103 protein-coding genes, 3 tRNA genes and 3 rRNA genes (2 of these 109 cut by a window edge) are annotated in these 115,343 nt (G+C 47.6%); 62 read left to right on the top strand and 47 right to left on the bottom strand.

Annotated features, from left to right (window positions below):
• The 3 genes in view from AB8S08_RS10610 to arsJ are tightly spaced (each overlapping or abutting the next) and all read left to right on the top strand, a layout consistent with a single transcriptional unit that may run on beyond the window.
• Positions 1-444, top strand: partial view of a metalloregulator ArsR/SmtB family transcription factor gene (locus tag AB8S08_RS10610; protein ID WP_369742716.1) — the 3' portion only. 309 nt of this gene lie to the left of the window's left edge; the window shows 444 of its 753 coding nt (coding positions 310-753); its start codon lies off the left edge, out of view; its stop codon occupies positions 442-444.
• A complete protein-coding gene (locus AB8S08_RS10605; protein WP_369742715.1) occupies positions 441-1,436 on the top strand; it encodes an ArsJ-associated glyceraldehyde-3-phosphate dehydrogenase in 996 nt (331 codons plus the stop codon). The genes AB8S08_RS10610 and AB8S08_RS10605 overlap by 4 nt, the downstream gene beginning before the upstream one ends.
• A complete protein-coding gene (gene arsJ, locus AB8S08_RS10600) occupies positions 1,437-2,648 on the top strand; it encodes an organoarsenical effux MFS transporter ArsJ (RefSeq protein WP_369742714.1) in 1,212 nt (403 codons plus the stop codon).
• On the opposite strand, the gene AB8S08_RS10595 is transcribed toward arsJ, so the two are convergent.
• Together AB8S08_RS10595 and AB8S08_RS10590 are read right to left on the bottom strand one after the other, a co-directional pair.
• Entirely contained in the window at positions 2,631-3,110 is a 480-nt protein-coding gene (locus tag AB8S08_RS10595; protein WP_369742713.1) for a hypothetical protein, read from the bottom strand. The genes arsJ and AB8S08_RS10595 overlap by 18 nt on opposite strands.
• The gene (locus AB8S08_RS10590) at positions 3,110-3,481 is read right to left on the bottom strand and encodes a DUF423 domain-containing protein (RefSeq protein ID WP_153827101.1); all 372 of its coding nucleotides are present in this window, start codon (positions 3,479-3,481) and stop codon (positions 3,110-3,112) included. The genes AB8S08_RS10595 and AB8S08_RS10590 overlap by 1 nt, the downstream gene beginning before the upstream one ends.
• A gap of 46 nt (positions 3,482-3,527) precedes the next feature.
• Here AB8S08_RS10590 and AB8S08_RS10585 point away from each other — a divergent pair, with 46 nt between their 5' ends.
• The 4 genes from AB8S08_RS10585 to maoP all read left to right on the top strand — a co-directional run bounded on the left by AB8S08_RS10585 (position 3,528) and on the right by maoP (position 9,799).
• Positions 3,528-4,811, top strand: coding sequence for an acetyl-CoA hydrolase/transferase family protein (locus tag AB8S08_RS10585; RefSeq protein WP_369742712.1), 1,284 nt, complete (start codon positions 3,528-3,530; stop codon positions 4,809-4,811).
• A gap of 221 nt (positions 4,812-5,032) precedes the next feature.
• Positions 5,033-7,129 (top strand): cytochrome D1 domain-containing protein, encoded by a 2,097-nt coding sequence (locus AB8S08_RS10580; RefSeq protein WP_369742711.1) that lies wholly within the window; start codon positions 5,033-5,035, stop codon positions 7,127-7,129.
• Between the two features lie 2 nt (positions 7,130-7,131).
• On the top strand, positions 7,132-9,306 hold the full coding sequence (locus AB8S08_RS10575; RefSeq protein WP_369742710.1) for a TonB-dependent receptor domain-containing protein: 2,175 nt from the start codon (positions 7,132-7,134) through the stop codon (positions 9,304-9,306).
• Positions 9,307-9,433: 127 nt separating this feature from the next.
• Entirely contained in the window at positions 9,434-9,799 is a 366-nt protein-coding gene (gene maoP, locus AB8S08_RS10570) for a DUF413 domain-containing protein (RefSeq protein WP_110075450.1), read from the top strand.
• A 46-nt stretch (positions 9,800-9,845) separates the two neighbouring features.
• Here the strand turns inward: maoP and purD are convergent, their stop codons facing one another.
• The 11 genes from purD to cutA all read right to left on the bottom strand — a co-directional run bounded on the left by purD (position 9,846) and on the right by cutA (position 20,709).
• Complete coding sequence (gene purD / locus AB8S08_RS10565) at positions 9,846-11,135, bottom strand: phosphoribosylamine--glycine ligase (protein WP_153827248.1); 1,290 nt, start codon at positions 11,133-11,135, stop codon at positions 9,846-9,848.
• Between the two features lie 11 nt (positions 11,136-11,146).
• Positions 11,147-11,995 carry a class I SAM-dependent methyltransferase gene (locus tag AB8S08_RS10560; RefSeq protein WP_369742709.1) on the bottom strand — a complete coding sequence of 283 codons (849 nt, stop codon included), beginning with the start codon at positions 11,993-11,995 and terminating at the stop codon, positions 11,147-11,149.
• Positions 11,996-12,083: 88 nt separating this feature from the next.
• Complete coding sequence (gene purH, locus AB8S08_RS10555) at positions 12,084-13,652, bottom strand: bifunctional phosphoribosylaminoimidazolecarboxamide formyltransferase/IMP cyclohydrolase (protein WP_369742708.1); 1,569 nt, start codon at positions 13,650-13,652, stop codon at positions 12,084-12,086.
• A gap of 160 nt (positions 13,653-13,812) precedes the next feature.
• Complete coding sequence (gene fis, locus AB8S08_RS10550) at positions 13,813-14,106, bottom strand: DNA-binding transcriptional regulator Fis (protein WP_110077004.1); 294 nt, start codon at positions 14,104-14,106, stop codon at positions 13,813-13,815.
• A gap of 17 nt (positions 14,107-14,123) precedes the next feature.
• Complete coding sequence (gene dusB, locus AB8S08_RS10545; RefSeq protein WP_110077003.1) at positions 14,124-15,089, bottom strand: tRNA dihydrouridine synthase DusB; 966 nt, start codon at positions 15,087-15,089, stop codon at positions 14,124-14,126.
• A gap of 124 nt (positions 15,090-15,213) precedes the next feature.
• A complete protein-coding gene (prmA, locus tag AB8S08_RS10540) occupies positions 15,214-16,095 on the bottom strand; it encodes a 50S ribosomal protein L11 methyltransferase (protein ID WP_369742707.1) in 882 nt (293 codons plus the stop codon).
• A gap of 5 nt (positions 16,096-16,100) precedes the next feature.
• On the bottom strand, positions 16,101-17,450 hold the full coding sequence (gene accC, locus AB8S08_RS10535; RefSeq protein ID WP_369742706.1) for an acetyl-CoA carboxylase biotin carboxylase subunit: 1,350 nt from the start codon (positions 17,448-17,450) through the stop codon (positions 16,101-16,103).
• A gap of 23 nt (positions 17,451-17,473) precedes the next feature.
• On the bottom strand, positions 17,474-17,938 hold the full coding sequence (accB, locus tag AB8S08_RS10530) for an acetyl-CoA carboxylase biotin carboxyl carrier protein (RefSeq protein ID WP_369742705.1): 465 nt from the start codon (positions 17,936-17,938) through the stop codon (positions 17,474-17,476).
• A gap of 24 nt (positions 17,939-17,962) precedes the next feature.
• On the bottom strand, positions 17,963-18,430 hold the full coding sequence (gene aroQ, locus AB8S08_RS10525; protein WP_369742704.1) for a type II 3-dehydroquinate dehydratase: 468 nt from the start codon (positions 18,428-18,430) through the stop codon (positions 17,963-17,965).
• Between the two features lie 156 nt (positions 18,431-18,586).
• Positions 18,587-20,383 (bottom strand): protein-disulfide reductase DsbD, encoded by a 1,797-nt coding sequence (locus AB8S08_RS10520; protein ID WP_369742703.1) that lies wholly within the window; start codon positions 20,381-20,383, stop codon positions 18,587-18,589.
• Positions 20,380-20,709 carry a divalent-cation tolerance protein CutA gene (cutA, locus tag AB8S08_RS10515; protein WP_110076997.1) on the bottom strand — a complete coding sequence of 110 codons (330 nt, stop codon included), beginning with the start codon at positions 20,707-20,709 and terminating at the stop codon, positions 20,380-20,382. Before cutA ends, AB8S08_RS10520 begins: the two co-directional genes overlap by 4 nt.
• A 195-nt stretch (positions 20,710-20,904) precedes the next feature.
• Between cutA and AB8S08_RS10510 the strand changes: the two genes are divergently transcribed.
• The 3 genes from AB8S08_RS10510 (at position 20,905) to AB8S08_RS10500 (ending at position 23,507) form a co-directional block, all read left to right on the top strand.
• Positions 20,905-21,198, top strand: coding sequence for a co-chaperone GroES (locus AB8S08_RS10510; protein WP_110076996.1), 294 nt, complete (start codon positions 20,905-20,907; stop codon positions 21,196-21,198).
• Between the two features lie 12 nt (positions 21,199-21,210).
• Complete coding sequence (gene groL / locus AB8S08_RS10505; protein WP_369742702.1) at positions 21,211-22,845, top strand: chaperonin GroEL; 1,635 nt, start codon at positions 21,211-21,213, stop codon at positions 22,843-22,845.
• Positions 22,846-22,994: 149 nt separating this feature from the next.
• Positions 22,995-23,507, top strand: a complete 513-nt coding sequence (locus AB8S08_RS10500; protein WP_369742701.1) for a DUF3016 domain-containing protein — start codon at positions 22,995-22,997, stop codon at positions 23,505-23,507.
• Positions 23,508-23,539: 32 nt separating this feature from the next.
• On the opposite strand, the gene epmB is transcribed toward AB8S08_RS10500, so the two are convergent.
• On the bottom strand, positions 23,540-24,538 hold the full coding sequence (gene epmB / locus AB8S08_RS10495) for an EF-P beta-lysylation protein EpmB (RefSeq protein ID WP_369742700.1): 999 nt from the start codon (positions 24,536-24,538) through the stop codon (positions 23,540-23,542).
• Positions 24,539-24,648: 110 nt separating this feature from the next.
• On the opposite strand from epmB, the gene efp reads away from it, so the two are divergent.
• The 3 genes from efp (at position 24,649) to AB8S08_RS10480 (ending at position 26,652) form a co-directional block, all read left to right on the top strand.
• Entirely contained in the window at positions 24,649-25,218 is a 570-nt protein-coding gene (gene efp / locus AB8S08_RS10490; RefSeq protein WP_369742699.1) for an elongation factor P, read from the top strand.
• An 18-nt stretch (positions 25,219-25,236) separates the two neighbouring features.
• Complete coding sequence (gene epmA / locus AB8S08_RS10485; RefSeq protein ID WP_369742698.1) at positions 25,237-26,208, top strand: EF-P lysine aminoacylase EpmA; 972 nt, start codon at positions 25,237-25,239, stop codon at positions 26,206-26,208.
• A gap of 63 nt (positions 26,209-26,271) precedes the next feature.
• On the top strand, positions 26,272-26,652 hold the full coding sequence (locus AB8S08_RS10480; protein ID WP_110076991.1) for a MerC domain-containing protein: 381 nt from the start codon (positions 26,272-26,274) through the stop codon (positions 26,650-26,652).
• A 1-nt stretch (position 26,653) separates the two neighbouring features.
• On the opposite strand, the gene trmA is transcribed toward AB8S08_RS10480, so the two are convergent.
• Positions 26,654-27,757, bottom strand: coding sequence for a tRNA (uridine(54)-C5)-methyltransferase TrmA (trmA, locus tag AB8S08_RS10475; RefSeq protein WP_369742697.1), 1,104 nt, complete (start codon positions 27,755-27,757; stop codon positions 26,654-26,656).
• A 199-nt stretch (positions 27,758-27,956) separates the two neighbouring features.
• Between trmA and AB8S08_RS10470 the strand changes: the two genes are divergently transcribed.
• The 11 genes from AB8S08_RS10470 (at position 27,957) to AB8S08_RS10420 (ending at position 39,821) form a co-directional block, all read left to right on the top strand.
• Entirely contained in the window at positions 27,957-29,660 is a 1,704-nt protein-coding gene (locus AB8S08_RS10470; protein WP_369742696.1) for a S8 family serine peptidase, read from the top strand.
• 56 nt (positions 29,661-29,716) lie between these two features.
• Entirely contained in the window at positions 29,717-30,058 is a 342-nt protein-coding gene (locus AB8S08_RS10465) for a hypothetical protein (RefSeq protein WP_369742695.1), read from the top strand.
• Between the two features lie 70 nt (positions 30,059-30,128).
• A 16S ribosomal RNA gene (locus tag AB8S08_RS10460) occupies positions 30,129-31,672 on the top strand.
• 70 nt (positions 31,673-31,742) lie between these two features.
• Positions 31,743-31,819, top strand: a tRNA-Ile gene (locus tag AB8S08_RS10455).
• Positions 31,820-31,991: 172 nt separating this feature from the next.
• Positions 31,992-32,067 (top strand) — tRNA-Ala (locus tag AB8S08_RS10450).
• A 270-nt stretch (positions 32,068-32,337) separates the two neighbouring features.
• A 23S ribosomal RNA gene (locus AB8S08_RS10445) occupies positions 32,338-35,220 on the top strand.
• Between the two features lie 119 nt (positions 35,221-35,339).
• Positions 35,340-35,454: ribosomal RNA gene (gene rrf / locus AB8S08_RS10440) — 5S ribosomal RNA — on the top strand.
• Together the 16S, 23S and 5S rRNA genes with 2 tRNA genes alongside form the textbook arrangement of a ribosomal RNA operon.
• A gap of 268 nt (positions 35,455-35,722) precedes the next feature.
• Positions 35,723-38,128: a TonB-dependent receptor plug domain-containing protein gene (locus AB8S08_RS10435; RefSeq protein WP_369742694.1), complete on the top strand. Its 2,406-nt coding sequence runs from the start codon at positions 35,723-35,725 to the stop codon at positions 38,126-38,128.
• 156 nt (positions 38,129-38,284) lie between these two features.
• Positions 38,285-38,596, top strand: coding sequence for a hypothetical protein (locus tag AB8S08_RS10430; protein WP_153826813.1), 312 nt, complete (start codon positions 38,285-38,287; stop codon positions 38,594-38,596).
• A gap of 35 nt (positions 38,597-38,631) precedes the next feature.
• Positions 38,632-39,057 (top strand): copper chaperone PCu(A)C, encoded by a 426-nt coding sequence (locus AB8S08_RS10425; RefSeq protein WP_110075904.1) that lies wholly within the window; start codon positions 38,632-38,634, stop codon positions 39,055-39,057.
• A gap of 14 nt (positions 39,058-39,071) precedes the next feature.
• Positions 39,072-39,821 (top strand): TIGR04219 family outer membrane beta-barrel protein, encoded by a 750-nt coding sequence (locus AB8S08_RS10420; RefSeq protein ID WP_110075903.1) that lies wholly within the window; start codon positions 39,072-39,074, stop codon positions 39,819-39,821.
• A 24-nt stretch (positions 39,822-39,845) separates the two neighbouring features.
• Here AB8S08_RS10420 and AB8S08_RS10415 read toward each other — a convergent pair whose 3' ends face one another.
• From AB8S08_RS10415 to AB8S08_RS10395, 5 genes are all read right to left on the bottom strand, one after another.
• Complete coding sequence (locus AB8S08_RS10415) at positions 39,846-40,340, bottom strand: DUF3299 domain-containing protein (protein WP_313932783.1); 495 nt, start codon at positions 40,338-40,340, stop codon at positions 39,846-39,848.
• On the bottom strand, positions 40,337-41,590 hold the full coding sequence (locus tag AB8S08_RS10410) for an ABC transporter permease (RefSeq protein WP_369742693.1): 1,254 nt from the start codon (positions 41,588-41,590) through the stop codon (positions 40,337-40,339). The genes AB8S08_RS10415 and AB8S08_RS10410 overlap by 4 nt, the downstream gene beginning before the upstream one ends.
• The gene (locus AB8S08_RS10405; protein WP_110075900.1) at positions 41,583-42,281 is read right to left on the bottom strand and encodes an ABC transporter ATP-binding protein; all 699 of its coding nucleotides are present in this window, start codon (positions 42,279-42,281) and stop codon (positions 41,583-41,585) included. The genes AB8S08_RS10410 and AB8S08_RS10405 overlap by 8 nt, the downstream gene beginning before the upstream one ends.
• A gap of 8 nt (positions 42,282-42,289) precedes the next feature.
• Complete coding sequence (ppa, locus tag AB8S08_RS10400; RefSeq protein WP_110075899.1) at positions 42,290-42,817, bottom strand: inorganic diphosphatase; 528 nt, start codon at positions 42,815-42,817, stop codon at positions 42,290-42,292.
• 78 nt (positions 42,818-42,895) lie between these two features.
• On the bottom strand, positions 42,896-43,870 hold the full coding sequence (locus AB8S08_RS10395) for a class 1 fructose-bisphosphatase (protein WP_313932785.1): 975 nt from the start codon (positions 43,868-43,870) through the stop codon (positions 42,896-42,898).
• Between the two features lie 146 nt (positions 43,871-44,016).
• Here AB8S08_RS10395 and mpl point away from each other — a divergent pair, with 146 nt between their 5' ends.
• Genes mpl through panP form a run of 6 tightly spaced genes read left to right on the top strand, consistent with a single transcriptional unit; the run spans position 44,017 to position 50,147 of the window.
• A complete protein-coding gene (mpl, locus tag AB8S08_RS10390; RefSeq protein ID WP_369742692.1) occupies positions 44,017-45,357 on the top strand; it encodes a UDP-N-acetylmuramate:L-alanyl-gamma-D-glutamyl-meso-diaminopimelate ligase in 1,341 nt (446 codons plus the stop codon).
• A 52-nt stretch (positions 45,358-45,409) separates the two neighbouring features.
• Positions 45,410-46,030 (top strand): flavin prenyltransferase UbiX, encoded by a 621-nt coding sequence (locus AB8S08_RS10385; RefSeq protein WP_369742691.1) that lies wholly within the window; start codon positions 45,410-45,412, stop codon positions 46,028-46,030.
• Positions 46,031-46,033: 3 nt separating this feature from the next.
• Positions 46,034-46,969: an ABC transporter ATP-binding protein gene (locus AB8S08_RS10380; protein ID WP_369742690.1), complete on the top strand. Its 936-nt coding sequence runs from the start codon at positions 46,034-46,036 to the stop codon at positions 46,967-46,969.
• 4 nt (positions 46,970-46,973) lie between these two features.
• Positions 46,974-47,756 (top strand): ABC transporter permease, encoded by a 783-nt coding sequence (locus tag AB8S08_RS10375; RefSeq protein ID WP_313932787.1) that lies wholly within the window; start codon positions 46,974-46,976, stop codon positions 47,754-47,756.
• Positions 47,753-48,457 carry an SAM-dependent methyltransferase gene (locus AB8S08_RS10370; RefSeq protein ID WP_313932788.1) on the top strand — a complete coding sequence of 235 codons (705 nt, stop codon included), beginning with the start codon at positions 47,753-47,755 and terminating at the stop codon, positions 48,455-48,457. Before AB8S08_RS10375 ends, AB8S08_RS10370 begins: the two co-directional genes overlap by 4 nt.
• 37 nt (positions 48,458-48,494) lie before the next feature.
• Positions 48,495-50,147 carry a pyridoxal-dependent aspartate 1-decarboxylase PanP gene (panP, locus tag AB8S08_RS10365; protein WP_110075893.1) on the top strand — a complete coding sequence of 551 codons (1,653 nt, stop codon included), beginning with the start codon at positions 48,495-48,497 and terminating at the stop codon, positions 50,145-50,147.
• A gap of 33 nt (positions 50,148-50,180) precedes the next feature.
• On the opposite strand, the gene panC is transcribed toward panP, so the two are convergent.
• The 7 genes from panC to sfsA all read right to left on the bottom strand — a co-directional run bounded on the left by panC (position 50,181) and on the right by sfsA (position 55,996).
• Positions 50,181-51,020 (bottom strand): pantoate--beta-alanine ligase, encoded by an 840-nt coding sequence (panC, locus tag AB8S08_RS10360; RefSeq protein WP_110075892.1) that lies wholly within the window; start codon positions 51,018-51,020, stop codon positions 50,181-50,183.
• A 6-nt stretch (positions 51,021-51,026) separates the two neighbouring features.
• A complete protein-coding gene (gene panB / locus AB8S08_RS10355; protein ID WP_110075891.1) occupies positions 51,027-51,821 on the bottom strand; it encodes a 3-methyl-2-oxobutanoate hydroxymethyltransferase in 795 nt (264 codons plus the stop codon).
• Between the two features lie 38 nt (positions 51,822-51,859).
• Entirely contained in the window at positions 51,860-52,339 is a 480-nt protein-coding gene (gene folK, locus AB8S08_RS10350; RefSeq protein WP_110075890.1) for a 2-amino-4-hydroxy-6-hydroxymethyldihydropteridine diphosphokinase, read from the bottom strand.
• Positions 52,332-53,774 (bottom strand): polynucleotide adenylyltransferase PcnB, encoded by a 1,443-nt coding sequence (pcnB, locus tag AB8S08_RS10345; RefSeq protein WP_369742689.1) that lies wholly within the window; start codon positions 53,772-53,774, stop codon positions 52,332-52,334. The genes folK and pcnB overlap by 8 nt, the downstream gene beginning before the upstream one ends.
• A gap of 64 nt (positions 53,775-53,838) precedes the next feature.
• Positions 53,839-54,729: a tRNA glutamyl-Q(34) synthetase GluQRS gene (gene gluQRS, locus AB8S08_RS10340; protein WP_369742688.1), complete on the bottom strand. Its 891-nt coding sequence runs from the start codon at positions 54,727-54,729 to the stop codon at positions 53,839-53,841.
• A 1-nt stretch (position 54,730) separates the two neighbouring features.
• Positions 54,731-55,183, bottom strand: a complete 453-nt coding sequence (gene dksA / locus AB8S08_RS10335) for an RNA polymerase-binding protein DksA (RefSeq protein ID WP_110075888.1) — start codon at positions 55,181-55,183, stop codon at positions 54,731-54,733.
• A gap of 87 nt (positions 55,184-55,270) precedes the next feature.
• A complete protein-coding gene (sfsA, locus tag AB8S08_RS10330) occupies positions 55,271-55,996 on the bottom strand; it encodes a DNA/RNA nuclease SfsA (protein WP_369742687.1) in 726 nt (241 codons plus the stop codon).
• Positions 55,997-56,066: 70 nt separating this feature from the next.
• Here sfsA and pepB point away from each other — a divergent pair, with 70 nt between their 5' ends.
• The 3 genes from pepB to mrcB are packed head-to-tail and all read left to right on the top strand — an operon-like array spanning position 56,067 to position 62,096.
• Complete coding sequence (pepB, locus tag AB8S08_RS10325; protein ID WP_369742686.1) at positions 56,067-57,356, top strand: aminopeptidase PepB; 1,290 nt, start codon at positions 56,067-56,069, stop codon at positions 57,354-57,356.
• Positions 57,357-57,369: 13 nt separating this feature from the next.
• Positions 57,370-59,835 carry an ATP-dependent helicase HrpB gene (hrpB, locus tag AB8S08_RS10320; protein WP_110075885.1) on the top strand — a complete coding sequence of 822 codons (2,466 nt, stop codon included), beginning with the start codon at positions 57,370-57,372 and terminating at the stop codon, positions 59,833-59,835.
• The gene (mrcB, locus tag AB8S08_RS10315) at positions 59,832-62,096 is read left to right on the top strand and encodes a penicillin-binding protein 1B (RefSeq protein WP_369742685.1); all 2,265 of its coding nucleotides are present in this window, start codon (positions 59,832-59,834) and stop codon (positions 62,094-62,096) included. The genes hrpB and mrcB overlap by 4 nt, the downstream gene beginning before the upstream one ends.
• Here mrcB and hemL read toward each other — a convergent pair.
• From hemL to AB8S08_RS10300, 3 genes are all read right to left on the bottom strand, one after another.
• Entirely contained in the window at positions 62,088-63,371 is a 1,284-nt protein-coding gene (gene hemL / locus AB8S08_RS10310) for a glutamate-1-semialdehyde 2,1-aminomutase (RefSeq protein WP_153826798.1), read from the bottom strand. The genes mrcB and hemL overlap by 9 nt on opposite strands.
• 32 nt (positions 63,372-63,403) lie before the next feature.
• The gene (locus AB8S08_RS10305) at positions 63,404-64,420 is read right to left on the bottom strand and encodes an aspartate carbamoyltransferase (protein ID WP_369742684.1); all 1,017 of its coding nucleotides are present in this window, start codon (positions 64,418-64,420) and stop codon (positions 63,404-63,406) included.
• Between the two features lie 79 nt (positions 64,421-64,499).
• Positions 64,500-64,928, bottom strand: coding sequence for a CopD family protein (locus tag AB8S08_RS10300; protein ID WP_110075881.1), 429 nt, complete (start codon positions 64,926-64,928; stop codon positions 64,500-64,502).
• Positions 64,929-65,017: 89 nt separating this feature from the next.
• Here AB8S08_RS10300 and AB8S08_RS10295 point away from each other — a divergent pair, with 89 nt between their 5' ends.
• The 3 genes from AB8S08_RS10295 to pepQ are packed head-to-tail and all read left to right on the top strand — an operon-like array spanning position 65,018 to position 67,547.
• A complete protein-coding gene (locus AB8S08_RS10295; RefSeq protein ID WP_369742683.1) occupies positions 65,018-65,764 on the top strand; it encodes a DUF6776 family protein in 747 nt (248 codons plus the stop codon).
• 58 nt (positions 65,765-65,822) lie between these two features.
• A complete protein-coding gene (erpA, locus tag AB8S08_RS10290) occupies positions 65,823-66,170 on the top strand; it encodes an iron-sulfur cluster insertion protein ErpA (protein WP_369742682.1) in 348 nt (115 codons plus the stop codon).
• 60 nt (positions 66,171-66,230) lie between these two features.
• The gene (pepQ, locus tag AB8S08_RS10285; protein WP_369742681.1) at positions 66,231-67,547 is read left to right on the top strand and encodes a Xaa-Pro dipeptidase; all 1,317 of its coding nucleotides are present in this window, start codon (positions 66,231-66,233) and stop codon (positions 67,545-67,547) included.
• Here the strand turns inward: pepQ and AB8S08_RS10280 are convergent.
• Together AB8S08_RS10280 and AB8S08_RS10275 are read right to left on the bottom strand one after the other, a co-directional pair.
• On the bottom strand, positions 67,544-68,683 hold the full coding sequence (locus tag AB8S08_RS10280; protein ID WP_369742680.1) for an anhydro-N-acetylmuramic acid kinase: 1,140 nt from the start codon (positions 68,681-68,683) through the stop codon (positions 67,544-67,546). The two genes, pepQ and AB8S08_RS10280, sit on opposite strands and share 4 nt — an antisense overlap.
• On the bottom strand, positions 68,683-69,987 hold the full coding sequence (locus AB8S08_RS10275) for a peptidoglycan DD-metalloendopeptidase family protein (protein ID WP_369744200.1): 1,305 nt from the start codon (positions 69,985-69,987) through the stop codon (positions 68,683-68,685). Before AB8S08_RS10275 ends, AB8S08_RS10280 begins: the two co-directional genes overlap by 1 nt.
• Before the next feature lie 191 nt (positions 69,988-70,178).
• Here AB8S08_RS10275 and tyrS point away from each other — a divergent pair, with 191 nt between their 5' ends.
• The gene (gene tyrS / locus AB8S08_RS10270) at positions 70,179-71,384 is read left to right on the top strand and encodes a tyrosine--tRNA ligase (RefSeq protein ID WP_369742679.1); all 1,206 of its coding nucleotides are present in this window, start codon (positions 70,179-70,181) and stop codon (positions 71,382-71,384) included.
• A 67-nt stretch (positions 71,385-71,451) separates the two neighbouring features.
• On the opposite strand, the gene AB8S08_RS10265 is transcribed toward tyrS, so the two are convergent.
• From AB8S08_RS10265 to AB8S08_RS10240, 6 genes are read right to left on the bottom strand one after another with little or no spacing between them, the layout of a single operon-like run.
• On the bottom strand, positions 71,452-72,300 hold the full coding sequence (locus AB8S08_RS10265) for a symmetrical bis(5'-nucleosyl)-tetraphosphatase (RefSeq protein WP_369742678.1): 849 nt from the start codon (positions 72,298-72,300) through the stop codon (positions 71,452-71,454).
• An 11-nt stretch (positions 72,301-72,311) separates the two neighbouring features.
• The gene (gene apaG, locus AB8S08_RS10260; protein ID WP_153826791.1) at positions 72,312-72,680 is read right to left on the bottom strand and encodes a Co2+/Mg2+ efflux protein ApaG; all 369 of its coding nucleotides are present in this window, start codon (positions 72,678-72,680) and stop codon (positions 72,312-72,314) included.
• Positions 72,673-73,482, bottom strand: coding sequence for a 16S rRNA (adenine(1518)-N(6)/adenine(1519)-N(6))-dimethyltransferase RsmA (rsmA, locus tag AB8S08_RS10255; protein WP_110075873.1), 810 nt, complete (start codon positions 73,480-73,482; stop codon positions 72,673-72,675). Before rsmA ends, apaG begins: the two co-directional genes overlap by 8 nt.
• Complete coding sequence (pdxA, locus tag AB8S08_RS10250) at positions 73,479-74,459, bottom strand: 4-hydroxythreonine-4-phosphate dehydrogenase PdxA (protein WP_369742677.1); 981 nt, start codon at positions 74,457-74,459, stop codon at positions 73,479-73,481. The genes rsmA and pdxA overlap by 4 nt, the downstream gene beginning before the upstream one ends.
• Positions 74,460-74,463: 4 nt before the next feature.
• Positions 74,464-75,756, bottom strand: a complete 1,293-nt coding sequence (gene surA / locus AB8S08_RS10245; RefSeq protein ID WP_369742676.1) for a peptidylprolyl isomerase SurA — start codon at positions 75,754-75,756, stop codon at positions 74,464-74,466.
• Positions 75,757-75,769: 13 nt separating this feature from the next.
• A complete protein-coding gene (locus AB8S08_RS10240) occupies positions 75,770-78,049 on the bottom strand; it encodes an LPS-assembly protein LptD (protein ID WP_369742675.1) in 2,280 nt (759 codons plus the stop codon).
• A 120-nt stretch (positions 78,050-78,169) separates the two neighbouring features.
• Here AB8S08_RS10240 and AB8S08_RS10235 point away from each other — a divergent pair, with 120 nt between their 5' ends.
• From AB8S08_RS10235 to djlA, 3 genes are read left to right on the top strand one after another with little or no spacing between them, the layout of a single operon-like run.
• The gene (locus tag AB8S08_RS10235) at positions 78,170-79,177 is read left to right on the top strand and encodes an aminoglycoside phosphotransferase family protein (RefSeq protein ID WP_369742674.1); all 1,008 of its coding nucleotides are present in this window, start codon (positions 78,170-78,172) and stop codon (positions 79,175-79,177) included.
• 5 nt (positions 79,178-79,182) lie between these two features.
• Positions 79,183-79,854: an N-acetylmuramate alpha-1-phosphate uridylyltransferase MurU gene (gene murU, locus AB8S08_RS10230; protein ID WP_369744199.1), complete on the top strand. Its 672-nt coding sequence runs from the start codon at positions 79,183-79,185 to the stop codon at positions 79,852-79,854.
• On the top strand, positions 79,851-80,642 hold the full coding sequence (gene djlA / locus AB8S08_RS10225; RefSeq protein WP_110075867.1) for a co-chaperone DjlA: 792 nt from the start codon (positions 79,851-79,853) through the stop codon (positions 80,640-80,642). Before murU ends, djlA begins: the two co-directional genes overlap by 4 nt.
• On the opposite strand, the gene AB8S08_RS10220 is transcribed toward djlA, so the two are convergent.
• Both AB8S08_RS10220 and AB8S08_RS10215 read right to left on the bottom strand, forming a co-directional pair.
• The gene (locus AB8S08_RS10220; RefSeq protein WP_369742673.1) at positions 80,620-81,288 is read right to left on the bottom strand and encodes a pseudouridine synthase; all 669 of its coding nucleotides are present in this window, start codon (positions 81,286-81,288) and stop codon (positions 80,620-80,622) included. The genes djlA and AB8S08_RS10220 overlap by 23 nt on opposite strands.
• Positions 81,285-83,966, bottom strand: coding sequence for an SNF2-related protein (locus AB8S08_RS10215; RefSeq protein WP_369742672.1), 2,682 nt, complete (start codon positions 83,964-83,966; stop codon positions 81,285-81,287). Before AB8S08_RS10215 ends, AB8S08_RS10220 begins: the two co-directional genes overlap by 4 nt.
• Before the next feature lie 173 nt (positions 83,967-84,139).
• Between AB8S08_RS10215 and AB8S08_RS10210 the strand changes: the two genes are divergently transcribed.
• Positions 84,140-85,525 (top strand): PhoH family protein, encoded by a 1,386-nt coding sequence (locus tag AB8S08_RS10210; RefSeq protein ID WP_369744198.1) that lies wholly within the window; start codon positions 84,140-84,142, stop codon positions 85,523-85,525.
• A gap of 29 nt (positions 85,526-85,554) precedes the next feature.
• On the opposite strand, the gene ruvX is transcribed toward AB8S08_RS10210, so the two are convergent.
• From ruvX to AB8S08_RS10190, 4 genes are read right to left on the bottom strand one after another with little or no spacing between them, the layout of a single operon-like run.
• The gene (gene ruvX / locus AB8S08_RS10205; RefSeq protein ID WP_153826783.1) at positions 85,555-85,968 is read right to left on the bottom strand and encodes a Holliday junction resolvase RuvX; all 414 of its coding nucleotides are present in this window, start codon (positions 85,966-85,968) and stop codon (positions 85,555-85,557) included.
• Positions 85,965-86,531: a YqgE/AlgH family protein gene (locus AB8S08_RS10200; protein WP_369742671.1), complete on the bottom strand. Its 567-nt coding sequence runs from the start codon at positions 86,529-86,531 to the stop codon at positions 85,965-85,967. Before AB8S08_RS10200 ends, ruvX begins: the two co-directional genes overlap by 4 nt.
• Positions 86,532-86,545: 14 nt before the next feature.
• The gene (gene gshB, locus AB8S08_RS10195) at positions 86,546-87,493 is read right to left on the bottom strand and encodes a glutathione synthase (protein WP_153826782.1); all 948 of its coding nucleotides are present in this window, start codon (positions 87,491-87,493) and stop codon (positions 86,546-86,548) included.
• A 28-nt stretch (positions 87,494-87,521) separates the two neighbouring features.
• The gene (locus AB8S08_RS10190; protein ID WP_153826781.1) at positions 87,522-88,262 is read right to left on the bottom strand and encodes a 16S rRNA (uracil(1498)-N(3))-methyltransferase; all 741 of its coding nucleotides are present in this window, start codon (positions 88,260-88,262) and stop codon (positions 87,522-87,524) included.
• 146 nt (positions 88,263-88,408) lie between these two features.
• Here AB8S08_RS10190 and AB8S08_RS10185 point away from each other — a divergent pair, with 146 nt between their 5' ends.
• From AB8S08_RS10185 to AB8S08_RS10150, 8 genes are all read left to right on the top strand, one after another.
• On the top strand, positions 88,409-90,250 hold the full coding sequence (locus tag AB8S08_RS10185; protein ID WP_369742670.1) for a M1 family metallopeptidase: 1,842 nt from the start codon (positions 88,409-88,411) through the stop codon (positions 90,248-90,250).
• Positions 90,251-90,259: 9 nt separating this feature from the next.
• The gene (locus tag AB8S08_RS10180; protein ID WP_369742669.1) at positions 90,260-91,315 is read left to right on the top strand and encodes an NAD(P)-dependent alcohol dehydrogenase; all 1,056 of its coding nucleotides are present in this window, start codon (positions 90,260-90,262) and stop codon (positions 91,313-91,315) included.
• A 105-nt stretch (positions 91,316-91,420) separates the two neighbouring features.
• Positions 91,421-92,569: a methionine adenosyltransferase gene (gene metK / locus AB8S08_RS10175; RefSeq protein ID WP_369742668.1), complete on the top strand. Its 1,149-nt coding sequence runs from the start codon at positions 91,421-91,423 to the stop codon at positions 92,567-92,569.
• Between the two features lie 80 nt (positions 92,570-92,649).
• Complete coding sequence (tkt, locus tag AB8S08_RS10170; RefSeq protein ID WP_369742667.1) at positions 92,650-94,662, top strand: transketolase; 2,013 nt, start codon at positions 92,650-92,652, stop codon at positions 94,660-94,662.
• Positions 94,659-95,723: an erythrose-4-phosphate dehydrogenase gene (gene epd, locus AB8S08_RS10165; protein WP_369742666.1), complete on the top strand. Its 1,065-nt coding sequence runs from the start codon at positions 94,659-94,661 to the stop codon at positions 95,721-95,723. Before tkt ends, epd begins: the two co-directional genes overlap by 4 nt.
• A gap of 17 nt (positions 95,724-95,740) precedes the next feature.
• Positions 95,741-96,925, top strand: coding sequence for a phosphoglycerate kinase (locus AB8S08_RS10160; RefSeq protein WP_369742665.1), 1,185 nt, complete (start codon positions 95,741-95,743; stop codon positions 96,923-96,925).
• A 49-nt stretch (positions 96,926-96,974) separates the two neighbouring features.
• A complete protein-coding gene (fba, locus tag AB8S08_RS10155; protein WP_110075854.1) occupies positions 96,975-98,039 on the top strand; it encodes a class II fructose-bisphosphate aldolase in 1,065 nt (354 codons plus the stop codon).
• Between the two features lie 84 nt (positions 98,040-98,123).
• Positions 98,124-98,915: a YdiY family protein gene (locus tag AB8S08_RS10150; RefSeq protein WP_369742664.1), complete on the top strand. Its 792-nt coding sequence runs from the start codon at positions 98,124-98,126 to the stop codon at positions 98,913-98,915.
• Between the two features lie 49 nt (positions 98,916-98,964).
• Here AB8S08_RS10150 and AB8S08_RS10145 read toward each other — a convergent pair whose 3' ends face one another.
• Positions 98,965-99,711 (bottom strand): TerC family protein, encoded by a 747-nt coding sequence (locus tag AB8S08_RS10145; RefSeq protein WP_369742663.1) that lies wholly within the window; start codon positions 99,709-99,711, stop codon positions 98,965-98,967.
• Positions 99,712-99,877: 166 nt separating this feature from the next.
• Here AB8S08_RS10145 and AB8S08_RS10140 point away from each other — a divergent pair, with 166 nt between their 5' ends.
• The 4 genes from AB8S08_RS10140 to tgt all read left to right on the top strand — a co-directional run bounded on the left by AB8S08_RS10140 (position 99,878) and on the right by tgt (position 104,363).
• Positions 99,878-100,558, top strand: coding sequence for a TIGR00153 family protein (locus tag AB8S08_RS10140; RefSeq protein ID WP_110075852.1), 681 nt, complete (start codon positions 99,878-99,880; stop codon positions 100,556-100,558).
• A gap of 15 nt (positions 100,559-100,573) precedes the next feature.
• The gene (locus AB8S08_RS10135) at positions 100,574-101,842 is read left to right on the top strand and encodes an inorganic phosphate transporter (RefSeq protein ID WP_369742662.1); all 1,269 of its coding nucleotides are present in this window, start codon (positions 100,574-100,576) and stop codon (positions 101,840-101,842) included.
• 301 nt (positions 101,843-102,143) lie between these two features.
• Positions 102,144-103,190: a tRNA preQ1(34) S-adenosylmethionine ribosyltransferase-isomerase QueA gene (gene queA, locus AB8S08_RS10130; RefSeq protein ID WP_369742661.1), complete on the top strand. Its 1,047-nt coding sequence runs from the start codon at positions 102,144-102,146 to the stop codon at positions 103,188-103,190.
• Between the two features lie 57 nt (positions 103,191-103,247).
• Positions 103,248-104,363, top strand: a complete 1,116-nt coding sequence (gene tgt / locus AB8S08_RS10125) for a tRNA guanosine(34) transglycosylase Tgt (RefSeq protein ID WP_110075849.1) — start codon at positions 103,248-103,250, stop codon at positions 104,361-104,363.
• 93 nt (positions 104,364-104,456) lie between these two features.
• On the opposite strand, the gene AB8S08_RS10120 is transcribed toward tgt, so the two are convergent.
• Entirely contained in the window at positions 104,457-105,086 is a 630-nt protein-coding gene (locus tag AB8S08_RS10120) for a MarC family protein (RefSeq protein WP_110075848.1), read from the bottom strand.
• Between the two features lie 361 nt (positions 105,087-105,447).
• Between AB8S08_RS10120 and rpsU the strand changes: the two genes are divergently transcribed.
• The 6 genes from rpsU (at position 105,448) to AB8S08_RS10090 (ending at position 111,304) form a co-directional block, all read left to right on the top strand.
• Positions 105,448-105,663 (top strand): 30S ribosomal protein S21, encoded by a 216-nt coding sequence (gene rpsU / locus AB8S08_RS10115; protein WP_110075847.1) that lies wholly within the window; start codon positions 105,448-105,450, stop codon positions 105,661-105,663.
• A 261-nt stretch (positions 105,664-105,924) separates the two neighbouring features.
• Positions 105,925-107,676, top strand: a complete 1,752-nt coding sequence (gene dnaG, locus AB8S08_RS10110) for a DNA primase (protein WP_369742660.1) — start codon at positions 105,925-105,927, stop codon at positions 107,674-107,676.
• Between the two features lie 154 nt (positions 107,677-107,830).
• Positions 107,831-108,223 (top strand): DUF3192 domain-containing protein, encoded by a 393-nt coding sequence (locus AB8S08_RS10105; protein ID WP_110075845.1) that lies wholly within the window; start codon positions 107,831-107,833, stop codon positions 108,221-108,223.
• A gap of 157 nt (positions 108,224-108,380) precedes the next feature.
• Positions 108,381-110,222, top strand: a complete 1,842-nt coding sequence (gene rpoD / locus AB8S08_RS10100; RefSeq protein ID WP_110075844.1) for an RNA polymerase sigma factor RpoD — start codon at positions 108,381-108,383, stop codon at positions 110,220-110,222.
• A gap of 119 nt (positions 110,223-110,341) precedes the next feature.
• Entirely contained in the window at positions 110,342-111,136 is a 795-nt protein-coding gene (locus tag AB8S08_RS10095; protein WP_369742659.1) for an amidohydrolase, read from the top strand.
• 92 nt (positions 111,137-111,228) lie between these two features.
• Positions 111,229-111,304: transfer RNA gene (locus AB8S08_RS10090), tRNA-Ile, on the top strand.
• A gap of 251 nt (positions 111,305-111,555) precedes the next feature.
• Here the strand turns inward: AB8S08_RS10090 and AB8S08_RS10085 are convergent.
• Complete coding sequence (locus tag AB8S08_RS10085; protein ID WP_258306606.1) at positions 111,556-111,660, bottom strand: hypothetical protein; 105 nt, start codon at positions 111,658-111,660, stop codon at positions 111,556-111,558.
• 31 nt (positions 111,661-111,691) lie between these two features.
• On the opposite strand from AB8S08_RS10085, the gene AB8S08_RS10080 reads away from it, so the two are divergent.
• The 3 genes from AB8S08_RS10080 to AB8S08_RS10070 all read left to right on the top strand — a co-directional run.
• Positions 111,692-113,035, top strand: a complete 1,344-nt coding sequence (locus AB8S08_RS10080) for an RHS repeat domain-containing protein (protein ID WP_369742658.1) — start codon at positions 111,692-111,694, stop codon at positions 113,033-113,035.
• Between the two features lie 601 nt (positions 113,036-113,636).
• Positions 113,637-113,978, top strand: coding sequence for a hypothetical protein (locus AB8S08_RS10075; protein WP_369742657.1), 342 nt, complete (start codon positions 113,637-113,639; stop codon positions 113,976-113,978).
• Positions 113,979-113,992: 14 nt separating this feature from the next.
• Positions 113,993-115,343 carry the 5' portion of an RHS repeat domain-containing protein gene (locus tag AB8S08_RS10070; protein ID WP_369742656.1) on the top strand. Its footprint extends 11 nt past the window's final position, so 1,351 of the gene's 1,362 nt are visible here — the first part of the coding sequence; it begins with the start codon at positions 113,993-113,995; its stop codon lies off the right edge, out of view.

Here is a 115,343-nt window from a genome sequence, read left to right as displayed (position 1 = left end):
ACCAGCAGTAACGATAGCCAAGCTTTTCAACGCACCGCGCAAGAACTCAGTGAGCGGATTCGGATGTTCTTGCTGATTCAACGCAAGCGAGCAGGACAAGCGCATTTATTTAATCGCCCCGAAGAACTTTTTAAGGTACTGGCAGAGCCGTTAAGACTGACCATAATTTGCATACTCGCCAGTGGCACCGAACGCTGTGTGTGCGACTTGGTAGAACTAACCGGAATGTCGCAACCTAAGGTCTCTCGCCATTTAGCGCAATTACGAGATTACGGTTTGTTGTTAGACCGTAAAGATCAGCGCTGGGTTTATTATCGCTTGAATCCGGCGCTGCCGGACTGGATGAAAAAAGTAATCGCTGCTACTGCAGATTACAATCCACAGCTAGCAGTAGCCCAACACTGTGCGTGCGTTACTAACGCTACGCCAAAGGAGGAAGTATGACAGTAAAAGTAGGTATTAACGGATTAGGACGAATTGGTCGCTTGGCCTTACGAATAGCCTGGCAAAATCCAGCCTTAGAAATTGTTCAAGTCAACGACCCTGGCGCTGCAGCAGAGACCTTTGCGCATTTGCTCAATTTTGATTCCGTACACGGCCGCTGGGAGCATGAAGCAAGTGCGGTGGATGGAAACTTACAGATTGGCGGCAACATCATCAAGTTTTCACAATACAAAACTATCGCAGAAAACGATTGGTCAGGTTGCGATATCGTGCTTGAAGCGTCCGGCAAAATGAAGACGGTAGCTGTGCTCAACGAATACCTGCAGCAAGGCGTGAAGCGGGTGGTGGTGTCTGCGCCAGTCAAAGAAGCAGGTGCGTTAAATCTAGTGATGGGAGTTAATGACCATCTTTATGATGCTGCGAAACACCGGATTATTACCGCTGCATCCTGCACCACCAATTGTTTAGCGCCAGTGGTGAAGGTTCTGCAAGATAACATAGGTATCAAGCACGGCTCGATCACCACGATTCATGATTTGACCAACACCCAGAGTATTCTAGATGCACCACATAAGGATTTACGTCGTGCACGTGCTTGTGGCATGAGCTTGATTCCAACTTCGACCGGTTCGGCCACCGCGATAGTGGAAATTTTCCCCGAGCTGAAAGGTAAGCTTGATGGCCATGCGGTGCGAGTGCCATTGGCGAATGCCTCGCTAACCGACTGTGTGTTTGAAGTGAATAGAGCAACCACAGTAGCAGAGGTGAATGGTTGGCTAAAAGAGGCTGCTGAGCATCAATTGCAGGGGGTTTTAGGCTACGAAGAACGGCCTTTAGTGTCCATTGATTACAAAACCGATCCGCGTTCGAGCATTATTGATGCCCTATCAACCCAGGTTATTAATGGTACCCAAGTAAAAATTTACGCATGGTATGACAACGAATGGGGCTATGCCAACCGTACCGTTGAATTAATTGAGAAGGTGGCGTAAATGCTGCAGCAGTTATCACCAGCCGTGCGTCAATACTTACTAGTCACGGGTAATTATTGGGCCTTTACTCTCACCGACGGTGCCTTGCGCATGCTGGTGGTGCTGCACTTTCATCAGTTGGGCTACAGTGCTTTAGCGGTAGCTATGCTGTTTGTTTTTTATGAGCTGTTTGGGGTGATTACCAATTTAGTTGGTGGTTGGTTAGGGGCCCGTTGGGGCTTGAATCGCACCATGAATATTGGTTTAGCTATTCAGTTGATGGCATTAGCTATGCTGTTAGTGCCAAGCCACTGGCTCACAGTGCTCTGGGTCATGTTGGCGCAAGCGTTGTCGGGGATTGCCAAAGATCTTAATAAAATGAGTGCTAAAAGTACCATCAAATTGCTGGTGCCAAACACCCAACAAGGCCAGTTGTATAAGTGGGTGGCGATATTGACGGGTTCTAAAAACGCCTTAAAAGGAGTCGGCTTTTTTGCCGGTGGGCTGTTGCTCACTTTACTTGGCTTTCAAGGTGCCGTATTGGTGATGTTGAGCATGCTAAGTGCGGTATGGTTAGCCAGTTTGTGGTTGTTGCGTAGCGATACCGGCAAAGCCACCTTTAAACCTAAATTCCGTGATTTACTCTCCAAGAGTAGACCCATCAATATTTTGGCTTTGGCAAGAATGTTGCTGTTTGGTGCTCGTGATGTTTGGTTTGTTGTGGCGTTGCCAGTCTATCTAGCTAGTCATTTGCAATGGCAGCATTGGCAGGTAGGGAGTTTTCTCGCAGTCTGGGTTATAGGATATGGTATCGTGCAAGCCAGCGCACCTCAGTTAACTGCAAAGTCAGCAGCTACGCCAACACGACAAGCAATAGGTTGGGGCGCTGCATTAACGGTCAGTCCGCTGCTATTGGCTTTGGCTTTGTGGCTGCAACTGCCGTTAGCGACCAGTATGATGCTGGGGTTAGGTCTCTTTGGTATTTTGTTTGCGGTGAACTCATCCATACACAGCTACCTTATCGTAGCCTTTGCTCGTAGTGATGGTGTTTCTTTGGATGTAGGTTTCTATTACATGGCCAATGCCATGGGGCGGTTATTAGGCACGCTACTGTCAGGTTGGGTTTATCAACAATGGGGGTTTATCGCCTGTCTCATTATTTCCACGGTGTTGCTGTTTGGCTCGACGCTAGTAGTCGCCAAATTACCTGTCCTATCAGGGGCGCAACAATAGTACCAACAGCGGTTGTCGCCATGGTCGTAGCTCAACTTGGCGGGTGTCGAGTGCGACTGCGGTGACTAAAAACTCGGAGCCATGTCGTACAAACTCGCTGGTAAGTAAGTAGGTATCGGTACCACTTACATGCTTGAGTTGTTTAACATTATCGGCGTGGGTTGGGTGTTGCAGCCAAGCTTTGAGTTGAGCGGGAGTGGGTAAATACCCCTGCAGTTCATCGCCAGGCAATTGACGAAAATCAAAAGCCGAGAGTAATTGAGGATCACCTTCGCAGTTATGACCTCGCACCTGTTGCCCATAGAAACATACTGGGATAGGGCCTGTTGATGCTGAGCTAGAGGGCGGTGAACTAGCCAGCTCGTTAGTCAGTACCTGCGGACTAAAACAAACCAGTAGCAGCCCAGCGCAGGCGCTAATAAAGTTGTTACTGGGCTGTTTAGCAGTTGCTGCTGAGACCATTAAATTTCCTTCAGCATGGCCCAAAATAGCCAGATCCAGCCAACGATAAAACATAAGCCACCCACGGGAGTTATCGGTCCAAAAAATTTATGACCTGTCAGTGCCAGCAAATATAAGCTACCCGAAAATAAAATAATCCCTGCTAATAACAGCCAACCGCCGGTGCGTAAACCACCTGAATTCGGATACGGAATCATCAACACAGCCACCATGAGTAATCCCAATGCGTGGTAGATTTGATATTGGACGCCAGTATTAAACACCGCTAGCATGTCTGCAGTTAACCATGTTTTTAGGCTATGTGCCCCAAATGCTCCAAGAATTACCCCAATAGCCATATTGATTGCACCGAGCATAACGAATAACTTCATAGCTATGAACCTTATCTTATTTTGATACTGCCCCAAAGGAGCCACCATGTTGGTACAGAATGCCGCAGAAGCACTTGCTATTCTAGAGGATAACGATGTTATTTGGTGTCAATCTATGGCAGCAACCCCTTACAAATTGCTGCAAGGCTTAGCAGAGGTCGCGCCACATCGACAAAACTTAACGTTACTGCAATTGCATACGGAGCATAGTGAGATTCTTTCGGATCCTGCTTTAGTTGGCCATCTGCGTCAACGTGCTTTCTTTGTCGGTAAATCTACTCGCGCTGCCGTGCAGCAAGGCTTAGCCGACTATGTGCCGATATTTTTATCTGAAATTCCTAAGTTATTTCGCTCGGGTGAGCAGCCCCTTGATGCCGTGTTAATTCAGGTATCGCCACCTGATGCGCATGGCTATTGTAGTTTGGGGATTTCAGTTGAAGCTACCCGCGCCGCGTTGCAGGTGGCGCGTAAAGTCATTGCTTGGGTGAACCCGCACATGCCACGTACCCACGGTGATTCTTTTATTTCGATTAATCAGATTGATCGTTATTTTGAATCGGCAGCGCCGATGCCAATCCATCAACAACCGGCTCAGAATGCGGTGACGCAAAAAATCGGCGAGCGTGTAGCTGGGCTGATTAATGATGGCGATTGCCTGCAGATGGGGATCGGTGCTATTCCCGATGCGACCTTAGCTTGCTTGGGCAATCACAAAGACTTAGGCATTCATACCGAGATGTTCTCTGATGGGGTATTACCCTTGGTGGCTAGCGGCGTGATCAATAACTCCCGTAAGCGCAAACATCGAGGTCGTATCGTTACCACGTTCGCCATGGGGAGTCAGAAGCTGTACGATTTTGTGCATGATAATCCACAAGTTGCCTTTTTAGACGTTGAATATACCAACGATACCTCGGTGATTCGCCAGAATAAGCAAGTAATGGCGATTAATAGTGCCTTACAAATCGACCTCAGCGGCCAAGTATGCGCTGACTCTATGGGAACTAGTATTTACTCAGGTGTGGGCGGGCAAATGGACTTTGTGCGAGGTGCTAGCCTGTCGGAAGGTGGTCGTTCAGTGATTGCTCTCCCCGCGACCGCCTGCGGTGGCAAAGTATCAAGGATCAGTTCGTTGTTGAGTCCGGGCGCTGGAGTTGTTACGACGCGCGCTCACGTACACTATGTCGTGACTGAATTTGGTGTGGCTAACTTACGTGCTAAGAGTTTATCTGAGCGTGCTAGTCAATTGATTAACATCGCGGCCCCTGAATTCCGTGAACAATTAGCTAAGGCTGCATGGGATGATTGGGGTTTAAAGGTATCGATTTAATATTTTGCGCAATGATAACGTTAGCTGCTGAGTTGATTATTCTCCGTTAAGTCGGCCGCCATCGAAGCTATAAGCGGAGTGCCTACTACTCTATTGTAGGTACTCCCATTAGCACAATAACCTCACTCTCTTCAGTGACATGGATCAAATATTAACCATCGTCTATGCTTAATATTAGACACGGTAGTCTCATGATTCATCTGTCCAAAGGAGGACCTTCGATGAAAGCTTTAACTAACCACTCTGTAAAACCAAAGTTGTTCCCGAAAGTATCTTTAATGGCTGCGACCTTAGGCTTGATGTTTTTTGCATCTAGCAGTCCAGTGCTCGCTGATGATGATGGTAAAAAAGCCTATGAAACCAATTGCCAGGCTTGTCACCAAGCAACGGGTAAAGGTCTAGCTGGTGCTTTTCCTCCGTTAGCCGGTAATCCACATGTAACTGGTGATAAATTACACGTTGTGCGCACCGTATTAAAAGGTATGACAGGCCCGCTTGAAGTCAATGGCCAGAAGTACAATGCAGTGATGCCCCCCATGCAGCATATCAGTGACGAAGAAATTGCTGATATTGCTAACTATGTGCTCAATAGCTGGGGTAACAAAGGTGCCAAGGTTACTGAGCAAGAAGTAGAAAATGTGCGGGTAGAGTTAGGCCTTAAAGATCGTGCCGAAGGTCAACCTCACGCAGGTTCTACCGCTGCTGAAGTGGGCTACAAAGGTGCTCCATCACCGATTTCTGGTGGCAAGATGATGAGAACTGCTGGCGCCCCAGATATTAGTGAAGAAGAGTTTGCGCAAGCCCAAGAAATTTACTTCCAACGCTGCGCTGGTTGTCATGGGGTGTTACGTAAAGGCGCAACTGGTCTACCTTTAACTACTGATATCACCCAGAAGAAAGGCACGGATTACCTTAAAGCCCTGATTAACTTTGGGTCACCAGGTGGTATGCCAAACTGGGGTACCTCAGGTGAATTAACTGAGCAGCAAATTGACATGATGGCGCGCTTCTTACAGCACGAGCCACCTACTCCTCCTGAGTGGGGTATGAAAGAGATGAAAGATAGTTGGGTGGTGCACGTGAAGCCAGAAGATCGCCCAGCCAAGCCTCAGCATGATTATGACGTAGATAACATGTTTGCGGTTACGCTGCGTGATGCCGGCGAAGTAGCCATTATTGATGGTGCTAGCAAAAAAGTACTCAACTACGTGAAAACTGGGTATGCGGTGCACATCTCTCGTGCTTCTAGCTCAGGTCGTTATTTCACCACCATAGGTCGTGACGGTAAGATTGATCTGATCGATTTATACATGTTCCCGCCACAAGTAGTCGCAGAAATTAAGATTGGTCTTGAAGCTCGCTCAGTAGAGAACTCTCGTTATAAAGGTTACGAGGATAAGATCGCGATAGCTGGTGCTTATTGGCCGCCACACTATGTACTTATGGATGGTCAGTCGTTAGAGCCGAAGAAAATTGTATCGACTCGCGGTATGACTGTGGATACTCAAGAGTATCACCCAGAGCCTCGAGTAGCTGCAATTGTTGGTTCGCATAAACACCCTGAGTTTATCGTTAACGTGAAAGAAACTGGTCAAATTAAACTGGTGGACTATTCAGATATCGATAACTTAAGCGTGACTACTATTGATGCGGCGCCGTTCTTACATGACGGCGGTTGGGATCGGTCTGGTCGTTACTTTATGACTGCTGCCAACGAGAACGACACCATTGCAGTAGTGGATGCGTTAGAGCGTGAATTAGAAGCTCTAATTCCGGTAAAACGGATTCCGCACCCAGGTCGTGGCGCTAATTTTGTTGACCCTAAATACGGTCCGGTTTGGGCAACTAGTGCATTAGGTAATGCAGATATCACGCTGATTGGTACTGACCCTGAGCAGCATAAAGACAACGCCTTTAAAGTTGTCCGCGTGTTAGAAGGTCAAGGTGGTGGTTCGTTGTTCATCAAAACCCACCCGAAATCAAAAAACCTTTGGGTAGATACTCCATTTAACCCTGATGCAAAAATTGCTCAGTCGGTAGCTGTCTTCAATATTGACAACCTAGACGCTGGTTTTGACACCTTACCGATTGGTGAGTGGGCTGATTTAGGTCCGGGTCCAAAACGGATCGTGCAACCTGAATACAACATGGCCGGTGATGAAGTTTGGTTCTCGGTATGGAGTGGTCAGGAAGAAGAGTCGGCGATTGTGATTGTGGACGACAAAACTCGTAAGCTGAAGCATGTCATTAAGGGGGAGAAAATGGTCACTCCAACTGGCAAGTTTAACAACTACAATACTCGCAACGAGGTCTATTAATAGTGAAAAAAACAGCGCTTTATTGCGCAATGGCTGGGCTCACTGTAGTAGCCCAGCCAGCGCAAGCTCTTCAACAGGATGTGAATAGTAGTAACGCTGATATAGAAGTGATCACCGTGGTTGCCCATCGGCAGCCACGGCAACTTTCTGAAGTGGCTGGCACAGTTTCGGTTCTTAGCGAAGAACAAATGCAGCGCGACTTAGTGCTTAATGCAACTGACTTAGTGCGCTATCAAGTAGGAGTAGAAATAGATGACGGTGGTAGTAGGTTTGGTGATAGCGGTTTTCGTATCCGTGGTATTGGTGGTAACCGCACCGCAATCGTCATAGACCAAGTGCCAGTAGCCGACCAGTTTTCGGTTGGAGCATTTTCTGATACCGGTCGTGGCTTAATGGAACTCGGGCTGGCAAGCCGTGTTGAAATCTTACGCGGACCGGCATCCACCTTGTATGGCTCTAAAGCTTTGGGCGGGGTGGTTGCGATTAGCTTACTTGAGGCCGATGACGTGCTATACGGCAGCAACTACGGTACTCGGTTGCAGTTAGGCTATAACAGCGATAGTCATCGTGCCAAAGTGATGGCTGCTCAGGCCTATGCAAATCAGTCCGGCTCGTTGCTGCTAGCTGCAGCATTACAGTATGGGCAAGAATTACGAAGCGAGGGGGTCGCTGCTAGTGACCGTGACTTGCAACATCATCGCCAACAAGGATTATTAGCTCGATTAGCAACGGATGCGAGCTGGGGCCGCTGGCAATTTACCTTGGACGCTTTGCAAGAGAGTCGAGATACGAATATCCGCTCTGGTTTAGGTGAAGGTCGCCAAGCATCGACTACTTATTTGGCTGGTGATGATGCTCGGCAGCAGTGGCGTGCTCTGATCGATTTAGAGATGGAACCGCAAGCATGGGCCGATACCGGCCAGTGGCGGTTATATTATCAATACAGCGATACCGAACAAGACTCCCATGAAGAGCGTATGCTGTTACCCGAGCCGTTGCTTATTCAGCGCGATTTTGAATTTACCCAGCGTACCGCTGGCATCGGTGCTGACTTAGCTAAACAGTTCGACAGTGTCGGCTTTGCCCATAGACTTGGCTACGGCTTTGAATTGATTAGTTCAAGCTTAGTTGATGAACGTGACGCTCTACAAACCAATTTAACCACTCAAGTTAGCACCAATGTTTTATTAGGTGAGACCTTCCCGCTGCGTGATTTTCCGCGTAGCAGAGTGACAGAGTTTGGGATGTATGTGCATGACGAAATCGAACTCTGGGAGCAGGGACCGGTTATTAGCCCTGGGGTAAGATACGAGAACTACCGTTTACGGGCTCGCCATGATGCCCTGTTTGAATTGCGCTATCCACAATCTACGGTTACCGATTTAACCGAATCTGCGTGGCTACCTAAGTTTGGTGTGGTGTGGCCGGTAAGCGAGCAGGTTGAATGGTTTGGGCAATACGCACGTGGCTATCGGGCGCCGCCTTTTAGTGATGTTAACGTGGGCTTGTATTATCCACAGTTTCGAGTCTTGGCAATTGCCAATCCTGATTTGAAAGCCGAACGTGGTTATACCTTTGAAACAGGTTTACGCGCGCGTTTAACCGGTCACTCAATAACTGCGGCCGTGTTCCACAATCGTTATAGCGATTTTATTGAGAGTCGTGCCAGTTTGGGCTTTGATCCGGTTCGGCAGTTATTGATATTTCAATCGATTAACCGCGATAAAGTGGTGATTGAAGGGGCTGAATTTGAGTGGCAAGCAGACTGGAATCGGCAGTGGAGTAGTCAGCTGGCATTAGCATACAGTCGTGGTGAAGATCGTGAAACAGGCCTCGCCATAGCTGATGTTGCGCCACCTCAAGCTATCCTAGAAGTGAGTTATAGTAATGCCGACTGGGAATCGCGCTTGGTCCTCACGGCAGTGCGTGGGCAACGTGAATTACAAGATGCCGATGGCAGCTTATTGTTCTCAGCGCCTGGTTACGCCACTGTGGATTGGGTGAATCGCTGGTTTGTAGCTGATGACTTAAGCATAGGTGCAGGCTTGTTCAATTTAACCGATAGACGTTATTGGAAAAATTCCCGAGTTAGTGGGTATCCGATAGCAGATCCTAGTCTGGAAGTCTTAGCAGAAGCGGGATTGCATGCTGGAATAACGGTTAATTATCAATTCTGATTAGCGCTGCCGCAAAATTAATTTGAATAAATCTGTTGACAACAGCTCATTTCGCCTCTATATCGTCACTGACGAATAGAGGCGTCGCAGTTTTTCTGGAGTTGTTGGTCTGGAGGATAGGCACATCATGGCAACATTAAACCGTGAACAGATTATTAAGAAGCCGTTTAACGACTTCAAAAACTACCCTTATGGGTTTGCCCGCTCAGGTGATTTTTCTATCCGTGAAAGCGATTTATTAGCTAAACACGGCAGTATGATTGCTGCATTAATGAGTGGCGAAATTGAACCGCAAACGGCTGAAGAGCAATCCTTGTTGGCAGTTGCGCGTGGTGAAAAGGCCGCCGATACTGCGGTAGAAAAGGCTTGGTCTAAGTATCAAGCTCGCATTAACCGACCTAAAGTTGGCAGTATGTATGGTCGTAGCCGATACACCGATGACGCATTTGAGGTGAGCGGTGGCGATGATGACGATTTAGTGGTTGAAGATTAATCAAAAAAAGCTGGCGAAAGCCAGCTTTTTTATGGGTTAAAGCTAATTAGGCTTGTTCACGAGCAATGGCACGATAGCCAATGTCAGTGCGATAGAATGCCTGGTTCCAACGGATCTTACTAACGCCAGCATAAGCTTGCTGTTGAGCAGCGCTTACGCTATCGCCAATAGCAGTCACACACAGAACGCGGCCGCCGGCCGTCACTACTTGCCCTTCAGTATTGAGAGCCGTGCCAGCATGAAAGACCTTCACGCCAGTGGCTTCAGCTTCAGCAATGCCTGAAATCGCATCACCTTTGGCATAGCCATCTGGATAACCGCCAGCCGCCATCACCACGCCCACAGTCGCACGCGGATCAAACTGAATCTCACGACCAGCTAATTGGCCGGCGCAGGCAGCTAAGCACAGTTCAACTAAATCAGACTGTAAGCGCATCATGATGGGTTGAGTTTCAGGATCACCAAAGCGGCAATTGTACTCAAGTACTTTGGCGCTGCCGTCTGCTGCAATCATCAAACCAGCATAGAGAAAGCCAGTGTAAGGATGGCCTTCAGCTGCCATACCCTCTATGGTTGGCTGAATCACATGCTGCATCACCCATTCGTGCACACTAGGGGTAACCACAGGGGCTGGGGAGTAAGCCCCCATACCGCCCGTATTAGGGCCTTGGTCGCCGTTGTCACGTGCTTTATGATCTTGGCTCGAGGCAAACGGCAGCGCCGTAGTGCCATCCACCATGACAATAAAGCTCGCCTCTTCACCAACTAAGAACTCTTCAATCACTACTCGGCTACCCGCATCACCAAAGCGGTTACCTGCCAGCATGTCAGCAATAGCAGCATCAGCTTCAGCAAGAGTTTGCGCAATGATCACGCCTTTGCCAGCAGCTAAGCCGTCAGCTTTGATGACGATTGGAGTGCCTTGCGCACGCACATAGGCTTGTGCGGCTGCAACGTCCGTAAAGGTGCCATAAGCAGCGGTTGGTATTTGGTGACGTGCTAAAAAGTCTTTGCTGAAAGCTTTTGAGCCCTCAAGTTGAGCTGCGGCTTGAGTTGGCCCAAAAATAGTTAGGCCAGCTGCGGTAAAACTATCAACGACTCCCGCAACCAGCGGCGCTTCTGGGCCTACAATTGTCAGGGCAACCTGTTGTTGTTGCGCAAAGGCTAGTAAGGCAGCGATATCATCAGCAGCAATGGCCACGTTTTCGATACCAGTTTCAATAGCAGTGCCGGCATTACCAGGAGCGACAAACACTTGCTCCACACCCTGACACTGTGCGGCTTTCCAAGCTAATGCATGTTCGCGGCCACCGCCGCCAATTACCAATACTTTCATGAAGATACTCGTTAATTATGAGGTTTAACAAATTTTAACGTAAAGCGGTCACTCTCACCAATCTCAATATACTTGTCGCGATCTTGATCGCCGGCAGCTAAGGTTGGTGGCAAGGTCCATACGCCGCGTGGATGCTCAGTGGTGTCGTTTGGATTCGCATTGATCTCACTGCGCGCAACCAGTTCAAATCCAGCCGCCTCAGCGAGTGCGATGGTATAGCTTTCTTTGATATAGCCGCTTGATTCCATATCACTATCTGGACGAGTTTCCGGTAACCGGTGATCAACAATCCCTAACATGCCACCGGGTTTGAGAGCTTGATAAAAGGTCGCAAAGGCACCTTTAATACCAGCTTCGCCACTGGCCATATACCAATTATGCAGGTTACGGAAGGTGAGCACTCTATCAGCACTTGCTGGTGGTGCAATAGCACTATTCTCTAGGGGAGAAAATTCGGTGATGATGACGTTACCGAACAGAGCATCGTTAGCAACTCGTTCGGCATAGTTAGCGCGAGCGCGAATAGCGAAACCACGCTCGTCAGAAGTGGCAAAGCCAGCCGCATAGAGTTGCCCATGCTGATGCAGATAAGGGGCTAGGATTTCGCTATACCAACCACCACCTGGCCAAATCTCGACCACTGTGTGGTGCGGCGCCACTTCAAAAAACTCGAGTGTTGCTTGGGGATTTCGGTACTTATCTCGTTGCATGTTGCTTGGCGTGCGCGCCGGGCTATTCATGGCATCGGCTAATGCGGTGCTGTGAGCAGGGGCAGCCGCTTCATTCGAGCAGGCGCCCAGTAACGGAGTAAACAGTAGCGCTACGGCTACACCGGTTAATAGTTGACGTTTAGTGGGCATCGCTAGTTTCCTTTTGCATCATTAAGTTATATGAGCTTAGCGCTAATCGTTCAGTTAGCAACTAAGCTCGCTATCAATAACCTACGAATTAGTGACGGAAATGGCGCATTCCAGTAAACACCATGGCTATCCCATGCTCGTTGGCAGCTGCGATAATTTCTTCGTCACGAATCGATCCACCGGGTTGAATAATGGCAGTAATACCAGCGGTAGCAGCAGCGTCAATTCCGTCTCGGAAGGGGAAGAAGGCATCGGATGCCATCACCGAGCCTGCTACCTCAAGGTTCTCATCAGCAGCTTTGATACCAGCGATCTTGGCGCTGTAGACACGGCTCATTTGGCCGGCGCCAACGCCAATCGTCATACCGTCTTTGGCATACACAATCGCATTAGATTTCACAAATTTGGCTACTTTCCAGCAGAATAACAAGTCTTCCAATTGCTCGGCAGTTGGCTGCTTGTCGGTAACCACTTTGAGATCGGCTAAGGTGATTTCACCTAAATCGTTGTCTTGCACCAACAAGCCACCATTAACGCGTTTGTAGTCGAAGCTTGGTACTCGTTGTGCTGCCCATTCGCCACACTCGAGTACGCGCACATTAGTTTTGCTAGCGAGTGCATCTTTAGCCGCTTGGCTAATCACTGGGGCAATAATGACCTCGACAAACTGACGCGCCACAATTGCAGCTGCAGTCTCACCGTCGAGCTCACGGTTAAAAGCAATAATGCCGCCAAAGGCTGAGGTTGGGTCGGTTTTAAAGGCGCGTTCATAAGCATCCAACGGATTGTTACCTATTGCCACGCCACATGGGTTGGCATGTTTCACAATCACACAAGCTGGTGCAGTAAAAGATTTCACACACTCAAGGGCGGCATCAGTGTCGGCAATGTTATTAAAGGATAATTCTTTACCTTGCAGCTGAATCGCAGTGGCGACCGATGCTTCTGCTGGTTTGTGTTCAACATAAAAAGCGGCTTGCTGATGGCTGTTTTCGCCATAGCGTAAATCTTGTTTCTTCTGTAACTGGGTATTAAAGGTACGTGGGAATTTACTGCTTTGCTGGGGCAACCGTGCGCCAAAATATTGAGCAATCATGCCATCATATTGAGCTGTGTGTTCAAAAGCTTTAATCGCTAAGTTAAAACGAGAATCGAAGCTTAGGCTGTTTTGATTAGCATCCATCTCGGCAATAACTGCGGCGTAATCATCAGCATTCACAATAATAGTCACGTCTTGATGATTTTTGGCGGCTGCACGCACCATCGTTGGGCCACCAATATCAATATTCTCTACCGCATCAGCATGGCTACAATCTGGTTTCGCGACAGTTTCTGCAAACGGGTATAAATTTACTACCACCATATCTATGGCAGCAATACCTTGCTCTTGCATCACCGCTTGGTCTCGATCACGACGAGCTAAAATGCCGCCATGAATTTTAGGATGCAAGGTCTTTACGCGACCGTCCATAATCTCCGGCTGGCCAGTATGTTCTGACACATCTGTTACGGCAATTTGGTGCTGGCGCAGTAAGGCTGCCGTACCACCTGTTGAGAGCAGCTCGACGCCACGTTGCACCAAAGCCTGAGCAAATTCGACAATGCCAGTTTTGTCAGAAACACTGAGTAAAGCGCGTTGAATAGGGCGGTGTTGCATGAAATGTTACCTTTCTTTAATAGTGAGTATTAAGTATTCAGTAGATACCAGTAAACTAAGATAGTTAATTTAAGTATGTGTTAGCAAATAACCTAGGCGTTAAAAACTGAGGATTAGAAAGAAAAAAAGAGCACACCAGGCGCTCTTTTTTTGGGGGCACTTAGTTCATGCCGTATTTTTTCAGCTTCTTACGCAAGGTACCACGGTTAATGCCAAGCATTGTCGCGGCGCGGGTTTGATTACCACGCGTGTAAGTCATGACCTCTTCTAACAACGGTGCTTCAACTTCAGCCAAAACCAACTCATACAATTCTTCAGGATCATGTCCTTCTAATTGCTTTAAGAATGAGTTCATGGCTTGCTTTACTGAATCACGTAGTGGCTTCGGCTGGGCATTGTTACCAATGGTGGTAAATGGAGAAACCGGGTCACGATGTGCGTTTTGATCAAACATAGGTGCGCTCTATCTCTTTAGTTTACTGTTACAAAAAAATTCGCCAAGGCGTCGAGTTGCTCGGCTGCATCCTCAATCACCAAAAACTGCTGGCGAAAATCCGCATTGGGTTGTTGTTGTTGCAAGTACCAACCCACATGTTTTCTGGCAATCCTTACACCGCTAAAGTCACCATAGTGTGCGTGCAAGCGTTTCACATGCTGCTGCACAACTCGGCTAACTTCGTGCGCCGTTGGTGGTGCTAAGTGTTCGCCCGTTGCTAAAAAATGGGCGATCTCACGAAACAACCAAGGATTACCTTGGGCGCCGCGACCAATCATGATGGCGTCGGCACCGGTATACGCTAAAACCTCGCGTGCTTTTTCTGGCGTCGTAATGTCGCCATTAGCAACTACGGGTATCGACACCGCCGCCTTGATTGCTTTGATGGTGTCGTACTCGGCGTGGCCTTTGTACATACAAGCTCGAGTACGTCCGTGTACGGCTAACGATTGTATTCCCGCTTGCTCCGCAATTTGGGCAATGGTTACTCCGTTACGATGCTCAGGCGTCCAGCCTGTGCGAATTTTTAGCGTGACTGGCACATCCACAGCAGCTACCACAGCAGTTAGAATAGCTTCTACAAGCTTTGGATACTGCAGCAGGGCCGAGCCAGCTAATTTCTTATTCACCTTTTTTGCTGGGCAGCCCATATTGATATCAATGATTTGCGCTCCGTGCTCAACATTGTGAACAGCAGCCGCAGCCATCAATTCAGGTTCTGACCCTGCAATTTGCACAGCTTTCACTCCCGGTTCATCAGCATGGCCCATTCGGTCTTGCGACTTTTTAGTGGCCCACACTTGCGGATTGCTCGAGAGCATTTCGGACACTGCCAACCCGGCTCCCAATTCTAAGCAGAGCTGTCGAAATGGAAGGTCTGTCACACCGGCCATGGGTGCGAGAATTACCGGATTTTCTATTGGATATGGTCCGATCCGCATCGGTTAAAAACTGTGCAACTCAAGGGTCGGAAATTTTAGGGAATTTAGCGCAGAAAGAAAAGGCTGTAATTTGTACAAAAACAGCCTTTTTTGCATTTTTTCCACTTGACAAAGTTACTCAAGACTAGTGTTTGCGTTTTGCGTGTAACATCACCCAACCTTCGCTGATACGAACCGGGCTAAAGTCGAATTCTTTGTTATAAGCGGCTTGTACTGCCGGAACTTGACGCTCCAGAATGCCAGACATGATGAGTTCACCGCCTGGAGCAACAAAAGCACTAATAACCGGAGCTAATTCTTGTAAGGGGCCGGCCAGAATATTGGCCATGACCAACTCGGCTTGTAACTCCGGTTGCTGACTTGGTAAATACACGGCTAAGCGTTCAGCAACACCATTGCGCTCAGCATTGGCGGTACTGGCAATCAGAGCTTGTTGATCGATATCGGTACCAATAGCTTGCTTGGCACCCAGCAACAATGCTGCAATCGCCAAAATACCTGAGCCACAGCCAAAATCAACCACGGTCTTACCGGCCACCTCAGCGCTATCCAACCATTCCAAACAAAGTGCCGTAGTAGGGTGAGTTCCTGTACCAAAGGCCATCCCCGGGTCGAGCATGATATTGACCGCATCGGGCTCGGGGATATCACGCCAGCTAGGGCAAACCCACAGCCGTTGACCAAAACGAATGGGATGAAAGTTATCCATCCACTCACGCTCCCAATCTTTGTCTTCTAGAGCATCGGTTTTGTATTGTAGCTCGTCTTTGAAATAACTCGATTTGCGCAGGTTAGCGAGGATTGGCTTAAGGTCGGTTTCAGCTGGAAACAAACCAGTCACTAGAGTTTCCTGCCAATAGATGAGTTCGCCCAGCGGAGGCTCAAAAATCGGGTTGTCTTGGGCATCGCGATAGGTGACGGCCATAGCGCCATTGCCCTGCAGCATGTCGCCCACAAGGGGCGCATGCTTTTCAGGAGCAGATACGGTAAGTTGAATCCAAGGCATAGGCGTTAGTGACCACCCATGCCGAGCTTTTTCTCTAGATAGTGGATGTTCGTGCCACCGTGCTGGAAGTTTTCATCAGCCATGATGTCTTTCTGCAATGGCACATTGGTTTTAATACCTTCGATGATTAACTCACTCAGCGCATTGCGCATGCGGGCTATTGCTACATCACGATTTTCACCATAGGTAATTAACTTACCAATCATCGAATCGTAATTAGGTGGTACCCGATAATCTGCATACACATGCGAATCCCAACGCACTCCTAAACCACCCGGTGGGTGGAAGCGGGTGATGGTACCCGGCGATGGAATAAAAGTTGCTGGATCTTCAGCGTTAATCCGGCATTCAACAGCATGTCCGCGAATCACTACGTCTTCTTGTGAAATCGATAATTGACGACCCGCGGCAATGCGCAGTTGCTCTTTAATGAGATCGATTCCGGTAACCATTTCGGTAACTGGATGCTCAACCTGAATACGGGTATTCATTTCAATGAAATAGAACTCACCGTTTTCGTAAAGGAACTCAAACGTACCGGCACCACGATAGCCAATCTCGATGCAGGCTTTGGCACAGCGTTCACCAATAAACTTACGCATCTCTGCGGTAATGCCTGGTGCTGGCGCTTCTTCAACGACCTTTTGGTGGCGGCGTTGCATCGAACAATCACGCTCACCTAAGTAAACTGCGTTACCTTGACCATCAGCCAACACTTGAATCTCAATATGCCGAGGATTCTCTAGAAACTTCTCCATGTACACCATGGAGTTACCGAAGGCTGCTCCGGCTTCTGCTTTGGTGGTGCTAATAGCGCGAATCAGTTCGTCTTCTTTACGCACGACCCGCATGCCACGGCCACCGCCGCCCCCAGCTGCTTTTACTATCACTGGATAGCCAATCCGCTTAGCGGTTTTTAAGTTAGTGGCATCATCATCACCTAACGGACCACCGGAGCCAGGCACACAAGGCACACCTGCTTTCTTCATCGCTTCAATAGCAGAAACTTTATCGCCCATTAGGCGAATAACATCAGCGGTTGGGCCGACAAAAATGAAACCAGAGTTTTCTACTTGTTCGGCAAAGTCGGCATTCTCAGCAAGAAAGCCATAACCTGGGTGGATAGCTGCTGCGTCAGTAATTTCCGCCGCACTAATAATGCGTGGAATATTCAAATAACTATTAGTAGCAGGTGCATCGCCAATACAGATAGACTCATCGGCTAGCAGCACATGCTTCAAATTGCGGTCAACGGTAGAGTGTACCGCTACGGTTTTAATTCCGAGCTCTTTACAGGCGCGCAAAATACGCAGCGCAATCTCGCCTCGGTTAGCTATAACAACCTTATCTAACATGATTTTGGTCCTGGCTGATGCCGTTACTCAATAACAAATAATGGCTGATCAAACTCAACCGGCTCACCGTTTTCTACAAGAATTTGTTTCACCACTCCGCCTTTGTCGGCTTCGATCTGGTTCATCATTTTCATCGCTTCTACAATGCATAAGGTTTCGCCAGCTTTAACCTGTTGGCCAACGCTTACAAAGTCAGCGGCACCCGGTGCTGGAGCTGCGTAGAAAGTGCCAACCATAGGTGATTTAACAACATGGCCTGAAATTTCTGGCGCTGCTGCTTCTGCTGCAGGTGCTGCCGCCGCTGCCGCCGCCGGAGCTGGTGCCGGAGCAGGATAATGATGCATCGGTGCCGCTTGATAATGGACCGGAGCGCTGTGGCTGCCACCACGATGAATACGAACGGATTCTTCACCTTCGGTAATTTCTAATTCAGCGATACCAGATTCTTCTACCAGTTCGATTAATTTCTTAATTTTACGAATATCCATGAGTATTAATTACCTAATTAAATGTTATGAGTTGTGCTGTAAGTGCTGCTGGGCTGCTTGCAACGCGAGGCTATAGCCTTGCGCGCCAAGTCCACAGATAACCCCTACGGCTAGGTCTGATAAATAAGAATGCTTACGAAAGGCTTCGCGTGCATGAATATTGGAAAGATGTACTTCGATAAAAGGAATAGCTACCCCGGCCAAGGCATCACGCAAGGCAATGCTAGTATGAGTAAAGGCGCCTGGGTTGATTAGAATAAAATCGACATGGGTGGTTCTAGCTTCATGAATCCACTCAAGCAGTTGATGCTCAGCATTAGACTGTCTGCAGTCTAAAACAAGGTTTAACTGCTCAGCTTGTTGCCGCAGTTGATGCTCAATATCATTGAGGGTTTGTGAACCATAAATATCGGGCTCCCGAGTGCCTAACAAATTAAGGTTAGGGCCATTGAGAAGCAATAGTCTTGATGTTCTGGCATTTTTTGTCGTCATAATGCTGCGATCTGCTGCGAAACGTCATGTCTCTAGGAATTTAGAGAATTAGAGGCCAAATTTGGCCTCTAGTTCCATGCTTATCTTGGCATTATAGAGAAAAAATGAGATTACGCAGCAAAATACTGGTCTTATCACCGCAGTTCGCTGCAATCTTTAATTTTCTGTTGTACTTTTTACATGCTCTGTAAATTCATCCGCCGGTAAAAACCCAGTGACTCTGGCACCTTGAACTTCCTCGCCGGCATAGAAAAATAAAATGGTAGGCAAACCTAATACCTGGTAGTGCTGCAATATTGCATTGTTCTCAGCCGTGTTGGCGGTAACGTCTGCTTGTAGCAAGCGCACATCGCTCAAGGCTTGCTGAACCTGCTCGTTAGCAAAGGTGTAGCGCTCAAACTCTTTACAAGCAACGCACCAGTCGGCGTACAAATCTAACATCACCCACTGTTGATTAGCTGCGGCTGCTGCTAACTCGGCCTCAATTGCGGCAACAGAAGTCACTTGTTTGAAAGGCAAATGAGCGCTGCTGGGCTGTGGCCACCAGGTATAGAGTAAGCCACTAGCAAGAATTAGCCAAACACTGCTGAACACCACTGCTGGCTTGCGCGCCATTTCAGCCCAGCCGCTAACAATAAGGTAAATTGCACTAGCACAGATAAAGAGCACCCATAGCCAATCTGCTACGTGAAAGGGCAAGAGGCGTTCTACTAACACCAGCGCAACTGCGAGCAAGATAACGCCGAACAACCGTTTTACTGTGTTCATCCAAGCGCCGGCTTTAGGCAATAGTTTGCCACCCGTTACCCCGAACACTAATAAGGGTAGGCCCATGCCGATACTCAATGCATATAGAATGGCCCCGCCATTCACGATATCGCCCGACTGCGCAATGAATAGCAGCACGCCAGATAGCGGAGCGGTGGTGCATGGTGAGGCTATTAATCCTGATAGGGCACCCATGATAAAGACACTGGAATGTGCTCCACCACGTTGACCTTGGCTAATACTATTGAGGTAATTTTGCCACTTACTCGGTAAGGTGATGGTATACACACCCATCATACTCAGGGCCAGCAACACAAACACTAGGGCTAGCACCACTAACAAAACTGGGTGCTGTAACATGGCTTGATAGCGCAATCCAGCTAGGGCTACCACAATACCTAGTGCTGAATAGGTCACGGCCATCCCTTGTACATAAGCGAACGACAAGGTAAATGCACGCAGCGTGGTTAAGGGTTTACGCGCAGCTGTTGTCGAGCCAGTAGCCGATGCAGCAGGCCCAGAAGACCCCATGATGATGGCAGAAATAATCGGGTACATAGGCAACACGCAAGGCGTAAAAGCTAAGCCAATCCCGAGGACTAAAAATAACCCCAGCGACAACCACAGGGGCTGCTCATGAATTGCATCAAAAATGCTAGCAGATTCTGATTGTTGACTATTCTCAGTGATCTGCTCAAAAGACACTGCCGTGCCTGTGGCTTGTACGGTATTCAGCGCAATGGTTTTATCCGTGGGCGGGTAACATAAACCGGCATCGGCGCAGCCCTGATAAGAAATCACGAAAGTTTGCTGAGGCGCCGCCTGCTGCAATTCATAAGTGATTTCAACGTAATCGCGATACACCACAGTTTCGCCGAAAAACTCATCAACGTGGGGCTCACCTTCTGGTAATTGTGGTTGCGCTTGCAAAGCCACATCACTTTTCACCACAAATCGGTGCTGGTAGAGATAATAAGATGGCGCAATGGTCCATTGTAAGGTCAGCTGATCGCCGTCTTGCTTAAAATTGAACGCAAAAGCTTCGTCAACAGGTAAGAATTCGGGTTGTTGAAAAGGGTCACTACTTTGGAGCTGAAACTGTTGTGCCTGAGCCCCAGCAGTGAGCAACCATACTAGCGCGAATAAAGTAGAGAGAATAACGAGAGGGTACTGCTTAACTGTCATGATTGGGTGACCTGTGTTATCCAATTTAAATAATCGGGTGAGCCTTCCGTAATAGGCACAGCAATAAGTTCCGCCACATCGTAGGGGTGTGCCTGTTGCACCAGCGCAAAGAGTGCCTCAAGACAGCCTACGGTTGTCTTGATCTGTAACAAGACTTCTTCATCGGCATGGATATGATCATCCCACCAATACATGGATGTTGTTGGCGATGAAATATTAACGCAGGCAGCTAAGCGCGCTCGTAAAACTTTTTCAGCAATGGCTTTAGCTGATTGCTTGCTAGGACAACTGCATACCACAATACGATAGGTTGACGATGTTGGCATTAGTTTTATCTCTTCTCATTGAGTACGCTTAAAGACTATCTTACGACCAGTATACGAAAACAAAAAAAATTTATCATTGCACCTTGAGTTCTTATTTTTACCCCCCATAACTGGTGCACATTCACTTTTTAACTGCTTTGGTTCATCCCCAAAGCTTTTATCAACCCACAAACTTAGGTTTAGGAGTTATCCAAGATGAAACTTCGTCCTTTACATGATCGAGTGATCATTAAGCGTTCAGAAGCAGAAACTAAATCTGCTGGTGGTATTGTATTGACCGGTTCAGCCGCAGAAAAATCAACCCAAGGTGAGGTTGTAGCTGTAGGTAACGGTCGTATCCTTGAAAATGGCGAGGTAAAAGCGCTAGACGTAAAAGTTGGCGATACCGTGCTATTTAACGAAGGATATGGTGTTAAGACGCAAAAGATCGAGGGTGAAGAGTACTTGATCATGAGCGAATCAGACATTCTAGCGATCGTAGAAGGCTAAGGAGAAATAAACATGGCAGCTAAAGAAGTCATTTTTGGAAACAGTGCACGTCAACGCATGCTTAAAGGCGTGAACGTTCTTGCTGACGCAGTTAAAGTAACTTTGGGCCCGAAGGGTCGTAACGTCGTCCTAGAAAAATCATTTGGCGCACCTTTGATCACCAAAGATGGTGTTTCAGTAGCCAAAGAGATCGAACTAGAAGATAAGTTCGAAAACATGGGCGCACAGATGGTGAAAGAAGTTGCCTCTAAAGCTAATGACGAAGCAGGTGACGGTACTACCACTGCTACTGTGTTAGCTCAAGCAATTGTCAACGAAGGCTTGAAAGCGGTTGCTGCGGGCATGAATCCAATGGATTTAAAACGCGGTATTGATAAAGCCGTCATCAGTGCTGTTGAAGAGCTGAAGAAAATTTCACAACCTTGTGACAACACCAAAGCTATCGCTCAGGTAGGTACCATCTCAGCTAACTCAGATAGCACCATCGGTGAAATCATCGCTAAAGCGATGGAAAAGGTAGGCAAAGAAGGTGTTATCACGGTTGAAGAAGGTCAAGCATTGCAAGATGAACTTGACGTTGTTGAAGGTATGCAGTTTGACCGTGGTTACCTATCACCATACTTCATCAATAACCAAGAAAACGGCACTGTTGAATTAGAAAGTCCGTTTATTTTATTGGTTGATAAAAAAGTATCGAACATTCGTGAATTGTTACCAGTTCTTGAAGGTGTAGCTAAATCAGGTAAGCCATTGTTGATTATTGCCGAAGATGTTGAAGGTGAAGCCTTAGCGACTTTAGTTGTGAACAACATGCGTGGCATCGTGAAAGTAGCGGCAGTAAAAGCACCAGGCTTCGGCGATCGCCGTAAAGCTATGTTGCAAGACATCGCTGTATTGACTGGCGGTACTGTGATTTCAGAAGAAATTGGTATGGAGCTTGAGAAAGCTCAACTCGAAGATCTAGGTACTGCCAAACGAGTCGTGATCAACAAAGACAACACTACTATTGTTGATGGTAACGGCGACCAAGCAGCCATTGAAGGCCGTGTTGCTCAGATTCGTCAACAAGTAGAGGAAACTACTTCTGATTACGACCGTGAAAAACTGCAAGAGCGTTTAGCTAAACTTGCTGGCGGTGTTGCAGTTATTAAAGTAGGTGCTGCGACTGAAGTAGAAATGAAAGAGAAGAAAGCACGTGTTGAAGATGCTCTGCATGCAACTCGCGCAGCGGTAGAAGAAGGCGTTGTGCCTGGTGGTGGTGTAGCATTAGTGCGAGCTGCTAGCAAACTTGCTGACTTACGTGGTGATAATGAAGACCAAAACGTAGGTATCAAGTTAGCACTTCGTGCGATGGAATCACCACTGCGTCAAATCGCTACTAACGCAGGCGCTGAAGGTTCTGTGGTAGCCAATAACGTGAAAAACGGCGAAGGTAACTACGGTTACAACGCAGGTCAAGACGTGTATGGCGACATGCTAGAAATGGGTATTTTGGATCCAACCAAAGTAACTCGTTCAGCGTTACAGTTTGCTTCATCTATCGCAGCCTTGATGATTACTACCGAAGCTATGGTAGCGGAAGTGCCAAAAGATGAGCCAGCTGCTCCAGATATGGGCGGCATGGGTGGAATGGGCGGCATGATGTAATTTCGATTACGTCATAAAACCATTCAAAACGGGGAGATGTTTCGGCATCTCCCTTTTTTATTTTGTATGTCACACTTTCAATCCGACTAGCGTCTAAACTAATAGAAGCGCATATAATGCGATATCGAGCGTCTCATAGGAGGACTCAAATGATGAAAAAAACTCTATTAGTAACTGGTTTAATGTTAGCTGGGCTATGTCACCAAACTGCGCTCGCGGCGGAAGCGAAAGTTAGTTGGGGTGACCCCAAAAAATTCTTTGACATTGAAGCTGTTGGAGATAAACAAGACCGTTTTGAACAGCGAGTTATGGACGAGCTTACTGCTTATATTGGTGAATTAGCTGAGAAGCTGCCAGCCGATCATCAGTTCACCATAGCTATTAATGACATTGATTTAACTGGGCGTGTTGAGCCGGTTTTCGTTGATACTGGAATGCGCTATCAGCGTGTGGTTGACGAGATTAGTTATCCAATGATCAAATTTACCTACAGCTATACTGATGCTAACGGACAAGTTATCCAAGAAGGTGAGGAACGGATAAAAGATCTAGGTAGCATTATTACTCGACGTGAAATTATGCGTAGTAGCCGTGATAATGTTTACTTTGAGAAACAACTGCTTCGTGATTGGTTCAAAGATAACTTTAAAGAGTATTTTTAACTAGCTCTTTCAATACTGCAAACGCCACTCCTTCAGAGTGGCGTTTTACTTGCTTCGCCGGCAATCTCTCGAACTAACTTTGGCACTAAAAAGCCCGGTAGTTCAGCTAATAATTGTTGATACAGCTTAAGGGCTGCTTCATCGGTAACGGCAAAATGACTGGCACCAGCCACTTTATCTAATTGATGTAGATAATAAGGCATGATGTTAGCGGCAAAGAGTTTTTCGCTTAGTTCACTTAGGCAGGTAACTGAGTCATTAATCCCCTTTAACAGCACGCTTTGATTTAGCAGCGTAACACCGGCTTGATGCCAAGCTAGTGCGGCCGCAGCTAATTCGTCTGCTACTTCTCGCGGGTGATTGATATGCAACACCAGAATAGCTTGCAGGTGACTTCGGGCTAAGCGCTCGGCAAGCTTGCTGGTTAATCGCGTCGGCAATACTACGGGTAGCCGTGAGTGGATTCGTATGCGGCGTAATTGCGGTAGTTGTTCTAAGGTTGTTAGTATCTCATCAAGCTTTTCATCGGTAGCCAAAAGGGGATCGCCGCCACTTAAAATCACTTCATTAATATTGGTATCCGACGCTATGGTGGCAACTAAGCTGGCCAGTTCAGACCTACCAAAGCTATGCTGTTGATAAGGAAAATGACGACGAAAACAATAGCGGCAGTTAATCGCACAGCCACCTTTTAAGATAACTAACACGCGCGACTTATATTTATGTAGAATCCCCGGCTGCGTATTAGACTGCTCAGCTAAAGGGTCTTTGGTAAATTCTGGATGTTCAGTAAATTCGTTGTGGTGCGGCATCACCTGCAAGAGCAAAGGGTCATTGCAATCACCTGGCTGCATCAACTTCACAAAATGAGGCGTCACCCGCAGTGGAAACAGGCGCCTTGCCTCGCGATGTTGAGCAACCCAGCTAGCCGGTAGTTGCAGTAACTCACCAAGCTGTTCGGGTGAGGTTATTGCTTGTGCTAACTGCTGTTGCCACAGTGGACGAATGGATACTGCTTGAGAATCGGACACAAAAAACCTACTTATTATTTCCACGAACGAATTATTTTACCTGAAAAATACTGCGTTATGGTTTATTATTGCGCGCGAAATCGCTTAATTTAAAAGCATACGAGGAAGCTATGGCGAATTACAGCACAAACGAATTTAAAGCTGGCTTAAAAATCATGCAAGATGGTGAGCCCTGTTCAATTATCGAAAACGAAATGGTTAAGCCTGGTAAAGGGCAAGCCTTTAACCGTGTTCGTATTCGTAAATTAATCAGCGGCAAAGTTGTTGAGAAGACCTTCAAATCAGGTGACTCAGTTGAAGGTGCGGATGTTGTTGATGTTGATTTAGCCTATCTCTATAACGATGGCGAGTTCTGGCATTTTATGAACAACGAAACCTTTGAGCAATTGGCTGCCGATGCAAAAGCTGTGGGCGACATGACCAAATGGTTAGTTGAGCAAGATGTATGTACGTTAACACTTTGGAACGGTAACCCGATCGCGGTAACACCACCTAACTTTGTTGAGTTAGAGATCGTTGAAACCGATCCTGGTTTGAAAGGTGATACTGCTGGTACCGGTGGTAAGCCAGCTACGTTGTCTACAGGCGCGGTGGTTCGGGTTCCATTATTCGTACAGATTGGCGAAATCATTAAAGTAGATACTCGCTCTGGCGAATACGTATCACGCGTACAAAAGTAAATCAGTTAGGGCATAGCAGTGCAGCTATCAGATAATTGGCGGCCATCCGCGTCGTTAGAATTATTGCAACAACGGGCAGCATTGCTACGCCAACTTCGAGAGTTTTTCTGGCAACGTCAGGTGCTAGAAGTGGATACGCCATTGCTGTCACGCTATGGCGTAACCGATGTTCATCTGAGTAATCTGCAAACCGAAATTGCGGTGTTACCAAACCAACCTTTTTATCTACAGACATCACCCGAGTACGCCATGAAGCGTCTGCTTGCCGCTTATGGTTGTAGCATTTATCAACTTGGAAAAGTCTTTCGGGATGATGAAGTAGGGCCACGGCATAACCCTGAATTCACGATGTTAGAATGGTATCGTGTTGGCTTTACGATGGCAGAGCTTATTGCGGAAGTCGTCGAACTCCTATTATTAGTGTTGGGTGAGCGTATGGTTGTCCAACAAACCTATCAAGAGCTCTTTCAGCGTTATCTCGCAGTTGATCCTCTTGCGGCTTCAGTCTCGCAACTGCAACGGACTTTAAGTGATTACCCCGAAGTTGCAGATTTAGCTGAGCGCGAGGACGATCGAGACACTTTACTGCAATTAGCCATGGCTTGCGTGATTGAGCCTCGCTTAAATGTTGACGCAATAACCATTGTCACTCATTTTCCGAGTAGCCAAGCAGCCTTGGCAGAAATTGCCGCTGATGATAGTCGTGTGGCCTTGCGATTTGAAGTGTATGCAGGCGGAATAGAGCTTGCCAATGGCTATCAAGAGCTCACGCAAGCAGCCGAACAAACGCAACGTTTTGCGTCTGATAATCAACTACGTTTGCAGTTGGGGCGTCCTCAAGCTGCAGCCGATACGCGACTACTACAAGCACTTGCTGCAGGGTTTCCGAACTGTGCCGGAGTTGCTTTAGGCTTTGACCGACTACTCATGATCCAAAGCAAAAAGGCGAACATTCAATCTGTGCTACCTTTTGATCTGTCTTGCGCCTGATTAAGTAATGTTATAATATAACACGACTGTCTTGGCACACCTTAAGTAAAAGCACGGATTATCATGACGCAACGTTCGCTCGACAAAACTGGTATTTGGGTAACCACCTTATGTGCGTTACATTGCCTCGCTTTGCCTGTGATTTTACCGTTGTTATCGGTGATTGGTTTATCTTTTATTGGCGAAGAGTTTTTAGAGCGTACTATCCTTTCGTTGAGTATTGTGATTGGTCTTATCGCCTTAGGCTTCGGCGTACGTAAACATGCGCAATGGTACCCGTTGTTATTATTAATCTGCGGTGGCGCTGTTTACTGGAATAAAGATAGCTTTGGTGAGTTTGCTGAACCTTTAGTTATTCTCATTGGTGCCGGTCTAATCATTGCTGCGCACTGGGTTAACTTAAGATTAGTACGCAGCTGTCCGATCAAGCCTCAAGTGCAATAGGCTATTGCACTTTACGAGTTAGGATAACCCCAGCTTCCATGTGATGAGTATATGGAAACTGATCAAATAACGCCGTTTGGGTAACTTCGTGAGTGTTGGCTAATTGGCCAATGTTTTCAGCTAAGGTTTCCGGGTTACAGGAAATATAAACAATCATCTCGTACTGACGTACAAGCTCAATCGTATCCATATCTAATCCAGCTCTTGGCGGATCCACTAAAACCGTTTGGCAATTAAAACTCAAAACATCGGCCTCAGTCGCGCGGCGAGATTGTTTGCTGCCAGCTAGAACGGCACTGAAATCTTCAGCAGACATCCTAACTAAAGTGACATTCTTTATCTTATTTAATTCGCAGTTATAAATAGCAGAAGCGACAGAAGTTTTACTTATTTCTGTAGCCAACACCCGGTCAAAGTTTTGTGCTAACGGCAAACTGAAATTCCCATTACCACAATACAGTTCGAGTAAGTCGCCAGGACGGTCTTGTGTGGCTGCTAGGGCCCATTCAATCATATGCTTATTTACTGCAGCATTAGGTTGCGTAAAGCTATTTTCAACTTGTTGAAAAGAGTAATCACGCCCGGCAATCGTTAAAGTCTCAGTCACCCAATCTTGCTCAAGACAGATTTTTTGTTTTTTTGCTCGGCCGATAATGTGAATCTCACCATATTGGCTTAAGTGCTGCTTTAATTGCTGTGCGAACAACTGCCACTCTTCATCTAATTGGCGATGATAGATTAATGAAATCAATGCTTGTTTTGTGGTTGTGGTTAGAAACTCCACCTGAAACAGCTTATTGCGCAGCACCGGTTGGTATTTAACGTAGTCAATAATTGCCGGCATCAAGCGATTAATAAGCTCACTCCCTACCGGAAATTGATCGATGCGTATCTTTGCGCGCGTTTCTGCGTCAAACATGATGTAGAACAGGTCATCGCCGTCATGCCAAACTCTAAATTCGGCGCGCATCCGATAATGTGAGGCCGGCGAGGAAAATACTGTTGGCGATGCCGCAGTATAAGGAGCCAGCAGCTGTTGCAAGCGCGTTACTTTAGTCTCAAGTTGACTGGCATAGTGGGCCGGATTAACTGCACCTGAAGTCATGGTTGCTCCTATCGCTAAAAAAGACTGGGCATTGTAACCTTCGACTTAAAAATGTCTACTAGCATGACCGAGCAATTCAAAATGTAAAAATCTACCTATGACATTGCACATATCGGAAATATAGACAATGATGACAGGGTTAGATATTTTTATCTAAGAAACTCCCATAAATAGAACAATATATAAAAAGGTTTCAGCTATGTCTAAAGTGTCCAAGTTAGGAATGTTTGCCATAACCACGGCGGCCTTGTGTGTTGCATCGGCCGTTCATGCGGAGCAGCCCGATTCGGCTGGCCACAACAAAGAGCGAGTGTTAGTCGAATTCAAACCAGGTACACAAAGACTTGTAGCTGACTATGTGATGGCTAATGATGCCAGCAAACCTGAGCCAACGCCTCCGCCTACGGACACCAAGAAAAAGGAGAAACCAAGAGAGCCTTGGCCTCCTAAGTTTATCGTTCTTGATCTTCCTGAACGTAACATGATGGCGTTGGAAGTTTCCGCTAATGCAATTCAGGGGCTCCGTAATAATCCGAATGTGATTTCAGTAGAGCCGGATGAGAAGCGCTATCTCTACAGTACTCAATACGAACCTGGTAAGCCTTACGGCATCAGTCAGGTACAAGCAGACTTATTGAGTGATGGTGCCGCAGGTAGTCGAACTCTTTGTATTATCGATTCAGGGTATGATTTAGGCCATCCGGATCTGCCTCAGACGAATGTTTCTGGTAGTTTTGATGCTGGTACCGGCAATTGGTATACCGATGAGAACGGCCATGGTACCCACGTTGCCGGAACTATTGCGGCGTTAACCAATGGCGAAGGCGTTGTTGGAGTATTGCCCAATGGGCAAATCAATCTTCACATCGTGAAGGTGTTTGCTGAATCGGGTTGGGCCTATTCTTCTTCATTGATTGCCGCAACCGATGAATGTGTAGCAGCCGGTGCCCAAGTGATCAATATGAGTCTCGGTGGTTCTCGTGCGAGCAAAGCTGAAGAACGAGCTTTTGCCAATCTTGCCAATGCCGGCGTGCTAAGTGTCGCTGCCGCAGGTAATGACGGCAATACACGACATTCTTATCCTGCTTCTTATGCATCGGTCGTATCAGTCGCTGCAGTTGATGCTAACGAACAAATAGCTAGCTTTTCTCAACAGACAGATCAAGTTGAGCTAGCCGCGCCTGGGGTCGGTGTTTTATCTTCTGTACCTCGAGGTACCGGTGAAAAAGTAGAATTAACCGTAGCGAACACCCAATACACAGCCAATTCAATCGATGGTGCGTTTCCAACTATTGCCACGGGCGCATTAGCAGCTTGCGGTATTGCTGATACAGCATGTACAAATGTAGCTAACCAAGTCTGCTTGATTGAACGTGGCGTGGTATCTTTCGCTGAAAAGGTACAAGCCTGTGAAGCCGGTGGTGGCGTGGGCGCTGTTATATATAACAATGAACCGGGTGAGTTACTGGCAACCCTAGGTGATTATGCTGCCAGTATTCCAGCAGTCGGTATTAGCGCTGCCGATGGTGCGACTTTGTTAACCCAACTCGGTAGTAGCACCTCAGTAGGTTCAGCTACCAGCGATTGGGCTTTCTTTGATGGTACGTCAATGGCATCACCGCATGTTGCTGGTGTTGCAGCACTTGTTTGGTCTTATCATACAACCTGTAGCAACCAAGATATTCGCACCGCACTAACCCACACAGCTAAAGACTTGGGTACTAGCGGTAAAGACAATGCCTATGGTTACGGCTTAGTACAGGCAAAAGCCGCGGTTGATTACTTAGATAGTTATGGTTGTAGTGGAAATGGCGGTGATAATACCGGTGGCGGTGATACTGGGGGAGAAGATGGTAGTAATCCTGGTAGCGGTAAAGGAAATGGTAAAGGCGGTAAAAAGTAGCCTTTTCACTGGATTAGTAACAAAAAGCTCACCTTTGTGAGCTTTTTTTATGCGGGGTGAACACAAAACCAGCAGTCAGTAAAAAAACATTTAAAAAGTTGAAAAAGGCGCTTGACGTTGCCAGTAAAATCTCTAAAATGCGCCCCACGCTTGAGGCAGACAACGAAGTCGCCAAAAGCACAAGTTTTGAGTCAGAAAAAAGTTTGCCGAAAGGCTTGACACAAAACTCCAAGGCTGTAGAATACGCCGCCTTGCTTGCTGAAACGCAAGCCGCTTCGAAAGCGAAGCGAACGCTCTTTAACAATATACCAAGCCAAGCAAACTGTGTGGGCACTTACCGGATTCAGGCAGAGAAGCATCTTCGGATGCAACAAAGGTCATTAACTTTGACCACCTGACTGATTGGAAAAGTGCTTAACAAATTAGATTTTATTAAGTCATTGATTCAATGGGTCGATTAAACACTTTAAATTGAAGAGTTTGATCATGGCTCAGATTGAACGCTGGCGGCAGGCCTAACACATGCAAGTCGAGCGGCAGCGGGGAGTAGCTTGCTACTCTGCCGGCGAGCGGCGGACGGGTGAGTAATGCTTGGGAACTTGCCTTTAGGAGGGGGATAACCACGGGAAACTGTGGCTAATACCGCATAATGTCTACGGACCAAAGCAGGGGATCTTCGGACCTTGCACCTAGAGATAGGCCCAAGTGAGATTAGCTAGTTGGTGGGGTAAAGGCCCACCAAGGCGACGATCTCTAGCTGTTCTGAGAGGATGATCAGCCACACTGGGACTGAGACACGGCCCAGACTCCTACGGGAGGCAGCAGTGGGGAATATTGCACAATGGGGGAAACCCTGATGCAGCCATGCCGCGTGTGTGAAGAAGGCCTTCGGGTTGTAAAGCACTTTCAGTGGTGAGGAAGGCTTGTAGATTAATACTCTACAAGATTGACGTTAGCCACAGAAGAAGCACCGGCTAACTCCGTGCCAGCAGCCGCGGTAATACGGAGGGTGCAAGCGTTAATCGGAATTACTGGGCGTAAAGCGTACGTAGGCGGCTTGTTAAGCAAGATGTGAAATCCCCGGGCTCAACCTGGGAATGGCATTTTGAACTGGCAGGCTCGAGTTCTGAAGAGGGTGGTAGAATTTCCAGTGTAGCGGTGAAATGCGTAGATATTGGAAGGAATACCGGTGGCGAAGGCGGCCACCTGGTCAGAAACTGACGCTGAGGTACGAAAGCGTGGGGAGCAAACAGGATTAGATACCCTGGTAGTCCACGCCGTAAACGATGTCAACTAGTTGTTCGTGTCATAAACGATGTGAGTAACGCAGCTAACGCACTAAGTTGACCGCCTGGGGAGTACGGCCGCAAGGTTAAAACTCAAATGAATTGACGGGGGCCCGCACAAGCGGTGGAGCATGTGGTTTAATTCGATGCAACGCGAAGAACCTTACCATCCCTTGACATCCAGTGAATCATCTAGAGATAGAAGAGTGCCTTCGGGAACACTGAGACAGGTGCTGCATGGCTGTCGTCAGCTCGTGTTGTGAGATGTTGGGTTAAGTCCCGCAACGAGCGCAACCCTTATCCTCAGTTGCCAGCACGTAATGGTGGGAACTCTGTGGAGACTGCCGGTGATAAACCGGAGGAAGGTGGGGACGACGTCAAGTCATCATGGCCCTTACGGGATGGGCTACACACGTGCTACAATGGCGCGTACAATGGGAAGCAAGCTAGCGATAGTAAGCGGATCTCAAAAAGCGCGTCGTAGTCCGGATCGGAGTCTGCAACTCGACTCCGTGAAGTCGGAATCGCTAGTAATCGTGGATCAGAATGCCACGGTGAATACGTTCCCGGGCCTTGTACACACCGCCCGTCACACCATGGGAGTGGGCTGCACCAGAAGTAGATAGCTTAACCTTCGGGAGGGCGTTTACCACGGTGTGGTTCATGACTGGGGTGAAGTCGTAACAAGGTAGCCGTAGGGGAACCTGCGGCTGGATCACCTCCTTATGAAAAAGCCTTGAAGAAGTTAAGTGCTCACACAGATTGCCTGGTTTGGTAGATGTAACGGATAGAAACTGGGTCTGTAGCTCAGCTGGTTAGAGCGCACCCCTGATAAGGGTGAGGTCGGTAGTTCAAGTCTACTCAGACCCACCACTTCTGCGGTTATGCTGCGTTGGAAAGCCACTCACATACTGATGTATGCTTCGTGCCTTCCCGCCTTGCCTAACCTTGAAGTTAGTCTTATCGGTTTGTTGGTTTGGTTGGTTATTTTCACGAATAACGAACAGCGCCGCGTACGAATAGCGTAGCGCACGAACAACGACACGGGGCCATAGCTCAGCTGGGAGAGCGCCTGCCTTGCACGCAGGAGGTCAGCGGTTCGATCCCGCTTGGCTCCACCACTTCTTAGTTATCGAACAGCGAAGCGTACGAACAGCGCAGCGCACGAATAACGAACAACGGTTTTTATCCAAAGTTAGCGATAAACATTCTTACGAGAATCTTTATCAGTAACTTGATGTTACACCGCTCTTTAACAATATGAACAAGCTGATTGTAATAAAGTAATGAAATGCCACTCTACTTGAATCCAAAAATGGTAGAGGCGTATCGAACTTGTGTACAGCAAAGAAACAGCCCATAGAGCTCGAATAAACATTTTCGGGTTGTATGGTTAAGTGACTAAGCGTAGACGGTGGATGCCTAGGCAGTTGGAGGCGATGAAGGACGTACTAACTTGCGATAAGCCATGATGAGGCAGTAAGAGCCGCTTGAGTCATGGATTTCCGAATGGGGAAACCCAGTGTGCATGCACACTATCTTGCACTGAATCCATAGGTGTAAGAAGCGAACCCGGAGAACTGAAACATCTAAGTACCCGGAGGAAAAGAAATCAACCGAGATTTCCCTAGTAGCGGCGAGCGAACGGGAATTAGCCCTTAAGCAATCATGGTTCTAGTGGAATGAGTTGGAAAGCTCAACGATACAGGGTGACAGTCCCGTACACGAAGGAAACATGAAGGTGAAAACGAGTAGGTCGGGACACGTGTTATCTTGACTGAATATGGGGGGACCATCCTCCAAGGCTAAATACTCCCAACTGACCGATAGTGAACCAGTACCGTGAGGGAAAGGCGAAAAGAACCCCGGCGAGGGGAGTGAAATAGAACCTGAAACCGTCTACGTACAAGCAGTAGGAGCACCTTCGTGGTGTGACTGCGTACCTTTTGTATAATGGGTCAGCGACTTATATTTTGTAGCAAGGTTAACCGAATAGGGGAGCCGTAGGGAAACCGAGTCTTAACTGGGCGTCTAGTTGCAAGGTATAGACCCGAAACCGGGCGATCTAGCCATGGGCAGGTTGAAGATTGAGTAACATCAATTGGAGGACCGAACTCACTAATGTTGAAAAATTAGGAGATGACCTGTGGCTCGGAGTGAAAGGCTAATCAAGCCCGGAGATAGCTGGTTCTCCCCGAAAGCTATTTAGGTAGCGCCTCGGACGAATACCACTGGGGGTAGAGCACTGTTTGGGCTAGGGGGTCATCCCGACTTACCAACCCCATGCAAACTCCGAATACCAGTGAGTACTATCCGGGAGACACACGGCGGGTGCTAACGTCCGTCGTGAAGAGGGAAACAACCCAGACCGCCAGCTAAGGTCCCCAAGTCATGGCTAAGTGGGAAACGATGTGGGAAGGCTTAGACAGCTAGGAGGTTGGCTTAGAAGCAGCCATCCTTTAAAGAAAGCGTAATAGCTCACTAGTCGAGTCGGCCTGCGCGGAAGATGTAACGGGGCTAAGCCATGCACCGAAGCTGCGGCAGCAAACTTGTTTTGCTGGGTAGGGGAGCGTTCTGTAAGCCGTTGAAGGTGTGTTGAGAAGCATGCTGGAGGTATCAGAAGTGCGAATGCTGACATGAGTAACGATAATGGGGGTGAAAAACCCCCACGCCGGAAGACCAAGGTTTCCTATCCCATGTTAATCAGGGTAGGGTAAGTCGGCCCCTAAGGCGAGGCCGAAAGGCGTAGTCGATGGGAAACGGGTTAATATTCCCGTACCGACATGAACTGCGATGGGGGGACGGAGAAGGCTAGGCAAGCCGGGTGTTGGTTATCCCGGTGAAAGTATGTAGGTTGGTGGTTTAGGAAAATCCGGACCGCTAAGACTGAGATACGAGACGAGCATCTACGGATGCGAAGTTGTTGATGCCATGCTTCCAGGAAAAGCCTCTAAGCTTCAGGTTCATGTTGACCGTACCCCAAACCGACACAGGTGGTCAGGTAGAGAATACTAAGGCGCTTGAGAGAACTCGGGTGAAGGAACTAGGCAAAATAGTACCGTAACTTCGGGAGAAGGTACGCCAGAGCTGGTGAAGTCCACACGGACGGAGCCGGAGCTGGCCGCAGTGACCAGGTGGCTGGGACTGTTTATTAAAAACACAGCACTCTGCAAAATCGAAAGATGACGTATAGGGTGTGACACCTGCCCGGTGCCGGAAGGTTAATTGATGGGGTTAGCGTAAGCGAAGCTCTTGATCGAAGCCCCGGTAAACGGCGGCCGTAACTATAACGGTCCTAAGGTAGCGAAATTCCTTGTCGGGTAAGTTCCGACCTGCACGAATGGTGTAACCATGGCCACGCTGTCTCCACCCGAGACTCAGTGAAATTGAAATCGCCGTGAAGATGCGGTGTACCCGCGGCTAGACGGAAAGACCCCGTGAACCTTTACTACAGCTTGGCACTGAACATTGAACCTCCATGTGTAGGATAGGTGGGAGGCTATGAAGCGTTGGCGCTAGTTGACGTGGAGCCATCCTTGAAATACCACCCTTGTATGTTTGATGTTCTAACTTAGCCCCATTATCTGGGGTGAGGACAGTGCCTGGTGGGTAGTTTGACTGGGGCGGTCTCCTCCCAAAGAGTAACGGAGGAGCACGAAGGTTGGCTAAGTACGGTCGGACATCGTACGGTTAGTGTAATGGCACAAGCCAGCTTAACTGCGAGACAGACACGTCGAGCAGGTGCGAAAGCAGGTCATAGTGATCCGGTGGTTCTGAATGGAAGGGCCATCGCTCAACGGATAAAAGGTACTCCGGGGATAACAGGCTGATACCGCCCAAGAGTTCATATCGACGGCGGTGTTTGGCACCTCGATGTCGGCTCATCACATCCTGGGGCTGTAGTCGGTCCCAAGGGTATGGCTGTTCGCCATTTAAAGTGGTACGCGAGCTGGGTTTAGAACGTCGTGAGACAGTTCGGTCCCTATCTGCCGTGGGCGTTTGAGAGTTGAGAGGGGTTGCTCCTAGTACGAGAGGACCGGAGTGAACGAACCGCTGGTGTTCGGGTTGTCATGCCAATGGCACTGCCCGGTAGCTACGTTCGGAATCGATAACCGCTGAAAGCATCTAAGCGGGAAGCGAGCCTCAAGATAAGCTCTCACTGACATGTCATTGTCCTAAAGGGTCGTTGGAGACTACAACGTTGATAGGCGGGGTGTGGAAGCGTAGTAATGCGTTGAGCTAACCCGTACTAATTGCCCGTGAGGCTTAACCATACAACACCGAAGGTGTTTAGGGCTGTAGCCAAGACATAAGTTCGAGCTTCTACTAGGCTCAATTAGAGTGGTGCATTACTGGCACGACAATCAGCGAATTCATATTGTACAAGTTTACGCCTGGCGGCAATAGCGAAGTGGAACCACCTGATCCATTCCGAACTCAGAAGTGAAACGCTTCCGCGCCGATGGTAGTGTAGGGTCTCCCTATGCGAGAGTAGGTCACCGCCAGGCACCAAATACGAACAACCCCTAGCAGCTATGCTAGGGGTTTTTTCGTTGCGCGCTCGAAAAGATTGCGCAGAGCGTCCAATAATCTTAACTTCCTGTCTTTTCGCCTCATAAATCAGCATAAACATTGAACTATGTTAAATTTTTATGCAGTCTCAGACTTTGGTCATATTGCTTTCTGATCTATACAAGAAGATACTGATGTATATAAAAGAGTCAATGTACTGCTAATATGTACTTTGATTTTAATAATAATCAGCAGGAGAAGAACATGAAATACGCGAAGTTAAGTTATCTGATTGCGGGAGCGTTAGCAGTTCCATCAGCTTTAATGACTCATTCAGCATTTGCCCAAGAAGCTTCAGTAGAAGCTGAAGAAACCATCCAAGTAGTAGGTTCTCGTTTATCGGTACGAACAGCGACTGACGGTTCGGCGCCAGTAGATATCATCAGTGGTGAAGATCTTGCGGCTAGCGGTATCACTGAAACGGCACGTGCATTACAATACGCAGTGCCAAGCTTTAACTTCCCAACGTCATCGATTACCGACGGTTCGGATGCGGTTCGACCAGCGTCACTACGTGGTTTATCTCCTGATCACACACTCGTCTTGATTAACGGTAAGCGTCGTCACAGTAGTGCTCTCGTGCATTTAAATGGTACTACCGGACGTGGTAGTTCCAACGTCGATTTGAACGCAATCCCTATCTCATCCATCAAGCGCATTGAAGTTCTTCGTGATGGTGCAGCTGCACTATACGGTTCTGATGCAATTGCCGGGGTGATTAACATTGTACTCAAAGATCAATCAGAAGGCGGCTCCATAACAGCTAATGCAGGCCAAACTTATATTGGTGATGGTGACCAATATAAAGTACATGGTAACACTGGATTTGCGCTGGGTGACGATGGTTCTTTGATGTTAGCGTTTGAATACCATCATAAAAATAAAACTAACCGTGCCGGTCCTGATCCACGCCAGCAATATGAATTAATTAATGGTGAAGAAGATCCACGCGAAGAAACCTTCAACAGATTAAGTCATCACGTTGGTGATGCTTCGTTTGAAAACAAAGCTATCTTCTTTAACGCTAATATGGCAGCTGGTAACGAAGGCGAATTGTACGCCTTTGGTGGATACAGTGATAGAACATCGCAATCTGGTGCATTCTATCGTCGTGCTTTAGATAACCGTAACTTAACCGAGGTCTATCCGGATGGTTATCTGCCGCTTCTTACCCCAGAAACATCAGATTTTTCTGTAGTTGGTGGGTATAAATTCCTATTAGCTGATTGGAACGTAGATGCCAGCGTAGGTATGGGCACCAGTGAGTTCCAATATCGCTTGGAGAATTCGTTAAACGCATCTTTTGGTCCGTCAACGCCAACAGAATTTGATGCAGGTACTCTAGAACTGAATGAAGTTAATGCTAGCGTTGACGTTCAGCGGTTCTTCCCGTTTGTAAATAACTCAGACTTGTCGGTAGCTTTCGGGCTTAGCTATCGTGAGAACACTTATAAGATTTCAGCGGGAGAGCCAGCATCTTATGAGAACGGCGGTTACGATGGGCGTCCAGCAGGTAGCCAAGGTTTCACTGGGTTTAAACCTGAGTCTGAAGTAGATGAATCGCGTGATAACGTGGGTTTGTATGTAGAACTTGAAAACATGCTGACTACTCAGTTTCAATGGGGTGCAGCAGTTCGTTATGAAGACTATTCAGACTTTGGTAACAATACCAGCTGGAAGATCTCGGGCCGTTATGATGTGACCGATCAGTTCGCTATTCGAGCTACCGCGAACACCGGTTTCCGCGCTCCTAGTGTGCAGCAAATCTATTTCACGAATATCTCAACTCTGTTTGTTAACCGTAACGGTGAGTTAGTGCCTGAACAGTCAGGTACCTTCAATAACATAAGCCCGGTAGCTCAAGCACTGCAGTTAGGTGCGCTACAGCCAGAAGAGTCACAAAGTTTAAGCTTTGGTTTGGTTTGGAGTGGCGACGATGGCCTGTCAGTAACAGTTGATGCCTTCCAAATTGATATCGATGATCGAATCATTCTCTCTAGCTCGCTAATTCCAAGCGATTCTCCCGCGGTTGCTGCAGCGCTTGCGGCAGCTGGTGCAGATAACGCACGCTTCTTTATTAACGCAGTAGATACCTCAAGCCGTGGTGTGGATGTGGTGGCAACCCAAGAGTTCGATGTTGGTAGCTCGCTACTCAAAACGCAATTGGCTTATGGCTATAATAAAACGGAAGTGGATGGTGTTAACCTACCAACTATTTTGGATGGTTTAGAAGATAAACTGTTTGATAATGTGGAACAAACCCGCATGACTCGTTCAGTACCGCGGCATAGCGGCTCGTTATCTTTTACCTCGATTGTTGAAGATTTTGAAACTCGTTTGGGCTTCAATTACTTTGGCGATTACATGTTAGAGAATAATGCAGGGCTACAAACTGAGTTTAGCGGTAAATGGGTAGTTGATTTTTCCGTGAAGTATAAAATGGATGACAACTTATCTTTCAATGTGGGTGTACAAAACTTGCTGGACGAATACCCAGACAAGCAGCACCCATCAAACCAGTTTAATGGTATCTTCATGTATCCAAATACTAACGCACCGTTTGGTTTCAATGGTGGCTACTATTATGGTGAAGTGACTTATAGTTTTTAATAGCTAATAATCGCTAATTATTGGTCAAAGCCGCTAACCCAGGTTAGCGGCTTTTTCTTTTTCATCTTATAAGTCTATATTAAACAAAGCGTTATTAATTTCGGCATGGTAATTGCTTGATACCTAGTGAAGTTTCTATCTTTTAGAGGATAAGCAATGAACAAACAATCATCATGGTTATGGATACTGTTAGGATTATTTGCCTTAGTTGTTTTTGGCGATGAACTATTGGCTATTGTTGGGGCTATTATTGGAGTGATTTTCAGTGTTGGCTTCGCTGGATTATTGATACTTACCATCGCGGCTGTCGTATTTGGTGCGGTGCTAGTGGTTGGTGGTAGTGTTGCAGTAGCGCTACTCGCAGCCGGTGTCGCTTTAGCTGCGGTCTTATTTAGTTGGTTATGGCCCTATTTATTGGTCGGTTTTATTATCTATCTAATGGTACGAAAACGCCCTAAAACTGTGTAAACTTGTTATCAAATAATAACAAGGTGAGCAAAATCATGTGGCGTATTCTATTGGCACTGGTATTTCTTGGTGGTGGTATTAACCTAGTTGCGGCTGCAGAAGTAGAAATCAGTAATGTATGGATGAAAGAATCCATTCCTGGTACTGAGAACGGAGCAGCCTATTTTACGATCAGTAATAGCTCGGCTGCACCAGTCGTCTTGATCGGTGCCAATACTGATGCTGCTCGGGCCACCGAGGTACATCAACACGTTATGCGTGATGGTATGATGCGGATGCGCAGAGTACCAGAATTAGTGATAGAGCCCAATCAGACCCTAGTGTTTCAGCCGGGCGGCTATCACTTGATGCTATTTGGTGTAAAAAAAGCGTTTAAGCCAGGCGAAACGGTTGATTTTGTTTTAGAGTTTAATGATGGTGATACAGCCACTATGACTGCTGTAGTCAAAACAATACGATGAAAGGATGAGCATTAATGAGAAAACTAGCTACTGCGTTAGTACTACCCGCATTGCTGTTAGGTGCCAATGCACAAGCAGATACCATTTTAGGGATTTATGCCGGTGGCCAATATTGGGATACCAGTAACTCGGGTAATTTTGGCTCGGGTAATGGTACTCAAGGATTTAATTTTGCCGACGAAACGCAAAATAGTTTTTACGTCGCACTAGAGCATCCGATTCCATTATTGCCAAACTTTAAGGTGCGCCGCAACGATTTAACGACCTACGGTGTCACCACGCTTGGTAGCGATTTTAGTTATAACGGCATTGGTTACAGTGCGGGCACAACCCTAAACAGCAGTGTCGATTTAACCCATACTGACTACACGTTGTACTATGAAATTTTTGATAACGATTTACTGAGTGTTGATTTAGGCATAACTGCGAAGCAAGTGGATGGTTTATTGGCAGTAAGAGACGCTACTGCCGAAAACAGTTTAGATGCCGACGGTTGGATCCCAACCGGTTATGCTCAAGTGCGGGTTGGTATTCCTGCCACAGACCTTACGCTATATGGCTTAGCCAATGCGGTTTCTATTGACGATAGCAGTGTACGTGACATTGAAGCTGGTATTGAATATCGCTTAGTAGATAGCTTGGCGGTGAATTTAAATCTGCAACTGGGCTACCGAGATATCACGATTGAATTAGATGACTTAGATAATATCTATTCAGATATTCAGTTTAAAGGCCCTTACCTTGGCTTAGAAATCCATTTCTAAGCGCTCTGTAAGTTGATGGGAGCCTTAATAATAAGGAGTTACTGTGGCGGCTGTCATTCGATAGCCGACCACGGCTACATCCCCTTCCACGCGTTCAACCTTAATTACTCCTTCTACCCATACGGCATCAAAAGTATCTTCGTACTTCACCCCTTCAGCAAAATCAACCAACACAATTTGATTTGGTGGTGGTGGTGGCACGTGTACACAAGCGCCAAAATAAGGAACTAACAGAAACTGCGTAACTTTTTCTGCGTCACCTTCTAACTGCACCACGTACCCGGGAATCTTTATTTTCTTGCCATCTAGCTCGGCTACCATAGGGGCATCAAGCTCAGGTTGATTAGCTAATTCGGGATTGGCATCATAAAAAGCTTGGCTTCGAACAGGCGGGGGCTTATAACCTGGGGGAACCAGTTCTTTCCACTGTGTATTCACATAGTCATCGGCAGCGAAAGCCGGCACGATTGCCGCCAAGCTTACCAGTAATAACGCAACATATTGACGAAGTTTGATCATAATTTAATTGTTAAACCATCAGCTAGTGCATTGCGGAAGGCTCGCCATGCAGGGATTAAACTCAATATTAAAGCAGCAGCTAAAATGGCTGCCAGTAATACCCATTCGTTACTTGTTAAAGGGCTTGCTCTTAACAACATACCTGTGTGAGTGAGTAATAGATCGCTACCCAGCATTAACCCTAAGAACAGTAACAAAACCCCAGTACTAACGCCAATGACGGTAAGCAACATAGCTTCGCTCACCAGGAGGCTAAAAATACTAAATGGTCCGGCCCCAAGGGCTCGCAGCACGGCCATTTCTCGGCGCCGTTCGCGCAAGCTAGCCAAAAGTGTTGTGAGCATTCCTAATAGACCGGTTGCGACGACGAGCGCGGCGATCGCTAGCAGTGCTTGTTCGAATAGAGCTAAGGTGCGCCACAATTCGGTTAACGCCATTCCGGGCATAATTGCAGTGAGTGGTTCATTCTTGTAGGTATTGATTTGTCGTTGCATACGCAAGGCTAAAGGACGCGCTTCCAGCCCAATTAGGACAGCACTTAACGTATAAACAGGTGGTGCATGGCTAGCGTGGTCATGGTGATCATCATGGTCGTGATCTGCGCTATGCTCGGGATCAAACTCACCGTGTAAGAGACCAAGGCCTTCAAGATGAATATAGACAGCTTGGTCGACGGGGGTTCCAGTACGATTCAAAATGCCACTCACCACAAAGGGGTGCTGATCGTGGTCACTAAAACTGATACCGCCACTGCCATGTGCCAAGGTGAGCGGATCGCCTTGCTGTAGGCCAAGTCGGGCTGCCACCTCGGCACCCAGAGTGGCCTGGTTCATTTCGCTAAAGACAGTACCCTTAGCGAGTTTTAGAGAGAGTCCATCACCATAACGAAAATAGCTAAAGAAATCGCTGGTGGTTGCTACTACCGGATAGCCTGCCACGCTGTCGCCAAGAGCCATGGGAATATGCCACTTAACTCCGGGCAACTTAGTTAAATACTGATAACTATCCCAACTTAGGGTGTTATTCAGGCTGCCTATGTGAAACACGCTGCTTAATAGCAGTTGGGTTGATCCTGTTCTGGCACCAACAATTAAATCAGTGCCAGCAATGGTGTTAGCAAAATTAGCTTGGGTTTGTTCGCGCACCCGTTCTACTCCTAAGAGCAGGAGCGTACTGATAGCTATTGCCAGAATCGTGAGGATAGCGCTGGCACGACGATTACGTAAGCTAGCCCAAGCCAATTTAAGCATCGCCATCATCCTTACGTGCGTGATTGATATCGCTAAGTTCAATGGTTCTTTCAAACATTGGCGCTAGGCCTTGATCGTGCGTAACAAAGAGCAGTGTGGTTTGATTGGCAGCACAAGCTTTGAATAACACCTGAATGAATTCGTCTCGATGCTCGGCATCTAATGCTGATGTTGGCTCGTCGGCTATGATCAGAGAAGGCGCCCCAAACAAGGCTCGTGCAGCAGCCACGCGTTGTTGTTGGCCGACGCTCAATTGGCTAGCCAAGCGCTGGGTGTCTGCCGCAGCTAGGCCCAGTTGTTTTAGCAAGGACTGGGCATGCTGCTGAGGGTTTTGCACACGTTTGCGCCGAGCTGGTGCAAATTGGCTTGCTAACGTGACATTTTCTTCTGCATTAAGAAAAGGTAGCAAGTTAAACTGCTGAAAAATATAGCCGATTTCATTAGCCCGTAATTGGTCACGGCGGTGTTGGCTAAGCCGACCAAGATCATGTCCTAAGACTTCGAGTTGCCCAGCTGGGGCTTGGTGCACGCCGGCAATCAAGCTCAGTAAGGTAGACTTACCCGAACCACTGGCACCACGAAGGAGGACTCGCTCACCACGAGCTATGGTCAATGATGGGATTGTCAGCAGGGGAGAAGGGGCACCCGGCCAGCGAAACTCGAGATGTTTTACTGCAATACAGGTGCCCATAGCGGTTCTTATTTCTGCGCCCGCTCGAACGAAGACATAATTTCTTCTTTGGCAGCGTTGATATCGCCCCAACCTTCAACTTTCACCCATTTTCCTTTCTCAAGCTCTTTGTAACGCTCGAAGAAGTGAGTGATTTGCGCTTTTAATAGCTCTGGCAAATCATCAACATTTTGAATGTGATCGTATTCTTTCGTTAATTTACTCACTGGTACTGCAATGACCTTAGCATCTTCACCAGATTCATCAGTCATTTTCAATACGCCAACCGGACGACACTTAATCACAGAACCAGCTTGCAGCGGATACGGCGTAGGTACTAACACATCAACTGGGTCGCCATCTAACGATAAGGTATTGTTAACAAAACCGTAGTTACACGGATAGAACATTGGAGTAGACATAAAACGGTCAACCCATAAGGTGCCAGTTTCTTTATCAACTTCATATTTGATTGGGTCGGCATTGGCCGGAATTTCGATAACTACGTTTACTTCATCTGGCAGGTTATTACCTGCGCTTACATTACTTAAGCTCATGAAAGGTCCTGTTTACTTAGTTTTAAATGACGATAACTTAAATTCTTCTAATGGGCCCTATTATAAAGGCTGCTGGTGCTATTGCGAAGCTTTCAAATAGCCTAAACAAGCATTCACTTCATTGCGCGCACCAAGAATAATGCCGACTCGCTGGTGGATATCAGTTGGTTGAATATCCAAAATAGCCATGTCGCCACTATGAGCTAGACCGCCAGCTTGCTCTACGAGCATGGCCATCGGATTACCTTCATACATCAAGCGAAGCTTGTAGGGCTTATCAATCGAGCGTGCATCCCAAGGATACAGAAAGATGCCACCACGAATAAGCACACGGTGCACATCCGCCACCATGGCGGCAACCCAACGCATATTAAAGTTCTTGCTACGCTGCCCACTGGTACCTGCTAGCAAATCATCAACGTAGAGTTGCATGCCTTCTTGCCAATGACGGTAATTGGACATATTAATGGCAAACTCAGAAGTATCAGGGGCTATTGCTAAATCACGTTTAGTTAGTAAAAACTCACCAACGGTCTGATCTAACGTGAAAATTTTAACGCCCTTGCCGGTCGTTAAAGCCATCATGATAGATGGGCCATACAAAATGTATCCTGCGGCAACTTGGTTGCGACCTGGCTGCAGGAACATATCCGCAGTGCCTGAATTATTTTCCGGAACGGGCAAAATCGAGAAAATGGTACCAACCATACTGTTGATATCAATATTTGAGCTGCCATCTAACGGATCAAACGCAATCAAGTACTCGCCATTTTCATGGCCCAACACGATTCCTTCTTCTTCTTCTGAAGCGACGGCACGCACATGGCCGCATTCCAGCAAAATATCTTTAATGAGCTGGTTGGATAGGATGTCGAGTTTCTTTTGGGTTTCGCCTTGAATATTCTCTGACAGGGTTGAGCCGAGGACACCGGCTAAATCACCTTGGCCAACTCGGAAAGAAATTTCTTTCGCAGTAATTTGCAAAGAATGAATAACTGAAATTAAAGCCTCGTCGACCTGATCTTGGCGCAAGGTCGGAATTAAGCGTTGCATGAAACCCTCGTACAGTAGCTGGTGTTACGGATAGGTGGCAAAAACGCTGCTAAGTTTACCGCATTTTTAGGCAAATTGCCTGCACAGAAATTCGCGCATTTTCATGCCCGTGGTACACTAGCCTTTTTGCTGCAATGAGACACATCATGCATATTCATATACTCGGCATATGCGGAACCTTTATGGGAGGCATCGCCGCCATTGCTAAGGCGCTGGGTCATCAGGTTACTGGGAGTGATGCTCAGGTCTATCCGCCGATGAGTGACCAATTACGGGCACTCGGCATTGAGTTAATCGAAGGTTATGATCCGGCACAGCTCCAGCCGCGGCCTGATTTAGTGATCATTGGTAATGCCATGAGTCGTGGTAACCCAGCGGTAGAAGCAGTGTTAAACCAACGCATCCCGTATCGCTCGGGGGCGCAGTGGCTCCATGATGAAGTGCTGCAGCAACGTTGGGTGCTGGCGGTGGCTGGCACCCATGGTAAAACGACTACGGCTAGCATGCTCACTTGGTTACTTGATTATGCAGGGTTAAAACCAGGGTTTTTAGTTGGTGGAGTGCTGGCTAATTTTGAGCAGTCGGCGCGCTTGGGCGAGAGCGATTTTTTTGTTATCGAAGCCGATGAATACGATACCGCATTCTTTGATAAGCGCTCTAAATTCGTGCATTACTGCCCATCAACACTCATTTTGAATAATCTCGAATTTGACCATGCTGATATTTTTCCCGACTTAGCAGCGATTCAACGTCAGTTTCACCATCTAGTTAGAGTGGTCCCTGGGTATGGAAAAATCTTCTATCCGGCTGGAACAGAGACGCTAGAGCAGGTTTTACAGCAAGGTTGCTGGAGTGAGACCAGTACGGTTGGGATCGTTTCGGGCGACTGGCAAGCAAAGTTAATCGAAGCTGACGGCAGTGCTTTTGCGGTCTATTGGCAAGGTCAAAAACAGGGTGAAGTACACTGGTCGTTGATCGGTACCCACAATGTTTACAATGGCTTAATGGCTATTGCGGCAGCCCAGCATGTGGGCGTGAGCGCTGCGGTAAGCTGTGCTGCTTTTAAACAATACCGCAACACCAAGCGCCGCTTAGAGCTAAAAGGGGTAGCGGCAGAGGTGGCTGTGTATGATGATTTTGCTCATCATCCAACGGCGATTGCTACGACTTTGGCAGGAATGCGTGCCAAAGTGGGCCAACAGCGGATTTTGGCCGTACTAGAGCCGCGTTCAAACACGATGAAGCTAGGCGTGTTAGCCGACCAATTAGCACCGGCGCTAGCAACGGCAGACCTAGTGTTTATGCTTCAGCCTGAGGGCTTACAGTGGTCTGTGGCTGAGCTGGTCCCGCAGGCGCAGGTCGCCGACTCAATCGAGCACTTAGTCGATCAGATTGTGGCGGCCACAGCAGCAGGTGACCACATCGTGGTGATGAGTAATGGCGGGTTTGGCCAGATCCATCAGCGGTTGCTGCAGGCATTGGCTTAGTTTGGACCACTGTTTTTGTAACTCATAGCCTTATTCAACAAAGGAGTTTGACATGACTGCCCAGCAAGTTACCGTGGCCATTACCGGCGCCTCTGGAGCACCTTATGCAATGCGCCTGATTGCTTGCTTATTAGAACAGCAGCAACAGGTTCACTTGTTAATGTCGAGTGCCGCCCGAGTGGTATTTGCAACCGAATTAGAGTGGCAGTTACCGGCAAATCCGAAAGCTTTGGCTGCGGCCTTGTGTGAGCATTTTTCGGTGTCAGCAGAACAACTGAAAGTGTATGGCAAAGACGAGTGGTTCGCGCCGGTCGCATCGGGCTCAGCAGCGCCAAAGAAGATGGTGGTATGCCCTTGCTCAACAGGAACTTTATCAGCCATCACTCACGGCGCAAGCGATACCTTGATAGAACGCGCAGCAGACGTTGTTATCAAAGAGCGAGGGCAACTTATTTTAGTGCCTCGAGAAATGCCGCTATCGGCTATTCATCTAGAGAATATGTTAAAATTAGCCCAGTTGGGAGTCACCATCATGCCAGCCGCACCAGGTTTTTATCATCAACCGCAAAGCATTGCTGATTTGGTTGATTTTGTGGTGGCCCGTATACTCGATCATCTTAACTTAGCGCAGCAATTACAGCCGCGTTGGGGTTATGGACAGGAGCCTAAATAAGTTATGCAAGCGTTATCTATTCGCGGTTTAAAGAAAACCTATAAAGGTGGACATGAGGCATTGAAGGGCATTGATTTGGATGTTGCTGAAGGGGATTTCTTTGCATTACTGGGGCCTAACGGTGCTGGTAAATCAACCACAATTGGAATTATCTCCTCATTAGTTAATAAATCAGCGGGCAAAGTATGTGTGTTTGGCCATGATTTAGACACCGAGTTAGTTGCCTTAAAACGGCAAATTGGTCTGGTTCCGCAAGAGTTTAATTTTAACCAGTTTGAGACGGTACAGCAGATTGTGGTTAATCAGGCCGGTTATTATGGAGTGCCGCGACAGCTTGCTAAACAGCGTGCAGAGAAATATCTGAAGCAGCTAAGCTTGTGGGAAAAACGCAATGCACCGGCGCGGATGCTGTCGGGTGGAATGAAGCGCCGCCTGATGATAGCGCGGGCATTAGTTCATGAGCCGCGGTTACTTATTTTAGATGAGCCGACCGCGGGCGTTGATATTGAGTTGCGCCGCAGCATGTGGGATTTCTTGACCGAGATAAACAAGCAGGGAATTACCATTATTCTTACCACGCATTATTTGGAAGAAGCGGAAAGTCTTTGCCGCAATATTGCCATAATCGACCAAGGCTCGATTATCGAGAACACATCGATTAAAAAGCTTTTAGCCACTCTCAATATGGAAACTTTTGTGCTGGATGTTGAGTATCCAGCGGGTGTGACTAGTGCCACCTTAGAGGGTTTTACTTGGCGTGCAATTGATGATCACAGCATTGAGGTTGATGTTGAAAAGAGCCAAGGTTTGAATCCAGTGTTTGAACAACTCACGGCTCAATCGATACAAGTGTTGTCTATGCGCAACAAGGCAAATCGTCTAGAAGAACTTTTCGTTAACCTGGTCGAAAAAGGCCGTAAGCCACAAGGAGCAGCTTAATTACATGGCTTCGTTAACTTATACCGCATTAAAAACTATTTGGATAAAAGAATGCACAAGATTTTTGCGCATTTGGGTGCAAACCCTAGTCCCACCAGCCATTACCATGACTTTATACTTTGTCATCTTTGGTAATATTATTGGTACTCGAATTGATGCATCAGGCGGCATGAATGGTATTCCCTACATGGAATTTATTGTCCCTGGGCTGATAATGATGTCGGTGATAACCAATTCCTATTCGAACGTAGCATCTTCGTTTTTCAGTGCAAAATTTCAACGCAATATTGAAGAGATGCTTGTCGCGCCGGTGTCTAGTGCGGTGATTATTGCCGGCTATGTGGGCGGAAGCTTAGCGCGCGCCTTGATTGTGGCTTGTATTGTGACGGTTGTGTCTTTTATTTTTGTCGACAATATTCAAATTTATCATGCGGGCATTCTTATTTTAACCGTGGTGTTAACCTCAACTTTATTTAGTTTAGGTGGTTTGATTAACGCAGTGCATGCAAAAACATTTGATGACATATCTATTGTCCCAACCTTTGTATTAACCCCATTAACCTATTTAGGCGGGGTTTTCTTCAGCATTAGTATGCTGCCAGAGATTTGGCAAAACATTGCGCAAATCAATCCTGTGTTGTACATGGTGAACGCATTTAGATATGGCTTTTTAGGTGTGACTGACGTCAATATCGGCCTTGCCCTAGGATTACTCATAGGCTTTAACCTGATTCTTTTTGCTCTTGCTTATACGCTGCTGCAACGGGGCGCGGGGATTCGTTCGTGAATCATGAATCAAGATCCGTTACTACCAATCAGCATGGTAATCATGACGATTTAGTTAGTGTGGTGATGCGCCATTTGCGCTCGCCTTTTCGTAAGCCGATTCAAGCGCATAATCGCGAGGCTTTTGAGCAGGCGCAACAGTTAGTAGCAGATTGGCAAGGGCCACTGATTCTTGACTCTTGTTGTGGTGTCGGCGAAAGCACTGCTTGGATAGCCGAGCAGCATCCTGATGCATTAGTTATCGGGGTCGATAAATCAGCTCACCGCTTAGGCCGTCATGCCCAATACGCAACTGCCGCAGCCGGCCAGCGTTATCTATTAGTTCGGGCGGATTTGAATGATTTCTGGCGACTAGCAGTAGCAGCGCATTGGCAGTTAGACAAACACTATATTCTGTATCCCAACCCTTGGCCTAAAGCCTCACATTTTAGTCGTCGCTGGCATGGTAGCCCGGTCTGGCCTTATGTACTAGGCTTAGGGGGTACTTTGGTCATGCGCTCTAATTGGGTGACCTATTTAACTGAAGTGGCAAGTAGTTTGGCGCTGGTTAATTGTGCTGCACAGCTAACACCTTTGCTAGCTAAGCATGAGGCAATGACGCCGTTTGAGCGTAAGTATCAGCGCAGTGGACAGCAACTTTGGGAGTTGTCCGCTAAGCTGCCAGAAGACGGTCGCTATTTTTCTGCAATCGAGGCAGAATAGTGCACTTTTATGCGCGGGTAATCACAAGGAAATACGCTTGAGTGACAGTCATTTTGCAGAAGTAAGCCAAGAGGCGCTGCTAAAAATATTCACCATTCCTGAGGCGCCAGACTCTACCCTCGGGAAGATAGAGAAGCACCTCAGTGAAAATCTTATGGGCTTTTTAGGCGAGCACATCGTCGCCCGCGAAAAGCCCTTGCATGAGATTGAGCAAAACTTTAATGCCAGCGAAATTCCTGAGCAGCCGCAGTATGTATCGGATCACACTGAGTTTTTATTAAATAATTTAGTGGCTCACTCAGTGCATACTAGTTCGCCAAGATTTATTGGGCACATGACCTCAGCACTGCCATATTTTTTGTTGCCACTAGCTAAGCTGATGGTGGGTTTAAACCAAAACCTAGTCAAAATTGAAACCTCGAAGGCCTTTACCCCGCTCGAACGCAATGTCTTGGGTATGCTTCATCACCTCGTTTACCAACAAGATGCAGCTTTCTATCAGCGCTGGATGCATAGCGCCCAGCACTCGCTCGGAGCTATGTGCTCGGGCGGGACTGTGGCTAATATGACAGCTCTGTGGGTAGCACGTAATCTATTACTAAAACCTACGACAGGCTTCGCCGGTATTGCCAGTGAAGGGCTCGCAGCGGGATTACTGCATTATGGCTACAAGCGCCTGACTATTATGGTGTCTGAGCGTGGTCATTACTCGCTGGGCAAAGCTGCTGATGTGTTAGGGATCGGAAGAAAAAATTTAATAGCGGTTGCTACCGACGAGAATAATCGGATCAAGATAGATGCGCTACGTGAGGCTTGTGCTGCGGTTCAAGCCGATGGTGGGCAAGTATTAGCGATCATTGGGGTAGCGGGCACCACAGAAACAGGACACATAGATCCACTCGACAAAATGGCCGATGTGGCGAGCGAGGTTGGTGCTCACTTTCATGTAGATGCCGCGTGGGGTGGGGCTACCTTGCTGTCGAACAATCATCGCCAATTGTTACATGGCATTGAGAGAGCCGACAGTGTCACTATTGATGCGCATAAACAGATGTACGTGCCGATGGGCGCTGGCATGGTGCTCTTCCGTGATCCAAGCATGGTGCGTGCGATAGAGCATCATGCCGAGTATATTATTCGCCATGGTTCAAAAGATTTAGGTGCACACACCATGGAAGGCTCGCGGCCGGGGATGGCCATGTTGGTGTATTCTGCGCTACATGTCATGGGCCGGCGCGGCTACGAATTGTTAATTGATCAAAGCTTAGCCAAGGCTAAAGATTTTGCGCGCTTGATTGCCGCACAAGACGATTTTGAAGTGGTGACTGAACCCGAGCTATGCATTCTAACCTATCGGTTTGTCCCCGCTCGTATTAAGCCGTTATTGGCAGGCCTTAATGCTGAGCAAGTACGTCGCATTACCCCTCATTTGAATGCACTGACCAGGTTTATTCAGAAGCGCCAACGTGAAACGGGAAGCTCATTCGTGTCGCGTACTAAGCTGACTCCCGCACAATATCATCGTGAGCCTACAGTAGTGTTTAGAGTGGTATTAGCGAATCCTCTAACAACTCATGAGATGCTCGCAGAAATCCTTCAAGAGCAACGCGAGATAGCCGAACAGGCGATGAGTTTACGTGGTGCTTTATTTACTGAGCTTCGTGAACTGGGTTTGGTGCGCGAACGCTAATCAGTACCTAACCATGAGTTTTAAGCGGTTCGGTTAAGACCGCTTAAAACTTAAGTTATCGATAAGTCTGGTGCTGCCTAAGTAAGCTGCTACTAACAACACTAAATGCTTATCGGTTGCTTGTGCAGGTTGTAGATCTGCATGTCGGCGTAATTCTAAATAATCTAGTTTGAAGCCAGCAGCGGTGATGTGTGTCACCGCTTGATTAAGCACTTGCTGCGCATCCTCGCCAGCGCTGATTCGTTCGGCACAGGTTTTCAGTTGTTGATAGAGCAGTGGTGCTTGCTGGCGCTCGGTATCTGATAGATAACCATTGCGCGAGCTGAGTGCTAGGCCGTCAGTCGCACGCTGAGTTGGCAGGCCTAAAATGTCCACAGGCAAGCTCAAATCTTGCACCATAAGACGAATAACTTGTAATTGTTGAAAGTCTTTTTCACCAAAAATGGCTAAATCTGGCTGCACCATATTGAACAACTTGGCCACAATCGTAGCCACCCCACGAAAATGACCAGGACGGCTAGCACCACAAAGAATGGTAGAGATACCAGGTACCTCTATTGTGGTTTGTTCCGCTAATCCGCGTGGATACATATCCTGTACGGTTGGAGCAAACACGGCGCTGACACCACGTTCAGCGAGCGCGCGACAATCAGCATCAAGGGTACGAGGGTAGTTATCAAGATCTTCGTTTTGACCAAACTGCAGCGGATTAACAAAGATACTCACGACGACCTTATCAGCCCGTTGGCGCGCCATATCTACCAGCTTTAAATGACCTTCATGCAAATTTCCCATCGTGGGTACGAGGGCTACTTGCCCCTGTTGTTGTGCACGCCAAGCGCGTAGTTCTTCAAGACTAGTGAGTCGTTGCATCGTGGGTTACTCAAAAGAATGTTCAGGACCCGGGAATTGCCCGGCTTTAACTTGCGCAACATACATCTCAACGGCACCGCGCAAATCACCGGCATCAGCTAAAAAGTTCTTTACAAATTTAGGTAAATAGTCGCTGTTTAAGCCAAACATATCATGCATGACTAAAATTTGTCCGTCTGTATGCGGACCTGCACCAATGCCAATGGTCGGGATGGTCAAAGCTTCGCTAATGCGTTGACCGAGGGCCACCGGCACACATTCTAGCACCAATAATTGTGCCCCAGCTTCTTGCAATGCCAACGCTTGGCGCAAGGTATTGTCCGCCGCAGATTGCTCTCTGCCTTGAATCTTATAACCGCCAAGTACATTAACCGATTGGGGTAACAGCCCTAAGTGGGCGCATACTGGAACGCTCCGTTCAACCAAACAGCGTATGGTTTCAAGCAGCCAATCGCCGCCTTCAAGCTTTACCATATTGGCGCCGGCGCGCATCAGTTCAGCGGCGTTATCGCATGCTTGGGCTGGGCTGGCATAAGTCATAAATGGCATGTCAGCCATCACGAAAGCCTCAGGGGCACCACGACGCACAGCTTGAGTGTGATAAACAATATCAGCAAGAGTAACGGGCAAGGTGCTGGACTGCCCCTGTACCACGTTGCCTAAGGAGTCACCGACTAACATAAAATCGACGCCACACTCGGCAAAAAGCTTTGCAAACGAGGCATCGTAAGCCGTAATTGAGGTGATTTTTTCGCCAGCTAACTTCTTCTTAGCTAGTTTGGCTATGGTCATAGCGGCCATCAGATACTCCTTGCAGGAAAGCTCAGAACTTGATTGTATCAGCTAATCTTAACGAGGTCATGATGCTGCATGGACTGTTTTAACTGCTGTAGCGTCTGTCCGTTAGGTAACACTAAAGTTGGCGCTAGCTCAGCTAAGGGCACCACTACAAAATCTCTTTCAGAGAGGCCAGGGTGCGGAAGCGTTAACCGTTCGCTCGTACTCACTAGGTCATCCACCAGCAGAATATCTAAATCGAGTGTGCGAGGGCCCCAGTGGCGCAAACGCTGGCGCCCGAACTGCTGCTCAATGGCTTGCAGATAATCTAGCAGCGCTAGTGGTTCTAGCTCGGTGGTCGCAGTCACTACCGCGTTCACATAATCGGGTTGGTCAGCCGGGCCCATTGGCTTGCTGCGGTACAGTGAGCTGGCGCGAAGCTGCTGCAATGCAGGACCACTGGCTAATTCCAGTAAAGCATCTTTTAGCGTTTGCACAGGGTCGCCAAGATTAGCGCCCAAGGCGATATAAACCTTAGCCATTAGAGTTCTCTTGCTTGGGGCTTCGACGTCGACGTCCGGCTCTGCGGCCGCGCCGCTTAGGCTTGGGTCTATTGCCGGCATCATCTGCGCTAGGCGCAATAGCAGGGGTACCGTTTTGTTGCTGTTTGGTCCAAAACTGTGCCAGTTGCTCTAATTTACCACGTTCAAGGGCGGTCGCTGTATTAGCACGCAGGAGCAAGAAATCATAGGCAGCGCGAAATTTCGGATGCCCTAAGACCATGCCAATGCGTTTACCTTGAGCGCGCTCTAAACGTTGCTGTAATTGCCAGATCTCACGCGCAGGAATGGTGAAACGTTTAGGGATAGCAATACTTTGCACCTGTTTACCTATCACATCGGCTGCTGCTAAGTTAAGTGCATCAGCCTGAGATAGACCACCTTCAAAGGTGAGCTGTTCCATGCGAGCCTGGAGTGGCCACCACAATAGCGCTGCATATAAGTAAGCCGGAGTAATACGTTGACCATTGCGGACCCGTTCATCGGTATCTGCAAAGGTTTGTTTAAGCAACTGATAGGGAGCCTCGTCAGGGGCCTTCAGATAACTACGCAGCAGCGGGAATAGCTGTTGAAATAATTGATATTCAACCAGCATTTCAAAATTTGCAAGGCCTTTACCAGCGGTAAATAGTTTCAGACTTTCTTCAAACAGGCGTGCTGCAGGAATATTTTGCAACAACGGAGCTAGTTCTTTAATGGGGTCTGCAACACTGCTATCCATACGCATGTTTAACTTGGTGGCAAAGCGAATGGCACGTAACATGCGCACTGGGTCTTCACGGTAGCGAGTGGCACTATCACCAATCATTCGCAACACCCCGGCCTCGATGTCTTTCACCCCGTTGGCAAAATCATAAATACAAAAATCGGCGATGTTGTAGTAGAGCGCATTGACGGTGAAATCACGCCGTTGTGCATCTTCTTCAATAGAGCCGAAAACATTGTCGCGAACCAACATACCGGCAGCATTTTGCTTGGCAATTTTATCAGTCTTGGCCGGCTCATCGGCGGGGCTATCATGATGCCCGCGAAACGTAGCCACCTCGATAACGTCGCGGCCAAAAACCACGTGTGCTAAGCGAAAACGACGGCCAACCAAACGACAGTTGCGAAATAACGCCTTCACTTGCTCAGGTTGAGCATTGGTAGCCACATCAAAATCTTTAGGTTGAATACCTAGTAATAAATCGCGTACACAACCACCCACTAAGAAAGCTTGGTAGCCAGCATTGTGCAGGCGGTACAAAACTTTTAAGGCGTGCTCAGGAATGTCTTTACGCGAAATGGGATGCTGATCGCGAGTAATAACAATAGGTTTGGCAAGAATATTTGCTGGCAGCGAGGATTCTGGTTGACGTTGTAGGGCTCGCTTTGCCAATGCTTTAATGCGCTTAATAATGGGGGTTTCTCCGTACATTTAGATGAGGCGCGTGGCTGCGTCATAAGGCTAGCTACTTACATTAAGGCCTCGGTGCTTAAAATTAACGCGTTATTGTATCCTGTGCAGACGTTTCAGGAAAGAACTTAGCACGCCAAGCTTGACTGGCTAGGCTTAAAAGGTCTGCGGGATTGGTTAAGGGGACTTCAGTGAGCTGTAGAAACTGACAGGCTTGCCAGAGTTGCTCACTAACTTGCTGCGGATTAAGCGCGGGGGCATGATTTTGCTTACTGAGTTTCTGCCCCTGTTCATCTAGAGCTAGCGGAATATGTTTAAAATGCGGCTGGCGCTGGCTAAAGTGGCGCCACAAATTAATTTGCCAACTGGTTGCAGTGAGCAGGTCTGCGCCGCGAACGATATCTGTAACCCCTTGATCAATATCATCTATCACAACCGCCAGCTGATAGGTGAACCAACCATCACGCCGCAACAACACAAAATCTTCGCCAGCAACAGCGGGAGCTATGTTCACCTCGCCTTGAATACCATCGGTAAAGGCCATAACAGGAGTTTGATTCAAATAGCGAATGGCATAGGGCCCAGGTCCTTCGACCCCGGCACGACAGTGACCGGTATAGTATTCACCACGGGCTTTGATTTGTTTTCGGGTGCAGTTGCAAGGATAGGTTAACTGTTGCTGCTGCAACTCAGCTAGAGCCTGACGATAACGCTCTTTGCGCTGACTTTGGTAAATAACGTCGCCGTCCCAATGCAGACCAAAGCGCTCTAATTGTTGCAGGATAACTTGGTCGGCTCCTGCTACTGCGCGCGGTTCGTCAATGTCCTCGATGCGCACTAGCCAGCGTCCGGCATGAGCTTTCGCATCTAAATAGCTGGCCAAAGCGGCTACTAATGAGCCAAAATGCAAGGGCCCCGACGGGGTCGGGGCAAAGCGGCCACAGTATGGCTGGTTGGCCATGCTTGGTGTCGCCATATTAGGCGCCGGTCATCTGCTTCTCTTTGATTTCGGCGAGGGTTTTGCAATCGACGCAAAGGTCAGCAGTAGGACGCGCTTCTAAACGTCGCACACCGATTTCAATGCCGCACGAATCACAAAAGCCGAAGTCATCAGCTTCAATTTTCTGCAGTGTTTTTTCAATTTTCTTGATCAGCTTACGCTCGCGGTCGCGAGTACGGAGTTCTAAACTGAACTCTTCTTCTTGCGCGGCGCGGTCCACTGGATCAGGAAAGTTAGCTGCTTCGTCTTTCATGTGGTGAACAGTACGGTCAACTTCTTCACGCAACTGAGCACGCCACACTTCTAAAATTTTACGAAAATGCGCACGTTGCGCCTCATTCATGTATTCTTCACCTGGCTTCTCTTGATAAGGTTCAAGGCCAGCTTGTGCCAGAATGCCATGGGCTTTTTTCGGCGTTCCTTGAGGCATTATGGATCTCCTGTATGAGACGGTTAAAAAAATGGTCGGTACATATACCAGAAAGTAATCGGCGGTGCAATTTTATTTAAACAAAAGTTAACTTTTTGCACTGCTGCTAACAGGTATCACCGGCAAGGTTGTTGTCGCGGTGATTTCGCTCGGGCTGATATGGCACCCCAATGCGTAAAATTCAACTCCTATTTTTGCCGCCTCAATACACATCTGCGCGTAGTTTGGATCAAGCTGGCTAGCTGCCGTGACCTGTTCGATAGCGCTATGCAAGACCACGTAGAGCACTACCGCCCGATGACCATCGTTAACCATATCCATCAAACTGCGTAAATGTTGCGTTGCCCGTTGGCTAACAGTATCGGGAAAATAGCCCTGATTATGCTCAGCTAAGGTGACACTTTTTACTTCAATAAAAACTTTTTTCGCATGTTTATCCAGACCCAGCCAGTCAATGCGGCGGTTGTCGTAACCATATTTCTGCTCCGCTTGCAGTTCGTGTAACCCCTCCAGTTGCGGAATCACGCCATCAGCTAAAGCCTCGCCAGCAATCTTGTTGGCTTGCTGGGTATTCACGCAGATCATGTGACCGGCGCTGCTTTGGGCGAGTTCCCAAGTGTAGCGATATTTACGTTTAGGATTATCCGAGGCGCTCATCCATACCCGCATGCCGGGTTCGGCACAACCCGTCATAGCACCGGTATTCGGGCAGTGAATGGTAAAGGCACTACCATCGGCACTCTCCACATCTGCTAGAAAGCGTTGGTAACGTTTAGTTAAGGTTGCCGGCTCAAGTACCTTGATAAACTTCATTGTCAGCCCCATCTTGCTCAAGTACGATAGACACCATCTAAACACGCAAACATACTGGGAGCCACATCGCATGTCTAGCACAGTACCTGTCTTTTTAGAATCCGCAAGCACCACCACTACAGGCGGTTGGAAGGCTTCTGCCGCGGTCATCATGAATGAACGCGGCGCCGTGATCTCGTTAACTGGCAATGAAGCTAACGATTTACGTAAAATTCAGCGGGCCGGCCGCCAATTAGATAATCTTGGAATCAATGCTGTTAGCTTGCGGGGTGACAACTGGAACTTAGAACAGCAATGGGCTTTCGCTAAAGGCTTTACGGACACTCTTAGCAAAAATAAGATCACGTGGGCCAACCATGAGCAGCAACTTAATTTATTACAGAAGCATGCAAATTGGGTGCGAGAGTTAATTAATTTACCGCCCGAGGCCATCTATCCTGAGGCCCTTGCCCAACGTGTGGCTGATAAACTTACCGAGTTGGCACCAGCAGCTATTAGTGTCCGCAAAGTGGTTGGCGATGAGTTATTGGCTGAGCAACGTATGGGTATTCATACGGTGGGTAGAGCTAGCGTCAAGCCACCGGTGATGCTGGTGGTAGACTACAACCCAAGCAAGGACCCAAAAGCTGAGGTAGACACAGTATTGATTGGTAAAGGGATCACCTTTGATAGCGGTGGCCTAAGTATTAAGTCTAGCGAAGGCATGTTAGCAATGAAGTGCGACATGGGTGGCGCGGCAACCGTAGCAGGTGCTTTAGGATATGCCATTGAACAGGGCCTAAACAAACGAGTGCAATTGGTGTTGTGTTGTGCGGAAAACCTGATTGATGGGCGCGCCTATAAGTTAGGTGACATCATTACTTATAAAAATGGCACCACAGTGGAAATTGTCAACACTGACGCCGAAGGACGTTTGGTGCTAGCCGATGGCCTTATTTATGCGGCTGAAGTTAATGCCAAGCATATCATTGACGCAGCCACGTTAACGGGCGCAGCGCAGGTTGCTGTTGGTACTGAGTACAATGCGTTGTTTAGTGTTGATGATGACTACGCTCAGCAGGCGCTAGCCTCAGCTGCGGCTAATCAAGAATTACTCTGGCGTTTGCCGTTGCAACCATGGCATTGTGATAATTGCCCATCCGCTTTTGCAGATACCGCCAATAGCCGTCCGCAAAAAGGTGGTGGTGCTGGTGGCGCAAGTAATGCCGCTGGCTTTTTATTGCGTTTTGCGCCGAATGAAGGTGCGGGTTGGCTGCATTTTGACATTGCTGCGGCGTATCATGGTAGTGCTAATGGAATGTGTGCGGCGGGCGCCACCGCGCTGGGCTTCCGTACTATTGCGGCCACCTTGTTAAACTGATTTGTAAGCGTAAATGACCACTGAGCAGTTGCCGGTACAAGCTTTAATTGAACCTTTGGTAAAGTTGTTACCGGCGGCTCGAGTGGTCATCGAAGCTCCGCCAGGGGCGGGCAAGTCGACACTGTTGCCACTGGCGTTGTTGCAGCAGCCTAGTCTCGCTCAGCAACGCATTTTAATGTTGCAACCGCGGCGGCTAGCAACCCTTGCCATTGCAACCTATCTGGCTCGACAGCTGGATGAACCCGTGGGGCAAACGGTAGGTTACCACATTCGCGGCGAGGCTCGCTTTAACCAGCACACTCGGTTGCTCATTGTTACCGAGGGTATGTTTACTCAATACCTGCAACAAGACCCGGAGCTAGCTGGGGTGGGTATGGTGATTTTTGACGAGTTTCATGAGCGGAATTTGGCGAGTGACTTGGGCCTAGCAATGTTGCAAGAAAGCCTCCTATTGCGACCTGACTTAAGTGTACTGGTGATGTCGGCCACGTTACCAGCAGAGCCGATTGCGGCTTGGCTTAGCGAAGCTGGGGTAGATTGCCAGATTCTTCGCAGTGAAGGGCGTCAGTATCCCATCAGCATTCATTATCGACCACCGCCTGCCAGTAGCCGTTGGCAGCAGCATTTACCTCAAGTTATCCAAGAAGCATGCCAAGTAGCACAACAAGATGTGCTGGTATTTGTGCCTGGGCTTGCTGATATTCAGTATGTTACGCGCTCCTTGAATGAGCAGTTGCAGGAGCAGTGGCAAGTTTATCCACTACACCGGCAAGTAGCGCCGGCAGCACAGCGTGACGTCTTACGAGGGCGCCAAGGCGAAGGTAAACGGCGAATTATCTTAGCGACAAATATTGCTGAAACCAGTGTGACCATTCCTGGGGTAGATGTAGTGGTGGATAGCGGTCGTGAGCGCCAAGCTCTTTATTATCCCCAACATGGCGTTAGTCGTTTAGTTACCCGGCGGATTAGCAAGGCTTCTGCTACGCAGCGAGCTGGCCGTGCTGGACGAACGGCGGCCGGGGTTTGTTTTAGAGTGTGGGCTGAAGCAGATCAGCATGGCTTGCGTGATTATCAAGTGCCAGAACTTGAAACCGCAGATTTAACCTCGCTGCTACTAGAGTGCAAGCGTTGGGGCAGTGAACCTGCTCAACTGCGCTTCTTTACCCCTCCGTCAGCAGCCAATTTAGCCGCTGCGCAGCAAACATTGGTTAACTTGCAGGCCGTGCAAGAGAACGGACGTTTAACCGCGCTCGGTCAACAGCTAAGTGAGTTGGGGAGTGACCCGCGTTTAGCGCGAATCATAGCTCATGCACAATCGCAATCAGCCAGCTACCGGGCGACAGTGGCTTATTTAATCGCACAACTGGAGCAGCTACCGCGTCAACCGCAGCAGTTTCCGCAGCCGCTAGCCCAATTCAATAGCGCCCAACAACAACGCTATCAGTATTGGTTAAAACGCTTAGGAATAACTGCTAGTGAGCGCCTACTTCCGCCTAGTGCGTTTGCAGAAATATTGCTGTGGGGCTTTGCTGATCGAGTGGGCTTACAGCGAGCTAAGAGTGATCGATATCTACTAGCCTATGGCGGTGGTGCCAGTTTTCATCATCAAGACTTACGTCAACCTAGCCGCTGGCTGTTAGTACTGACAGTCAACTTCAGCGAAGGCCAAGCGGATGCTATTATTGGTGCTGCGCTAGAATTAACTGAGGCAGATTTAACGCATCCAGCGTTAACCATCAGTAGTTACGATGAAACCACGTGGAGCGGGCCGAGCAAGCGCTTACAAACGACTCGTTGGCAGCAGTTGGGAGCGATTAAGTTTAATCCGCAACCAGTAGCTCAGCTGCCTAGTGCGGAGCAACGGATACAGGCATTACGCGACTATGTACAGCAACAGGGATTGGCTGTGTTGGGTTGGAGTGCAAGCTGTCAGCAATGGCTGGCGCGAGCACGGCTTTTAGAACAGCATTTGCCAGCGGCCCAGCAAGCCCAGTGGCCGAGTTTTTCTGAAGCTCATTTACTAGCTAGCTTAGCTGACTGGGCGAGCCCCTATTGGCAAGATATTACCAGTTTGCAGCAGCTAACCCAGTGGCGTCCACTTACGGCTTTGCAAGCTCGGTTGAACTACTCTCAGCAGCAACTCTTACAGCAAGCTTGCCCCAGTCATTTGCGTTTGCCTAGCGGCCGTGAACAAACGATTGACTATACCCAGGCAACGCCACTAATAGCAGTTAAATTACAAGAAATGTTTGGTGAACCTATGTCACCAACACTGTGCTTCGGACAAGTCACCCTTACCATAGATTTACTCTCTCCGGCGGGCAGATTGTTGCAACGAACCGCTGATTTAGCTAGCTTTTGGAATGACGCATATACTGCGGTAAAAAAAGAAATGAAAGGCCGCTATCCCAAACATCCATGGCCAGATCAGCCACACTTAGCCATGGCGACACATAAAACAAAGAGACATCTTGAATGACCCGTACCAGAGCCGTATTTAGGTATTTACTCATCACTGGGTTAAAGCTGGCATTGATTGGACTAGTGCTGGTGGCGGGCTACCTCATTTATCTTGATGCTTCGTTAACCAAGCGTTTTAGCTCCAATCGCTTTCAAGCCCCTGCACTGGTTTATGCACGCAGTTTAGAGCTGGTGCCAGGTAGCACTATTGCAGCCCCGACTGTGATTGCTGAATTGGAGCGCTTGAGTTATCAACGGGTAACGCAGATCACCGATTCAGGGCAATATCAGCAAAGCGGTAGTAGCCTGACCATCTATCGGCGTCCGTTTGACTTTGCTGATGGTCCGGCAATGGCGCAGCGAGTGCGACTTGAATTTGCAGCAGGCGGCATCCGTGCGATTCAGAGTTTACCCGATGGCCGAGCACTGAATAGGTTTCGCCTAGAAGCACCGCTACTCGGTCGTTTAGCTGGTGGCAGTGATGAAGATCGGTTGTTGGTAGGGTTAGAGTTGGTGCCAAACTTACTGATTGAAACTCTCCTGTTAGTTGAAGACCGAGATTTTTATCATCATGCTGGTATTTCAGTCTCTTCGATTGCGCGTGCAGCGGTAGCCAATCTGATAGCGATGCGGACGGTACAAGGTGGCAGCACACTCACTCAGCAGCTCGTTAAAAATTTATACTTAACCCGCGAGCGTAGTTTGTGGCGCAAAGCAAATGAAGCGCTGATGGCGCTTATTATTGATTATCGCTTTAGTAAAAATGAAATCTTAGAAACCTATTTGAATGAGGTTTATTTTGGGCAAGACCGAGGCTCGGCGATTCATGGAATTGGCTTAGCCAGTCGCCTGTATTTTGGTAAACAAGTTCAAGAACTAACAGCTTCCGATATCGCGTTATTGGTTGGAGTCATTAAAGGTCCTTCTTATTATGACCCAAGGCGCTATCCAGAACGAGCGCTAGAGCGCCGAGATATGATCCTCCAATTAATGCTTGAGCATAATTTGCTAGACCCCAACAGCTATCAGGTGGCAGTAGCAGCTAAGCTGATGCCAACTGGTTCAGGACAATTAGTTAAGGCCAGACTGCCCCATTATTTAGAACGTGTCCAGCAAGAGCTTAGCCAGATTACGTTACCTCATAATTGGCAGCAACAGGGTTTGCGAGTGTTCACTTACTTTGACCCCAATGCGCAGCAAGCGGCGGAGCAAGCACTGCAACAGCAACTGGCACAGGTCAGTAAAGATCCACTTTTACAAGGAGCTGTGGTGGTGGTTAACCATCAGCAAGCAGGGATAGCTGCGGTGGTGGGGGATCGACAGCCTCGAGCGGTAGGATTTAACCGTGCCCTAAATGCGATGCGTCCCGTTGGCTCCCTGGTTAAACCACTGATTTATGCTGCCGCGTTTGAGCATCAAGGGCTAGAACTAGGGCAAGTGATTCGTGATGAGCCGATTGTAGTGCCACGTCAAGGACAAGCTGATTGGCAACCACAAAATTATGACGAAACTTTTTTGGGTGATTTATCGGTTTATGATGCCTTGGTGCAATCACGTAATGTGCCCGCCGTAAAGCTAGCTCAACAAGTTGGTATTAAGCAATTGGTGGCGATGTTGCAGGCAACCGGTGTGGACACCCCAATACCTGAGGTACCTGCCTTAGCGCTGGGCTCGGTGGCACTGTCGCCGCTGCAAGTGAGTGAAATCTATGCCATGTTGGCGCAGTCAGGCAAACATCGACCGGTGGCCGCTATTGCCGCTATGACGGATCACCAAGGGTTGAATTTATACCAACGTTCGCCGCAAACAGCCCAACAGGTGTTCAGTGCTGAGGTTGGCTATTTAATCAATTATGGCCTGCGGGGGGTGATCAACGAAGGCACCGGCAAAACCTTAGCGCAGCTTGTTGGTTCGCAACAGCTCGCTGGTAAAAGCGGTACTACCAATGATTATCGTGATAGTTGGTTTGTCGCATACGATCAGCAGCATGTGTTTAGCGTCTGGGTAGGGCGAGATGATAATCAGCCGGTAGGACTTACAGGTAGTCGAGGCGCGTTACCTGTGGTAGCAGCCTTATTACAGCAATTTAAACCACAACCGCTGCAGTTAGAGATGCCAGCTACAGTGACTGTGGTGAATTTTCATCGCCAGCTTGGGGTGCCAATTCCCGACGATTGTGAGGCTGGCTTACGTGTACCTGCGCGTTTTAAAACAATGCCGGAAGACCAAGGGTGTTCCGGCACAGTAGAAAAGAAAAGCTGGTGGCAACGCTTATTTTAATTCAGCGAAAGCTACCTTAGCGGCTGCTAGTGTGGCCTCGATATCAGCGTCCGTGTGAGCTGCTGACATGAAACCAGCCTCAAACGCTGATGGCGCTAAGTAAACACCTTGGCGCAACATGCTATGGTAGAACTTGCGGAAATGCTCAATGTTGCATTCGGTAGCTTGCTGGTAACTTGTTACTTGCGCTTCTTTGCTAAAGAAAAAACCAAACATCGAGCCAGCGCGGTTGGTGGTAAATGGAATACCAGCCTCGTCAGCTAAGGCTTGCAAGCCATTCACTAATTGTTCAACTTTGGCTGTTAACCCAGGATACAGCTGCTCGTCATCCAATTGGTTTAAGGCAGCTAAGCCGGCCGCCATAGCCACTGGGTTGCCTGATAAGGTGCCAGCTTGGTAGACGGGACCAACAGGAGCAATGTAATCCATGATTTCACGTTTACCGCCAAAGGCACCTACTGGCATGCCACCGCCAATAACCTTACCTAGGGTGGTTAAATCTGGGATAACTTGGTAGTACTCTTGCGCACCACCACGAGCCACACGGAAGCCTGTCATTACTTCATCAAAAATCAGCACGCTACCGTATTGATCACAGATCTCACGTAAGCCTTCAAGAAAACCTGGTACCGGTGGAATACAGTTCATGTTGCCGGCTACGGGCTCAACGATGATGGTTGCGATTTGGTCGCCAACTTCGGCGAAAATCTGTTTCACCGAAGCTAAATCATTGTAGGTTACCGTTAAGGTATGCTTAGCAAAGTCCTCAGGGATCCCAGGTGAGTTAGGTACGCCCAGGGTTAATGCACCCGAGCCAGCTTTCACTAATAACGCGTCAGCATGACCGTGATAACAGCCTTCAAATTTCAAGATTTTATCGCGACCAGTATAACCACGGGCTAAACGAATAGCTGTCATGGTAGCTTCGGTACCGGAATTCACCATGCGCACCTTCTCAATCGATGGCACGATTTGCTTGATGCGCTCAGCCATAGTGATTTCGTTAGGGGTAGGGGTGCCAAAACTTAAACCACGATCGACAGCAGCATGAGTCGCTTCGCGAATTGCAGTGTTGTTATGGCCAAGAATCATCGGCCCCCAAGAGCCCACATAATCAATGTATTTGTTGCCATCAGCATCAAACATATAGGCGCCATCGGCACTTTCAATAAAGATTGGAGAGCCACCTACGCCATTAAAGGCACGTACCGGAGAGTTCACGCCACCGGGAATACTTTGTTGAGCTTGAGCAAATAATTCATCAGAACGAGACATGAGTTTCCTCTTATTTAACAGCTAATAGCGAATTAGTACGAGTTGCGTTTATCGCTGTACCAATTCACCTCGCAATCGTATTTTTCAACCTGTTCGGCTACCCCAAGCGTTAGTGCAAAGAGCGCCATACGAATCAGCACACCGTTGTCCGCTTGGCGGAAAATAGCAAGGTTTGGATGTTGATTTAAATCGTTATCTAGTTCGTTTGCTTCTGCGCGTGAATCACGCGGCAAAGGATGCATGATAACGGTATTGGGTTTGTAGTGCTTGGTATAGATTTCGCTATTTAAACGAAACTTACCGCGATATTGATCAGCCTCTTGAGGTGAAGTAAAGCGCTCTTGCTGAATACGGGTTTGATAAACAATATCAGCATCTGAACTACCACTGACTTGATCCGTGATAGTGACACGGTGACCAGCTTGATCTAACACGGCTAACACACTATCAGGCATGGCCAATTCTTGGGGCGAAATCAAGGTGAAACGAATATTCTTATAGAGTGCGAGTAAGCGTGACAGCGAGTGCACGGTGCGCCCGTATTTTAAATCACCCATCATGCAAATATGCATCCCATCAATAAGATGACCATGGTAAGCCAGTTCTTTTTTAATGGTGTAGAGATCTAGCAAGGCTTGGGTAGGATGCTCGTTGGCTCCATCACCACCGTTGATAACAGGCACTCGACTGCCTTGCGCAAACTCTGCAACAGAACCTGATTTAGGATGGCGCATGGCAATCACATCGCTGTAACTACTCAGCACTCGGGCGGTATCGTATAAAGATTCGCCTTTGGCCAGAGCTGAGCTTTCCATACCAGTGGTTTCACGAACTTCACCACCGAGCAGATTAAACGCAGTACCAAAACTCACCCTAGTACGGGTTGAAGCTTCAAAAAATAAATTACCTAAGATGGCACCATCGAGAACTTTGGTACGTTTTTGCCTACGTGCGTATGGCTGCATGCGATCGGCCGTGGCAAAAATCTGCTGAATACTGTCGAGGTCAAACTGCTCGACTGAAAGAATATTAGAACCGGTAAAATTCATGATGGGTAGCCCTGCAGTGAAGGTAAACACTGGAGGGCTACTCTAGCAGATTTTGTGGTTAAAAAGAATGCTGGAGCGCTTAAAAGGGCTTCATCACCGCCAAAATAATAATGGCAAACAGAGCTAACACGGGCACTTCGTTAAAAACCCGATAAAAGCGATGGCTGCGAGTGTTCCGTTGGTGTTTAAAGTCAGCCAAAATCTTAAAACAGTAGCCATGGTAAACGTACAGTAAGGTAACGATCACGAGCTTAACGTGTAACCATCCCGAAGCTTTGAGCCAAGCCCCCCCATAAATCCACATCAACCATAAGCCAAAAATCAGCGTTAACAATGCAAATGGCGTGACAAAATAAAGCAACCGTCGTTCCATAATTTTAAACTGCTGATTAACCTCTTCAGAGGTATTCTGGGCATGATAGACGAAGAGGCGCGGCAGATAAAAAATGCCAGCAAACCAAGCCACCATAAAGGCAATGTGTAGTGCTTTAATGAGTAAAATAGACATCTAATCCTCGTTCAACTGCGATGATTTTTGGTTGCGCCACAAGCGCGGCCTGCGTAGCATGGCGAAGTTCCATCATAAGAAGTGTCACTATGAAAGAGAAGCAGAATATTATTATTGCCAGCCTTTTGCACCGATTTGGCGGTTGGTTGGTGCTAGCTGTGGTCCTTGGCCTTGGCGTTGCGGCTGGGTATTGGGGCGGCAATTGGCATCTAGTGCAGTTACAGCAGCAACTACAACAACAGCAAGCAACCATAGCTGAGCTCTATGAACGTACCGAACGGTTTGATTATCAGCAACATATTGCACAAGTAGAATTGGGCATTGAACAGGCTGCCAGTAAAGGTCTGCAGCAAGAACTGTTGATGGCGCAAGACGAGAACTTTGCACTTCGGCGTGAGTTAGCCTTTTATCAAAAAATTATGGCACCTGAACTAGAGGCCAGTGGGGTGATGGTTGATTCGTTTGAATTACAGCCTAACCGCAGCACCGGCCATTTTCATTTCAGGCTCGCCCTTGTACAAATGGACCGTCTACGTAATTTAACCAAAGGCTCAATTGAAATCAGATTAAGTGGACGCCTCCAAGATCAAGCGCAGAGTTACGACCTATTGGAACTGGCGCACGTGGAAGCTAAAGACCGCCAATTCAGCATGCGCTATTTTACCGTTCAAGCCGGCGATTTCGTGGTGCCAGAGGGCTTTCTTCCTGAGCGAATTGATGTGGTGGTGAACGTAAGCGGTAGCAAACAAAACTTAAGTCGTAGCTTTTATTGGGCCGACTTGTTGGCTGCGCGAGCAACGGCTAGCAAAGCTGCCGATAGCAGCGACAATACTTGACCCTTTTACTCAGGTAAGCGAAAATAGCGGTCAGAATTTCTAAGAGGTACACAACATCATGAGTGACACAGCAGCAGCAATGCCTATTCAGTTCACTGAATCTGCGGCCAACAAAGTAAAGAAACTTATTGCTGAAGAAGAAAATCCAGCCTTAAAATTGCGCGTCTATGTAACTGGTGGTGGTTGCTCTGGTTTCCAGTACGGTTTTACTTTTGATGAAAAGAGCAATCCCGGTGATACTGAAATCGAACGTAACGGTGTGATCTTAGTGGTTGATCCTATGAGTCTGCAGTATTTAGTTGGTGGTGTGGTTAATTATGAAGAAGGCTTGCAGGGCGCGCGATTCTTCGTTGATAACCCAAATGCGACCACTACCTGTGGTTGTGGGTCAAGTTTCTCCATCTGAGGATGAGATACACCTCGCTTTGCGGTAAGATGTTGCGACATTTTACAGGCGAGGTGTGTTATGAGTTCATACGCAAACCATATTGCGACCGTCCAAGCACGATTTGATGCAGCTTTAACTGCAACAGGTTTCGATTCGGTACTGATTTATGCGGGCCAACCGCGTGTGGCATTTCTTGACGACAATGCTGCTCCCTACAAAGTTAATCCTCTGTTCAAATACTGGATACCCGTACTAGAAAGTCCTAAAAGCGCGATTTATTACAAAGTGGGTGAAAAGCCAGTCGTGTTTTTATTTCAACCACGTGATTTTTGGCATGCTCAAGCTGAAGTTCCTCATGAAGAGTGGCAACAGCACGTTGAGTTAGTCGTGATTGATGAGCAAGAAAAAATGACGGCTTGGCTAGGCGACAAATTAGCAGCGGCCGCTTTCATTGGTGAGGATTTTGCTGAGCCAGTGGCAAGTTGGCAGGTAAAGGCACGTAACCCTCAAGCTTTGATCGATCATTTACACTTCCACCGTGCTATTAAAACCAGCTGGGAAATCGAGAATATGCGAGCAGCCAATAAATTGGCAGCTACCGCTCACTTAGCCGCTCGTGATGCATTTTTTGCTGGCGCCAGTGAGTTAGAAATTCATCATGCCTATCTAGCTGCGATTGCCGCCCGCGAAACCCAGTTGCCATACAATAGTATTGTGGCTCTGAACGAGCATGGCGCGATCTTGCATTACGATATGTATCAAACAAAAGCCCCTGCACAAGCGCGCTCATTTCTGATTGATGCTGGCGCCTTCTATAAAGGCTACTGTGCTGATATTACCCGAACCTATGCCCGTGAGAGCGGCTTCTTTGCGGATCTTATTGCCGCGATGGATGATGCACAGCAAGCCTTGCTGAGTGAAATTAAACCGGGTATCAGCTATTACCAACTTCACGTATCTCAACACTTAAAGATTGCCCAAGTATTAAGTGAGTTTGGCTTTGTGAAAGGCTCAGCTGAAAGTATTTACGAGCAAGGTTATAGCAGTGCTTTCTTCCCGCATGGGTTGGGCCACTTTATCGGCCTACAAGTGCATGATGTCGGCGGTTTCTTAGCCAATGATCGTGGTGATACTATTGCTCGTGATCCACGCCATCCGTTTTTACGCTTACTACGTGAAGTAGAGGCTGGCCAAGTATTTACGATTGAACCGGGTTTATACGTGGTCGATCAGTTGCTGGAAGCCCATGCTGGCAATAATGACTTTAACTGGCAGCGGATTGACGAGTTACGCCCATACGGTGGTGTGCGCATTGAAGATAGCATTGTTGTTGGCGAAGACGGCAATAACGAAAACCTAACTCGTGATGCTTTCGCTAGCTTAGCTAACCATTAAGGTAAGAAGAGACCGCCCAAAACAGTTGGGCGGCTAGCACCGGTAACAGCTGGGAGATTTCCCGGCTGTTTTTTTAGGTAGCAACGAGCTAACCAAGCAAAAGCCATAGCTTCTACATGTTGAGGGTTTACTCCTAACACAGCGGTCGAGTGCCAATGACACTGAGGTAAAGCGGCGGTTAGGGCACTCATTAGTAACGGGTTGTAAGCTCCCCCACCACAAACAAATAAGGTTTCTGGTAAGTTCGGCAGCCAGTTGGTCATTGCTTGGGCGACGGAGCGTGCGGTTAACTCAATCAGGGTTGCTTGCACGTCGGCAGGATTGAATTCAGATAACTGGTTGCCAGTTAACTGCGCCCGCGTAGCTAACCACGTGAGATTGAAATCGTCACGGCCGGTGCTTTTCGGGGGAGGCTTGGCAAAATAGTCATCAGCCAAACAGTGTTCCAGTAACTCCTGCTGAACCTCGCCTTGGGCTGCAAAAGCGCCATGGCGATCAAAGCTATCAGGAGCCTCTGGATGGCAACGTCTAAACCAACTATCAAGTAGTGTATTTGCTGGCCCGGTATCAAAGCCCATGACCCCAGTAGCAGGGCCTGGCAGCCAAGTTACGTTGGCTATACCGCCCAAATTCAATATAGCCCGGGGTTGCTCAGAGCTACTGAATAAAGCCTGATGAAATGCTGGTACTAAAGGAGCACCTTGCCCGCCTAAGGCAATATCTTTACGTCTAAAATCAGCAACCACAGGAATACCGGTTAACGCAGCTAAGGTATTAGCATCACCCAGTTGTAAGGTGTAACTTGGTTGTGCGGAGGGAGCATGACGCACGGTTTGTCCGTGACTGCCGATAGCGCAAATGTCAGTGTGTGCTAGTTGCAGGTCAGCGAGAAATTGGTTTACGGCGGCTGCGCAGAATTCAGCAAAGGCTCTATCGGCAAGGGCATAATGATGTAATTCATCGGCTAGTGCCTGCGGTTGACACAATAAGCTTAAACGTTCAACAAGCTCTTTTGGCAGCGGGCATTGGCGATGATGTAGAAGTTCAATCTGGTGCTCCTCAAAAGCCACCACGACCATGTCTAGGCCATCCATACTGGTACCTGACATAAGCCCAAGATAAAGATCTGCGGCCATTAGCGCATCGCCAAATAGAACCGCTTATTATCATTAAGTATGGCCAATCGCTCACCCACCAGTTTCTTGAAGACAGGCAATTCATTCTTAGCCAAGGATTCCGCTTGAGGGAATTTGACGGTACGCGGATTGCGGTGCACACCATCGACCAAAAACTCATAGTGTAAATGCGCACCAGTAACACGGCCGGTAGCTCCTACTCGACCAATCAATTCACCCTGTTTGACGCGCTGCCCAGTTTTAACCAAGCGTTTGCTTAAATGAAGGTACTTAGTGACATAGCGTTCACCATGTTGAATAAATACATAGTGACCGTTGAGGTTGTTATAGGCACTAGCAATAACTTTACCATCCCCTGAGGACATCACCGGAGTACCAGTAGCTGCAGCATAATCAATCCCATTGTGGGCACGAACTTGGCCTGTGACTGGATGCAGGCGGCGCGGATTAAAGTTAGAGCTGATGTAATTGAACTTTACCGGAGAGCGTAAAAAGGATTTACGCATGGCGCGCCCGTCGGCGGTGTAATATTGGCCATTATCGTGTAAAAAGGCTTGAAAATGTTGACCGCGGTTTACGAATTCGGCTGCCAAGACTCGGCCAAAACCAACAAAATCACCATCAACGTAGTTCTTTTCGAACAAAATACTGAATTCATCGCCGGCGCGGATATCTAGCGCAAAGTCGATATCCCAACCAAACATGTCAGCAATACTCATGATCTGGCCATCGGTAAGGCCGGCGTCAATACCTGCGTTCCAGAAGCTGCTAGAAATGGTCGCGTGGGCAAAGCTAGTTCTCACCTCAACGCTTTTGCTCTCGATGCTACTTACATAGCCTTGCTCTTGCTGCGTGACAACTAAGGTATCGGTTTCGTTTAACTGGTAAGCAATTTGCACCAACTGATCTTGACTATCGCGGGCAAACCGCACGGTATCACCAGGGTGTAAATTAGTCAGGATTTTGGCGGCTTGTTGATCTTGGGTGACCCGATACAATTGCTGTGGGCTTAGTCCCATACGATCAAAAATGCGCGCTAGACTATCACCGCTACGCACTTCATAGCCGCTCCAACGAATATCGTCGTAGCTAGGAGCTACGTTGCTGCTCGCTTCATTTAACTGTAACTGCAATGGATAGCGCTGGCCGAGAATCAACTCTGCTTGGCCTAGTTGGGGCTCACTGACATGCCGCGAAGCCGTGGCCGGCTCTGAGGGTAATAGCATAGCTAGCAGAGTTACACCGCCAGCAACGGATAGCATAACTTGATGACGCCTAGGCAGGCGCGCAAGCAGGGCTGTGATTCGCTTTGCAAGTGATGTCATAGAGTCTCGAACTGTTAGCGCAATTTTATTTTTGTCAATCATTATCGGCAGAATAATACGAAGAGCGACGTTTTTCCAGCTACTTTACGGTTAATTGCGCTTAAAACACTGCATTAAATAGCATACAATGAAATGATTATCGGTCGAATCATCCTGTCAGGAGAAAGTTAATGAAGGCAGTATCTGCTGCAGAAGCCTTTGCTGAAATTGCACGAGGCACCGAAGAAATTCTTTTAGCTGAAGAACTTAAAGAAAAATTAGCCAGTGGTAAACCCTTAGTGGTTAAAGCTGGATTTGACCCAACCGCACCAGATTTACACTTAGGTCACACGGTACTCATTAATAAAATGCGGTTATTGCAAGATTTAGGTCATCAAATTATTTTCTTGATTGGTGACTTTACCGGCATGATTGGTGACCCTACCGGTAAGAACGTCACACGTAAACCGCTATCGCGAGAAGACGTGCTGGCGAACGCAGAAACCTATAAAGAACAAGTATTCAAGATCCTCGACCCAGCTAAAACCATCATTCGCTTCAACTCTGAGTGGATGAATGATTTAGGCGCAGCGGGCATGATTCGATTAGCTGCCCAACAAACGGTGGCACGGATGCTAGAGCGTGATGATTTTAAAAAGCGTTATGCCGGCGGACAGCCGATTGCTATTCATGAATTTTTATATCCGTTAGTACAAGGCTGGGATTCCGTTGCACTGAAAGCCGATATTGAATTAGGTGGTACCGACCAGCGCTTTAATCTACTGATGGGGCGTGAGCTACAAAAAGCTGAAGGTATGGCGCCGCAAACAGTGATCATGATGCCATTATTAGAAGGCTTAGACGGCGTTCAAAAAATGTCGAAGTCACTCGGTAACTACATTGGTATTACTGAGCCTGCCAACGATATGTTCGGCAAAATGATGTCAATTTCTGATGAGTTAATGTGGCGCTACTATCAGCTATTAAGTTTCCGTCCTTTGGAAGAGATTGATGGCTTTAAGCAGGCGATTGCTGATGGTGCTAACCCACGTGATTATAAAGTCTTGTTAGCTAGAGAAATCATCACTAGATTTCATGATGCTGCTGCGGCCGAGGCGGCCGAGCAAGACTTTGTGCAGCGGTTCAGCAAAAATGCGATCCCTGATGACCTGCCAGAGCTCGAGTTAGTGGCTGCTGAAGGCAGTATCGCCATTGCTAATTTACTCCGTGAAGCTGACCTAGTAGCCTCCACCTCTGAAGCGATGCGGATGATTAAACAGGGTGGGGTGAAGATAGACGGCGCAAAAGTGGAAGATACCAAATTAGTTGTGACCGCTGGTAGCACCGCAGTCTATCAAGTAGGCAAACGCAAGTTCGCGCGTATTAGCGTGAAGTAATGGGTGTGCCAGGTCGTGCCGTAAGGTTCGGCCTGGCGTGTGTTTCGTGCAAGCCTCGCTGTGGCTGTTAGCAGTCACTTTGACAAGGCAAGCTAACGATCTCCCCCGTCGGCCAGCGCAGCAACGTAAGCTGATTGCCCCAGACACAACCCGTATCTAAACCAATCACATCATCGCGCTGGGTCTGCCCCATGAGCGCCGCCCAATGGCCAAACACCAAGCAGTTATCGGTTACCTCGGTCAGCTCGTACCAAGGGACTAAATCGCTAGGATGTCGCTGTTGCTGTGGTGCTGTCTTACAAGTCAGCTCAAGTTCACCGTAATCATAGCTGGGGGTCACACGACAATACCGCATCCGAGTCAGCGCATTGATGATAAAACGATGTCGGTCCGCACCGCTTAGATCCGGATGCCAGCGATTTGGCTCATTCCCATACATACTCGCCAACCACTCGCCAAGTTGTTGCTGTTGCCAGGCTTGTTGTAACGCGGCGCTAGTTTCATCAGCATAATCCTGTGCTTCAGCCAAGGACCACCACGGATAGATACCGGCGTGACTCATCACTAAACCATCGTTACTGGTGAGCATTAAGGGCTGTTGCACTAGCCAAGCGAGCCATTGCTGTTGTTCAAGCTGGGGAAGCGCCACGATGGCGTCGAGTTTATCGCTAGGATGAGCTGCGCGTACCCCCGCTAAAATCGCCATCAGGTTGAGATCGTGATTACCTAAGACGACCTTGGCACTGTTACCTAAATCGCGCAGAAATTGCAGACAAGCGAGAGAATCCGGGCCACGCCCAACTAAATCACCAACACACCAAAGCTGGTCGAAGCTAGGATCAAAGCCTACCTGCTGTAACAACAACTTCAGCTCGGTTGCACAGCCTTGGATGTCACCAACAATGTAGCGGCTCATCGGCGACTAACTTAATGGATGATATTGGGGATGGCAAGGCGAAACGAAGGGATCTGTACGTCGAATAACTCACCCTTGCTGCCTTTCATGGTGTAAAAGCCTTCCATGGTACCAATCGGAGTGGCCAACACAGTACCACTGGTGTAACTAAAGCTTTCGCCTGGCGCCAATTGTGGTTGTTGTCCTACCACGCCATCACCAGCTACCCGAGTGATTTTATGTTCGGCATCGGTAATCTTCCAAGAGCGCTTTAGCAGTTGCACCGTCTCGGTCGATTGATTCTCTATAGTAATGGTGTAGGCAAACATGTATTGCTCATCGGCAGCTACCGATTGTGCTGCTAAATATTGCGTGGTTACAGAAATAAGAATCTTACTCATGGGCTTGTTGTTGCTCCGTATACCAGTTAGCTAAGCGACAGTAATCTGCCACGCTGAGTGTTTCTGGGCGAGCATTAGGGTCGATGCCAAGTTGCTCTAATTGCTCGTCAGTGCAAAGCTGCTTGAGATTATTGCGGATGGTTTTGCGGCGCATGTTAAATGCCATCAAGCAGACTTTTTGTAGGTCGCTACGGCTGTGGACCGGGTAAGGCGACTCAGTGTAAGGAGTAAGACGCACCACCGCAGACTCTACCTTAGGAGGCGGAATAAAGGCTCCTGGCGGCACCATCAGCACCGGCTCTACGGCACAGGCTTGCTGAATAGCAACACTAATACGTCCGTAGGCTTTACTATTAGGCTCTGCTGCTAGCCGCTCTACCACCTCTTTTTGTAGCATAAAATGCATATCGCCAATCACTTCTAGATGCTCTAGCAAATGAAAAATAATCGGCGTAGAAATGTTGTAGGGTAAGTTACCAAAGACGCGTAGCGGTTGGCCTTGATAGAACTGACGGAAATCGGTTTTTAATGCATCACCACGAAATACGTTAAGCTTACTGGCCAAAAATGGATGTTGTTCAAGCCGATCGGCAAGGTCACGGTCAAGCTCCACCACGGTCAAGTGTTGACTGCGCTCCACTACCGGTTCAGTGAGAGCTGCAAGGCCCGGACCGATTTCAATCAGGGCTTGGCCTGGCTGTGGATTAATGGCATCTACAATGTCATTAATCACAAACTCATCGTGTAAAAAGTTTTGTCCAAAACGCTTACGAGCGCGGTGTCCTAAATGTGTCTTTGTCATCGATTTACCATGTCAATAGCGGTCGTTAAAGCGAGTCTGGCGCTACTGATATCTACGTTTGCTGTTGCCGCTCGATCTAAGGCCGTGCCATGATCAACCGACGTTCGAATAAAGGGTAGGCCTAACGTAATGTTGATGGCGTTACCAAAGCCTTGGTATTTTAGCACGGGCAAACCTTGATCGTGGTACATCGCTAATACGGTATCGGCATGCGCTAAATAACTGGGCTGAAATACGGTGTCGGCAGGGTAGGGACCACTCGCGGCAATACCTTGCTGCTGTGCTGCGGCAATTGCAGGAATAATGTGGTCCAATTCTTCACGCCCTAGATGGCCTTGCTCACCGGCATGTGGATTAAGCCCACAGACTAAAATGCGTGGTTGCGCTAAGCCCCATTTTTGCTTCATGTCGGCATCAATGATTTCGATAACGCGCAATACTTTGTCATAAGTGATTGCCTCAGCAACCTCTTTTAAAGGTAAGTGCGTGGTTACTAAGCTAACCCGTAAGCCTTCAGTTGCTAGCATCATGACTACTTGCGGCGTCTGGCTTAGTTCTGCAAAAAACTCCGTGTGGCCACTAAAGGCTATACCAGCGTCATTAATTACGCCTTTGTGGACGGGGCCGGTTACAACAGCTGCAAACTCGCCGGTCATACAGCCCTGTCCAGCGCGAGCTAGGGTAGCCAACACATAGTCGGCATTAGCACTATTAAGTTGCTGTGGGATCACCTTAGCAGCGCAGGCAAGATGACAGACGGTTAGTGTTCCTGCAGCTTGTGGCTGGGGAGCTTGGTGAGGGTCGTAAGGAATAATCTGTAGTGGTAGCCCCAACGCCGCAGCCCGTTGTTGCAGCATGTTGCTATCAGCAATGGCTATCCAAGCCACAGGCCATTCGTATTGCGCTAACCGCACGGCTAAATCAGGGCCAATCCCGGCCGGTTCGCCTGGAGTAAACGCAATACGAGGCACAGACATAGCTCTAACCTTCTTGGTCAACTACTTCAATATAGGCTTGATCACGAATTTCTTGTTGCCAGTTTTCTAATTCTTCTTGGTACTTACGGCTAAAGAGTAACTGATAGGCGCGGTTTTCTTGGCTGCGCTTAGTAGCATCCTGTACGCGTCTATCTACTACTTCCATGATGTGCCAACCAAACTGAGTTTTAAATGGAGCACTTAGTTCGCCAACCGGTAGGGTGCGCGCTCGGTAAGCAAACTCTTCGGCATAAATACTTGGCTCACTCCAGTCTAGCTCGCCACCGTTAGCGGCAGAGCCTGGATCGGCAGAATGCTCACGAGCAAGGTCGGCAAATTCAGCCTCGCCAGCCAGAATTTGCTCTCGAAACTCAGCTAGCATTTCTTCAGTACGTCGCTCAGATAAGATAATCGATGGCTGAACTAAAATATGACGAACTTTTACTTCCTCAATTTCAACAGATTCAATACCGCGCACATCGGTTACTTTGAGGATATGAAAGCCAACACCACTACGCAACGGGCCCACCAATTCGCCTTTCTTTTTACCACGTACAACTTCAGCAAATAGCGTAGGCATAGCGTTGATGTTCATCCAGCCCAAGTCACCGCCTTCTAATGCCCGTGAACCTGATGACGAGGTGATAGCTGCTTGGGCAAAGTCCGCACCATCATTGAGTAACTTCAGCAGTTGCTCGGCGCGGTCGCGAGTTTCTTGAACTTCGTCAGCATTAGCACCATCGCGAATACCTACTAAGATGTGGCCTAAACGGTATTCCACTTCTTCTTCGCTGGCTTCAGTTAATAGATTAACCAAACCACTGATTTCTTGTGGTGAGATGTACACGCGACGTTGAACCGCAGCACGCTGTACTTCACCGGTGATGATTTCTTTACGAACACTTTCACGGTAATCATCCCAAGGAGTGCCGGATGCGGTGATCCGGCCACGCATCTCATCAACACTCATGCCTTCGTCACGGGCAATATTTTGGATAGTCTGTTGTAATTGCGTATCAGAAATAGTGATACCCATCCGGCTCGCCATTTGTAATTGCAACTGCTGCATCACCAGACGGTCGGTGGCTTGAACTCGCAAGACGCTGTCTTCTGGTAACTGCGCATCTCTGTTTGCAGCGTTATTTTTAACTTCGCGAAGGAGTTGTTGCACTTCGCTTTCTAATACGACGCCTTCGTTGACGATCACAGCAACACGGTCAAGTACCTGTTGTGCTACAGCCATGGATGTAACAGCTGTGAATGCTACTGCGACGACTAATTTAACCAGTTTACTCATGAATACTTACTACCTAGTTGCTTAAGTGGAATGGTTGACGATAACCAAACAAGCTCTGCTCGAGCAGATCCAGCAGACTTTGATTATCACTACCCAGCCCTTTTATTATGAATTGGAAACTCACGCCGGTATCAAATTCCGGTTCGCCAATTACCGGTTGCCCATTAAAAAATTCAAAACTGCGGTCGATGCGGCGATAGGCGCTAACACGCATGGCCCAACAGCAATCACTGTACTGTAACGCAATCAGCGCGTCGTTGGTACGGTTGTGATGCAAGTCGTAGTACCAATTTGAGGCTAACTGCCAACGCGGGCTCAGTTCAACCACACCTAACATACCAATTTGCTCGATGTTATCGTCAAGAATACTGGTGACGGTGCGATGACTTACTTGCATCAAGTTTTTCGAGTCTTTACGGTATTCTACCGAGGTCTGACTCTTACGAGTGCTATTCAGTTCCATGTCGTATTGAATTGCACTATCAACATACCAGCGATTGTTTAATCTAAAGCGAGTTTCTATGGCTAAATCTGAACGATCGGCGGCGATGGCGCCTTGTTGTTCGAGCAATTGGGTTTCGCTGTCCGAAAAATAGTAAATTTGCGCCAGGCTCAAGCGAGCAAGCTCACGCGCTTGGCTATCGAATAGGCTGGTAGAAGCACCCACGGCTACTTGGTTTGCATCGGCGATCCGGTCTAGTCCGGAAAAGCGCCGGGCTCTAAATAAGCCTTGGTAGTCGTCTTGCATCAGCGTCGAATCATAAATACCGATCCCCGCTTGGTCTCGATATGGGGTGTATAAGTATTGAATCTGCGGTTGCAAGGTTTGTTGATAACTGGCGCCGTTAATTTCTAGTTGGCGTTCAAAATTCAAACGTCCGCGCCAGCGGAAATTCATCATGCCACGGCTTGGGTTTTCTTGCAGGCCTCGATCGAGATCTTCATTCTGGTCATAATAAGTGTAAGCATAGCCAAGCTCTGCCAGCCAATCAAAACCCGGTTGCTCAAGTGAAAAACGAACTTGCGGCTCTAAATGCAGCCGAGTGGCGTAATCTGAACTGAGTTCCTGATTGCGAAAGTGGCTAAGCTCAGAGAAGACGTCAAAATCAAGACCAAAGGGGCCCGTGTAGGTGTAGTAACTGCTTATTTGCGGCAGAGTTCGATAGGGTGAACGAAAGTTACCTAGTAACTCAAAGTCTTCGCTGCGTAGCGTTACCTGCCATTGCTCCGATAGATAATCTACCTGCACATGCCGATACAATTGTGCATCGGCACGACCAGCAAAATCACTACCGAAGTCGTTGAGGTAATCATCGTCGCTGATAAAGGTACCATTGGCATAGGCACGCCAATTTTCACCCCAAGTATGTTCTTGTTCTACGCGCCATAAGAAACGCGAATTATCACCAGTGCGACTGCTATCATTCTCCAGCAAAGCTAGATTATATTGGCCGCGACTGCTTGCTGTAAGAAAGCGAAATTCGCCCTGCATTTGCAAGCCGCGTTCGGCCATGTAGCGCGGCGTGATGGTTGCATCCATATGCGGGGCGATATTGATGTAATAAGGTACTTCTAATTCAAAGCCATTCTTTTGCGACGAACGCACGGTTGGAAATAAAAAACCAGATTTACGTTCATCGGTAATCGGAAAGCTCATGTAAGGCATGTACACAACAGGCACGCCAAATAATTCAAATTTGGCATGCCAAGCTTCCCCAAAAGCTTCGTCTTCATTTAAAGAAATGGTCCGAGCGCTTAACTGCCAGGCCGGGTCCGTGGTTGGACAGGTGGTGAAAGTAGAGCCTTCTAATCGTACCGATTGTGGCGATAAGGATAAAATATCGGCTTTGCCACGCGCCCCAGATGCTACTAATTGATATTGAGCGCCGCTAATATAAGCTTGGTTTTCAGCTGAGTTTAGGCGAAAATTTTCTGATTCTACTTGCACGTAACCATTGGTGTAGCGCGTGCGGCCACTGGCGTTAATAGCACCACTTTGCTGATTGATTTGCGCTTGTTCGGTACGCAGTTGTTGGTTATCCAACTGTACTTCAACATCACCAAAGAATGAGGCAACCTCGGTGCGATAATCTAGATCAGAACGCTCTGAGCGTACGCCGATAGCGCCTTTGGGCAAGTTTGCAATCGGCTCTATGGGGGTTTGAAATAACTCGGTCGGCAACGGACAGACACCCATCGGCAAGGGTTGCTTGGGTTGCGCCGATTGCGCCCAAACTGGCGCAATGCTGCATAGGCCTATCGCCCAAACCCATGTCTGTAACAATTTACTCATGTAACTTTGATTCCGAGTTATCCTTCACAATGTGCAGGGTATGATAAAGCAATTTTTATTCGGCCGCCATTTGCTACACTTGATATTCTGTAAAAACCAATCAGTTGCCATGAGGTTCATGTGGAAAACCAACGAGAAATAGCACTGCAAGCTTGGTGTGAGTCTATCACCGGGCATGCGCAAAGACGGTTACAACCGGTATCAGGGGATGCCAGTTTTCGACGCTACTTTAGAACCAGTGATGGTCAGCGTAGCTTAATTGCGGTGGATGCACCGCCGCCGCAAGAATCATTGCAGCCATTTATGGCGATAGCAGCCAGTTATGCAGCCGCAGGTGTGACGGTACCCGAGGTGATTGCAGCAAATCAAGAGCAGGGTTTTATGTTGCTCTCGGATCTTGGTTCAACGTTACTGCTCTCGGAGTTAACAGAAACCAACATGAGCGAGTGGTATCAGCGGGCATTGCAGGATTTAATGGCCTTGATGCCAGTCACTAGCACTGAACTTGGGCCCTTGCCTTGTTACGATGAAGCGCTATTACGGCGCGAATTAGCGCTATTTCATGACTGGCTTGTGACTGAACACCTGCAACTAAAACTAAGCCGCGAAGAACAGCTTTTATGGCAAGAGTTTTGCGATACCTTGGTTACCAATGCGTTAGAGCAGCCACAAGTGGGTGTGCATCGCGATTTTCATGCCCGCAACATCATGGTACTTGGGCCACAACAACTGGCCTATATCGACTTTCAAGATGCGGTGGTGGGACCTATTACCTACGATGCTGTGAGCCTTTTGCGTGACTGCTATGTGCGCTGGCCGCTGGCGCAAGTGCGAGAATTGAGTCAGTACTTATACTTGCATTTGCAGCAACAAGGCCTTATTTCTCAACAAGTGTCGGCAGCACAATGGCAACGTTGGTTCGATTTGATGGGACTGCAGCGACATACCAAAGCCGCTGGGATATTTGCACGACTTTATCACCGTGATGGTAAAGCCGGGTATTTAGCTGATATTCCGCGTACCGTGGGTTATCTGCATGATATTGCAGGCTTGTATCCAGAGTTTAGCGAGTATCAACGCTGGTTGGCGCGTGCCATACAACCCGCGTTACAGGAGTTATCAGCTTGAAAGCAATGATTTTGGCTGCCGGTCGTGGTAAACGGATGCAGCCATTAACGGATACATTACCTAAACCGCTGTTAGCAGTACGAGGTAAACCGCTGATTCAGTACCACCTCGAGAAACTAGCAGCACTAGGAGTTGAACAGGTAGTGATTAACCATGCCTGGTTAGGGCATCTGTTACAACAGCAGTTGGGAGATGGCCGCCAGTTTGGTTTACGTCTTTCTTACTCGGCTGAGCCTCCGGGCGGTCTTGAAACCGCCGGAGGCATTATCAAAGCGCTGCCATGGTTAGGCGATGAACCTTTTTGGGTGATTAATGGCGATGTTTTTACGGACTTAGATTTTGGCAATTTACCGCGGCAGCTAGAGGCTGATGCGGACGCGCATTTATTGTTAGTAGCAAACCCCGCACATCATCCGCGAGGAGATTTTGCGCTCGCTCAGTCAGGCTTATTAAGCACTGACGCAAATGCATCAAATAGGTTAACCTACAGCGGTATGGGCTTGTTTCATCCGCGTTTGTTTGCAGCTTATCCTGCCGGTAGTGAGCAGGTGCTCGCACTACGCTCGTTGTTCGAACAAGCGATTCAGCGACAAGCCTTATATGGCAGTTGCATAGCGGCGGCATGGACCGATGTGGGTACCCCCGAACGTTTAGCACAATTACAGGAGCCAGTATGATTTGGGGTAAAGTTTTAGGTGGTTTTTTCGGCTTTTTGCTGTTGCGCTGGGTCGGTATTGTGATTGGTGTGATGGTCGGACACTGGTTTGATCAAGCATTACAAAAGAATATGAAGCAAGGGGGTAACCCAGCCAATCATCAGCAGTTTTTGGATACTTTGTTTGCGGTACTTGGGCATCTTGCAAAGTCGAAAGGCCGAGTTACTGAGCAAGATATTGGCTATATAAGCCAGTTGATGGCGCATTTACGCTTATCCGAAGATGCTAAAGTGCGTGCACAAGCTGCGTTTCGTGAAGGTAAACAAGCTGACTACCCGTTAAACGAGCGGGTGCAGCAGTTTAAGCAACAGTTTGCTTGGCGCCGAGATGTACTTCAGTTCTTTTTGGAACAAGTACTAACGGTAGCCTTGATTGACGGTCAGGTGGACCAAGCAGAGTATCAAGTACTACAGCGGATAACCCAAAATCTTGGCTTTCATAAAGCGCAACTTGATATGTTGTTGCAGATGGCGCAAGCCGGTCAACGCTTTCGTGGCGGGCGGCAAGGAGCAGCAGGCAACGCGCGCAGTAGTGCTAGCCAACTTGACGATGCCTATGCCGTACTGGGGGTGCCACGCAGCGCTAATGCCGCTGAAGTGAAAAAGGCTTATCGCAAACTCATGTCGAAACATCATCCAGACAAGCTGGCGGCGCAAGGGTTGCCACCAGAAATGCGAGAGTCAGCGCAGGCTAAAGCCCAAGAAATTCAAGCGGCTTATGAGCTGATTAAAAGTCAGCAGGGGCAGTAAAACTCAGCCATTGCTGACTACTTGGCTGAAAAAAGCCGAGCTGTTGTGCATGCAGGAATAAGCGTTCAGCAGCTGCGTAGGCCTGCTGATGAGCGTAGAATTTATCCCCCAGAATAGGGGTGCCCAAGGCCTGCATGTGCACCCTTAATTGATGTGACCGCCCAGTAAAAGGTTCCAACTCTACCCGGCTAATCAGCTGCTGTTGCTGCTGGCGCTGGGCCAGCACTCGGTAGAAAGTTAAGGCTGGTTTACCAAGGCTTAAATCAACCATTTGCCGGGGGCGATTGGGCCAGTCGCAACGCATCGCAAGATCGATAGCCCCGGCCATGGCTGGTAAGGCTCCCCAGACTTCGGCAAGGTAGCGTTTGTAGACTCGACGTTGTTCAAATTGACGCTGTAAATGAGCCTGGGCGGTTTTATGCAAAGCAAACACCAATAAGCCCGAAGTCGCCATATCCAACCTATGTACGACTCGAATATCGGGAAACACCCAAGCCAGCCGCGCCCAGCTTGAATCGCGATGAGCTGGATCTTTGCCTGGTACACTCAATAATCCACTTGGCTTGTTAATAACCACCACATCATCGTCTCGATAGACAATGTCTAGGAAAGGGTGCTGTGGCGGGTTATAGGAAAGCAAAGTCATGCTGGAATATTCACCATAACTCGCACTGCATCTAATTGTAATACAGGCTGTGTCAGTGCTTGCAGTAATTGCTCGCGACGTTCTCGCACTGCATTAATTTCTGAGTCACGTACCAGTGGGTTGTGTTGTTGCAACTGCTCTAAGCGGGCCAGCTGTTGCGCTAATTGCTGTTCGACAGCGGTTGCCGCGGTAGCAACAAAGCTAGATTGTGCTTGCTCGGCTGGTGACCAAGCTGTTTTGATTGCTTGCTGACAAGGGCCGCGCAATTGCTTCAACAGCCCTCGAGCTTGCTTCTTATCTAGCGGCAATAACTGTTTGTCTAGGCCTGCGGCGGCCACCTTAGCAGTCAAGTCGCGGCCTTGACTGTCTAAGAGCACGCGAATTCGCTGTTGCGGATAAAACTCATGGGCTTGTAGCGCTTTTGGGGCCATTAAGGTGCTGACAAACTGCAGTTCAATAAACCAAGTGCCGGCAGGTAAAGCACGGTTTTTGAGTTGTGCAACACAGGTACTGCCGTAACTATCGAAACTTAGCAACTCCAGTGCTTGTTGGACAAACGGGTGGTCCCAACTTAAGAACTCCACGTCTTCGTGCTGTAACGCATAACCGCGCGCAAAAGTAACGGTCACGCCCTCTTCTGGTAATCCCGCGATAGGCACACGCAGCTGTTCAGTGGGACGTAACCAACCGCTACTGTCGTTGAGCACATCATAGTCGATACCAAACCGGTCCCAGAATTGTTCCATGAAAGCCTGTAAGGCTTGATAGTCATCAGCAGCGCAAATGGCATCTAGCACGGGTTGTACTTGATGCGGTCGGCAGGCATTCAGTTCTTGCAGGCGATCGCGACCCGCTTGCACTTGTTCGCGCAAATCTGCCGCCATAGTTTCGGTGGCAATGATGAGTTCGTCTAATAGCTGATTATCCTCACCTTCTGCATCAGTCATAGTGCTAGCTGCTAGCACTTGGTCGTGTAGCTGGTCATAGATGGCAGCTCCGACCGCATTCGGTTGGTTAAAAGCATCCATGGCTTGATACCAAGCAAAGAGTGCGGCTTCGGCGCTATCGGCAACAATAGGCACATGAAGATGAATGGTATCTTGCTGGCCAATCCTATCCAAACGGCCAATTCGTTGCTCCAGCAGATCAGGATGGTTAGGTAAATCAAACAAAATCAAATGCTGAGCACATTGGAAATTTCGTCCTTCGCTACCGATTTCAGAGCATATTAATAAGGGGCAGCCTTCTTCAGGGCTCGCAAAATAGGCTGCGGCTCGATCGCGTTCTAGTAACGTGAGTTGTTCATGAAACACAGCTGCATGGATGCCAGTTTTTACTCGCAATTGTTCTTGTAATAACAAGACCTGATCTGTGTGACGACAAATAAGCACAAACTTTTGCTGTTTGTGCTGCTTCAGTAGCTCGATTAACCAGTCTAGCTTGTTCTGCTCGGGCGTGAGTCGTTGTGGGTGCAAGACGCGTTGCGGAAACTGTCCAACATGACTGCGGCTATTACGAAACATGACCCGGCCGGTACCGTAGTGATCTAATAATTGGTCGAGCTCGGCATCTTTGCCAGCGGCCGCGAGGGCAGCGGCTTGGGGGGCCAGTGTTTGGTAATGCTGCTGTTCTTGCTGAAAACTAGCGAAATCACTAAAACGATCCGGGTCAAGCAATTGTAACCGAGCAAAATGAGCTTCGGCTCCCGCTTGTTCAGGGGTGGCGGTTAGCAAAATGACCGAACCAATCGCTTCGCAAAGCTCGCTTAATTTGCTAAACGCAGGGGTAGCTGGGGTCAGTTGATGAGCCTCATCAACAAGCAGTAAATCCCAGTTTACCTCCAATAACTCTAAGCTCCAGAACTTATGGGTAAGTAGGGATTGCGGTACGATAACTAATTGCTCAGTGGCAAACACGCTATCGGCATCTAGCGCTGCCTGTTCACAGCGCTCTTGATCAAACAAGCTAAAACGCAAATTAAAGCGCCGTAACAGTTCGACAATCCACTGATGAGCTAAGCTATCAGGTACCACAATCAATACTCGTTCGCTGCGACCTGTCAGCAAACGGCGCTGTAAAATCAAGCCGGCTTCAATGGTTTTGCCAAGGCCCACTTCGTCAGCTAAGAGCACTCGTGGATTGAAGCGATCGGCAACAGTTGCCGCAATAAAAATCTGATGGGCAAGAACATTAGCGCGGGCCCCGAGTAACCCCGCAGCTGGATTTTGCTGCCATTGCTGTAAATACTGTTGTGCTTGGTGACGTAGCCGATACAAATCGAGCCGATCGACCTTACCAGCCAAGATCCGAGTTAAAGGATGATTGGCTGCCACTTGGGCTGCTAGGTGCACTTCGGCAATAACCACAGTGTCACCGTCATCTTCACGTTGCGCCTGATAGTTGATGACACCATCTTGCACAGTCACCTCGGTTACCCGAAAGTACCAACCATCGGCGTGTTGACCGCGTTCATCAACCAGCAAGTGGTAGCGCGCTAGTGGCGCATCGCGGCGGGCATAGTGGCGCATTTCGCCGGTGGCAGGAAACAGTACCGCGACGGTGCGGTCTTGCACTTGGGTGATCACTCCCAAGCCTTGTTCCATTTCGGTTTCACTTAACCAGCGTTGACCCATTGCAAAATCGGCGGTTGTCACATCAGTTACCACATCAGTTACCATAGTGTTGAAAGACCTTTACAGCATAGCGGAATATTGCCCGCATAAAAAAGGGCGCACATGGTAACTAAAATTATTTGAATGTTCACATGATTTTCATAAAAGATGCGCTAATCTTAGAAAAGCAAGCTCGTGGTGATAGTACTTACCTTGATAACATCAACGCAGAGGTGCGCATGACCGAAACCCCCGCTAAATATTACCTACTCGACACAAATATTCTGCTACATGAACCCCTTGCCTTTTTAAACTTTGAAGAGCATCACGTGATTATTCCGATGGTGGTGCTAGAAGAGCTCGATAACATCAAAGATCGTCATAAAGATGTCAGTCGTGAAGCGCGGTTAGCTATTCGGTCGTTAGAAGATGCGTTAAAAGCAGCTACGCCTGAACAGATCTTAGCTGGGGTGCCGTTAAATCGAATGCAAGGAGCTCATCATGCCCAAGGCACGTTAGCTATCTATCCGGATTACCAATTAAAGCAACAAGATGCGGTATTAAACCTAAAAGAGAACGACCACCGCATTATTCAGTCTGCATTAGCGTTGCAAGCGCTGCATCAGCACACCAAAGTAGTGCTCGTGACCAAAGATATCAACATGCGCTTAAAGGCTAAGGGAGCTGGAGTTAATTATGTCGAAGACTATCGTACCGACCAGTTGATTGATGATATTCGTTTCTTATCCAAAGGTTTTGTTGAAATAGACGGTGATTTTTGGCAATCCGTAGGCGATGTCACGAGCGTTCAGCAGGGGCGAGAAACATTCCATGAAATAGACCGCAAGGTATTGCCACATGTGTTTAGAAACCAATATTTAATTGATGATAGCGAGCATTTTGCCGCCAAGGTCGTAGCCTATGACGCGGACCGTGTACGGCTGCAAGATCTGGGTTTTGAACGCATGATGAGCTATCGCGCCTGGGGCATTCATCCTAAGAACATTTATCAAGCGATGGCTTTGAATGCACTGTTAGATCCTCATATTGATTTGGTGATTTTAACCGGGCCTGCCGGCAGTGGAAAGACCTTGTTGGCACTGGCCGCTGCGCTAGAACTCGTGGTTGAGCAGGGCACCTATGAGAAAATCATCGTGACCAGAAATACCCCAGAAATTGCTGAATCTATTGGTTATTTGCCGGGTACAGAAGAAGAGAAAATGGCCCCGTGGCTAGCAGCTATTACAGATTCGTTAGAGGTCTTGCACAAACATGATGAAAGCATGGAAGCCAGCATGAACTACATCATGAACAAAGCGAACATTCAGTTTAAATCTTTGAATTTTATGCGTGGTCGCAGTATTCAAAATGCAATTGTAATACTCGACGAATCGCAAAATCTAACAGCTTCACAATTAAAGACCTTGCTAACTAGGTGTGGTACGGGCACTAAAATTGTATGTACTGGTAATTTGGCGCAGATTGATAGTTATTATCTGACCGCAGTAACCTCGGGCTTAACCTATATTGTAGAGCGTTTTAAAGATTACCCGGGCAGCGCGACGATTAATTTAAATGGGGTTGTAAGAAGCTCCTTAGCACAATACGCAGAAGAAAATCTGTAATGGCAGGAATGTATCTTTCGCGACTAGGTTTAGCTTTGATGACTAAGATAGTCTTCTAAAATTAACTGGGCGGCGGCGCTGTCAATTTTATCTTTTTGTAGTTGCCGGTAGCCGCCACGCGCAAAGAGTTCTTCTTTGGCTGCGACCGTGGTTAGCCGTTCATCTTGCAGCTCCACCGGCAAGCCAAAGCGACCATGCAGGCGGTTAGCAAACTTACGAGCTAGATCCGTCAGCGGCTGTTCGCTGCCATCCATATTTAATGGCAGGCCAACCACTAGGAGTTTTGGCTGCCACGTTTGGATCAACTTGGCAACCAAATCCCAATTAGGTTGACCATCTTTGGCTTTTAAGGCTGCCAATGGTGAAGCCGTTCCTGTGATGGCTTGGCCAACTGCCACGCCAATGCTGTGGGTGCCAAAATCAAAACCAAGAACCTGGCTCATGCGTGGCCTACATCCGGACCTAATTGCCACAAATCGATGCCAAGTTTGGCCACCGCTTTTTGCCAACGCTCTTTGCTGGGAGTGTTGAACAAAATATCTGGGTCGGCAGGAATCGTTAACCAGCTATTACTGGCTAGTTCTTCTTCAAGCTGACCCGCATCCCAACCAGCATAGCCCAGTGTCATCAGGAACTTTTCAGGGGGGAAACCCTTTCCCATCGCCTCTAAAATATCCTTAGAGGTAGTAATACTTAGCTCGTCGCTGAGCTTAATTGAGCTACGCCAGTCATGATCTGGACTATGGAGCACAAAGCCGCGATCTTGGGCTAAGGGACCGCCAGAATATACTGGGCGTTGCAACGATGGGTTATTATCAGGCACCACGATTTCTAGTTTGGTGAGTAAATCTTCCACACTAAGTTCAACCGGCTGATTAATCACCAAACCCATAGCCCCGTCTTTATTGTGCTCGCAAATATAAGTCACTGAGCGGGCAAAGAAAGGGTCGTCCATGGTTGGCATGGCAATTAAAAAGTGATTCTGTAAACTCTCTAGTGTTTCCATTAACTCACTACTCCTCAACACAAACCTAGCTGGCGCTCAATAGCATCAAATACTTTGGCGGCGATGTTAATAGAATATGCGTCCTCAATTTCGCGCATACAAGTGGGGCTGGTGACATTTATTTCTGTAATACGGTCGCCAATCACATCTAGCCCAACCAGCAATAAGCCACGGCGTTTTAGTTCAGGCCCCACGGCTTTTGCTAGTTCCCAATCGGATTCACTCAAAGGTTGTGGTCGACCGCTACCTCCGGCGGCAAGATTACCACGAGTTTCGCCGGCTGATGGAATCCGAGCTAACGCGTATGGCATAGGCTCGCCATCAATGATAAGGATGCGCTTGTCGCCATCTTTAATAGCCGGTAAATAACGTTGCACCATGGCAAAGCGTTTGCCGTGGTCGGTGAGGGTTTCAATAATGACCCCAAGGTTATTACCGTCAGCACCGACTCGGAAAATAGAGGCTCCACCCATGCCGTCCAATGGTTTCAGGATGATATCTTGATGTTGCTGATGGAAGGCCCGAATCTGCTCCGCTCGCCGGGTGACTATCGTAGGAGGAGTTAACTCATTAAACCAAGCTGTGAATAGCTTTTCGTTACAATCGCGCAAGCTTTGTGGTTTGTTGGCAACCAATACGCCACGTCGCTCAGCCAGTTCTAGAATGTAAGTTGCGTACACATATTCGGTATCAAAGGGCGGATCTTTGCGCATCAAAATAATATCAAACTCAGCCAACGGCACCTCTTTAGCTGGTTCAAGATCGTAAAAATCTTCGGCTTGGTCGCGCACCGTCACTTGTCGAACAGTGGCCATGGGCTCGCCGGCCACAATCGATAGGTCACTCATTTCTAAATAAAAGCATTCATACTCACGAGCTTGAGCTTCCAGCAAGAGCCGAAAGCTGGTGTCTTTGTATGTTTTGACCTGGGCGATTGGATCCATAATCATGGCTAGTTTCATAAAACCTCCATTAACAGCAACACCGGCGTTAGGCCAGGTCACCAAATTGGTATTGAATAACGGTGATGGCAGCTAAGGCTGCGGTTTCAGTACGTAAAATTCGTGGTCCTAGTTTTACCGGTTGGAATGTATAAGCTTGTGCGACACCAACTTCCGTTTCCGTGAGCCCGCCTTCGGGACCTATCAGCAAACTCACATCAGTCGTTGCTGTCGGATTTAACTGCGCTAACGGAGTCGTAGCGTAGGGGTCTAAAGTTAACCTAAGGCCAGCGGTAAGTTGCTCACACCACTGCGCTAGTGACAGCGGTAAACACACCTCGGGTATGCTACTACGGCCACTTTGTTCGCAGGCAGCGATAACGATCTTTTGCCATTGCTGGCGCTTTTTTTCCAAACGCTCGCCACTGAGCTTAACACCGCAACGCTCGGTAAACAGTGGCGTGATTTTAGTCACTCCGAGTTCGACTGATTTTTGTAGCACAAAATCCATCCGGTCGCCGCGTGAAATACCTTGCCCCAGATGGATCGAAACCGCCGACTCGCTAGGATTAGGCTGCACCGCCTGGATTTCTGCCTGTACTTCTTTTTTGCTTACCAAAGTGAGAGCAGCCAGGTAGTTATTGCCATCGCCATTAAAGAGCTGCAACTGCTGGCCTACGGTCATGCGCAGGACTTTACCTACATGATGAGCCGCATCTTCTGCTAAGGTAATAGCGTTGCCAACCGTCCAAGGCTGCTCGCTAGAAGTATAAATTCGCGGAATGCGCATAGGTCGCTGGTATCCTAAACTATCAAAATAAAATCATCTGGCGGTTATCTTAGCACTGCAAAAGCACCATTGGCAGCGGGAAAATATTTGATTTTGTTGGCTGCGCAGTCGATCATGAAGTACGTGTGATTATTGGAGAGTTATCTATGTTGTTTAGTAAGCAATGGTTTTTGTTCATAGCTATGGCTATTGTCGGGCTATTTTCAAGCACTGCAGCAGCCGAAGATGCGCACAGTTATGCGCGTTTAGATGAAGTATCGACCCCACATTTAGAACTTGATTTAGCGATAGATTTTGATCGTAAACAGCTACGTGGTTTTGCTGAGTATACTCTGCAACGTCATAGTAACAGTAACTTGCTGTATTTAGATTCGAGCCAGCTCACTATCGACAAAGCAGAAATTTGGCAACATGATCAGTGGCAGCCAACCAAGTTTAGTTTGGGCGACGTTCATCCAAGCCTAGGACAAGAATTGATCGTTGATATCGGTAGCACTGCCACCAAGGTTAGAATTCACTATCACACCGCAACCACTGCCAGTGGTCTACAGTGGCTCACGCCAGCACAAACGGCTGGGAAAAAACATCCGTTTATGTTTAGCCAATCTCAGCCGATTCACTCACGTAGCTGGATTCCTATTCAAGATACTCCAGCGCTGCGACTCACCTACAATGCCCGCTTAACTACGCCAGCAGGTTTGCTAGCAGTAATGAGTGCAGACAATAGTTTGAGTGATAATCGCGACGGTGAGTACTTTTTTAGTATGCCGCAAGCTATTCCGCCTTATTTGATTGCGATTGCTGCCGGTGATCTTGCTATTCAAGCCATTAGCGACAAAGTCGCGGTGTTTGCAGAGCAATACATTGTCGACCAAGCTGCATGGGAATTTGCTGACACCCCTGCCATGATTGAAGCTACTGAAGCCATGTACGGTCCGTACCGCTGGGATCGCTATGATTTATTGATTCTACCGCCAAGTTTTCCCTTCGGCGGGATGGAAAACCCACGCTTATCTTTCATAACACCTACGGTAGTTTCTGGCGATCGTAGCCTCATCAACCTGATTGCGCACGAATTGGCCCATTCTTGGTCAGGTAATTTAGTGACGAACGCTAGCTGGCGCGACTTATGGATTAACGAAGGTTTTACCAGCTACGTTGAAAACCGCATTATGGAAGCTTTATTCGGCACTGAGCGAGCAGTGATGGAACAGGCTTTAGGATATCAAGACTTGTTGGCAAACTTAGAACTGCTGGAGCCGAATGACACTATTCTTAATATCGATTTAGGTACTCGCCATCCAGATGATGTGTTCTCGCAGGTACCCTATGTGAAAGGCCAGTTGTTTTTGATGTATTTAGAAGAACAGTTCGGCCGCGAAACCTTTGATAAGTTTTTACGCCAGTATTTTGATGACTTTGCCTTTCAGAGTATTTCTACGGCGCAATTTAAGGCTTATCTACAACGTGAGCTGCTGGCAAAGCATCCGCAAGTGGTAAGCATGGATAAAATTAATGAATGGATTCATCAGCCAGGGTTACCGGAGGATGCACCTAAACCGCAGTCAGATGCCTTTGCGAAAGTTGAGCAGCAAATGAATCGTTGGCTCAAAGGTGGCGCATTACAAACCGACAGCTGGACCACGCATGAGTGGTTACATTTTATCAATAACCTACCGCTCGATATTTCTGCTGACAATATGGCGCGCTTGGATCGTGAGTTTAATTTAACCAGTATTCAAAATAGTGAAATTGCTCATGCTTGGTTAAAGCTCTCCATCATTAAAAAATATGAACCAGCTCGCGATAGATTGCGTAGTTACTTGCTAACTATTGGGCGCAACAAATTAGTCAGCCCGCTTTACCGTGAGTTAGCCAAAACACCGGATAACTTAAAGTGGGCTAGAGCTGTGTACGAGCAAGCTAAACCGGGTTATCACCCGCTGACGCAAACCGTTAACGAAGCCTTGCTTTACAACAAAGATTAGGAGTTATTCATGCCAAAAGCTATTGGATACGCGGCAAAAGCTGCCGATCAAGCCTTAGAATATTTTGAATTTGAACGTCGTGATCCAACCGCAAATGATGTTGAAATTGACATCTTATATTGTGGAGTTTGTCACTCAGATTTACACCAAGCCCGCAATGAGTGGGGTGGGACAGTATTTCCGTGTGTACCGGGACACGAAATTGTCGGTAAAGTAACACGGGTGGGTAACCAAGTTAGTAAATTTAAAGTGGGCGATACCGTAGGTGTCGGCTGCATGGTCGATTCTTGCCGAAGTTGTGCCAATTGCGATGCGGGTTACGAGCAGTATTGCGATAACGGGTTTGTAGGTACTTACAATGGTGCAGACAAACATTCCGGTGGGCAAACTTTTGGTGGTTATTCAAATCGCATCACAGTCACCGAGAAGTTTGTGCTTAAAGTAGCTGACCATCTTGATTTAGCCGGAGTTGCACCCTTATTGTGCGCAGGTATCACAACTTACTCACCTTTGCGCCACTGGGGCGTAACTGAAGGCCATCGGGTTGGCGTAGTGGGCTTAGGTGGCTTAGGCCATATGGCAGTTAAAATTGCCAAAGCCATGGGTGCTGAAGTGGTGTTGTTTACCACGTCGCCAAGCAAGATTGATGATGGCAAGCGCCTCGGTGCCGATCATGTGGTGATTTCCAAGGATGCAGAGCAAATGCAGGCTTGGACCAATCAACTTGATTTTATCCTTAACACAGTAGCGGCCCCCCATGACTTAGACGCGTATCTAAGTTTGTTACGGTTAAATGGCACCATGACTTTAGTTGGGGTTCCAGCTGAAGCGCACCCGTCACCAGCCGTTTACAATTTAATTGCGAAACGTCGTAGCTTAGCCGGTTCGTTAATTGGCGGCATCGCGGAAACTCAAGAGATGCTGGATTTTTGTGCCGAACACAACATCATTTCTGATATTGAAATGATTGATATTGATAACATCAACGAAGCTTATGAACGGATGTTGAAAAGCGACGTGAAGTATCGTTTTGTTATCGACATGGCAAGTTTGAAACAGAAATAAAGACTTTTAGACGTCTAAATGTGGAAAAGTGGGCGAAGCTTAGGTAAACTACGCCCACTTTTTTGTTCAGTTTTGTATATCGTCCACTTATAGAGAAACGCAGCAATGGCACAGCACTTATTTACATCAGAATCAGTTTCTGAAGGTCATCCAGATAAAATCGCAGATCAAATTTCAGATGCGGTATTAGACGCGATTTTAACGCAAGATCCGCGTGCACGCGTGGCCTGCGAAACCTTCGTTAAAACCGGTATGGTGTTAGTGGGTGGTGAAATTACGACCAGTGCCTGGGTGGATATTGAAGAAATTACTCGTAATACCGTACGTGAGATTGGCTATGTCCATTCAGATATGGGGTTTGATGGCTCATCTTGTGCTGTATTAAATGCCATTGGTAAACAGTCACCTGATATCAATCAAGGTGTTGACCGTGCGAGCCCAGAAGAGCAGGGCGCTGGTGACCAAGGTTTAATGTTTGGTTATGCATCCAACGAGACGGATGTGTTGATGCCAGCTCCTATTACCTACGCACACCGATTGGTTCAACGCCAAGCAGAAGTTCGCAAAAGTGGTGAGCTTAGCTGGCTACGTCCGGATGCCAAAAGCCAGTTAACCTTTATTTACGAAGACGGCCGCCCAGTAGGTATCGATACCGTGGTGTTGTCTACTCAGCATGACGAACAAATCAGTCAAGCTGAGTTACGCGACGCTGTGATTGAAACTATCATTAAACCGGTGTTGCCAGCAGAATGGTTCCCAGCCAGCCAAGAGCGGATTTTTATCAACCCCACGGGTAAATTTGTGATTGGTGGCCCGATGGGTGATTGTGGCCTTACAGGACGCAAGATTATTGTTGATACCTACGGTGGTATGGCACGCCATGGAGGTGGTGCGTTCTCGGGTAAAGATCCTTCTAAAGTGGATCGTAGTGCCGCTTACGCCGCTCGTTACGTGGCGAAAAATATTGTCGCAGCAGGCTTGGCTGAGCGTTGCGAAATCCAGATTTCTTATGCTATCGGTGTGGCTGAACCAACCTCTATTAGTTTGGAAACCTTTGGTACCAGTCCTTACAGCGAAGAGAAACTGATTGCCTTAGTGCGTAAGCATTTTGATTTACGTCCGTATGGGTTGATTCAGATGTTAGATTTAGAGCGTCCGATTTACCAAGCTACCGCTGCGTATGGACATTTTGGCCGCGCGGAGTTCCCGTGGGAGAAAACCGACCGCGCTGAAGCCTTACGCGCTGATATCTAATTTGCTTACAAGCCCCGAATTGTGGACAATACGCGCACCTTTTGTGCAAATATTCTTACCAGCTAATTCGGGGTTTTGTTATGACTACAGCAGTATCTGAGCGTAAGCACCTTGCCAATGCTATCCGTGCCCTTAGTATGGATGCGGTACAGCAAGCAAATTCAGGCCATCCTGGCGCACCTATGGGCATGGCCGATATTGCTGAAGTTCTATGGCGCGACTTCCTTAAACATAATCCAGCCAACCCCAATTGGGCCGACCGTGACCGCTTTGTGCTGTCTAACGGCCATGGCTCGATGCTGATCTACTCGTTGTTACACCTAAGTGGCTACGATCTCAGCATTGACGATCTTAAGCAGTTCCGTCAGTTACATTCAAAAACGCCGGGCCATCCTGAGTACGGTTATGCCCCTGGAGTTGAGACCACAACAGGGCCGCTGGGACAAGGGATTACCAACGCGGTAGGTATGGCTTTAGCTGAAAAAGTTTTAGCGGCACAATTCAATCGTCCACAGCACCACATTGTCGACCACTATACCTATACCTTTTTAGGTGACGGTTGTTTAATGGAAGGTATCTCACACGAAGCCTGCTCGTTAGCTGGTACTCTCGGCCTGGGTAAGTTGATTGCTTTTTATGATGATAATGGCATTTCTATTGATGGCGAAGTTGAAGGCTGGTTTACGGATAATACTGAGCAACGTTTTCATGCGTACAACTGGCACGTGATTGCCGATGTTGATGGTCACGATGCCGAAGCTATCAAAGCGGCTATTCATGCTGCCCAAGCGGTAACAGATAAACCTACGCTAATTATTTGCAAAACCATTATTGGTTTTGGTGCGCCCAACAAACAAGGCACAGAAAGCTGCCACGGCGCGCCATTAGGTGCCGATGAAATTACTGCGGCACGGGAGCAATTGGGTTGGTCGTACGGGCCGTTTGAAATTCCCGCCGATGTGTATGCTGCATGGTCTGCTAAAGCATCAGGTGCGGCCGCCGAACAACAATGGCAACAAGCCTTTGCTGCGTATGCACAAGCCTACCCTGAGCTGGCAGCAGAACTAGAACGTCGTTTAGCGGGCGAGTTACCGGCCGATTTTGCCACCCAAGCGGATGCCTATATTGCTAGTTTACAAGCGGAGCCAGCAGCTATCGCTAGTCGTAAAGCTTCGCAGAATGCATTGAATGCCTATGGCCCTATGCTGCCAGAATTGCTTGGTGGTTCAGCAGATTTAGCTGGGTCAAACCTGACGCTTTGGAGCGGCGCTAAAGGTGTGAGCGCTGATGATGCCGCGGGTAACTATGTCTATTACGGAGTGCGTGAGTTTGGCATGTCGGCAATCATGAATGGGATTGCGTTACATGGTGGTTTTGTACCTTATGGCGCTACCTTCTTGATGTTTATGGAATATGCACGTAATGCGGTGCGTATGGCTGCGCTAATGAAGCAACGCAGTATTTTTGTTTACACTCACGATTCAATTGGTTTAGGCGAAGATGGCCCAACGCACCAACCGGTAGAGCAAACAGCAAGTTTGCGCATGACCCCAAACATGAGTACCTGGCGCCCGTGTGACCAAGTTGAGTCTGCGGTTGCTTGGAAAGCGGCTTTATTGCGTACCGATGGCCCTAGCGCTTTGATTTTTAGTCGTCAAAATTTAGCTCAGCAAATTCGTACCGAGGAGCAGGTTGCGGCGATCGAGAAAGGCGGTTATATCCTCCTTGATAGCGCTGGTCCGGCTGATTTGATTTTGCTGGCAACGGGCTCAGAAGTTGAACTAGCGATGCAAGCAGCACAGCAGTTACAACAGCAAGGAACACAGGTACGCGTAGTATCTATGCCTTGTACCGACCTGTTTGACGCACAAAGTGCCGACTACAAAGAGTCGGTGTTACCTGCTCGGGTAACCCGTAGAATTGCTATTGAGGCAGGTATTGCTGATTACTGGTACAAGTACGTAGGACTGCAAGGCCGCGTGGTTGGCATGACCAGCTTTGGCGAATCTGCTCCAGCCGGTGATTTGTTTAAGTTCTTCGGTTTCACGGTAGAGAATATTGTGAACCAAGCACAAGAGCTATTATCAGCATGAGCCAACCCCTAACCGAGCTGTTGAGCGCATCGGCAAGCCAGCCTAAACGCATTGCTATCAATGGGTTTGGGCGTATTGGCCGCAGCGTGTTGCGAGCTTTGTACGAACGCGGCTATCGTGACCAACTGCAGGTGGTTGCCATCAATGAATTAGCACCAGTTGCCAGTATGGCTCATTTACTCAAATATGATACCAGCCATGGCAGGTTCAGCGAGCAGGTTAGTGTTGCAGAAGATCAAAGTTTGCAGGTGGCCAAGGATCGAATTGTGGTTTCTTCTGCAGCTCAGTTAGAACAGCTCGATTGGCAAGCGCTGCAGTTAGATGCCGTGCTTGATTGTACCGGCGTATTTGGTACTCGAGACGATGGTGCTGCGTATCAACAGCAAGGCATTCCGCGGGTACTGTTTTCACAGCCTGGTGCTGCAGATCTCGATTTTACTGCTATTTATGGCGTGAATCATCAAGCCATCAAGGCTGACCATCAGTGGGTCTCGAACGGTTCTTGTACGACCAATTGTATTGTGCCGGTCATTGCTGTTTTAGATCAGGCCTTTGGTATCGACAGTGGTGCTATTACCACCATTCACGCAGCTATGCATGATCAGCAAGTGATTGATGCTTACCATACTGATCCACGTTTAGCTCGGGCTGCTGGGCGCTCGATTATTCCAGTGGATACTCGATTAGCACGCGGCATTGAACGGATCTTGCCGAAATTTGCCGGACGGTTTGAGGCTATTCAGGTACGGGTGCCAACCACTAACGTAACAGCTATGGATTTGAGTGTAACTGTGCATGCTGAGGTGAGTATAGAGCAGGTTAATCAAGTATTAGCAGAGGCCGCACAGGGCGCTTATGCTAACGTGCTAGGTTACACCGATGAGCCGCTGGTATCGATCGATTTTAATCACGACCCGCGCTCAAGCATTGTTGATGGCACCCAAACTCGGGTCGCCGATAAACGTTTGATTAAAGTGTTGTGCTGGTGCGACAACGAGTGGGGCTTTGCCAACCGCATGTTAGATACAGTGCAAGTGATGTTAGCAACAGATTCAAAATAATTAAGAAGGATTTTTTTATGGCTGCAGTCATTACTATGTCAGATTTAGATTTAGCCGGTTTACGGGTACTGATTAGAGAAGATCTGAATGTCCCAATTCACGCTGGCAAAGTTAGTTCAGATGCACGTTTGCGTGCTGCGTTACCAACCATTCAAGCAGCCGTAGCGGCTGGCGCCAAAGTGATGGTGATGTCGCACTTAGGGCGCCCGGAAGAAGGTGTCTACGACGCCGAGTTTTCATTGCAGCCGGTGGTAGATTGGTTAAACGAACATCTTGATGTGCCGGCTCGTTTAGCCACTGATTATCTGAACGGCGTAGACGTGGCTGTAAATGAAGTTGTGGTGTTTGAAAATATTCGCTTTAATGTAGGTGAGAAGAAAAACGATGATGCTTTAGCACAAAAGTTAGCTGCTTTGTGCGATGTCTTTGTGATGGATGCATTTGGTACTGCGCACCGTGCTCAAGCATCTACTCACGGTGTTGCTAAATACGCTGATGTGGCTTGCGCCGGACCGTTACTTGCAGCCGAATTAGATGCGCTAGGTAAAGCATTAGCAAATCCTGCGCGGCCGTTAGTGGCTATTGTTGGTGGCTCGAAGGTTTCGACCAAGTTGACGGTATTAGAATCGTTATCTACGGTAGTGGATCAATTGATTGTCGGTGGTGGTATTGCCAACACCTTTATTGCCGCAGCCGGACACGGGGTCGGCAAATCTCTGTATGAAGCCGATTTACAAGCAGAAGCTAGTCGCTTAGTAGCTGCGGCACAAGCCAAAGGTGGTGATATTCCGCTACCTTCAGATGTGGTTACCGGTAAAGAATTTAGTGCTAACGCAACAGCGGAAACTAAGCCGGTAACAGCTATTGCAGCGGACGACATGGTGTTTGATATTGGTCCGGATACCGCTCAAGCTTTTGCCAAGATGTTAGAACAGGCCGGTACCATTGTTTGGAATGGTCCCGTTGGAGTATTTGAGTTCGACCAGTTTGGTGAAGGTACGCGAGTTTTAGCTGAAGCTATTGCTAACAGTAAGGCATTTTCGATTGCTGGCGGTGGTGATACTCTAGCTGCTATTGATAAATACGGAATTGCCGACAAAATCAGCTATATTTCTACGGGTGGCGGCGCATTTTTAGAATTTTTAGAAGGTAAAGAACTGCCGGCTGTGGCGATTTTGGAAGAACGCGCACAACACGGCTAAGCAGCTATCTATAAGCCAAATTACACAAAAATATTAGGAGAGATATTACATGGCTTTGATTTCATTACGTCAGTTGCTCGACCATGCAGCTGAGCAAGGCTACGGGGTACCGGCCTTTAACGTCAACAACTTAGAACAAATGCGGGCCATTATGATGGCAGCTGATGCTACCGATAGCCCGGTAATTGTACAAGCGTCTGCCGGTGCTCGCAGCTACGCTGGTGCACCTTTTTTGCGTCACTTGATTTTAGCCGCAATTGAAGAATGGCCACATATTCCTGTTGTTATGCACCAAGATCACGGCACCTCACCGGCGGTTTGTCAGCGTTCGATTCAATTGGGTTTCAGCTCAGTAATGATGGATGGCTCATTGCGCGAAGACGGTAAGACTCCGGCGGATTACGACTATAACGTACAAGTTACTCAGCAAACGGTAGCTATGGCGCATGCCTGTGGCGTATCGGTTGAAGGTGAGTTGGGTGTATTGGGTAGTTTGGAAACCGGTGAAGCTGGTGAAGAAGATGGCGTAGGTGCTGAAGGCAAGCTCACACACGACCAGCTGTTAACCGACCCAGAAGAAGCAGCACAGTTCGTTCGTGCCACTAATGTAGATGCGTTAGCTATTGCTTGTGGTACATCACACGGTGCCTATAAGTTTTCACGCCCACCAACCGGTGATATTTTAGCGATTGATCGAATTAAAGAAATCCACAAACGGATTCCAAATACCCACTTGGTCATGCACGGTTCGTCGTCAGTACCGCAAGAATGGTTAAAAGTTATCAATGAATTTGGTGGTGAAATCCCAGAAACTTATGGGGTTCCGGTTGAGCAAATCGTTGAAGGTATCAAACACGGCGTACGTAAAGTAAATATTGATACCGATTTACGTTTGGCATCAACGGGTGCTATCCGTCGCCACTTGGCACAGAACACCAGCAATTTTGACCCACGTAAATATTTAAAAGCTTCGACCGATGCTATGTACGAGATTTGTAAAGCTCGCTATGAAGCCTTTGGTTGTGCCGGCCAAGCAAGCAAAATCAAGGTGATTTCGCTAGAAGATATGTTCGGGCGCTACGAACGGGGCGAATTAGACGCTAAAGTTAATTAATCCAGGGTTTAGAATGCCATATCAAGAGGTTATACTAAGGGTATGGCTTTCTTTAGGATTGAAGTACTACCAAAAGGGGAAAATATGCGCTTAACTCAAGCTACTATTGCGATAATTAGTTTATTTGCCGTTGCTGGAACTGCACAGGCAAGTATTTTTATGTACGATGATGCCAGTGATTTAGATACCACGGCAAAAAAAGAGTGGGATGCAAGTGCTGAGTTAGGTCTGTTATTCACCTCTGGTAACACCGAAACTGAAACACTAAAGGCTAAATTGAATTTAGCCCGCGATTTTGAGAACTGGCGCCATAAAGGCGTGATTGATTATTATCGCTCGGAGCAAGTTGATCAAAATACTGGTGATACCATCACGACGGGTGATAAAACTTTTTTATCCGGCCAAAGTAACTATAAATTTAGTCCTGAAAGCCGTTCTTCGTTATTTGTGTTCGGCTCTTACGAAGAAGATAAGTTCAGTGGTTATGAATACCAAGGCACGTTAGCTATTGGTTACGGTGCTCGTTATCGTTACAACGAAAAAATTTATGCCGACTACGAGATAGGTCCTGGTTACTCGATGAGCAAGCCTATTGTTGGCGGCGTACCACAAGAACAAGAAACCAGCGCAATTTTGCGTTTGGCTGGTAACTTGGTGTGGGATGTGAGCAAAAACTCTAAATTCAATGCATTGGCTTCTACGGAAGTGGGTTCTGATAATACTAAAACCCGTGCCGAGGCTTCTATTTCTGCCAATATTAATAGCTCGTTGGCACTGAAGCTTTCTATCGCCGGTACTCATAACTCATTTTTAGAAGACTCTACCAAAGAAAAATTAGATACCGAAACCGCTGTTACTTTGGTTTATACCTTCTAACTTAGTTGTACTAAGTGATTATAATGGCGTGAATAAGACTGGGCCTTGATTAGCTATCATCGCCCAGTCTTTTTTTGAGGTGAACCGGCTCTCGCGCTTTTCTTATTTTAAGGTTAAGTAGCTCCACCACCAAGCTGAATGCCATAGCAAAGTAAACATAGCCTTTAGGAACATGAAAGCCGAGTCCTTCCCCCATGAGCGTGAAGCCAATTAAGATTAGGAAGCTTAGTGCTAACATTTTTATGGTTGGATGATTATCCACAAAATCACCGATAGCTTTGGCGGCCACCATCATTACTAACACCGCAATAATAATAGCAATAATCATCACGGTCACGTAATCAACTAAACCGACCGCTGTAATGACTGAATCAAGTGAAAAAACGATATCAATCAGTGCAATTTGCACAATAATGGCACTGAAAGTAGCAGCTTTCGGAGTTTTTGTTTGATCGTGAGTGCCTTCTAGCGAGTGATGTATCTCAAGGGTGCTTTTGGCTAATAAAAATAAGCCGCCACCAAATAAAATAAGATCTCTTCCTGAAAAACTTTGCCCGAAGAGGCTGAACAGAGGTTCAGTTAACCCCATCACCCATACAATAGCTAGGAGTAAGGCAATACGCATGCCCATCGCGAGCATTAGTCCTAGTTGCCGGGCGCGTTGCCGCTGCGCTGGCGGCAATCGACCGACCAAGATTGAAATAAAAATAATGTTATCTATGCCCAAAACTATCTCTAAAGCGGTGAGCGTGATAAGAGCGAGCCATGCCTCGGGTAGTAAAATCCATTCGAACATGATGAATTCTCTTTGTTGATTTGTTTTTAAATTACCATAAATCGGTTACTCTTTAAGCACAACTTTAATTTTTGCTTTGCGTGTACGAATAATCTTCGTTAGTATTCGCGCACCTCAATGAGGTTGTATAAAACGTTTATTTCAGCAGCAACAAAGGCGAACTTTTATGTCTGCAAATTCGTTTCTTGGTATGTTTGCCAAGTCTCCGATCAAACCTATGATCGATCATATTGAGCAAGTGCACGATTGTGCCATGACGCTTAAACCCTTCTTTCAAGCCGTGTACTCAGGAAACTGGGACGAAGCAGAAATTCATCGCAAAGAAATCGTCAAAAAAGAGAAAGCAGCTGACGATATGAAGCGTGATATTCGCTTAAACCTTCCTAGCGGTTTGTTTATGCCGGTGGAACGTACCGATTTACTTGAGTTGGTATCGCAACAAGACCGCATTGCTAATAAAGCAAAAGATATCTCAGGCCTTATGACCGGCCGTGAAATGCAAATCCCTGCAGCTATGATAGAAGGCTTTGATGCTTATTTATCACGTTGTCTAGATGCTACCGATAAAGCAAAAGAAACCATTGGTGAATTTGACGATTTATTAGAAGTAGGCTTTAAAGGTCGTGAACGTCAAATCGTCGATAAAATGATTTCTGAGCTTGACGAAATTGAGCAAGATACGGATGCCTTACAGGTGAAGTTACGTCGTCAATTACGTGCTCTCGAAAATGAAATGAGCCCATTAGATGCGATGTTCTTGTATCAAATTTTGGATTGGGTCGGTGACCTTGCAGATCTTGCTGAGCGCGTGGGTGCTCGCTTTGAATTGATGCTAGCCCGCGTCTAAGCCGGAGAATAATCAATGGATATTTTAACAACGTATAGCACGACGTTGATCTTGCTCGCCGCCGGTTTCGGCTTTTTTATGGCGTGGGGGATTGGTGCCAACGATGTCGCAAATGCGATGGGTACCTCGGTAGGTTCTAAAGCTTTAACCATCAAGCAAGCCATCATTGTAGCTATGATTTTTGAATTTGCTGGGGCTTACTTAGCTGGTGGTGAGGTTACCTCAACCATTCGTAAAGGTATTATCGACTCCGGTTATTTTGTCGATACACCAGAACTTTTGGTGTTTGGTATGATCGGCTCTTTGCTGGCAGCGGGAACCTGGCTACTTATCGCCTCTTGGGCCGGTTGGCCTGTATCAACCACTCATTCTATTATTGGCGCTATTGTTGGCTTCGCCGCAGTAGGTGTTGGCGTAGATTCAGTCTCTTGGGGCTCGGTGGTTGGTATTATCGGTAGTTGGGTTATTACCCCGATGATTGCCGGTTTAATTGCATACTTTGTATTCTTGAGTGCGCAAAAGCTTATCTTTGATCAAGACAACCCATTGGCAATGGCTAAACGCTATGTGCCTTTCTATATGGCTCTCACCGGCTTTATGATTTCGTTGGTGACCATCAAAAAAGGTTTAAAGCACGTTGGTATTGAAATGACCAGCACCGAAGGCTACTTAACGGCAATAGCCGTGGCAGTAGTGGTTGGGGTGCTAGGTAAAGTTGCCATTAGCCGCTTGAAATTTGATCCTGCTGCAGACCGCAACATGCATTACACCAACGTTGAGAAAGTCTTTGCGTTGTTAATGGTTGTTACTGCCTGTGCTATGGCCTTTGCCCACGGATCAAACGATGTAGCCAATGCTATTGGTCCTGTTGCTGCAGTAGTAAGTATTGTTTCTAGTGGTGGCGAGATCTCCTCAAAAGCTGCATTAGCTTGGTGGGTGCTGCCGGTAGGTGCTGTAGGTATCGTGCTAGGCTTGGCCATGCTGGGGCGCCGTGTTATTGCGACTATTGGTAAAGGGATTACCCATTTAACCCCAAGTCGTGGCTTTGCGGCTGAGTTAGCTGCAGCTACCACCGTGGTCATCGCATCGGGTACTGGCCTACCTATTTCTACTACGCAAACTTTAGTTGGCGCAGTATTAGGGGTAGGCATGGCGCGTGGTATTGCGGCACTTAATTTAGGTGTGGTGCGCAATATCGTGGTGTCATGGGTAGTGACGCTACCTGCTGGTGCTATTATGTCGATTATTTTCTTCTATATTATTAAAGCTGCATTCGGCGCTTAATACTATTTTGAAAATAAACTGATAATCAGGTGATCTAATTGAATTGCCGTGAGCGTAATTAAAGCAACCGGTCTTGTATCGGTTGTCATCTCGTTTTAGCGCATCCTTAGTGATGCGCTTTTTTTTTGCCTTGTTTGCAATGGCTAATAGTTTGTCGTTCAGCCAAGGTTTGTGCGCGCTAAGTACCCGCCCGAGTTTTTTTTCTGCGATAAAAACGTTAAAGTACGCGCAATCTTAAACCGTCGTTCTTGATTGACGACGTATCGCCAAGGGTTTGGCCTAACTTAAATAAGTAACAGCTATGAATGTAAAAGATTTTGCCTTTGAATTACCCGATGAGCTAATCGCACGCTATCCACAACCCGAACGCAGTGCCAGCCGTTTGTTATGTTTAGATGGTCCTACGGGGCAAGTGCAGCACCAGCAGTTCAAGCAGATTGTAGAGCAACTGCAAGCCGGAGATTTACTGGTTTTTAATGATACTCGAGTTATACCAGCACGGTTACTGGGCGAAAAAGTTTCGGGTGGCAAAGTTGAAGTCTTGGTTGAGCGCATTATCGATGAGCATCGAGCCTGGGTGCATTTGCGAAGTAATAGGTCACCGAAAGCGGGCGCACGAATGATTTTAGAAGGTGCGGTAGAAGTAGAAATGCTAGGGCGCAATGATGCCTTATTTGAATTGTACTTTCATACCGAGCAGCCGTTGTTAGAAGTGCTTGAGCAGTTCGGTCATATGCCCTTGCCACCTTATATTGATCGGCCTGACGAAGCCAGTGATAAAGAGCGCTATCAAACGGTCTACAATAAAAAGCCAGGAGCGGTGGCGGCGCCTACGGCTGGCTTACATTTTGATGAGACCATATTGCAGCAACTACGTGCTAAGGGAGTCGAGTTTGCTTATGTGACTTTGCACGTTGGGGCCGGAACTTTTCAGCCAGTACGAGTAGACAATATCACTGAACACCATATGCATAGTGAGTATGCCGAAGTGCCAGAGCAAACAGTGGCAGCGATTGCTGCTACCCGCGCTCGTGGTGGCCGTGTGATTGCAGTAGGTACCACCTCGGTACGGTCCTTAGAATCGGCAGCGCAAGCAGCTAAAAAAGCGGGTACAGAGTTAGCGCCATTTTTTGCGGATACGGACATTTTTATCTATCCAGGTTATGAATTCCAACTAGTAGACGCCATGATTACGAATTTCCATTTACCTGAATCGACCCTGATCATGTTGGTTTCGGCGTTTGCTGGGCAAGCTCAGGTGATGGCCGCTTACGCCGCAGCAGTAGCGGAAAAATATCGCTTCTTTAGCTACGGTGATGCAATGTTTGTGACCCGTCGCACCAGCTAAGGTATACTAAGCGCCTCGGACTGTTTTTCCGTGAACTACATAGATAGCGGTGATTAAATGAAATTTGAATTGTTAACAACCTCGGGCAAAGCGCGTCGTGGGCGTATGGTGTTTGAACGTGGCGTGGTGGAAACCCCAGCTTTTATGCCAGTAGGTACTGCCGGCACCGTCAAAGGTATGACCCCAGAAGAAGTTAAAGCAACAGGGGCTCAAATCTGTTTGGGTAATACCTTTCACTTAATGTTAAGACCAGGTACCTCAATCATCAAACAGCATGGTGATTTGCACGATTTTATGAATTGGGACAAACCGATTCTGACCGATTCTGGCGGCTTTCAGGTATTTAGCTTAGGTGAATTGCGCAAAATTACTGAAGAAGGCGTTACCTTCCGTTCGCCCATTAACGGTGAGAAAATTTTGCTGACCCCAGAAAAATCGATGGAAGTACAGCGTGATCTAGGCTCGGATATTGTCATGATCTTTGACGAATGTACTCCGTACCCAGCTACTCAAGCTGAAGCCCGTTCTTCGATGGAGCTGTCATTGCGCTGGGCTGAGCGCTCAAAAGCTGCGCACGGTGATAATCCTTCGGCGTTATTTGGCATCATTCAAGGTGGTATGTACGAAGAGTTGCGTACCATTTCACTTGAGGGGCTTACTGATATCGGTTTTGATGGCTATGCCATTGGCGGGCTATCGGTTGGTGAGCCGAAAGAAGATATGATGCGGGTGTTAGATTATATTACTCCTGCGATGCCGATTGATAAGCCTCGTTATTTGATGGGTGTTGGTAAGCCTGAAGATTTAGTTGAAGCTGTTCGTCGTGGTGTCGACATGTTTGATTGCGTGATGCCAACCCGTAACGCTCGTAACGGTCATTTATTTATCAGTACCGGAGTGGTAAAAATTCGTAACGCAGTGCATCGCACCGATACCGGGCCATTAGACCCTGAGTGCGATTGCTACACCTGTAAGAATTATTCTCGCGCCTACTTGCATCATTTGGATCGTTCTAATGAAATGCTAGGCGGTCGTTTGAATACCATTCACAACCTGCATTTTTATCAAAAAGTAATGCAGGATTTACGTGATGCTATAGAAGCCGATCGGCTAGAAGAACACGTCGCTGAATTTTATGCTAAGCGTGGTCTACCTGTCCCAGAGCTCAAGTAAGTTGGTTTTGTAACCGCTTCTTGTAAGCTAAAAGAAAGCCCCGCCAGTGTCACCACTGCGGGGCTTTTTAGTTGGTGCTTCGCGCATCAAGCACTAGATAGCGCGCGCAATATCTAAGATATAAGGCTTGATACCGGCAAAGAAGAATTCAACAGCAATCAGCATCACAATCAGGCCCATCAATCGCATCAAAATCTTACTGCCACTGCGTCCGAGTTTTGCCATAAATTGACGCCCACTAGCTAGAACGAAAGCAGTGAGAATACAAACTGCAACGATAGCAGCGAATAAGCTAATGGTGTTGCTAGTTGCGGGACTTTCCTGAATAAATAGAATCACCATGGTAATGGCACCCGGGCCAGCAACCATGGGAATGCCGATTGGAGTTACCGCAACGTCAGAACCAAAATCAGCTTCGCTTTCACCATCAACGCGTTTAGGTACAGTGCGCCCACGCAACATTTCAAAGCCCATCACAAAGAATAAAATACCGCCGGCTACGCGCAATCCGTTAACAGATATATTAAAAAAGCTAAAAATAGCTTCGCCCACTAAGGCAAAAGTACAAAGTGCGATACAGGCTGTTATTGAGGCGCGCATGGCTACCCACCGAGCAGCCTTAGGTGTCATGGCTTCAGTTAAAGCAATATAAATGGGAATCGCCGCTATGGGATTGATCATGGTAAATAGCGAGGTAAACTGAAAGAGAAAGGTTTCTAGCATGGTGGCACTCCGGCAAATGGGTTGAGCTATTCTACCTGTTGCTCACAAAGTTAACAAAAAAATCATTCAATTCAGCAGGATTATCTTTGCTCCGACATTGTGTGTCGTAAGCTGATGGCATACTAACACGCAAGTCAGTTCTTTGGAGGTGGTAGGTTAAACTTCACCAGCTTTGTTCAGCCTTCGCTGATGAAACTACCACTTCCAATCCTCCCAAACGGTCAGCTGTGATTTAAATACCAGATAGGCTTTACATCGCGATCTTAACTCGCTACAATTCAGCACCAATTTTGATCATCGTGGTTATATTTTAACCAGTACCGATAACCAACAACCGAATTTTCATTGAGGTGAGATTTTAATGCCAGTTGTTAAAGTAAAAGAAAACGAGCCGTTTGACGTAGCTTTACGTCGTTTTAAGCGCTCTTGCGAGAAAGCAGGTGTATTGTCTGAAGTACGTAGCCGTGAATTCTACGAGAAGCCTACTTCAGAGCGTAAGCGCAAGAAAGCCGCTGCGGTTAAGCGTCACGCGAAGAAATTATCTCGCGAGAACGCACGTCGTACTCGTCTGTACTAAGTAACTGGTACCGTAGCGGCGCAGCCGACGGCGGTGTCACTACAGCACAGACCTCAAAAGCCGGATTGAGTCTTCTCAGTTCGGTTTTTTTGTGGGCGTCATTCTCGAAGCTCTAACATCTAGATAAAGCGATTCAACCGTTACAACGAGTTAGTAGTTGGGGTACACTGACGCCATGATCTGAACTACCTCCACAGCAATGGTGTGCAGTACTTTTTACCTACTATGCTGTGCTTTAGGTGATGCCCAAATGGAACCTTTATGGCTGGTCTGATTCCCAAAAGCTTTATCCATGATCTATTGGATCGCGCTGATATTGTCGAGATTGTCGATAGCCGAGTGCCACTTAAGCGGGCTGGTAGAAATTACCAGGCCTGTTGTCCCTTTCATAGTGAAAAAAGCCCCAGTTTTACGGTGGCTCCAGACAAACAGTTCTATCACTGTTTTGGCTGTGGTGAACACGGTAATGCCATTGATTTTTTGATGAAATTTGATGGTCTCGAGTTTCCTGAAGCGGTTGAAGAATTAGCTGGAATCATGGGGGTTGAAGTGCCTCGCGAAACCAGTGCTAATCCACAAGCTGATGCCCGCCAACGAGCGCAAGCCGCTGATGATTATCAGCAAATGGAACAGGCGGCAAAGTATTTTGCGCATCAGTTACGTAATCATGCCAAGAGCAGCCAAGTTATCGACTACTTGAAAGGTCGTGGTTTAAGCGGTGCTGTGGTGAAAGACTTTCAGATCGGTTATGCCCCTGATGGCTGGGATGGACTACTACTCAGTTTGGCGAAAAATCACAAAGATCGTCAGCAGCTATTTGATCTTAAATTAGTGAATCGTAATGAAAACCAGCGCTACTACGACTTTTTTCGGGACCGCATTATGTTTCCGATCCGCGATCGTCGTGGTCGGGTGGTCGGTTTTGGTGGACGGATCATCACGGGTGACGGACCGAAATATTTGAACTCGCCAGAAACACGAATTTTTCATAAAGGACGCGAACTCTATGGCTTTTATGAAGCCAAGAAAGCGCACAAACAATTAGCTCAGGTGGTCATAGTTGAGGGTTATATGGATGTGGTTGCCTTGGCTCAAGCCGGAATCACTTACGCGGTAGCATCCCTCGGTACGGCCACAACAGCAGACCAGTTACAGCTGTTATTTCGTGCCACCACACAAGTCACCTGTTGTTATGACGGTGATAGAGCTGGCCGAGATGCTGCTTGGCGGGCGCTAGAAAATGCACTGCCATTATTAAACGATGGCTTAGCGTTAAACTTTTTGTTTTTACCCGATGGTGAAGACCCCGACACTATTGTGCGTAAAGAGGGAGCGGAGGCATTTAGCGCACGCTTGCAACAAGCACAGAGCTTCATAGACTACTTTTTTAGTCACCTCACAGAAACTATTGATGTGAGTAGTGATGCCGGCAAATCAATGCTATTGAAGCAAGCAACACCGTTGATAGAAAGAGTAGCAAGTGAATTTTATCGGGAAGAATTACTTAATCGATTGGCACGTTTGTTACGCCGCGAAACCTCGCAGCTTAAACAACAAATAAAAGCACCTACCAGCCAACACCGCCGCCCCGAGCAGCTTAAAATGACGCCTATGCGGCGCGCTATCGGGTTATTGGTACAGCACCCGCAGTTAGGGCGAGAGATTCCTTTGCATAAAGAGCTGATTGAATTAAAGCAACCAGGTATTGAATTGTTATTAGCCCTGCATGAACAGACACAGCAGCAACAGTTAACTACTGCGCAGTTACTCGAGTTGTGGCGCGATCAGCCCGAAGAAAAAGCATTGCGACAATTAGCAAGTTGGGAACATCACCTAGATGAAGAGCACGTTGCGCAAGAATTCTTTGATACCTTTCTCTATTTTATTGATCAATATATGGAACAGCGTGCTAGTGAGTTACTGGCCAAAGAGCAACAAGCACCGCTAAGCAAAGAAGAAAAGCAAGAGTACATGGTGTTATTGCAATACCGTTCGGATCGTGGGAAACGCTAATAAGTGGTGGAATAGCCTATTCCATGGCTCTTGATTTTAAACAAAAACGATGAAAAACAAAATGTTATTAGAGTTGGCACAAGCTTTGCTTTAGTTATCAAGTCAGTTTGACTTACTCACTTTATTAATAAAAAACAGATTACTAGGAGATGTTATGAGATCTTTTGTGGCACCTAAGCAGGTCGTTGCTTTGATGACTGTCGCGGCACTAAGCCTTGGTTTAAGTGGTTGTATTATCGTGACTGAAACCGAGCACCGGCAAAGCTCATCTGAAGTTGCAGATAAAGAGCAGCGCAATCGCCAGATTATTGCTTCATTGCAAGAAAGTACCAGCGTGGCTACCGTAGAAGCTGAGCTAGGTGTACCGGAATTTTCAGATCTAGTCACTCGTGATGGTAAGCGCTATCGAGTCCTTTACTATCGTACTCAACGGGTTCATGCCGATGGTAATACCACCCGCGATGAGTGCACTCCACTGGTATTTAAAGATGGCCAATTAATAGGCACTGGGGAACTCGCTGTCGCACAAATCCCCACAAACAACTGATTAATTTCTGGCTCAAAACGACAGTATCTGCTACAATTTCCGGTCTTGAATTTTACACCTCACGCACTTATTTAATTAAGGTAGTGGTCATACATTAATTAAGTCGCCGAAGTGAAGACCGGTTACTTTTCTATTTAATAACAGGTGGTAGATCTGTATGCAGCAGAGTCGTCAATCACAACTCAGACTTCTTATTGCCAAAGGCAAAGAGCAAGGGTATCTCACTTTTTCAGAAGTGAATGATCACCTTCCTTCTGAGATCGTTGATTCGGATCAAATCGAAGACATCATCGGCATGATCAATGATATGGGTATTCAGGTGTTCGAAAGTGCCCCTGATGCCGATGAATTGATGATGAGCGAAGATACCGCCGACGAAGATGCGGCAGAGGCTGCTGCGCAAGCTTTAGCAAGCGTTGACGGCGAGCTTGGTCGCACCACTGACCCCGTACGTATGTACATGCGTGAGATGGGTACCGTTGAGCTGTTAACTCGTGAAGGCGAGATTGACATTGCTAAGCGTATTGAAGATGGGATTAACCAAGTTCAGTGCTCAGTAGCAGAATATCCTGAAGCCATCAACTTCTTGCTAGAGCAATGGGATTCGTGTGAAGCGGAAGAAATGCGCTTAACCGATATTATCTCTGGTTTTATCGACCCTAACGAAGTGGATGCAGCGCCGGTTAGTGCTACTCACATCGGCTCAGAATTAAGCGAAGACGAGCTTGAAGACGATGATGATGATGCCGATGAAGACGACGATAGCGATGACGATAGCTCTGATAGCGGTATAGATCCTGAGTTTGCTCGTCAAAAGTTTGCCGAATTACGTGAACAGTACGAAAAAACTCGTACTGCTATCAGCAAGCATGGTCGTGAGCACGCCAAGGCCCGCACTGAAATTGAAGCCTTAAGTGAATTGTTTAAGCAGTTCCGCCTAGTGCCTAAGCAGTTTGATCGCTTAGTTAAAGACATGCGTGACATGATGCATCGAGTGCGAGTGCAAGAGCGCTTGATCATGAAGATGTGTGTAGAGCAAGCGGCTATGCCAAAACGCTCATTCATGAAGGTTTTTGCCGGTAATGAAAATAGTACCAGCTGGTTAACAGCAGCGATTGCAGAAGGTGAGGCCTACTCGGCCGTCTTACAAGAGCTACAACCAGAGGTAGAACGTTGTATTCATAAGTTAGCCGAAGTTGAAGTTGAAACTGGGTTAACTATTGCCAAAGTAAAAGATATTAATCGTCGCATGTCGATTGGCGAAGCCAAAGCGCGTCGTGCTAAAAAGGAAATGGTTGAAGCTAACTTACGTTTGGTTATTTCCATCGCGAAAAAATACACCAACCGCGGTTTGCAGTTCCTTGATCTCATTCAGGAAGGGAACATCGGTTTGATGAAGGCCGTTGACAAGTTTGAATATCGCCGTGGTTATAAGTTCTCAACTTACGCTACATGGTGGATTCGTCAGGCGATTACTCGTTCAATTGCTGACCAAGCCCGTACCATCCGTATTCCTGTGCATATGATTGAGACTATCAATAAACTCAATCGTATTTCACGTCAAATGTTGCAAGAGATGGGGCGTGAGCCAAGTCCGGAAGAGCTTGCCGAACGTATGGTGATGCCTGAGGATAAGATTCGCAAAGTTCTGAAAATTGCGAAAGAGCCGATCTCAATGGAAACTCCTATCGGTGATGATGAAGATTCACATTTAGGTGATTTCATCGAGGATACTACCCTTGATTTACCAGTGGACTCGGCTACTTCAGAAAGCTTACGTAATGCCGTTCGTGAGGTGCTAGGTGGTTTAACTCAGCGCGAAGCGAAAGTTCTACGGATGCGATTTGGGATTGATATGAATACCGATCATACCTTGGAAGAGGTAGGTAAGCAGTTTGACGTAACTCGTGAGAGGATTCGTCAAATAGAAGCTAAGGCGCTTCGTAAATTGCGTCACCCAAGTCGTTCAGAACAGTTGAAATCCTTCTTGGACGAATAACACGGAACGACTGAGATTTATATCGGTCATAAGAAGCTCTAGAGCTAGCTCTAGGGCTTTTTTTATTTTTGCAGCTAAATTTGCTAAAATAGCGGCAACTTCGCTGAAAAGGATGAATCATGATCGATATAGATCAGAGTAAAACCGTAACCCAGCAACCAGGACGCATTGTTGATGCGCACTTTCATATCTACAATGACGCGTTCCCTTTAATCGAGAATCAAGGTTTTTTGCCATCGCAGTTTTTGATTGAAGACTACCTGCATCGTACTAAGCATTTTAACATCGTAGGTGGGGTGATTGTCTCTGGCTCGGTGCAAGGTTTTGACCAGAGTTACTTGAAGGCCGCTTTAGCAGTCATGGGACCGAATTTTGTGGGTATCACTAATTTACCGAGTTCAGTCTCCGATGCCGAAATTTTGAAACTGCGTGAGCATCGTATTCGCGGTATCCGTGTTAATTTAAAACGTGGCGTGGTCAGTGGTTTAGATAATCTAGTAGATTTTGGTAAGAGGATATGGGATCTCGCTGGCTGGCATCTTGAAATGTATGTTGATAGCCGCGAACTCGATGAAGTGGTGCCGAAATTGATCAAATTACCGAAGGCCTCGATAGACCATTTAGGTATGGCTCGGTCAGGTTTGTCGCAAGTGCAAAAGCTCGCCGAGCATGGGGTTAAGATTAAAGCGAGTGGTTTTGGTCGCACTGAAGTAGACGTAGCCAAAGCTGTTAAGGCTATTTATAGCGTTAATCCAGACAGTTTAATGTTTGGTACAGATTTGCCTTCAACCCGAGCAGAACGGCCATTTAACGTGCGCGATATTGAGACTGTGTGTGAAGCCCTAGGCGATACGAAAGCTATCGACAAAGTCTTTGCTCAAAACGCAGCTGATTTCTACCATTTAACCTTATAAAAAACTCGGCAAGGGTCATGACAAGCGGGTCGAAATTTCATATACTTGCGCCCGCTTTGTTAATCGCATAGGTTAACAACCATGTCTCGTATGGCCCCTTAGCTCAGTGGTTAGAGCAGCCGACTCATAATCGGTTGGTCCCCAGTTCAAATCTGGGAGGGGCCACCATTTTTAAAGCCTTTATGGCTCATGTTATCCGCGTACTTCAAATGCCCAGACTACTTTCGTACCACAATGGTGCTGTAACCATTTGTGCATGGCCGCGCTAACGAATAGTGGATTTAGCGTTGCAAACTCAAATGCGTCCATTCATTCGGCGGCGGGAGGCCAAGTAGGAGGGTGTTCAATATTCTGTGTCAGCGGAGTTTTCATACCCGAACCTCACCGGCCAAGATAATTGTCGCTGAGGTGAACCTGTTTTACTCCGTTGCCACCGTATTCATGCTTAACGAGATATTCCACGGTAGTAGGTGGTCAAGATCATCGCCATCGCTTATCAGTGGTAATTGCTTGAATAGAGCCATAAGGTAATCTACCGGTATCAGGCCGTTGGCTTTGGCTGTTTCGAGTACGCTGGAAAGCGAGACCTTAATCGAACCGGGGCGCAGTGAATCGCTCACTGTTTATTATCGCTATAACAACGACCTTGACCGACTGATTGGTACGTCGGGCAACCGTAAGGCGGGTAATGCATCAGTTGACTATGATGCACTGGGCAACATCACCCAATTGGTCACACACAACCGCACGCTTGATTATCACTACAACACTGCACTGAATCGCTTAACCAGCGTCAACGGCTCAGGTGCTGTGGCAAAGAGTTATAGCTCCTTTGATTACGACACACGAGGCAACATCACCAACAACAGCCATGTTGAGATGAGTTACAACCTAGCCAACCAGATGACCGCAGCGCTTGGCAAGAGCTATACCTACGACGGCCACAACCGCCGCGTTAAGGTGGCGGGCGATGGTGATACCCGCTACTATCTCTACAGCCAGTCGGGGCAGCTGTTATTGAGCGAAGATAACGGCGTTCAAACGAACTACATTTACCTTGGTAGCAAGCTTATCGCTGAGGACCGCCAGGCAACAACCACCTTTATCCATACAGATAGGTTGGGCAGCCCGGTGGCACGAACCAACAGCACAGGAAGGGTAGAGAGTCGCCGGCATTACCAACCTTTTGGTGACACTTACGAAGCGCCAAGCGATGACATCGGCTACACTGGCCATAAGTACGATAATGACTCAGGCCTGAGTTATATGCAGCAGCGGTATTATGACCCAATTATCGGACGGTTTTATAGCAATGATCCGGTGGACGCTTTTAGTCATCTAAGTAGCACGAATGGAACTCATGGTTTTAACCGCTATGCGTATGCCAACAATAACCCGTATAAATATGTTGATCCAGATGGGAGAGTTGTTGTTGTGGCTTCTCGCCCTCTAAAACTGGAAGGTGTAGGAGGATTTGGCTCTCATACTATGACAATTGTTTCTACAGGCAAAAGTGAACCTGTTATTTTTAGCAGTCTTAATATTAATGGCAAAAATGTTTTCGCTGAAAACCATCCTGTCGATGTTGGCGCTCTTGCTAACGGAAAAATCAATGATTTTGTAGTGATAGAACCACCTAAAGGGATGACATCAGAACAATTTGATGAAGCTGTTTTAAGCCAGGGCAGGTATATGAGTACGCGAGAAAGTTTAGACTATTCGGCTTTGTCAAAACTTGATGGTAGGGTTTTACCCTCGGAAGGTAATTGCCATACAAGTACCACAAACTTGATTAATGGTGCAGGGGGCAATATACCCAAAGATTTTAACGCTCCAGGTGGCAACCCTGATTTAAATCATAATCGGATAACAGATGACCGCCCTCGTCAAGGTAATTAGGAGTTAAAATGGCATTCTCTAAATTGGTTTTTCCAGGTTCAATAATATTGTTGATAATTTGGTTATCTTGTCTAAATCTTATCTATTTAGTTGATGATGTAGCTAATGTTATTGGATATTTTGGAGCCGCAATTGTGTTGCCGATTATTCTGGCTCTTCTTATAGCCTTAGCTTCACTCAAGGTCTCATACAGCGAATACAGCACTTCATTCAAAAGATGGTACTTATTTATTTGTGGATTTAGTGTAATGTTACCTCCGGTTTATTTATTGATAATGGTTACCTTTACCGATAGGTTTTGAATAACCTTTACGGTGATATCCTTTAACTACCAGCAGACATGTCAGTGCATTCCGGTAGAAGTGATCAGTATTAAACAGCAGGGCTGGCAATGTGGTGCAGCGCCAGCGTCCAAGATGCTCTAGAACAAGGCGGAATCGATACTCCTTGGATGGCAGACCCAAGACCTAATTCTTATATTGGCGAACTACAAGGAGCAAAGGGTGCAACATTCATGAGCTTCTCTGGAGGGGTATTCAGAGTTAGTGGCAGGATTGAATCTAGAAAATTAGATGAAGCCTTGGATTAAAGGAGTACAGCAATGAAAAAATATCTTCTTGTGGTCTTTGCGTTAAGTATTGGTCTAGTTATAGGATTTGTTTCTCGTGGTATTGTTTCTAATTCATTAGTTGCAAATGATTCGCCTGTAAAACCCGATAAAGTACCTCAAAACGCTATTTGGTCAGGTGGTGCTGATGGAGGAATGTGGATCTCTTGCGAGCCTCATGGGTTGCTTGAACTAAAATGTAAAGTATTTGCAGATGTCACTGGCGTGCTAGTTGAAGAGGGTATTTTTGTGAGTGAATCTAGTCAAATGAAGCCAATATTTTACTCTGAAGGAATGATTGATTTACGAACAAGGTATAGTAAGAGTGTATTTTGATTTAAAAATTCAATATGCACTCACCCATCAAAAACCCTACTGTATTTGAACCCAAAGCCTCGCACTCGCGGGGCTTTGTTTTTTGCTCGCATCAAGGCAAGTGGTCTCTGTTCAATACTCAGATGAGGCGGTGCAAGGTTTCGTATCAATGCCACGCTTGGTGGCAAAAGCCATCAGTTTCTTATCGTAAAAGTTCACATCTCGTTGGTAACGGCAGAAGAACTTTAATTCCGGTAGTGTTCAGAATTCTGTGTCATTTCGATAATCTAAGCAAAAAGGACAACACTGCACTGAATCGCTTAACCAGCGTCAACGGCTCAGGTGCTGCGGTAAAGAGTTATGGCTCCTTTGATTATGACACACGAGGCAACATCACCGACAACAGCCATGTTGAGATGAGTTACAACCTAGCCAACCAGATGACCGCAGCGCTTGGCAAGAGCTATACCTACGACGGCCACAACCGCCGCGTTAAGGTGGCAGGCAACGGTGATACCCGCTACTATCTCTACAGCCAGTCGGGGCAGCTGTTATTGAGTGAAGACAACGGCGTTCAAACGAACTACATTTACCTTGGCAATAGGCTTATCGCTGAAGACCGCCAGGCAACAACCACCTTTATCCATACAGATAGGTTGGGCAGCCCGGTGGCACGAACCAACAGCACAGGAAGGGTAGAGAGTCGCCGGCATTACCAACCTTTTGGTGACACTTACGAAGCGCCAAACGACGACATCGGATACACTGGCCATAAGTACGATAATGACTTAGGCCTGAGTTATATGCAGGCACGATACTATGATCCAGTGGTTGGGCGGTTTTATTCGAATGATCCGGTTGGTTGGACTCCATCTAATCCTGTAATGTCGTTTAATCGGTATTTGTATGTGAATAACAACCCGTACAAATATGTTGACCCCAATGGTGAGTTCTTATTTACGGCAATACCAATTGCCGCTGTAGCATATGCCGCATATGATGGATACCAAGAAGGTGGTGTATCAGGCGCTTTAGCAGAAGCGTCTGGCTACAACGATGCTGTTGACTCTGTTAATAGTTTCCAAAGCGGCGACTTTACTGGCGCAGCGATGTCTGCGGCTGCAATTGTTTGCAAGGCTTGTAAAGGAGTCACAAAAGCCAACAAGCTGCAACAGAAAGTTAAAAAAGGTCAAGCACACAAAAGTATAAAGAGATTTGACTCTTCTGAAGACAGTATACCAAACTCAAAAGATCACGTTCACTTTGACGATGGAACATCTATGAATGTTGATGGTACAGTTCATGATAAGAAAAACGGTGTACCTAAACCAAACAATAAACAGAAAAAGTTCTTAAAGAAAGAAGGTTGGCCTGAAAAGCCAAAAA

This window comes from Pseudidiomarina sp. PP-1MA (genome assembly GCF_041200125.1).
In the GTDB taxonomy this organism is placed as follows: domain Bacteria; phylum Pseudomonadota; class Gammaproteobacteria; order Enterobacterales; family Alteromonadaceae; genus Pseudidiomarina; species Pseudidiomarina fusca.
Note: the sequence above shows the minus strand (reverse complement) of the source record. Positions and strands in the feature narration are given on the sequence as shown.

Bases quoted from the DNA above. Each gene is read 5' to 3' on its own strand.
- AB8S08_RS10605 (WP_369742715.1), top strand. From the start codon at position 441: ATGACAGTAAAAGTAGGTATTAACGGATTAGGACGAATTGGTCGCTTG.
- arsJ (WP_369742714.1), top strand. From the start codon at position 1,437: ATGCTGCAGCAGTTATCACCAGCCGTGCGTCAATACTTACTAGTCACG.
- AB8S08_RS10595 (WP_369742713.1), bottom strand. From the start codon at position 3,110: ATGGTCTCAGCAGCAACTGCTAAACAGCCCAGTAACAACTTTATTAGC.
- AB8S08_RS10590 (WP_153827101.1), bottom strand. From the start codon at position 3,481: ATGAAGTTATTCGTTATGCTCGGTGCAATCAATATGGCTATTGGGGTA.
- AB8S08_RS10585 (WP_369742712.1), top strand. From the start codon at position 3,528: ATGTTGGTACAGAATGCCGCAGAAGCACTTGCTATTCTAGAGGATAAC.
- AB8S08_RS10580 (WP_369742711.1), top strand. From the start codon at position 5,033: ATGAAAGCTTTAACTAACCACTCTGTAAAACCAAAGTTGTTCCCGAAA.
- maoP (WP_110075450.1), top strand. From the start codon at position 9,434: ATGGCAACATTAAACCGTGAACAGATTATTAAGAAGCCGTTTAACGAC.
- purD (WP_153827248.1), bottom strand. From the start codon at position 11,135: ATGAAAGTATTGGTAATTGGCGGCGGTGGCCGCGAACATGCATTAGCT.
- AB8S08_RS10560 (WP_369742709.1), bottom strand. From the start codon at position 11,995: ATGCCCACTAAACGTCAACTATTAACCGGTGTAGCCGTAGCGCTACTG.
- purH (WP_369742708.1), bottom strand. From the start codon at position 13,652: ATGCAACACCGCCCTATTCAACGCGCTTTACTCAGTGTTTCTGACAAA.
- fis (WP_110077004.1), bottom strand. From the start codon at position 14,106: ATGTTTGATCAAAACGCACATCGTGACCCGGTTTCTCCATTTACCACC.
- dusB (WP_110077003.1), bottom strand. From the start codon at position 15,089: ATGCGGATCGGACCATATCCAATAGAAAATCCGGTAATTCTCGCACCC.
- prmA (WP_369742707.1), bottom strand. From the start codon at position 16,095: ATGCCTTGGATTCAACTTACCGTATCTGCTCCTGAAAAGCATGCGCCC.
- accC (WP_369742706.1), bottom strand. From the start codon at position 17,450: ATGTTAGATAAGGTTGTTATAGCTAACCGAGGCGAGATTGCGCTGCGT.
- accB (WP_369742705.1), bottom strand. From the start codon at position 17,938: ATGGATATTCGTAAAATTAAGAAATTAATCGAACTGGTAGAAGAATCT.
- aroQ (WP_369742704.1), bottom strand. From the start codon at position 18,430: ATGACGACAAAAAATGCCAGAACATCAAGACTATTGCTTCTCAATGGC.
- AB8S08_RS10520 (WP_369742703.1), bottom strand. From the start codon at position 20,383: ATGACAGTTAAGCAGTACCCTCTCGTTATTCTCTCTACTTTATTCGCG.
- cutA (WP_110076997.1), bottom strand. From the start codon at position 20,709: ATGCCAACATCGTCAACCTATCGTATTGTGGTATGCAGTTGTCCTAGC.
- AB8S08_RS10510 (WP_110076996.1), top strand. From the start codon at position 20,905: ATGAAACTTCGTCCTTTACATGATCGAGTGATCATTAAGCGTTCAGAA.
- groL (WP_369742702.1), top strand. From the start codon at position 21,211: ATGGCAGCTAAAGAAGTCATTTTTGGAAACAGTGCACGTCAACGCATG.
- AB8S08_RS10500 (WP_369742701.1), top strand. From the start codon at position 22,995: ATGATGAAAAAAACTCTATTAGTAACTGGTTTAATGTTAGCTGGGCTA.
- efp (WP_369742699.1), top strand. From the start codon at position 24,649: ATGGCGAATTACAGCACAAACGAATTTAAAGCTGGCTTAAAAATCATG.
- AB8S08_RS10480 (WP_110076991.1), top strand. From the start codon at position 26,272: ATGACGCAACGTTCGCTCGACAAAACTGGTATTTGGGTAACCACCTTA.
- trmA (WP_369742697.1), bottom strand. From the start codon at position 27,757: ATGACTTCAGGTGCAGTTAATCCGGCCCACTATGCCAGTCAACTTGAG.
- AB8S08_RS10470 (WP_369742696.1), top strand. From the start codon at position 27,957: ATGTCTAAAGTGTCCAAGTTAGGAATGTTTGCCATAACCACGGCGGCC.
- AB8S08_RS10435 (WP_369742694.1), top strand. From the start codon at position 35,723: ATGAAATACGCGAAGTTAAGTTATCTGATTGCGGGAGCGTTAGCAGTT.
- AB8S08_RS10430 (WP_153826813.1), top strand. From the start codon at position 38,285: ATGAACAAACAATCATCATGGTTATGGATACTGTTAGGATTATTTGCC.
- AB8S08_RS10425 (WP_110075904.1), top strand. From the start codon at position 38,632: ATGTGGCGTATTCTATTGGCACTGGTATTTCTTGGTGGTGGTATTAAC.
- AB8S08_RS10420 (WP_110075903.1), top strand. From the start codon at position 39,072: ATGAGAAAACTAGCTACTGCGTTAGTACTACCCGCATTGCTGTTAGGT.
- AB8S08_RS10415 (WP_313932783.1), bottom strand. From the start codon at position 40,340: ATGATCAAACTTCGTCAATATGTTGCGTTATTACTGGTAAGCTTGGCG.
- AB8S08_RS10410 (WP_369742693.1), bottom strand. From the start codon at position 41,590: ATGCTTAAATTGGCTTGGGCTAGCTTACGTAATCGTCGTGCCAGCGCT.
- AB8S08_RS10405 (WP_110075900.1), bottom strand. From the start codon at position 42,281: ATGGGCACCTGTATTGCAGTAAAACATCTCGAGTTTCGCTGGCCGGGT.
- ppa (WP_110075899.1), bottom strand. From the start codon at position 42,817: ATGAGCTTAAGTAATGTAAGCGCAGGTAATAACCTGCCAGATGAAGTA.
- AB8S08_RS10395 (WP_313932785.1), bottom strand. From the start codon at position 43,870: ATGCAACGCTTAATTCCGACCTTGCGCCAAGATCAGGTCGACGAGGCT.
- mpl (WP_369742692.1), top strand. From the start codon at position 44,017: ATGCATATTCATATACTCGGCATATGCGGAACCTTTATGGGAGGCATC.
- AB8S08_RS10385 (WP_369742691.1), top strand. From the start codon at position 45,410: ATGACTGCCCAGCAAGTTACCGTGGCCATTACCGGCGCCTCTGGAGCA.
- AB8S08_RS10380 (WP_369742690.1), top strand. From the start codon at position 46,034: ATGCAAGCGTTATCTATTCGCGGTTTAAAGAAAACCTATAAAGGTGGA.
- AB8S08_RS10375 (WP_313932787.1), top strand. From the start codon at position 46,974: ATGGCTTCGTTAACTTATACCGCATTAAAAACTATTTGGATAAAAGAA.
- panC (WP_110075892.1), bottom strand. From the start codon at position 51,020: ATGCAACGACTCACTAGTCTTGAAGAACTACGCGCTTGGCGTGCACAA.
- panB (WP_110075891.1), bottom strand. From the start codon at position 51,821: ATGGCCGCTATGACCATAGCCAAACTAGCTAAGAAGAAGTTAGCTGGC.
- folK (WP_110075890.1), bottom strand. From the start codon at position 52,339: ATGGCTAAGGTTTATATCGCCTTGGGCGCTAATCTTGGCGACCCTGTG.
- pcnB (WP_369742689.1), bottom strand. From the start codon at position 53,774: ATGTACGGAGAAACCCCCATTATTAAGCGCATTAAAGCATTGGCAAAG.
- gluQRS (WP_369742688.1), bottom strand. From the start codon at position 54,729: ATGGCGACACCAAGCATGGCCAACCAGCCATACTGTGGCCGCTTTGCC.
- dksA (WP_110075888.1), bottom strand. From the start codon at position 55,183: ATGCCTCAAGGAACGCCGAAAAAAGCCCATGGCATTCTGGCACAAGCT.
- sfsA (WP_369742687.1), bottom strand. From the start codon at position 55,996: ATGAAGTTTATCAAGGTACTTGAGCCGGCAACCTTAACTAAACGTTAC.
- pepB (WP_369742686.1), top strand. From the start codon at position 56,067: ATGTCTAGCACAGTACCTGTCTTTTTAGAATCCGCAAGCACCACCACT.
- hrpB (WP_110075885.1), top strand. From the start codon at position 57,370: ATGACCACTGAGCAGTTGCCGGTACAAGCTTTAATTGAACCTTTGGTA.
- mrcB (WP_369742685.1), top strand. From the start codon at position 59,832: ATGACCCGTACCAGAGCCGTATTTAGGTATTTACTCATCACTGGGTTA.
- hemL (WP_153826798.1), bottom strand. From the start codon at position 63,371: ATGTCTCGTTCTGATGAATTATTTGCTCAAGCTCAACAAAGTATTCCC.
- AB8S08_RS10305 (WP_369742684.1), bottom strand. From the start codon at position 64,420: ATGAATTTTACCGGTTCTAATATTCTTTCAGTCGAGCAGTTTGACCTC.
- AB8S08_RS10300 (WP_110075881.1), bottom strand. From the start codon at position 64,928: ATGTCTATTTTACTCATTAAAGCACTACACATTGCCTTTATGGTGGCT.
- AB8S08_RS10295 (WP_369742683.1), top strand. From the start codon at position 65,018: ATGAAAGAGAAGCAGAATATTATTATTGCCAGCCTTTTGCACCGATTT.
- erpA (WP_369742682.1), top strand. From the start codon at position 65,823: ATGAGTGACACAGCAGCAGCAATGCCTATTCAGTTCACTGAATCTGCG.
- pepQ (WP_369742681.1), top strand. From the start codon at position 66,231: ATGAGTTCATACGCAAACCATATTGCGACCGTCCAAGCACGATTTGAT.
- AB8S08_RS10280 (WP_369742680.1), bottom strand. From the start codon at position 68,683: ATGGCCGCAGATCTTTATCTTGGGCTTATGTCAGGTACCAGTATGGAT.
- tyrS (WP_369742679.1), top strand. From the start codon at position 70,179: ATGAAGGCAGTATCTGCTGCAGAAGCCTTTGCTGAAATTGCACGAGGC.
- AB8S08_RS10265 (WP_369742678.1), bottom strand. From the start codon at position 72,300: ATGAGCCGCTACATTGTTGGTGACATCCAAGGCTGTGCAACCGAGCTG.
- apaG (WP_153826791.1), bottom strand. From the start codon at position 72,680: ATGAGTAAGATTCTTATTTCTGTAACCACGCAATATTTAGCAGCACAA.
- rsmA (WP_110075873.1), bottom strand. From the start codon at position 73,482: ATGACAAAGACACATTTAGGACACCGCGCTCGTAAGCGTTTTGGACAA.
- pdxA (WP_369742677.1), bottom strand. From the start codon at position 74,459: ATGTCTGTGCCTCGTATTGCGTTTACTCCAGGCGAACCGGCCGGGATT.
- surA (WP_369742676.1), bottom strand. From the start codon at position 75,756: ATGAGTAAACTGGTTAAATTAGTCGTCGCAGTAGCATTCACAGCTGTT.
- AB8S08_RS10240 (WP_369742675.1), bottom strand. From the start codon at position 78,049: ATGAGTAAATTGTTACAGACATGGGTTTGGGCGATAGGCCTATGCAGC.
- murU (WP_369744199.1), top strand. From the start codon at position 79,183: ATGATTTTGGCTGCCGGTCGTGGTAAACGGATGCAGCCATTAACGGAT.
- djlA (WP_110075867.1), top strand. From the start codon at position 79,851: ATGATTTGGGGTAAAGTTTTAGGTGGTTTTTTCGGCTTTTTGCTGTTG.
- AB8S08_RS10220 (WP_369742673.1), bottom strand. From the start codon at position 81,288: ATGACTTTGCTTTCCTATAACCCGCCACAGCACCCTTTCCTAGACATT.
- AB8S08_RS10215 (WP_369742672.1), bottom strand. From the start codon at position 83,966: ATGGTAACTGATGTGGTAACTGATGTGACAACCGCCGATTTTGCAATG.
- AB8S08_RS10210 (WP_369744198.1), top strand. From the start codon at position 84,140: ATGACCGAAACCCCCGCTAAATATTACCTACTCGACACAAATATTCTG.
- ruvX (WP_153826783.1), bottom strand. From the start codon at position 85,968: ATGAGCCAGGTTCTTGGTTTTGATTTTGGCACCCACAGCATTGGCGTG.
- AB8S08_RS10200 (WP_369742671.1), bottom strand. From the start codon at position 86,531: ATGGAAACACTAGAGAGTTTACAGAATCACTTTTTAATTGCCATGCCA.
- gshB (WP_153826782.1), bottom strand. From the start codon at position 87,493: ATGAAACTAGCCATGATTATGGATCCAATCGCCCAGGTCAAAACATAC.
- AB8S08_RS10190 (WP_153826781.1), bottom strand. From the start codon at position 88,262: ATGCGCATTCCGCGAATTTATACTTCTAGCGAGCAGCCTTGGACGGTT.
- AB8S08_RS10185 (WP_369742670.1), top strand. From the start codon at position 88,409: ATGTTGTTTAGTAAGCAATGGTTTTTGTTCATAGCTATGGCTATTGTC.
- AB8S08_RS10180 (WP_369742669.1), top strand. From the start codon at position 90,260: ATGCCAAAAGCTATTGGATACGCGGCAAAAGCTGCCGATCAAGCCTTA.
- metK (WP_369742668.1), top strand. From the start codon at position 91,421: ATGGCACAGCACTTATTTACATCAGAATCAGTTTCTGAAGGTCATCCA.
- tkt (WP_369742667.1), top strand. From the start codon at position 92,650: ATGACTACAGCAGTATCTGAGCGTAAGCACCTTGCCAATGCTATCCGT.
- epd (WP_369742666.1), top strand. From the start codon at position 94,659: ATGAGCCAACCCCTAACCGAGCTGTTGAGCGCATCGGCAAGCCAGCCT.
- AB8S08_RS10160 (WP_369742665.1), top strand. From the start codon at position 95,741: ATGGCTGCAGTCATTACTATGTCAGATTTAGATTTAGCCGGTTTACGG.
- fba (WP_110075854.1), top strand. From the start codon at position 96,975: ATGGCTTTGATTTCATTACGTCAGTTGCTCGACCATGCAGCTGAGCAA.
- AB8S08_RS10150 (WP_369742664.1), top strand. From the start codon at position 98,124: ATGCGCTTAACTCAAGCTACTATTGCGATAATTAGTTTATTTGCCGTT.
- AB8S08_RS10145 (WP_369742663.1), bottom strand. From the start codon at position 99,711: ATGTTCGAATGGATTTTACTACCCGAGGCATGGCTCGCTCTTATCACG.
- AB8S08_RS10140 (WP_110075852.1), top strand. From the start codon at position 99,878: ATGTCTGCAAATTCGTTTCTTGGTATGTTTGCCAAGTCTCCGATCAAA.
- AB8S08_RS10135 (WP_369742662.1), top strand. From the start codon at position 100,574: ATGGATATTTTAACAACGTATAGCACGACGTTGATCTTGCTCGCCGCC.
- queA (WP_369742661.1), top strand. From the start codon at position 102,144: ATGAATGTAAAAGATTTTGCCTTTGAATTACCCGATGAGCTAATCGCA.
- tgt (WP_110075849.1), top strand. From the start codon at position 103,248: ATGAAATTTGAATTGTTAACAACCTCGGGCAAAGCGCGTCGTGGGCGT.
- AB8S08_RS10120 (WP_110075848.1), bottom strand. From the start codon at position 105,086: ATGCTAGAAACCTTTCTCTTTCAGTTTACCTCGCTATTTACCATGATC.
- rpsU (WP_110075847.1), top strand. From the start codon at position 105,448: ATGCCAGTTGTTAAAGTAAAAGAAAACGAGCCGTTTGACGTAGCTTTA.
- dnaG (WP_369742660.1), top strand. From the start codon at position 105,925: ATGGCTGGTCTGATTCCCAAAAGCTTTATCCATGATCTATTGGATCGC.
- AB8S08_RS10105 (WP_110075845.1), top strand. From the start codon at position 107,831: ATGAGATCTTTTGTGGCACCTAAGCAGGTCGTTGCTTTGATGACTGTC.
- rpoD (WP_110075844.1), top strand. From the start codon at position 108,381: ATGCAGCAGAGTCGTCAATCACAACTCAGACTTCTTATTGCCAAAGGC.
- AB8S08_RS10095 (WP_369742659.1), top strand. From the start codon at position 110,342: ATGATCGATATAGATCAGAGTAAAACCGTAACCCAGCAACCAGGACGC.
- AB8S08_RS10085 (WP_258306606.1), bottom strand. From the start codon at position 111,660: ATGGCTCTATTCAAGCAATTACCACTGATAAGCGATGGCGATGATCTT.
- AB8S08_RS10075 (WP_369742657.1), top strand. From the start codon at position 113,637: ATGAAAAAATATCTTCTTGTGGTCTTTGCGTTAAGTATTGGTCTAGTT.